This is a genomic window from Sphingopyxis sp. C-1 (assembly GCF_001047015.1).
In the GTDB taxonomy this organism is placed as follows: domain Bacteria; phylum Pseudomonadota; class Alphaproteobacteria; order Sphingomonadales; family Sphingomonadaceae; genus Sphingopyxis.
Genome location: NZ_BBRO01000001.1, coordinates 479082 through 593377, shown reverse-complemented (window position 1 = coordinate 593377; position 114296 = coordinate 479082). Strand labels below are relative to the sequence as shown.

Here is a 114296-nt window from a genome sequence, read left to right as displayed (position 1 = left end):
GAATGTCGGCTTTGTAATTATACCAATATTGGTTCACGACGCCCGCAATCGGGGTAGTGCGGATATGCGGCGCCTCAAAGCCCGGCGGCATCGAGCCATAGGGCACGGCAGCGACGGCGGCTGTGGCGGGGAGAGCCACGAGAATAGCGAGGGTGGTCCATTTTTTCATCGTCCATCTCCTGATTGCCGGCCCGCTAGCGAGCCGGTCAGGTGAGTCAACGAAGCAGACCGCCCTTTTATTCCCGGCTTAACGGAGATTCGGCACGTCTGACGGTGGAATCGTAGATTCTCGTCATTGCGAGCGAAGCGAAGCAATCCAGTGGCGGGCTTGCACGCTCTGGATTGCCGCGTCGCCTTCGGCTCCTCGCAATGACAGGGATAAGCTTAGCCGGGATGCGATTCGTCGCCGACGCTGGATTTCAGCAGGCCGCGAAACACGTCCTGCGCGCTGCGTTTTCCCTGCGTCACGTCATAGACGTCGCGCGCAATCGGCATGTCGAGGCCGTAACGTTCGGCAAGCGCAATCACGGTCGGCGCGCTCTTCACGCCCTCGGCGACCATGTTCATGCCCGCGATAATCTCGTCGATCGGCCGCCCCTTGCCGAGTTCGACGCCGACATGGCGGTTGCGCGACAAGGGGCTGGTGCATGTCGCGATCAGGTCGCCCATGCCGGTGAGCCCCGCAAAGGTTTCCGCCCGCCCGCCCATCGCGACGCCGAGCCGGGTGATTTCGGAGAGCCCGCGCGTCATCAGCGCCGAACGCGTATTGTCGCCCGCGCCGAGGCCGTCGCCCATGCCGACCGCGATCGCGATGATATTCTTGAGCACTCCGCCGAGTTCGCAGCCGAGAAGGTCGGTGTTGGTGTAGACGCGGAACAGCCCCGAGTGGAACACGGGCTGGAGCGCGCGCACGACGATCTCATCCTCCATCGAAAGCACGCTAGCCGCCGCCTGCCCCGTCATGATTTCGCGCGCGAGGTTCGGGCCGGTCAGAACGCCGACGGGGTGGCCCGGAAGGACCTCCTCGATCAGCTCGGTCATGCGCTTGCCCGAAGAAAGTTCGAGCCCTTTGGTCAGGCTGATTACCGGAACCCACGGGCGCAGGTGGTTGCGCGCTTCCTCTAGAACGCTGCGAAAGCTGTGCGAGGGGACCCCCATGACCAGCACATCGGCGCCCGCGACGACCTCCGCCATGTCCGCGGTCGCACGGAGCGCCGAGGGCAGCTTGATGCCGGGCAGATATCGGCGGTTCTCATTATCGCTGTTGATGCCATCGACCGTCTCGGCATCGCGCGCCCAAAGCGTGATCGGCGCGTTGCGCGACACCACCGACGCAACCGTCGTTCCCCAGCTACCCCCGCCGAGCAGCCCCACTTTCAACCGCATCCCGCCCTCCCTGTTTTCGAAGAGAGACTGACGGCAGTTTCAATGCTTGGCAAGAAACTCGCGCTGTACCTCTGCGGTCGCCTTGGGATCCTCGATCATCGGCACATGCGCGACATGTTCGAAGATATGCGACTTACTGCCCACGATACCAGCTTCGAGCACCGCGACGCAGCTCACATCGATCAGCTTGTCGTGGCGGCCCCAGATGATCAGCGTCGGCACCTTCACACCGCCAAGCTGGTCGTTGAGCGGCTTCTGCTCCATCTCGTCGGCGATGATCCAGAAAATCTGGTCGAGCAGGTCGCGGTGTTTCAGCGCATCGGCATAGATGACGGGCTTGAGCCGCGCCGGCACATGCGTCGGCTTGCGGACGACGAAGGCGATCAGGCGGTCGGCATCCTCCAGATTGGCGAGCACGAGCGGATTATAGTCGCGCCCCGCCGCCAGCTTCTGTAGCTCGCTTTCGTCGGCGCCGATAATCCCGGCATTGTTCATCAGCGTCAATGTGCGCAAGCTGCCCGGATAATCGATCGCAAAGCGCAGCGCGATCCAGCCGCCCATGCTGTTGCCGCCAAGATGCGGGCGCTCGATACCCAGTGCGTCCAGAAAATCCTTGAGCCGCCGCGCCTGGCTGGTCACGTCGAAGGGCAGTTCGCGGTCGCGGTCATTCTCGCCAAAACCCGGCAGGTCGGGCGCGATCAGATGATAGTCGCGCGTCATCCACGGCGCATAAAAGGTCCAGTGATCCTTGTCCGCACCGAAGCCATGGACCATCACAAGCGTCGGCTTCGACGGATCGCCGCCCTCTAGATAGGGCCAGTTACGACCGCCCACCGTCACCGTTTTGCGCACCAACCGTGCGCGTCTGCGCATCAGCCAGCGCATCAGTTGCACAAGCTGTTCGGGAAAGAGGAAATAGAGGAGCGCGAGCGTGATGAGCGGCGCGAAAATTAGGACCAGCAGGATTTTCATGCCGCAGCCGGTCCCTTCACATGCGCGTCGAACCATCCGATCAGATCATCGAGCACCGCGTCGCGTTCGGGCTCATTGTAGATTTCGTGGAACAAGCCGGGATAGATTTCGAGGCGCTTGTCCTTCGATGCCACATTATCGAACAGATAGCGCGACCCAGCAGGCGCGGTGAGGCGGTCGGCCTCGCCATGCTGGATCAGGATCGGCAGGCGTATCTTCGGCGCATCGGCCTGCGCGACCGCCATTGCATCCATGAATTCCTTGCCGAGCCGCGCGCCGATCTTGCCGGTGTAGACGAGCGGGTCGGCCTTATAGGCCTCAACGACCAGCGGATCGCGGCTGACGCCGTTTGCATCGAGCGACAGCACGCCGAGGCGCGGGAAGAAGCGCGCAAGGAAACGGCTGATCCAGACAGTGAAGCGCGACGGCGGTTCGGCGGGCAGAATTGCGGGTCCCGAAACGGCGGCGGCGAGAAACGCCTGCTGCCGTTCGACGAGGAACAAAGTCGCGATCAGTCCGCCCATGCTGTGGCCGAGCAACAGGCGCGGCGTATCGCCATGATTGATCTCGACGAGCGTCAGAAGTTCGGTCATGCCGTCGAGAAAGGCAGAAAAGCGCGGGACGAAACCGCCGTCGCCGTCCGAATTGCCGTGACCCCAATGGTCGACCGCATAGATTGCATAGCCCGCGTCGGTCAGGCGCTTTGCCACATATTCATAGCGCCCGGCATGCTCGGCATAACCGTGCGCAAGCAAGACCACCGCGCGCGGGCGCCCCTCGGGCAGCCAGTGGGTGACGTGAAGCTTTGCGCCCGCACCCGCGGATTCGGCCGGCAGGATCACCGCTCCGCTTGTCATATCAAATCCCAACCGTTCGCCCTGAGCTTGTCGAGGGGCCGTTCTTTCTTTCAGCGTCGCCAAAGGAAATACGGTGCTTCGACAAGCTCAGCACGAACGGGCAAAAGGGCAGTTCAAAGTCTCGACGCATCTAGCGAACCGCCTTTTGCAGCGCGGCGCTGCGGTGGCCGGGGCCGTCGTCACCCGCCTTGTCGATCTTCGCCAATATGGCTTCGAGCGCGCGGCTGATTGCGGTCTGGGTACGCACCATTTCGACCTTCGGCCAAGCGGTGCGCTCACCCGTATCGATCAGTTCGTCGATATCTTCCTGTCCCAGATCGCTCAAAATCTTGGTCGGCGACCAGAATTTGGGCGGGCGGATGATGTTGATGTCGCCGGTATATTCCTGATTGATCACCGAACGCGCCATGTTGGCGATGCTGTTGAGCGGCGGCACCCATTCGAGCGGCTTCTGGAAGATCACCATATTTGCGTTGAGCCACGCCCGGAAGGTCGTCATCGACGCGTGCTGAATCGCCTCGATCGGCGCCATCTGCTTACGCGTGTCGGTCGCGAACGGCAGCGCGATCGGGTTCGCCTGGCTGACGATATGGTGATTGACCCCATAGAGTCGTTCGAGCCGCTTGGTCGGAATGTCGTGCGTCACCGAACCATCGACCCAGCGCCGATCGGGCTGATAGGGTACGCGGTTGCCCGCATCGTCACGCGCCATCAGCATCACCGGCGGGAAGACTCCCGGCACCGCGCACGAAGCGAGCACCGCCTCGCGGATCAACACGTTCGGCGCGGTGATCGCATTCAGCAGCCGGCCGTTCTGATGCTTTTCGGCGGGCGCGACCGAAACGTTGAGGTGCCGCCCGCTGACCTCATAGGCCTCCTGAAAGGTGAGGTCGGGGATCAGGTCGGCGAGCCGCGCGCGGACCTCGTCGGGTGCAAGACGCCGCCCCTCCGGATCGCGGTCGGGATTGGCGAGGCGTTCGCTTTCCAGGAAAGCACCGATGTCGGCATTTTTGCGCGTGCAGACGACTGCGGCGACGATCGACCCGCCGCTCGCGCCCGACATGATCGCGGGCAACACACCCTCTTCCCACAAGGCCTTTACGACACCGATATGGAAGAAGAGGAAGCTGCCCGAGCCGGAGAGCAGCAGCGCCGAGCGGCCATAGCAATGTTGCGCACGGCGGAAGAAATCGCGCTTCTCGTCGCGGCCGATGCTGCGCGCGGCAGCAATCTTGTCGAGCGAGGCGACGACCTCCGCGACATAATCCTCGATCAGCTTTTTCGTGCCGAAACGCGCCTTCTGGTACAGCCGTTCGTGTCCCATGCCGTCGATATTGCCGTGAATGCCCTCGTTCAGGACAAAGAGCAGCCCCTTGACGTCACCCGCGGCGGATAGCTTGCGCAGCTTTTCCAGCCGCGCGCGGATCGCCTTATAATCGAAATGCTTGCTCTCATCGGCGGCGCGCCATGCCGACATCCCCGATTTGCGGTCATGTTCCTGCGCCGCTTTCGACCAGGCGGCATAATCGGTTGCGGTCACAAGATCGCGATCGGCGCTGAGCGTCGGGGTGAAAAGCATTCGGTAATCCTGCGAGAGCATGGTTTATTTTTTCCGAGTCTTGCCGGTTGCGTTCGCTTTAGCAACCGGTTTCACCCTGGCTTTTGTCGCAGTTTGGGCCGTCGCCTTTGGCTTTGCCCTGGATTTGGGGGCGGGTTTGGGCGCCGCTTTCGGCTTTGCCGTAGCGGCTTTCGGCTTTTCGGGTTTCGGCGTCGCGGCCATCAGGTCGGCGAAACTTTCGTCGATGCATTCGCGGAAAAAGGCGATGTCGGGCATGATCGAGCGTTCGCCGATGATCGAGAAGGCGATCCGGCCGTTATAGCTTGGGGTCGCAACGAACAGCCCCATATTGTTCGCGAGCGGTGCCATGCCATGCTGCTGCACCAACTGAGCACCGGCCAGATAGAGCGGCACCTGCGCGCCGGGGACATTCGAGATGAAGAGGTTGGTGCCGCGCACCGCGAAACGCTCGCTGGTCACGAGCCGGGCAACCGCCGCCATCGTGGCGCCCGGAATATGCTGCGACAGGTCGGTCATGATCCGCGCGCTGACCCCGGCCTTCGCCTCCTTCGCCTCGACCGTATAGTCGCGGATCGCCGCGAGCCGTTCGAGCGGTCCCGCGATGTCGGTGCGGATCGGGACGCTCATCGCCGACACCTGATTGCCCGGGGTCGATGCCTTTCCGCCCTTTCCGCGCAGATTGATCGGCGCGACCGCGACAAGGCTCTCGTTCGGCAGTTCCTTATGCTTCTGAAGATATTTGCGCAGCGCGCCGCCGACGGTGGTCAGCACCACGTCATTGACCGTCGCACCGAGCACTTTCTTGCGTATTTCCGCCACGTCGGTCAGCGCGACCGTCGTCGCGTCGAACATCTTGTGCGGGCCGACGGCCACGTTGAAGCGCGTTTCGGGGACTCCAGCGGTCATGCCGCCCTCGGAAATCGACTTCCGCGCCGAAGAGATGATCGCGGGCGACATCTTCATGAGCGCGTTCATGAACTTGACCGGCGACTGCATCGATGCCGACCAGGCGCGCGAGAGGGTTTCGGTGCTCGACGGTGCCTTGCCCAATTCCTCGACCGGCGGCGGTTCGGGTATCGCGGGCGTGCCCTTTGCATCGATGTCGCTCATCGCGATAAAGGCGTGCGCCCCCGACGCGCCGTCGACCGCTGCATGATGAACGCGGTGGAGCATCGCGAAGCTGCCCTTCGGGATGCCCGGAATGCGGTCGAGCCCCTCGATGATATAAATGTCCCAGAGCGGGCGATTCATATCCATCGGCTTTGAGAACCAGCGCGCGACCGCGATGCAGAATTGCCGCCAGTCGCCGGGTTCGGGCAGGCGCGCGTGGCTCATATGCGCCTCGATGTCGAAATGCTCGTCCTCGACCCAATAGGGATGGTCCATGTCGAACGGCAGGCGATGCAACCGCCGCTTGAACAGTGGCGAGGTGTCGACTCGGCTTTCGACGTGGCGGATGATGTCCTTGAAGCGCACGAAACCGCCCGGCGCGGTCGAGGGGTCATAGATATAGACCCCCATGATGTGCGTCAGATTGTTCGCGGTCTGCGTGTAGAGGAACTGGGCGTCCTGCGCGCTAAGCTGTTTGAGCATTTATCCTCCTGAACCCGGCAAGCGGTCGGCGAGCGCGACGGTCGAAAGCCGCATCGTCTCCATGACGTTGGCGAGGCCGCGCAGTTCCATCAGCAGCGCGCGGCGCGCCGCGAGATTCACCGGCGTCGCCTCTTCCGCGAGCCCCATGTGGCGCATCAGCGACAGGCCGTTGGCAAAGAGCAATTTTCCGATCGCCGCCTCGCTGCTGATACGGCGGAGCAGCCAGGCCTGCCGCCCCTCGACCAGCGCCGCGTCGAGCAGCGCCTTTTCGTCGACCGCATCGCCGGGATTCGCCCGCGCAAGCTGTTCGGCGACGACCGAATAGGCCTCGGCGAAGGGCAGCAGGATCGCGTGACCGACGACGGGCTGACAACGGCGTAGAAGCTGCGCGACACCGCGGTCGCCGCTCGCAAGCCGGCGGTCCCACACCGGGTCGATGCGGGCAAGTTCGGCCTCCAACGCGGCGCGATGTTCGTCGCGGGGCGGGTAGAAGAATTCGAATTTGAACAGATCGCGAAGGCGGTCGATCTTCGCCCAGAAGGCAGCCGTCGCATCGCCGCTGTCGCCATCGCGCAGTTCGAACAGGGCGAGTTCGATCATCGCACGGTCGAGGAAATGATGCGCGATGATGTTGCGGTAATAGCTTGCCATCGGATGTTTGGCGGGGTCGATCGAATAGACATTCTCGCTGCCCGCCTCGTAACGCGTCAGCAGGCCGCTCTCGACCAGCGTATCGACGGTTGCCGACAGCGCGCCGTCGTCGCCGCTCTCCAGTTCGCGGCTGAGACGGATATCGCGTGCACGCGCCCAGTCGGTCACCGCGCCGATCGCGCCGAGAAGTTCCGCGGCAGTTGCCCCCCGCGGCGCCATGCCGAGCAGGATCAGGCACATGACCGAGGTGACGGTGAGCGGGGTGACGCGGTTCGCCTCGACTGCGACCGCAAAGGCGATCTTCTCGAGCGCGCGCCTGTCGTCGGGGGCCGGCGCTTCGTCGATCACCACGGGATTGCCGATGTCCAGGCGGATGCGGCCCGATGGTTCCTTCAGGCTTTTCATATAGCCAATAAACCATGACAGGCTTTCGGGCTTCTTGTTCCGCCCCGTCTGTTCGGCCGCATATTCCTCGACATCGCGGATCAGGTCGAAGCTGGTGACGAAGGGAACGAAATGCACATCGCGCGTGCCCGTCGCATGTGCCGCGTCGAGGACATATTTCATCAGCCCATATTTGGGCGGCATCAGCTTGCCGAGCCGCGATCGCGTTCCCTCGAACGCCCAGCTCAGGGGGAAACGCTTGGCGAGCAGCCACGCGATATAATGACGCAGCACAAGCTTATAGACCGGCTGATCCTGAAAGCTGCGCCGGATGAAAATCATCCCCGATCGGCGGAAGAATTCGCCCATCACAGCGAAGTCGAGATTGGCGCCGCCGAAGCTGTGCAGCATCGGCATGTCGTTCTCATATGTCAGCCGGCTGGGCGTCGCGCCGTCGATATAGGTTTTGTGCGTGAAGAGAATCGCGGTGGGATGCTCGCGCAGGATGCCCCGCAGCTTCGCGAGCTCCGCCGCGTCGATTTCCATTTCAGGCGCATATCCGCCGAACATCATGCGATCGAGCCGCGCGCGAAGGTCGAGGAAGAGCGCCGACGGCCGCGCGATGACTTCCTTCATCAGCGGCCGTGCCTCGCGATAGAGATCGCCGACCGGGCGGCCCGTCTTCTCCGCCAGATCGGCGAGCGCGGCGCGGAATTTGGGACTGGTGCGCAGGCCATCGGCGACGAAGCGCGGCACCTTGTAACGCGTCCCCCGAATGCCGCGCTCCGCAACGTCGAGCGCAAGCGCCGCCTGCCGCGCGACGAAGCCCGCGAATTCCGGGCTGTCCGCGCCCTCGCCGTCGCCGCCGCCCGTTTGCGCGCAAAAGCGGTCGCGGAGCGTGTCGAGCGTCGCCGCCTCGCCGACCAATATCTGCGCCCGGCGGCGATCGCGGAGCAGAATCAGCCGGGACCGGAGCGGGCCCGGATGACGCGGATCGCCGAAGATCAGGTGGCGGAATTTGAGCGCGCGGTCCCTGTCGAACCCGGGGATGCGCCAAGCGACGCGCAGGGGCACCACCAGCCGCGACGGTGCACCGCCAAGCCGCGTCTGAAGCACGTCGACGGGCAGCGCATGGTCGCCATCCTCGATATCGAGACTTGCCCAGGCCGGTTCGTCATCGCCGCTCGTCGAATGGATCCAGTCGAGGAGCAGGCGCCGCTCGACCCCGTTGCGCGCGTCGATGATATAAAGCCGGTCGGCCGCCTGCTCCGCCACGATAGGGGTGCGGGGCGTTCCGTCCGCCACGGTTTAGACCGCCGTCATTGCGAGGAGCGAAGCGACGCGGCAATCCAGTGTCGCGTAAGCCGCCCTGGGTTGCTTCGCTTCGCTCGCAATGACGAGGTGAAACATGGCTAGGCCTTCTTTTCCTTTCGCGCGGCGGCTTTCTTGGCCGGAGCCTTTCTCTTCGCTGCGGGCTTCTTTTCAGCTGCCTTCTTCGTCTTGGCCTCAGGCGGAGCAGCCGCCGGCTCTTTCGCCACCGATTCCGCCACGCTCTCCTCAGGCTGCCCCAAGGTACGCAGGAACATGTTGCGGACGTCACGGACGTGATTGTTAATCGTCCGCGGGCTCCATTTCGACGTGTCGACGGGCGGCAGCACCGTGACGCGCACCGTTGCGGGACGCATCACGAACTCATTCTTCGGCGCCACGTCGGTCGCATTGTGAATGACGATCGGGACGATCGGAACGCCCGCCTGCATTGCAAGGTGGAACGCGCCCTTTTTGAAGGGTTCAAGCTTCGGCGTCAGGCTGCGCGTCCCTTCGGGCGCGATGCAGATCGACTTTCCTTCCTCGCGGATCGCGTCGACGAGGGGCTCCATCGCCTTGATCGCGCTCTTGCCGTCGGCACGGTCGACGAAGACGGTGCCGCCCCATTCCATCAGCTTGCCGAGGATGGGGATGTCCTTGATCTCCTTCTTCCCCACCCCGCCCATGTCGCGGCGGATGAGCTTGGCGAGGATCATCACGTCCGCCTTGCTCTGATGGTTGAAGATGAAGACGCATGGGCGCGATGACCAGAGATGGCGTTCGTCCTCGACCTCCAGCTCGACGCCGGTGATCGCGGTCGCGAAATCGCCGAACAGTCCCATCGAGAAATTGACCGCCTCACGCTGCGATCGGGTCAGCGCCCAGATCGGCAGGCCAGCAGCGAAGGCGCCGACGAGCGAGCCTGTTGCGTAAATGGTGCGCGTATAGTCGATCCACGACGGCGTGCCGCGGCTAGCAAAGCGCTGGACGGGCCAGTTGCGCTCATCGGCGATGCCCTTCAGCTTCATGTTCGGATTAAGCGGCCGCGGCTTGCCGACGCGTTCGAGCAGTTCGATATCGTCGTCGCTGTCCGAGTAGAAAAAGCTCTGATCGAGATCGAGGCCATATTCGGCGGCGAGTTCCTCGGCGGCAAGCACCTTCCCATCGCCAAAGCACAGCGGTCGGATGATCTCACCAGTGAAAACACCGTCCTCGATCTCATAGGCCGAGCATTTTATGTCGGTGATGCCAAGGTCGCGCGCGGTCGGTTCGATCTGGTAGATCGTCGCCGACGAGATGATTGCGACGCGATGCCCCTTTGCCTGATGCGCCTCGATAATCGCCCGCGTCTCGGGGTAAATTTTCCGCGCGATATGCTTTTTGTAGAGCTCTTCGCCAAACGCGACAAAGCTCTCCTCATCGACGCCCTTCATGAATTTGGCGGCGGCGGTCATCAGCCCCGAGAAACCGATCTGGCCGAGGCTGTGCTGCGCGACGACCTGTGCGGTCTCGGCAATCTCCTCGACCGACATTTCGCGGCGCTGAAATTTCTCGCGCAGCATCGCGGTCGCCGAATAGCCCGAGATGATCGTGCCGTCGAAATCGAACAGTGCGGCGATGTGCGGTCCGGGTTCGGAGCTGAGAACTTCTTCCAAATGTGGCTGCGGCCTTGGCACCCGTATCTCCCCACCAGCGGCTATGTTGCCGCTTATCCCTGCACGATGACAGGTAAAATGGGGTTAATCAATGGCCCGAAAGTGCCGACGCCTCGCGCGCGAGAGCTTCGACCCGCACCGGGTCGAGCGGCCCCGACGGGACGACCCAGCTGCCACCGACGCAAAGCACGGGCCCCAGCGCGAGCCATTCGGGTGCGGTCGCGGCGCTGATCCCGCCGGTCGGGCAGAAATTGATCCCGCCGAACGGCCCCGTGAGCGCCTTCAATGCCGGAATGCCGCCGCTTGTCGCGGCAGGGAAGAATTTGAAGCTGTCGAGTCCGAGGTCGAGCCCCGCCATGATATTCGATGCATTGGCGACGCCGGGCAGGAACGGGATGCCGCTTGCCACCGCCGCTTCGCCGAGGCTGTCGGTAAGGCCCGGGGAGACGATGAATTCGGAGCCCGCGTCAATGGCGTCCTTGAGCATCCGGGGGTTGAGCACCGTCCCCGCGCCGACCACCGCGCCGGGCACCGCCTTCATCGCCCGGATCGCATCGAGCGCCGCGGGGGTCCGCATCGTCACTTCGAGCACCCTGAGGCCGCCCGCGACGAGCGCCTCGGCCATCGGGACCGCATCCTCGACGCGGTCGATGACGATCACCGGGATGACCGGCGCGATGCGCATGATCTGCTCGATACCTGAATCCGACATTTCAATCTCCGTTCGCCCTGAGCTTGTCGAAGGGCTGTTCTTTTCTTGACCCGCTGGAAGGGAAATACGGTCCTTCGACAAGCTCAGGACAAACGGGTTTGAGGACTTAGGTCACCATTTCCATCGCCGCGAGCACCGCCGAACCGCCCTTCTCCGCCTCGTCGGCGTGATGGCGGAACAGCGCGAACAATTCGCGCCCGACGCCAAGCGCTGGCGGCGGCGCGGCGGCCGGTGTGCGCGATGCCCACTCGGCCTCGTCCACGAGCGCGACCGCTTCGCCGTTCACCGCGCACACGCGCACGATGTCCCCGTCCTGAAGATAGGCGAGCGGACCGCTCACCCCATCGGGGCCGGGCAAAGCTTCGGGTGAAAGGTGAATCACCGCAGGAACTTTGCCGCTGGCGCCCGACATGCGGCCGTCGGTGAGCAATGCGACGCGGTATCCCTTGTCCTGCAGCACACCGAGCGCGGGTGTGAGCTTGTGCAGTTCGGGCATGCCGTTGGCGCGCGGGCCCTGGAAGCGGACGACGACCACAACGTCGCGTTCCAGTTCACCCGCCTTGAATGCGGTGAGCACCTGATTCTGGTCGTCGAAGATCCGGCACGGCGCCTCGATCGTCCAACGATCCTGGGCCACGGCGCTGGTCTTGATGATCGCGCGGCCGAGATTGCCTGCGAGCAGGCGCATGCCCCCATCGGGCGAAAAGGGCGCCGCGACCGGACGCAGCATGGTGTCGTCGCGGCTGGTCTCCGGCGCGGCCTGCCAGCGGAGTTCGTCGTCCACGAGCACAGGCTCGGAGGCATAATCGGCCATCGTGCCGCCGACGGTCAGCACATCGCCGTGCAGCAAACCGGCGCCGAGCAGCTCGCGCACGATATAGCCGATGCCGCCGGCAGCGTGGAAATTATTCACATCGCCCGCGCCGTTCGGATAGACGCGCGCGAGCAAAGGCACGGCGTGGCTCAGCTCGTCGAAATCCTGCCAGTCGATGATAATCCCCGCCGCGCGCGCGATTGCGGGCAGGTGGATCGCATGGTTCGTCGAGCCGCCGGTGGCGAGAAGCCCGATCGCGGCGTTGACGATCGCCTTTTCGTCGATGCAGCGCGCAAGCGGGCGATAATCGTCGCCATCCCAGCCGATCTCGGCAATTCGGTGCGTCGCGGCGCGCGTCAGTTCCTGCCGCAGCTTGGTGCCGGGGTTGGTGAAGGCGCTGCCGGGAACGTGGAGCCCCATCAGTTCCATCATCATCTGGTTGCTGTTCGCCGTGCCATAGAAGGTGCAGGTGCCCGCGCCGTGATAGGACGCCGCTTCGGCCTCGAGCAACTCGTCACGCGTCGCCTTGCCTTCGGCATAAAGCTGGCGGACGCGCTGCTTTTCCTTGTTCGCAAGGCCAGAGGGCATCGGCCCCGCCGGCACGAGGATCTGCGGCAGGTGGCCGAAGCGCAGCGCACCAATCAGCAGGCCGGGAACGATCTTGTCGCAGATGCCGAGCAGCAGCGCGCTTTCGAACATCGCATGGCTGAGCGCGATCACCGTGCCCTGCGCGATATTGTCGCGGCTGAACAGCGACAGGTCCATGCCCGCCTGCCCCTGCGTCACGCCGTCGCACATCGCAGGGACGCCGCCCGCGACCTGTGCGGTCGCGCCCACTTCGCGCGCGAAGAGTTTGATCTGTTCGGGGTAGCGGCCATACGGCTGATGCGCCGAGAGCATGTCATTGTAGCTGGTGACGATGCCGATATTCATCGCGCCGCCGGTCCGGATCACCGCCTTGTCATCGCCCGACGCGGCAAAACCATGCGCGAGATTGCCGCACGACAGATTGCCGCGATTGGTCCCCGCCTCGCGCTGGCGTTCCATCAGGTCGAGATAGGCAGCGCGGCGCGGCGCGCTGCGCTGGATAATACGGTCGGTAACCTTGGCGATTACGGGGTTCAGATCAGTCATGCCAACTCGCTCCGTCGCGCTCGATCAGCGCGATTGCACTCGACGGCCCCCAGCTTCCCGCCGTGTAATTCTGCGGCGCCATGTCGACCGCGGCCCAGGCGTCGCGGATCGAATCGATCCACTGCCACTGCGCCTCGACCTCGTCGCGGCGCACGAACAGGGTCTGGTCGCCTTCGATGAAATCGAGCAGCAGACGCTCATATGCGATACGCCGACGTTCGCCCGCAAAGCTGTGCGAGAGCGAGACGTCCATCGTCACTTCTTTGAGCTTCACCCCGTCGCGATCGAGGCCAGGCTGTTTCGCCATCACCTTGACCCGGATATTTTCCTCGGGCTGCAAATTGATGATCATGCTGTTCGCATCGAGTTTGCCGGCGCCGACGCGCGCGAAAATATTGTGCGGCACGGGCTTGAACTGAATCAGCACCTCCGATTTGCGCTGCGGCATGCGCTTGCCGGTGCGCAGGTAAAAGGGCACGCCCTTCCAGCGCCAATTGTCGATATAGGCCTTTAACGCGACGAAGGTTTCGGTGTTCGACGGGTTGCCGAGTTCGTCGGCATAGCCCGCGACCGCGCCGCCGTTCACTGCGCCGCTGGTGTACTGGCCCTTGACGCTGTGCGACTTCACGTCCTCGGCCGTCATCTTGCGCAGCGAACGGAGCAGCTTGACCTTTTCGTCGCGTACCGCGGTCGACGAGACGCTCGCGGGCGGCTCCATCGCGATGATCGCGAGCAGTTGCAGCATGTGGTTCTGCACCATGTCCTTGAGCGCGCCGACGCCATCGTAATAGGATACGCGGCCTTCGAGCCCGACGGTTTCCGCAACCGTGATCTGGACATGGTCGATCGCCTGCGCATTCCACAGCGGCTCGAACAACATATTGGCAAAGCGCAGCGCGAGCAGGTTCTGGACCGTTTCCTTGCCCAGATAATGGTCGATGCGAAAGACGCGGTCCTCGGCGAAAGCGTCGCCGACCTGCGCATTCACGTCGCGCGAGGACACAAGGTCCTGCCCGATCGGCTTTTCCATCGCGATGCGGCATTCGGCGCAGGCGATGCCCGCGGCCTTCAGCCCCTGCGCAATCGGCCCGAACATCGAGGGCGGGGTCGAGAGATAGGCACCGATCGGGCGACCGAGCCGGTCGCCGAGCTGTGCCGCGAGTTCGTCATATCCCGTGCCCGCGCCTGCATCGACCGAACAATAATCGACGCGTTCGAGGAAGCCCGCGACCTGGCCGTCGTCGAGACGATCGGCGGAGAGATGATCGGTCAGCGCGTCGCGGACCATCTGGTGGCATGCTGCCCGATCCATCTTCGAGCGCCCCGAGGCGACAATCGTCAGCGCGTCTTCGAGCAGCCCGTCGACGTGGAGATTATAGAGCGATGGGAACAGCATGCGCTGCGCAAGGTCGCCCGTCGCGCCGAACAGGATCAGGGTTTCGACTTTCACGCTCACTACAGTCCCCTTGGATAGTATTTCAGAATTGGAGGATGCACCCCGCGAATGCAACGCGCATACGTAGGCCGCATACGATGTCGCCCCTTGGCAAATCGGACAACGCTGCCATAGGAATTCGCCATGTTCGACAGCCCTGCCCCTTATGATGTCATCGTCGTCGGCGGCGGTGTCAATGGCGCGGGCGTCGCGCGCGATGCCGCGGGACGCGGTGCGCGCGTGCTGTTGATCGAGGCAAATGACCTTGCCGAGGGCACCTCGTCGAAATCGACCAAGCTGATTCACGGCGGGCTGCGCTACCTCGAACATTATGAATTCGGCCTTGTGCGCGAGGCGCTGAAGGAACGCGAAATATTGTGGGGCATTGCGCCGCACATTATCCGTCCGCTGCGCTTCGTGCTGCCGCACCGGCCGGGGCTCCGCCCGCGCTGGCTGCTCCGCCTGGGCCTTTTCCTCTATGACCACATCGGCGGCCGCAAAAAGCTGCCGGCGACGCGTTCGATCGATTTGCGACGCCATGCCGCAGGTGGGCCGCTGCAGCCGCAATATGTCAAAGGCTTCGAATATTCGGACGGCTGGGTCGACGATGCGCGGCTTGTCGCGCTCAACGCGCGCGACGCGGCCGATCATGGCGCGCGGGTGCGCACGCGCACGCGGGCCGAAATGCTGCGCTGCGAGGACGGGTTGTGGATCGTCGATGCGCGCGACGATCAGGGGCACCAATATCGTTTCGCTGGCCGCAGCGTCGTCAATGCGGCGGGGCCTGCGGTGCTCGACCTGCTGAAGCGCGCCGACGCAGAACCCGATCACCAGATGCGGCTCGTACGCGGCTCGCACATCGTCGTGCGCAAGGTCTTCGAGCATGACTATGCCTATTTCTTCCAGCTTCCCGACGGGCGCATCTTCTTCGCGATTCCCTATGAACGCGACTTCACGCTGATCGGGACAACCGATCAGGATCATGAAGGACCGGCGAGCGAGGCGAAGGCAAGCGACGAGGAAATCGCCTATCTTTGCGAAGGCGCCAGCCTCTATTTTCGTGCGCCGATCACTCCCGCCGATGTCGTCTGGACCTATTCGGGCGTCCGGCCGCTGATCGAGGACGGATCGGGGCGTCCGGAGGCGGCGACGCGCGGATACCGCATAGACCTCGACATGGCGGAAGGCGCGCCGCTGCTCACCATCTATGGCGGCAAGATCACCAGCTATCGCCACGTCGCCGAAGACGCGGTCGACGAGCTTGCCGGGCACATCGACGCGCTGGCAGGCAGGCGCTGGACAGGAAAAGCGTCGCTGCCCGGCGGCGATTTCGTGACCGACGGTGCCGAGGCACTAAAGACTGAATATAGGCTCGCCTATCCCTTCCTGGCCGCCGCAACCGTCGACCGCATCGTCAAGGCCTATGGCACCGATGCGCGCCGCTGGCTGGGCGACGCGACCGACTGGGATGCGCTCGGCGGTGAAATCGCCCACGGACTCAGCGTTGCCGAAGTCCGCTGGATGGTGACGCGCGAATGGGCGCGCACGACCGACGACATTCTTTGGCGGCGGAGCAAGTTGGGGCTGCATTTCACGCCGGATGAAATAGCCGCGCTCGCCGAACAAAGCGCCCGCCTCGTCACCGAGGCGCGGCTCGCCGACGCGGAATATTATGACGGCCGCGTAGACGACTGATAGCTGGCCTGGCGCGCGCATCGCCCGCCGCGCGGGCAAGCTCGCCTAATCCGCGCCGAACTGTTCGGCGAGCTTGGCGCGCCGCACTTTCCAGGTTTCGGCGAGCGCGGGCACGTCGCGAAGCGCGCGAAGATCGGCGACGCGATCCTTCGCTTCGCCGCCGATCAGCAGCCCGAAGAGCGACGCGAGCGGCCATTCGGGCCAAGGCCGTTCGACCAGTTCAAGATCGTCGCCCGCGCGCACGGTGCCAGGTTCGAGCACGCGGTAATACCAGCCCGAGCGCCGCGTCTTCACGACGCCGGCCATCACGCCCTTGGCCCCGAAACGATGGTCGAGTTTCCAGCACGGCTGGCGCGCCTGCGTCACCTCGACAAGCGCGCTGCCGAGACGGAAGCGATCCCCCAGAAAAACGCTGTTTTCGTCGAGTCCGGCGGTCGAGATATTCTCCCCGAACGCGCCCGCCGTATCGAGCAGGGGCACATCGCCGAGCTGACCGCGCCACCAGTCATAATGATCGGCGGGATAATGATGGATCGCTTTGTCGATGCCGCCATGGACGCTGCGGTCGGCCTGTTCGTCGCCGACGAGCCCCATCGCGTCGACCGCGACGGCGTCGGCGACCGGCAGCTTGCCTATCGCGCTCGGCTCGTCGCCGCGAAAGGGGCGCGCCTTGCCCGTCAGGACAGCGAGAATCGGGGTCTTCATGCCCGCGATTGCATAGGCCAAGCGGCGCAAATGGCAATTGGCAGACTTTGGCAGGAGGCTTGGGACGCCAGACTTAGGCCTCGGCGAGCGCGGGCGTTTTTTGCGTCCGCGTCGCGAGTACGATCGCGAGCCCGGCGAGCGCCATCCCCGCCCCCGCGATCGACACCGCCGGAAAACCGAGGCCAAGGCCGATCACCCCGCCACCAACCGCGGCGCCGATCGCATTGCCGAGGTTGAAGGCGCCGATGTTGACCGCCGAGGCAAGGTTCGGCGCGTCGGACGCCGCCTCCATCACGCGCATCTGGAGCGGCGGGACGATGGCGAAGGTCGCGACGCCCCACAGGAAGATCGTGACCGCCGCGGCAATCGGCGAGTACATGGTCATCGCGAACAGCAGGAGCATCGCCGCAAGCCCGGTGAGCGAGACGATCAGCGTCCGATCGATCGAGCGGTCGGCGAAGACGCCGCCGAGCCAGTTGCCGGCGGTCAGGCCGAGCCCGTAAATCACCAGCATCGCGGTAACGAACAAGGTCCCTGCCCCCGTCGCTTCGGTCAGAATCGGGGCGATATAGGTGAAGACGGTGAACATCGCGGCCGAACCGATTGCGGTGAGGGCGAGCGCGACGAGCACCGCGCGGCGTTTCAGCACGCCAAGCTCGGCGAGCATATTGCCGTCCTCGGCACGCGGAATGTCGGGGAGCGCGAAGCGAAGCGCGACCATCGTGAACAGGCCCCAGATCGCGATGATGCCGAACGCGGTGCGCCAGCCGAAGGTTTCGCCGACCCAGGGCGCAAGCGGCACGCCGATGACGTTGGCGAGCGTCAGCCCCATGAACATGGCCGCGACCGCGCTCGCGCGTTTTTCGGGCGGGACGAGGCTCGCCGCGACGACCGAGCCGACGCCGAAAAACGCGCCGTGGTTCAGCGAGGTGATGACGCGTGCGACCATCAAGGTCGTGTAATCGCCCGCGACCGCGGACAGGAAATTGCCGAGCGTGAAGATGGCCATCAGGCCGATCAGCAAGGTCCGGCGGTTCATCCGCGCGGTGGTGAGCGTCATCAGCGGCGCGCCCAGCATGACGCCGAGCGCATAGGCCGAGACGAGCAGCCCGGCGGCGGGGATCGAGACGCCAAGCCCCTCGGCCATATCGGGGAGCAAGCCCATCGGGGCAAATTCGGTGATGCCGATACCGAAAGCGCCCGTCGCGAGCGCGAGCAGCGGGAAATTGATTTTCATGGGATGCTTCCTGTCAGACGAGCGGCGGGTTGAGGCGCGCGAAGCCCGCCTGTTGCCGGTAGGGCGTGTGCGGATAGGGCGGCAGCACGTCGCTCGCGGCGTCGAGCGCCGCCACCTGCTCCGCCGTCAGCGTCCAGCCGACCGCGCCCAGATTCTGCCGAAGCTGCTCCTCGTTACGCGCGCCAATGATCACCGACGAGACGGTCGGACGCTGGAGCAACCAGTTGATCGCGACCTGCGGCACCGTCTTGCCGGTTTCGGCGGCGACAAGCTCCAGCGCATCGATCACGCGGTAAAGCAGATCCTCGGCGACCGGCGGCGCAAACTGTTCGGTTTCGTGGAGGCGGCTGCCCGCGGGAACCGGCCGGTCGCGGCCGATCTTGCCGGTGAGGCGCCCCCAGCCGAGCGGACTCCAGACGAGCGCGCCAATACCCTGATCGGCGGCGAGCGGCATCAGATCGGCTTCATAGGCGCGGCCGATCAGCGAATAATAGACCTGATGCGCGACGAAGCGCGGCGCGGCCAGCCGGTCGGCGGCCGCCTGCGCCTTCATGAGCTGCCAGCCGGGATAGTTGGAGACGCCGGCATAGCGCAGCTTGCCCGCGGCGATGAGCGTGGCAAGCGTGTCCATCAGCTCGTCGACCGGGGTCGAGGCGTCGAACGCATGGAGCTGGAGCAGGTCGATATGGTCGGTGCCGAGGCGACGGAGCGAGGCGTCGACCGCGCCGATCAGCCGGCTGCGCGAGGCGCCCCAATCCTGCGGACCATCGCCCATCGGCAAGCCGGTCTTGGTCGAGATCAGCACCGCGTCGCGGCGGCCCTTGATCGCAGCACCCAAAATCTCTTCCGACGCGCCGTTCGAATAGACGTCGGCGGTGTCGAACAGCGTCACTCCCGCGTCGAGGCTGATGTCGATGAGGCGCCGCGCTTCGTCGGCATCGCTGCTGCCCCAGGCGCTGAACAGCGGTCCCTGTCCGCCGAAGGTGCCGGTTCCGAAGCTCAACGCCGGAACGCGCAGTCCCGATGATCCCAATTGGCGATAATCCATGATCCACCCTTTCGATTGCGTGTCGAACGCATAGATGGACGCGCGCATTGGGCCGTTGTAGCGTTGCATGAAGCGAAATATTTTTGAAATGAACGCAAAGATGGATGGAAGCGGCGACCGCGCACGATCGATGGAAGTCTTTGCCGCGACGATCGCCGAGGGCAGTTTTTCGGCCGCAGGGCGCTGCCTTGGGCTGACGCCGTCGGCGGTCAGCCGCACGATCGACCGGATCGAGGCGCGGCTGGGCGTGCGCCTGTTGCTGCGCTCGACGCGCGCGCTGACGCTGACCCCCGAGGGCGAAGCTTATCTGCGCGCCGCTCGGCGCATTCTCGCCGACCTTGGCGATGCCGAACAGGCGATCGCCGATCAGGGCGCCCCGCGCGGACGGCTGCGCGTGAGCGCGGCGCAGGCGCACGGGCGACAGACGATCGTGCCGCTGATCGGCGAGTTCGTGCGACTCTATCCGCACATCCTCGTCGACATCAGCCTTGCCGACCGGCTGGTCGATATCGCGGCGGGACAGGCCGACGTCGCGATCCGTTTCGGCCCGCTCGCCGACAGCCCGCTGACCGCGCGCAAGCTGGGCGAAAGCCGCCGCGTCATCGTTGCCTCCCCCACCTATCTGGCGGCGCACGGCACGCCGCGTAGCCCTGAAGATCTGCACGATCATAATTGCCTGAACTTCAACTTCCGCCGCGCCGAGCCCGTGTGGCCGTTCCGCGACGGGACGCGGGAGTACGCGCTGTCGGTGCGGGGCAATATCGAGGCGAACAATGGCGAGACGTTGGGGCAGCTCGCCGCCGCGGGGGTCGGCATCGCGCGCGTCGGCGCGTTCAGCATCGCCGACCAGATCGAAAGCGGCGCGCTGGTGCCGATACTGGAGGATTATAATCCGGGCGACATCGAGGCGATCCACGCGGTTTTCGCGGGCGGGGCGAACACGCCGGCGCGGGTGCGGGTGTTCGTGGACTTCCTTGTCGAACGGCTGGGGCGTGGAGGTTGAGATTGGTGGTCAGGGAACGACCGGAACCTGCCCTATCTTTCGTCGTCACCCCGGACTTGATCCGGGGTCCCGCTATTTCGTGAAGCGTGCCAGTGCCTTCAATAAGCGGGATCCCGGATCAAGTCCGGGATGACGGAAGTGTGTAACAGGATGTCCGCCCTCCACCCCGTTTCAGCCCTTCGGAGCCGATCCGGCTGAAATGACGGCAATCGACCGATTGCGGACAAGTTGCAGATGCTGCTGGGGTGCAGCCTGCTTGGCATAGTGAAATCGACGGTGAGCCGCTAACGTAGCAGTTCGTAAGGACAGTCTGTATATTCCCCGTCCAGCCTTCCGTCGGCAGGCATCGCCAAGTAACAAAAGCCTCCACTGGGCTTGGCCAGGCTTCCAAGACAGAAATAGGCACGCTCGTTCTTCGGAACAGAAATATTGTCCATCACCCGGGTGATCTCTTCTTCGCTTTCAAGGACATTGTAACCGACCTCCGACAGATATTGGCGGCAGCTAAGTTGGTCGGCCTCATCCCTCTCACCGGGATTAGAGCAACTTATGACTCCTAACCCGCACATAGAAACTAGGAAGCTGACGCAAATCTTGATCGAGATGTTCATATCGCCAGTTTTAATGCATTTCCGTCCGCTTCCCACTCCCTTTACGTCGCTGGCCGCTAATCTAGATACGATGGCAGCTCTCGACCAGAAGCGGACATTGCGTGCGCGCTGAGTCCTCCGTAATCTATGATTATGACTCAGAGCGCGTTTGAATGGGATCCTCGTCCACCCACCGCCCATGAGCGACTCATCTGTGGCGTATGGTTGACGGCATTTATGGTTGCCGTAGCAAATCGGTATTTTGCGTGGCGGTTGTTTCAAGGTTTTGACAATGGGGTTCTCTTTGTCCTGTTCGTTGTCGCTTTTTTCCTCATCGCTAGATTGCCTACAGTAAGGCGCAATGAGGACATTCGACGGCCTTTGGCATATTGGCTAACAATTGGCGCCGGTGTGGTTGGTGCGCTAGTTTTGACATTTACTGGCTCTCAGCACTGAAGTCAGCTTCCCCACCCCAAAACAGACATTACCTTCAAATAGGTCTTTCCTACATTATCCGGCCGTGCCAGCCTTCATCCGGCTCTTTCATTCGGTGAGAAAAAAGACGGTCGCTGCCTGGCTTTCCGGTGACCATGATCGGACGTGCCGCGCACATCCAGCACTCCGCGACCGGCAAACCGGCGCGCTCATAGGGCTGAACTTTCCTGAACTTTGAAATATTGCGCGGCCCTTGCACCGAAGCGAGCGCCTACTGACGAACTGACACGCCCCGCATCGCCGGGTTGAGACAAGCCCATATCGATGAGCTATCGTACGATCATGACCAGCGAAAAGATCGACCTGCCCGTCCGCCGTCTGGGCCTTGCCGAACCCGGCGACGAAACGCTGATGCGGAGCATTGCCGTCGAGGCGCCGGTGTCGGTCGAGGTCGGCGGCATCGCCTATGCGGTGATGATGGCGACCCCAGCCGACCTTGAAGATTATGCGATCGGCTTTGCGCTGGGCGAGGGTCTGATCGAGACGGCGACCCAGATCGGCCGCGTCGATGCGCACGCGATCGAGGGCGGCTGGGCGCTGCGCATCTGGTTGCCGCCCGAACGCAATGCGATCGCGCTCGAACGCGCGCGCAAACGGGTGAGCGAGAGTAGCTGCGGTCTCTGCGGGATCGAGAATATCGAGGAGGTGTTGCGCCCCCTGCCCACCGTCACCGCGCGGATCGCCACCGACCGGGGCGCCATCGCGGCGGCGCTGTCGGCGCTTGGCGATCACCAGCCGCTCGGGCGCGCGACGGGCGCGGTCCATGCCGCGGCTTTCTGTACGCCCGATGGCGCGATCCGGATCGTGCGCGAGGACGTCGGGCGGCACAATGCGCTCGACAAGCTGGTCGGGGCGATGGCGCGCGCGGGGATCGATCCGGGGACAGGCTTTATCCTGCTGTCGGCGCGTTGCAGTTACGAGCTGGTCGAAAAGACGGTGCGCGCGGGATGCCCGATGCTCGTCACCATCTCGGCGCCGACGAGCCTGGCGGCGGAGCGCGCGGCAGCGGCGGGATTGACGCTGGTCGCGCTGGCGCGGACGGACTCGGCGCTGGTGATCAGCGATCCGCGCGGGATGATCATATGAGGACGCTCGGCGCGGTGCTTGCGGGTGGCCGTTCGAGCCGCTTCGGGTCGGACAAGGCGCTCGCGATGCTGGATGGGCGCACGTTGCTCGATCATGCGACGGCGACGCTGCGCCCGCATTGCGACGCGGTGGTCGTCGTCGGTCGCGGCGACGTCGCCGACTGGCCGCGCCCCGACATGGGGCCGCTCGGCGGCATGGCAGGGGCGCTCATCCATGCGGCGGATCGGGGGTTCGATCAGTTGCTGACGGCGCCGGTCGATTGTGTGCGCCTGCCCGATGATTTGCGGGCGTTGCTGGAGCCCGCGCCGGCATTTCTGGGCACGCAGCCGGTAATCGGGCTTTGGCCGGTCGCGGCGCTGCGCGACCTTCGCGTCATGCTGGAGGATGGAAGCGATCTTGCGGTCAAGGCCTTTGCCCGGCGGATCGGCGCGCGCGCCGTGACGAGCGACTTCGTGCCGCCGAATATCAACCGCAGCGCCGACCTCGACCGCCTGACGGGATCATGATCCGCCGATGGCGTTCACGGTGAACGCCAATATGCCCATGTTGAAGATGAACGCCGCCATGCAGTGGCCGAGCACGACGCGGCGCATATGCGCGCCCGATATGGTGACGTCCGACGTCTGGAACGTCATGCCGAGCGTGAAGGCGAAATAGAGGAAGTCCCAATAGCCGGGCTCGTGCACCCCCGGCACCTCGATCCCGCGCTGGTCGCGGCCGTCCTTCTGCAGATAATAGAGATGCGCATAGTGGAGCGTGAACACCATATTCGCGAACAGCCACGCGAGCGCGAGCGTCGCGACGATGAGGACGACGTCGGTGCGGCCCAGATGGCCGGGGCTCGCGATCAGCGTGCCGACCGCGAACAGGATAACGAGCGAGAGGAGCACGGTGATCGCGAGGAGCCCGATGCGGTTCGCGTCATTATTCTCGGCGCGGCGGCGCATCTGATCGGCACTGGCACCGAACAGCGGCATCACCGTGCACAGGAAGATGAATGCGGCCGCGTCGAAGCCGATCAGAAAGGCCGCGCGCGGATCGATCCGCGCGGCGAGGGCGGCGGCCAGCGCGGCGACCAGCACGACGGGAAAGATCAGGAAACGGACGGGCGCGATATGCTTGCCGACAGCCATCGGCGGCGTCAGCCCGCGATCCCGACGACGCGCACCGGGATCGACTTCGCTGCCGGACAGCCGCTGGTCTTGTCATAGAAAGCAAGCGGCAGCAGCGGATTGAGTTCAGGATAATAGCCCGCGACCGAGCCGCGCGACATCGGATAGTCGATGATGGTGAGCCCGTCGACGCGGCGTGCGATGCCGTCGGCGCCGATCGTTTCGAGCGCGACCTTGGTGCCCGCCTCCAGCCCGCGCGCCGCAATATCGGCGGCATTCATGAACAGGATCATGCGGTCGTTATACACGCCGCGATAGCGGTCGTTGTAGCTATAGATGGTCGTGTTGAACTGATCGTGCGAGCGGACGGTCGCAAGGCGCAGCATATCAGGATCGTCGACCGGCGCGTTGACCGCGAGCCCTGGAAGCACAAGGAAATTGGCCTTGCCGTTCGGGGTCGCCCACGCACGGCGGCGCGGCGGAATGTCGAGGTGAAAGCCGAGCGGCGCCTTGATCCGCTCCGAAAAGCCAGCGTACAGCGCGGGATAGACTTCGGCGATCTTGTCACGGATCAGGCCGTAATCGTCGATATAGCTGGCCCAGTCGACCTTGCTGTCCGGCAATGTCGCCATCGCCATGCGGCAGACGATCTCGGTCTCGGTCAGCAGATCGGGGCTCGCCGGGTCGAGCACGCCGCGCGAGGCGGTGACGTTCGACATCGAATCCTCGATCGTCACGAACTGCTCGCCCTTCGCGGTCTCGATCCGTTCGGAGCGCGCGACGACGGGCAGGATCAGCGCGTCCTTGCCATGGACGAGGTGGCCGCGGTTGAGCTTGGTCGCGATGCCGACGGTCAGGTCGAGCTTTCGCATCGCGTCGTAGGAGCGGTCGGTATCGGGCACCGCGCGGACGAAATTGCCGCCGAGGCCAATGAAGACCTTGGCGCTACCCGCGAGCATTGCCTCGACCGACTCCACGGTGTGATGGCCGTGGTCGCGGGGCGGTTCGAAACCGAAGACGTCGCGCACCTTGTCGAGATAGGCCTGGCCCGGTTTCTCGTCGATGCCGACGGTGCGGTCGCCCTGCACGTTCGAATGGCCGCGGATCGGCGAGATGCCGGCGCCAGGCTTGCCATAATTGCCCTTCAGGAGGAGCAGGTTCGCGATCTGCTGGACAAGCTGCGATCCCTGCTGGTGCTGGGTGACGCCCATGCCATAGCAGATTATCGTGGCGTTCGAGCGGATGTAGATTTCGGCGCAGCGGCGGATCTGCGCCTCGTCGATCCCCGACGCTGCGACGAGGTCGGGCCAGTTCTGCGCCTCGACATCGGCCTTCAGCGCCTCGAAGCCCGACGTATGTTCGGCGATGAAGGCGTGGTCGAGCAGCGTCTCGCCCGCCGCCTCGCGCTCGAACAGAACCTTCATCATGCCCTTCAAGAGCGCGAGGTCGCCGCCGATCTTGATATGCACGAACTCGCTGGTGATGTCGCTGGAGCCGAAGGTCGCCATCTGAACGATGTCCTGCGGCTCGGTGAATTTGATCAGCGCGCGCTCGGGCATCGGGTTGACCGCGACGATCGGAATCCCGCGTTTTCGTGCCTCGACGAGCGGCGTCATCATCCGCGGCGCGTTGGTCCCCGCATTGTGGCCAATCAGGAAGATCGCCTCGGCATGGTCGAAATCCTCGAGGATCACCGTGCCCTTGCCGACGCCGATCGACTGCGGCAGGCCGCGGCTCGTCGGTTCGTGGCACATGTTCGAACAATCGGGGAAATTGTTGGTGCCATATTCGCGCACGAAGATCGAATAGAGGAAGGCCGTCTCGTTCGCGGTACGGCCCGACGTGTAGAATTCGGCCTGATCCGGGCTGGCGAGCGCACCGAGGTGTCGGCCGATCAACGCGAAAGCGTCGTCCCATCCGACAGGAACATAATGGTCGGTCGCCGCGTCGTACCGCATAGGCTCGGTCAGCCGCCCCTGCATTTCGAGCCAGTAATCCGACTGCCCCATCAATTCGGTGACGCTATGCTGCGCAAAAAACTCGCGCGTGACGCGGAACTTCGTCGCCTCATGCGCAAGCGCCTTCGCGCCGTTTTCGCAAAATTCGAGCTTCTTGGTGCAATGCGCGTCGGGAAAGGCGCAGCTCGGGCATTTGAACCCGCCCGGCTGGTTCATCGACAGCAGCGCGCGCGATCCCTTGGTAACGACGCTTTGTTCGAGCAGCACCTTGGCGGTCGCCGCTGCGGCGCCCCAGCCGCCGGCGGGGCTATTATAGGTCTTATACCGGGGGACATTGTCGGCCATGTCGCCGACTAAAGCATAGCGGCCCGGGCATATCCATCGGTCTTTGGTGTTAACCTGGCCGCCAACGATCAGGAAAGCGGCGGGGACGGTCGTTCCGTCCCCGCCGCACGGATCAGTCGAAAAGCTCTTCGAGGAAGGATTTTCGCCGTTTCGGATATCCTTTGTGATGTTTCCCATAGTGCGGGTCCCACCCGTGCGACGCCGCGGGATAGCCCTGCGGCGGCGGCGCGGATTGGGGTGCGGGCTGCGCTGCCGGTTGCGACAGCGCGCTACGTTCGATGATCTTGTCGAGTTCGCCGCGATCGAGCCACACACCTCGGCATTGCGGGCAATAGTCGATCTCGACTCCCTGACGATCGGACATGGCGAGCGGGGTTTTGCATGCCGGACAGGGCATGCCAACGGCGGCGCCGGTCATCGCGCACTGCCCCCATGTTCGCAGGGAAATTCAGAAAAATGATGCGTCATCGCATGGTCTCCAATCATGATCGGATCGGGGACATGATGCGGCTTGAAAAAGCATATTGGTCGAGCCGGCATCGGAAATCCCCGATGCGGTCCGACATCACGATCCCGAAGGATCGCCAGAGGGGCCCGGCCCGCATAGCTGACATAAGCGATGTCGGCGGGAATTCAACAATGGCGCGCGCCTGCTCCGTCGTTTCAGCCCGCGTCAGCCTCCGCCCATGGCGTGAACCGGGCCATGATGCGTTCGAACAGCTCCGACGACACAAGGCGCGCCAGCCACGCCCGGACCCGATGCGGCGCATGGGCCGCGAACCAGTCCGCATCGACCCCCGCAAACTGCCGCACGAACGGGAATAGCGCGATGTCGCTGAAGCCCCTGTTCGTCCCGTCCAGATGATCATGTCGCGCCAATCGTTCATCCAGCCTTGCCAGCATCGACAGGCCCGCAGCCCGATGCGCAAGCGGATCGGCGTCATATCGTCCGGAATATTTGTAACGATCGAGATGATGTTTGAAGACCTCGTCGAACTCGGCAACCAGGGCCGCGTCGGCGCGGGGGCTCCAGTCCTCGGGGTCATGCCGTGCCAATGCCCAGCGCATGATGTCGAGGCTTTCGTCGATCACCGTGCCGTCCGGCAGAACGAGCACCGGCACGGTGCCTTTGGGCGATGCCGCCAGCATCGCCGGCGGCTTGTCGCGCAGCACCACCTCGCGATGCGAATGAGGCGTCTCGCTGACCGCCAAAGCCATGCGCGCCCGCATCGCATAGGGACAGCGCCGAAAGCTGTAGAGGATCGGGATATCGGACATGGCCCGTCCCTTAAACGGCCCTCCCGCTATCGCCAAATACGGCCCGCGCCGAAGGCTTACCGATTTGGCGCAAGCCGTATCGCCGCGCCGCCGCCCGGCGCGAGCCAGAGCTTGTAGCTGTCGCCCTTCTTCACCTTGATCGTTTCATAGGCGATGCGGTGGCGCGCGTCGGTCAGATAGGTCGCGCCCTCGCCATCCTTCCAGACCGTCGCAGTATAGGTTTTGCCCGGCTCCAGGAAATCGAAGTCCAGCGTCAGCGTGCGTTCGGTCGCATCATTGACCCCGCCGACATACCAGTCGGCGCTGTTCCGGTCCTTGCGCGCGAAGATCGCATAATCGCCGACCTCGCCCGCGATCAGCTTGCTTTCGGCCCAGTCGGCGGGAACCTGTTTGATGAAAGCCAGTTCGCGCGGATGCGCCTCCAGGCTTTCGATGAAATCGGCCGCCATCTGGATCGGCGAATAGATGGCAAGATAAAGGCCGAGCTGCTTGGCGAGGGTCGATGCGAACGGCGCCTTGTTCGATCCCTCGAGGCTCAGCACACCCGGCGTATAGTCCATCGGTCCCGACAACATCCGCGTGTAGACGAGCGTCGGTTCATGGTCGGGACCGCTGCCGAAGTCACTCCAGGCATTATATTCCATGCCCCGCGCCCCCTCACGCGCGACCCAGTTGGGATAGGTGCGGCGAAGCCCGGTGTCCTTTACGGGCTCGTGCGGGTTGACCGCGACCTTGTACTTCGCGGCGGTCTGGACGACCTTCAAATGGTGCTGCACCTGCCGCTGGCCGTCGTGCCATTCCATGCGCGTCGTCCCGGGCGTGTCGCCGGGCGCGATGATCCCGCCGGCATCGGCGACATAGCCGGTCTTCACCGCCTTGACGCCAAGCTGTCCATAAAGCTTCATCGCATCGTCGAGCTGCGCCTCGTAAACCGCAATACTGCCGCCGGTTTCATGATGGCCGATCAGCGTCACGCCCTTCTTTCGCGCGTAATCCGTGACCGCCTTCAGGTCGAAATCGGGATAGGCTTCGGTGAAGCTGAACTCGTCGCCATGGCCGAACCAGTTGCCGTTCCAACCCTTGTTCCAACCCTCGACCAGCACGCCGCCGAAGCCGTGCTTCGCCGCGAAATCGATATATTGCTTCGTACGCTCCGTCGTCGCGCCGTGCTGCGGGCCCTCGGCCCAACTCCACGGACCGCGGATCATACCCCACCAGATGCCGATATATTTCATCGGCTTGACCCAGCTTACATCGCCAAGCTTGTTCGGTTCGTTGAGGTTGAGTTCAAGGTCGCTTTCGACGAGGCCCGCCGCATTGTCGGCGATGCGGATGGTGCGCCAGGGCGTGTTGAACGGCAGGTCGCGGATCACCCGCGGGCCCTGCGAAGAGGGCGACAGTGTCGCGCGGAACTTGCGCCCCTCGACACGTTTGAACCACATGCCAGCATAATCGACGAGCGCTGCCTCGTGGAACGCCAGATGGGTTCCGTCGTCGAGCTTCATCGTGATGGGGGTGTGTGCGGTCGCTACGCCCTCGATCGGCGTCTTTTGATAGATTTGTTCGTACCGGTTCCACTCGCCGCCGGTGATCCACCATGCGGTGCCGTGGGGCGCGATATCGAATTCGGTGAACTCGTCGCCGATCTTCGCGGTCTTCAGCCCCGCCTGTTCGGGCAGCTCGTAACGGAAACCGATGCCGTCGTCGAACAGGCGGAAACGGACATTCATCGCGTGCCCGCCCCAGCTCTCAGTCTGGCGAAAGCGCACGAGCAGTTCATTGTGCCGGTCGCGGACGAAGCGCCGTTCGCCCCAGGGCTGTTCCCAGCGTGTGTCGCCGTTCGCCCGCTCCGAACCCGCGATGGTAAAGCCGCGCTGCAGGCCGATCCCGTCGGTCAGGGTGAAACCGAGCTTCGACGGGGCAATGAGGAGCTTGCCCTTGCGCGACAGCGACCATGTCGGGCGCTGATCGCTGTCGGTCGAAACGGAGAGGACGATGCTGCCATCGGGCGAGGTCGCGGTCAGCGGCGCTTCCTGCGCGGCGGCGGGGGCCGCAATGGCGGCGGCGAGGAACAACAGGTTACGCATCAGTTCGTGTCTTTCATTTCGAGCCAGAGCGCGCCGGCGGCAGGCAATTGCCCGGCGTCGGCGCCGTTCACCGCCAGCAGCAATTTGCCGCCGGCGGTATGCGCGGCAACGTTCGCAGGCGCCGCGCCGAAATTGAAGAGGCAGCGGATATGCTGCCCGCCCGCGACCCGGTCGAAGCCGAGCAAATCGCCTTCGACCACCCAGCGGCCATTTGCGCCCTCGCGCAGCGCGGCGTTCGCGGCGCGCAGCGCAATCAGCCGCCGCGTATGCGCGAGCATCGAGTGCGGGTCGGCGTCCTGCCGGTCGACCGCTAGCGCAGCATGCGCAGTGCCGAGCGGCAGCCATGGTTCGGCGCTGGAGAAGCCGGCGTGGACCGCCTCCGCGACCCACGGCAGCGGCGTCCTCGCACCGTCGCGCGACAGCGTCAGCGGCCAGTTCTTCAGCGCTTCGGGATCCTTGACCAGCTCGAACGGAATCTCGACCTGATCGAGCCCCAATTCCTCGCCATTATAGAGGATGATATTGCCGCGAAGCGCACAGAGCAGCGCCATCTTCATCCGCGCAAAGGCTTGCGGGTCGACACCCGGGGGCGTCCAGCGCGATACCGCGCGCGGCGCGTCGTGATTCTCGAACGCCCAACTCGGCCAGCCCGTGCCAGGCGTGTCGGGCCAGGCGTCGGCCGCCTCGCGCACCAGCGTGGGCGTGAGCCGGTCGGCATAGAGAAAGTTGAAGCCGTATGCGCTGTTGAGCCGTCCCTCGCCCGCGGTGAAGCTCTTCATCTCGCGCAGCGCGTCGTCGCCGCCGACTTCGGCGACGGTGAAACGGCTGGGGTAGCGATCGGTCAGCGCGCGGATACGTTCGAGGAACAGCGGGATGTCGGGGTGCGACTGGTTGTAAATTTTTTGCTGAAAGTCGAACGGCCGGGTGCGCGGCTTGTTCGATGGCGGGGCGGGCGGATTGTCGCGCAATTCGGGATCGTGCATCGAAAAATTGATCGCATCGATGCGGAACCCGTCGACGCCGCGGTCGAGCCAGAAGCGCACGACATCGAGCAGCGCATCCTGAACCGCGCGGTTATGGACGTTGAGTTGCGGTTGGCTGGTAAGGAAATTGTGCAGATAATATTGGCCGCGCCGCGCGTCCCACGTCCATGCCGGGCCGCCGAACACCGACTGCCAGTTCGTCGGCGGCGAGCCGTCGGCTTTCGCGTCGGCCCAGACATACCAGTCGGCCTTGTCGCCATGCTTGCCCGCGCGGCTTTCGGCGAACCATTGGTGGTGGTCGGACGTGTGCGCAAAGACCAGGTCCGTCGTGACCTTCAGTCCAAGCGCATGCGCCTTTTCGACCAGCGCGTCGAAATCGGCGAGCGTCCCGAAAATCGGGTCGACGCCGCAATAATCTGCGATGTCATATCCGAAATCGTCCATCGGTGAGGGGTAGAAGGGCGAAAGCCAGATCGCATCGACGCCGAGCGAGGCGATATGGTCGAGCCGCGCGGTGATGCCCGCAAGGTCGCCGACGCCGTCGCCGTTCGAATCGGCGAAGCTGCGCGGATAGACCTGATAGATCACCGCGCCCTTCCACCAAGGGGCCTGGGTGGCGGCCGGGATCGGATCCTGAACGAGGGGCTGGTTCGTCGTCACACGCACTTTCGCTTATTCGCTGGCCTGGCAGATGATCGTGCCGAAGGCGGGGAGGGACAGATGGAGGCTGCCCGGCGCGGTGGGTGCCGCGGGGCAGTCGCCGTGGAGCGCGGTAAAGCCCGCGCTTTTCATATCGATGGCAATATTCGCCGACAACGGCGTCGCAGACGTATTGAAGGCGAGCAGCACCTCGCGGCCGGTATCGGGATCGAAGCGCGATACCGCGAGCACGCCGGGCTTTTCCGAAAAGGCGCGGACCTTTGTCGCACCGCGCGTGAGCGCGGGGGTCTTGCGCCGGATTTCGGACAGCGCCGCGATATGGCGATAGAGCGGATGCGCGGGATCGAAGTTTGCGATCGCGGTCGTCGCGTCACTGCCGATCAGGTCATTGTCGTTATAGGCCGCAACGTTTGAAGCGAACATATCCTCGCGCGCGAGTTGATCCTTGTCGTCCGAGACGAACCCCTGCTCATCCCCATAATAGATCGTCGGCACCCCGCGCAGCGTCAGCAGCATGGCGTGGCCCAGCATGACGCGCTGAAGCAGCTCGGCCTCGCTAGCCCCGGGGTTCGCCGCTTTCACGAACATTGAAAAGCGGCCCATGTCATGATTCCCAAGGAAGGTCGGCAGCCCGAGCGCCGCCTCTGCCCCGCCCTTGTAGAGCGCGTCGCCGTCGAAGAGACGCGCGAACTGGTCGGTGCCCTTCGTCCCGCTCACCGCGTCGATCGCGGCGCGCGCGAAACCAAAGTCGAGCACTGCGGGCAAGCCCGCCGCATGCGTGTACCAGGCGAGCGCGCCCGGATCGACGGCATCGACATAGACTTCGCCAAAGATGTGGAAATTGGGAATGCCTCGCGCCTTCGCCCGCGCCTGCATAGCGGGGACGAAGGCCTGCCAGAATTCGGGGTTCACATGCTTGGCGGTATCGATGCGAAAGCCGTCGATGCCGAATTCGTCGATCCAGCGGCCATAAATATCGATGAAGCCCTCGACGACGCGCGGATGTTCGGTCGCAAGGTCGTCGAGCCCGGCAAAATCGCCATAGAGTGCCGATTCCCCGACCCAGTCGCTGTTGCCGCGGTTGTGATAATAGATCGGGTCGTTGAGCCAGGCGGGGACCTTCACCCGCTCCTCGCCCTTCGGGACGAGGGGCGTGTAGGCGAACGCCGGGTCGGTCAGCTTTTTCCAGTTCTCGGCATCGGCGACATGATCGCCCGCGAAGCCCGGATTGATCGGCGCACCCTTCACGCCGCCGCGCCGCGAGTAGGGATAGTCGGCGAGGCTGCGGTAGCGGAAGCCTCCGGGGGCATTTTCTTTGTAGGTGATGACGTCGGCGGTGTGGTTGGCGATGATATCCATATAGACCTTCATCCCGCGCGCGTGCGCCGCGTCGACAAAGGCCTTGAACTCGGCGTTGGTGCCGAAATGCGGGTCGACCTGCGTGAAGTCGGTGACCCAATAGCCGTGATAGCCCGCGCTCTCGTCGCCCTTCGGCCCCTGTACGGGCTTGTTCTTGAAGATCGGCGCGAACCAGATCGCGGTCGTCCCCATGCCCTGGATATAATCGAGCCGCTTGGTCAGCCCCGCAAGGTCGCCGCCGTGGAAGAAACCCTTGGCGGTCGGGTCATAGCCGGTCCGGAGCCGGTCGCCCTTCAGTCCGCCGCGGTCATTCCGTGCGTCCCCATTCTCGAAGCGGTCGGGAAGGACGAAATAGATGATCTCGTCCTCGGGCGGGCGCTGGCGGTAATCCGCGGCGGGCGCAGCGCCCGACAGGCTCAGCGCGATGATCGATGCGAGCAAGCTCATGCGGGCACTCCTGCCGCGCAATGTTGCGCGATGAAATCGTCGTGGCGGGGTAGTTGCGACGCCGCGCGCGCGACGATCGTTTCGATGTCGGCGAAAAAGCCCGCCAGTTCGTCGCGGGTGAGTTGATCGGCCATCGGATGATAGCTCTCCGGCATGATATTCTGGCCGGTCAGCACCTGGAACCAGCCGATCTCGACGAACAGTTCGTCGCCTTCGCGAACGATCTGGCCCTGGCTCCGAAAAAGCTCGATCTTTCGCGCCAACGTCTCCGGAATCGCCATCTCGCGGCAGCGGATCCAGAAGGGCGAGTCGGTGCGCTGGTTGGCATGATAGTGGAGGATGACGAAGTCGCGGATGCGTTCGTAATCAAAGCGCACGCGCCGGTTATAGGCATCGATATTGGCGGCATCGAAATCGCGATCGGGGAAGTGCGCGAGCAATTTGGCGATGCCATTCTGGATCAAATGGATGCTCGTCGATTCGAGCGGTTCGAGGAAACCTGAGGCGAGGCCCAATGCGACGACATTTCTATTCCAGGCCTGCTTGCGCATCCCGGTGCGGAAGCGAAGCGTTCGCGGCTCGGCGAGAGGGCGGCCTTCGACATTGGCGAGCAGGATCGCCGTCGCTTCGTCCTCGCTGACGAAGTCGCTGCAAAAGACATGGCCGTTACCCGTCCGGTGCTGGAGCGGGATGCGCCACTGCCAGCCGGACTTGTGCGCGATCGCCTGCGTATAAGGCCGCGCCGGGCCCGGATTTTCACTCGGCACCGCGATCGCACGGTCGCAGGGAAGCCAGTGTGTCCAGTCCTCGAAGCCGGTTTCGAGCGCCCCCTCGATCAGCAGCGCGCGAAAGCCCGAACAGTCGATGAAAAGCTCGCCTTCGATCGCGGTGCCGTCTTCCAGCACGACGGCTTGGACATGGCCGCTATCACCGTCCTTGCGGACACGGGCGATCTTGCCTTCGGTGCGTCGAACCCCGGCGGCTTCGGCGAGCTTGCGCAGATAGGCGGCATAAAGCGCAGCATCGAAATGAAAGGCATAAGCGATGCCGTCGAGGCTCGTATTCGGGATCTGCGGCAGCCGGGCAAAGCGGCTCTGGCGCCCCGCGGTTTCGTTAAGCGAATAATCGCCGAGGCGGCCCGCGACACCTTCGTTCCGGCCGCGGAGCCAATATTGCTGGAACGGCAGCATTCCCAGGCTGCGCCCAATCTGCCCGAAGGCGTGCATATAGACATCGCCGAGCCGGCCCCAGTCGTGGAACTGGATCCCGAGTTTGAACGTCCCGCCCGTTTCGCGGATGAATTCATTCTCGTCGATGCCGACCAGCGCGTTGAACAGACGGATTGCGGGAATCGTCGCCTCGCCAACCCCGACGGTGCCGATTTCGTCGCTTTCGACCAGCCGGATCGACAGATTGTCGATCGTCCGCGACAGCGCCGCGGCGGCCATCCAGCCTGCGGTGCCGCCGCCGACGATGACGACCTTCGTGATGCGACTGTCGCCCACCCTGTTCCTTCCTCTCGTCCGGAAGCGGGCCGGACGTGTCCGCCGGCCCGCTCATCCCGTCAGAACTTGTAAGTGATACCGGCCATCAAGTTGCGACCATAATTCTGATAATCGCGGATCTGGCGCGGGTCATTGTTGTAATAGGTCACGAAGGGCTCGTTGGTGAGGTTCGATGCCTGCAACAGGATGCCCAGCCCTTCGAGCGCGCCGCTCTGGAAGGTGTAACCAACCTGTGCGTCGACGACGAACTCGCTCTTGGCCATGAACATGTCGCGGGCGAGGCTGATCGTCGAGACTTCCGCGAGGAATTTCGAACGGTAGCGACCTGATGCACGCACCTGGAAGCCCGCTTTCTCGAAATAGGCGGTCCCGTTCAGGACCCATTTCGACAGGCCGGGCATCGAGATCGGGTCCTCCCCGCCCTCGCGCACGCGGCTCTTGGTATAAGAGGCGCTGCCGAGCACCCCGAAGCCGTCGAGCGATTGGGTGAAGTTGGCGAAGGGCAGCGAGAAGGACGCTTCGGCACCATAAACGCGCCCGGCATTACCGTTCAGCCACTGCTTGCTGAGACCCGCCCGCGTGCCCACCGTTCCGCCGTCGGGAACCTCGAAGTCGGTGAAGTCGAACGGATTGACCTGACGATAGATGTAATTTTCGAGATATTTGTAGAAGCCGCCGATCGAGACATAGCCGCCCTGGCCGAAATATTTCTCAAGCCCGATATCGACCGTGTCGGCCATCAGCGGACGCAGCTTTGCGTTGCCGAGGTCGAGTGACCAGGGCGAGGCGTTGACGTCGGTGTTGTTGCGCTTCGACGTGTCGAAATTGACGCCGCCGCCGGGCTTCAACTGGTCCATGCGCGCCCGCGCCAGAACGCGCGCGGCACCGAAACGCAGGAAGGTATTGTCGGCGAACTCGACCGACAGGTTCAGGCTGGGCAGGATGTCGGTATATTTGGTGCCGTCGGTGACCGGCGTCGACTGGGTCACGCCGCCGACGACCTGCGCATAGAAGCTGGAGCCCGTCTGATCCGAGTGGACGATCTGAACGCCGACATTGCCGCGGATCGGGGTGCTGCCCGCATCGGCGTCGAAATTCGCCTGGACGAAGCCGGTCAGCACCTTTTCGCGGATCGTATAGTCGTTGAATACGCGCGCCGGATCGAAGCCTGCACCGTCGGTCAGATTATAGTTATCGTCATTGTAAAAGCGCCAGCTATCGAATGCGACCATGCCGGGGATCCCGATGAAATCGAGCGACACCGGGTCGTAGAGATAATCGGCGGGCACGGGCGTGTTCGCCGGATAATTCTTGCTGGTCAGCACGAAGCCGCGGTCGTCGAGGCTCTTCTTGCGGTCCGAATAATTAGCGCCGACGCGGATGCTGCTGAGTACACCGTCAAGTTCCTGCGTCGCCTGCAGGCGCAGCGATTTTAGCTGATCCTTGACGCGCGGCGTGTTGACGAAGCCGTCCTGGCAGTTGGGAACCGCGCCGCCGCAGCTGTTCCAGCCCTGCGGATCGGTGATCACGAACAGGTTGGGATCGGAATAGTCGAGCGACGGATCGAACATGATCCCGCCGTTCGGGCGCATTTCGAAGCCCAGCGCCGTTTCGCGCGCACCGACGCCCTGTCCGCGGCCGGTGCCGAGATAGATTTCGAGATTTTCCTCGGTCTTCTTGATCCGCGAATAGCCAAGGTCGAGTTCGAGCGTCAGTTTCTCATTCGGCTTGAACTGCGCGTTCCAGCCGCCGGCGATGATCGTCGAGTCGCGATGGACGACGTCGTTGCGCATCACCGCCTCGGTCCCCGTCCAGACGCCCTTCGTCACCAGCCCGTCCTCAATGGTGAAGCCGGGCTGCAGCGTCGAATTGCCCCAGAAGAGCGGGAATTCGATGCCGCGCAGGCGCTGTTCATCCTTGAACTTCGACCAATAGCCGTCGATCGTCGTGTGGAACTTGTCGCTCGGTTCCCATTCGACGACCGCCATCACGCCGTCGCGCTTCAACTCGTTCGATTTCACATAGGGCTTGGCACCGCCAATGATGAAGGCGGTGTTCGTGCCGTCGGTCGCCTCGGGATAGCCCCACGCGTTGAAGCGTTCCTCGGCGGTCGGCGACTGCATGCGCGCGTAACCGATCGCCCAGCCGAGCGTGCCGTCGGCATTCTGGTCGATGTAGGAGATATTGGCGCGATAACCCTTGTTCGAGATGTCGGGATTGAGTTTGCCGAGATCGTTGATCTCGAAACGCGCGCCCGCGGCGATCGCGCGCTTGCCATAGGCGAGCGGCCGCACCGTCCGCATGTCGATCGTGCCGCCGATCGCCTGCCCGATCAGCGACGCGTCGGGGGTCTTGTAGACGATGGCTCCGTTCAGCAATTCGGACGGATATTGGTCCAGCTCGACGCCGCGGTTGTTGCTCGCCGAAACCTGTTCGCGGCCGTTGAGCAAGGTTGTGGTGAAATCAGGGGCGAGGCCCCGGATCGACACGACATTGGCACGGCCGTCGAGGCGCTGGGTCGCGAGACCCGGCAGGCGCGACAGCGATTCCGCGATCGACAGGTCGGGCAGCTTGCCGATGTCTTCGGCCGAGACGACCTCGACGATCGAGGTGTTCGCCTTCTTTGCCTGGACCGAATTGTTGATCGCCCCGCGGATACCGCTGACGACGATCTCGCCTTCGGCGGGCGCTTCGTCGACGGGCGCCGTACCGGCATCCTGCGCCATCGCGGCGGCAGGCAGCAATGCGGTCAAGGCGAAGCCGAGCGCGATGGCGCTGGCACCTCGGCGAAGATTTGTCGACATGGTCATATCTGGCTCCCCTGGCACGGACGGGTGGTCTTAACTCATGCACCGGGAGGGGGACGCGATGCGTCCGTCAGGCTCCTCTCCGACACGTGGGCTTTCCCATCTTGAGCCTCGCAATTGAAACCAATCACGACGCGCCGCCATAGGGTATACGTATACGCATAATATGCAGCGCTGCGCCCTGTCGCAGAAATACAACGCTTTCCGGACCGAAAACCGCGGAAATCGAGCGGTGCAATTTCTTGGCATCCACCAGACCAATCGCTAGTCTCCAGCGTCAGCGGCGACCACCGACAAGGCCGCCGCGTCAGGGAGAGAGACATGGGGCGTCAGCCCTCGGCCAAGCCGACGAGTTTCGACATCGCCTATCTGGCGGGCGTCTCGCAACCCACGGTATCGCGCGCGCTGCGCGGCAGCAAATCGGTGAGCGCGGCCACCCGCGCGAACATCGAACGCATAGCGCGCGAACTCAACTACACGGTCGACAAAAACGCATCGAGCCTGCGCTCGCAACGCACCCACACGCTCGCGCTGCTCTTCTTCGAGGATCCGAATCCCGACGAATCGATGATCAACCCCTTTTTCCTGTCGATGCTGGGGTCGATCACGCGCGAATGCGCACGCCGCGGCTATGACCTGCTCATCAGTTTCCAGCAGATGCACAACGACTGGCACGTCACCTATCAGGACAGCCACCGGTCGGACGGGATCATCCTGCTCGGTTATGGCGATTATCAGCTTTACCTGACCAAGCTCGAGCATCTGGTCGAGATGGGGACCAAGTTCGTGCGTTGGGGATCGGTATCCGAAGACGGTATCGGCCTCACCGTCGGTTCGGACAATGTCGGCGCGGGCGAACAGGTGGGTGCGCATCTGGTCGAGATCGGGCGGCGGAAGATCGCCTTCCTCGGCGACGCATCGGACCATGCGCCGGAGTTTCAGGATCGCTACGACGGGCTTTGCCGCGCGATGCGCGACGCCGGGCTCGAACCCGACCCGGCGCTGCAGCGCGATGCGGTGTCATCGGAGGATTCGGGCCATGCGGCCGCCACGTCGCTGATCCAAAGCGGCGAACCCTTCGACGCGATTTTCGCCGCGAGCGACCTGATCGCCATCGGCGCGATGCGCGCCCTCGCCGAAGCCGGTCTCGGCATGCCGCACGATGTTGCGATCATCGGCTTCGACGACATCCCGGCCGCCAGCCTGACGTCGCCGACACTGACCACGGTGATGCAGGATATGAAGGGTGCGGGCACCTTGCTCGTCGACGCGTTGCTCGCGCGGATCGAGGATCGGCCGGTCGAACAGCGCATTTTGCCGGCGCGGCTTATCCGGCGACAGAGCACGGCGGTTTGACGAAGCATCGTCTGTGCATTGGGATGGAAAGCGGGCGTTCAGTCACCCACTTCCGTCATCCCGGGCTTGACCCGGGATCCCGCTTTTTTTGACGCACTCACTGCCTTCGGTATCAAGCGAGACCCCGGATCAAGTCCGGGGTAACGAAGAAAGGAGGACTGCTCCCGGCCGTTGGCGCCCCCACGTATTCGTATACGTAACCCCGCCACGCTTGCTCTCTTCCGCGCGCGCTGCAACACCCCGGCGCAACGGACGCCGCGACCGACGGCGCCCAGGGGAGACGCATGATGGAAAAGCCGCGCCAGGGCTTCGCCGGCCTTTGGAATATCAGTTTCGGCTTTTTCGGCATCCAGATCGGCTTCGCGCTGCAGAATGCGAATATGAGCCGCATCTTCCAATCGCTTGGCGAGGATATCGAAAAGCTCCCCGGCCTGTGGGTGGCGGCGCCGCTGACCGGCCTGCTCGTCCAACCGATCATCGGCCATATGAGCGACCGAACCTGGTTCGGCCGTCTCGGCCGCCGCCGCCCCTATTTTCTTGCCGGCGCGATCCTCGCCGCGATCGCGCTGTTCGTGATGCCCGAAAGCCCGGCGATCTGGTTCGCGGCGATGACATTGTGGATCCTCGACGCCTCGCTCAATATTTCGATGGAGCCCTTCCGCGCCTTCGTCGGCGACATGCTGCGCAAGGATCAGCACAGCGTCGGCTATGCTGTGCAGACAGCGTTTATCGGTGCAGGTGCCGTTGTCGGATCGCTGTTTCCCACGCTGATGGAGGCGATGGGCGTCGCAAATGTGGCGCCGCCGGGGCAGATTCCCGATACGGTCCGCTATGCCTTCTGGTTCGGCGGGATAGCGCTGTTCCTCGCGGTTCTGTGGACCGTCGTCACGACCGACGAGTACAGCCCGGAGCAGATGGCGGCCTTCGATCCGCCGACCGTGGAGGACGCCCCGGCCATCCGTGCGCTTGCATCGCACAGCTATGCAAGCAGCCTCGGATGGATCGCGGCGGGTATCCTTGTGGTTCTGGCACAGGTCGAGCTTTCGCTTTTGCGCGAGGTGCTGCTGCTGGGCGCCTTGCTGGTCGGCTATGGCCTCGCGAGCATCGCCGCGATCGCGCTGGCGCGGCAGGGCAATGACACGAATATGCTGTCCAGCATCGTGGGCGATTTCTCCGGCATGCCGCCGCTGATGAAGCGCCTCGCACTCGTACAATTCTTCAGCTGGTCGGCGCTGTTCATCATGTGGATCAACACCACGCCGATCGTCGCCCAATATCATTTCGGGACCACCGATGCCGCCAGCGCGGCCTATCAGGACGCAGGCAACTGGGTCGGCGAATTGTTCGCAATCTATAACGGCGTCGCGGCGGTCGCGGCGCTGACCTTGCTCCCGTGGCTCGCTCGCCGCCTGGGACAAGCACGGACCCACATGATCGGCCTCGCCTGCGGCGCCGTCGGCTACGCCAGCTTCTTTGTGCTGCGCGATCCGTCGCAACTGATCGTGAGCGAGATTTTCATCGGCATTTTCTGGGCATCGGTCCTCGCGATGCCTTACGCGATCCTCGCCTCCAGCCTGCCCCAGGCAAAGCTTGGCATCTATATGGGGTTGTTCAACGTCTTCGTTGTCGTCCCGCAATTGCTCGTCGCAACCGTGATGGGCTCGATCATGAAATCGCTGTTCCCGGGCGAGCCCATCTATACGATGGCGTTCGCCGCCTTTACCCTGTTGCTGGCGCTGATTGCGATGGCGCGTGTCGGCCGGATCGTTCCCGCATCCGCAACGGAGGGACGAAGCTGACCGCTCGGCTCGATCCGGAAATCAGAACTGGTCCCTCAGCATCTCGCCGATCGAATTGTTGAAATGGCTTTCCATCGCGGCGCGGGCGCGCGCCGGGTCGCGATCCGAAATCGCTTCGGCGACTTCGCGGTGCAACGCGAGCGTTTCGTCGCGTTCCTCGCGTGTCGTCCGCCCCGCCCAGGCGCGCGGGATTGCAAGCGCCATCAATTGCTCGAACGAGCGGACGATCTGGTGGAAAAGCTGATTGCCGCTCGCCTCCGCGATCGTCTGGTGAAAGACGGTATCGGCGGCAGTACGCGCGGCCTCGTCATGTTCGACCGACAGGCCGTGCGCCGCGGTCAGGATCGCACGCGCCTGTTCGTCGCTGCGGTTGATCGCGGCGAGTTCGGCGGTGCGCAGTTCGAGCGTGCGTCGCACCTCCCAGACATCGGCGAGCGAGACTTGCGAAGTGTTCACCGCATGCCCCATCGAAGCGGCCATGACCGACCCGTCAATCGCACCGACGCGCGGTTTGCGGCCATTACCGACGTCGACGAGGCGGAGGGCAGCGAGCGCCCCGAACGCCTCGCGCATGACGGGGCGGCTCACCCCGAGCTGTTGCGCAAAGCTCCCCTCGCCCGGCAACGTGTCGCCGACCTTCAGGTCGTTGGTGCGGATGAAGTCGCGCACCGATTCGACCGCACGCTCGACGAGCGAGCCGCGCGCGCCGGGGTCGACCATCCCGCTCATGCTGCAACTCCGACGCGGCGCATCGCGGTGGGCGCCATGCCAAAGCGACGCGAGAAGGCCCGCGTAAAGCTGGCGTTGTTGAGATAGCCGCAACGATAGCCGATGCTGGCCACCGGCAGATCGCTCGCCGCGAGCATCTGCCGCGCCTGACGCAGGCGGCGCTCGCTGAGCGCCTCGGCGATGCTGCATTGATAAAGCTCGCGAAAGCCGCGCGTCAGCTTGTCGCGGTTGATACCGCAGCTTTTGGCGATGTCGTCGATCGTCAGCTTCTCCTGCCAGCGGGTATCTACGATCCGGCGCGCGGCGGCGATGCGGGCGATATCGCTTTCGGTCAGGCTCGGCTGCCCTTCGACAGCGACAAGATTGCCGGCACGCAGCGCGGCGAAGAATTGGCAGAGAAGTTCGATACTGCGCGCGAGGCGGAGCGTGTCGGCCGCCGCCTCGTCGCTTTCGGGCGCAACGATCGACTGGCCGAGCGCGCGCAGGTCCGACGGCAGATACCAACGCGCGTCGGGATCGGGCATCTCGCCGAACAGGCGGCGGCATGCCGCGCGTGAGACGGCGATGACGAGCAGATGCTCTTCATTTTCGAGTTCGCGAAACGCCAGCGTGCGGACGACAGGCTCGCCGATATCGCCGAAGCCGAGCAACAGCGCATCGGGCGGCAGCAACAGCCGGTCGCAAGGACCGCGGCCGACATAGGTCGTCATTTCGGGCGACACGATCACTGGATGCTTTGACGGCATGGCACGATTCTCCCTGACGCCTTCTCTAGACCTATCTTATAGCTCTGACAATACCTATCTGATAGGTTCCGGCGCGCGGCGCATCGCAAGCAGAAAGGCGAAGAATGACAGCGCGCTGACGATGACGCCGACGAGCGCGAGCGCCTCTGCAAGCATGGTCTCTCCGCCCATCAACGCGCTGACACGCGTCACCACCCACGGCGCGAGGCCGAAGCCGATCAGCCCCGCTATCGCGATGAAGGCACCGATGCACAGGCCGCGAAGCTCGTTGGGAAGCAGCACGGTGAGCGCCACCGACACGACGAGCCCCGTCACTGCGCCGCACAGCGACATCACGCCGAGCGCGACCGCCAGGCCCGTCACGCTTGGCATTAGCGGGAACATCGCGGCGGGAACACCGATCCCCGCCGCGATGACCGCGCCCAGAAGAATGCCGCCGCGGCGGCGGCTTCTCCGTCCGATATCGGCCGAGAGCCCGCCCAGCACCGCGCCCGCAACGCCGGTGCCGAACATCAGCGCGCCGACCCAGCTCGCGAACTGCTGCGGTTGCAGCCCAAAGTCGCGCGACAATACGGGCGCGACCCAGACGGTCGCCGCGACATCGGCCATCACGACCGCGACCTGCCCGGCAAAAAGCGGCCCGAGAAATGCGCGGCGCGCCCAAAGTTCGGCGGCGACGACGCGGAACGGCGCATCGGGGCTGGCCTCGACCTCGCGCCGCGCCGGTTCGCGCAGGAACAGCAAGGGCAACAGGCACAGCGCGCTGATCGCAGCGAGCAGCACATGCGCTCCGCGCCATGGCGCGAGCCCGGCAAGCCAGCCCGGCGCAGAAAAATCGGCGAGTAGCCCGAACAGCCAGCCGGTGAGCGCAAAACCGAGCGCGACGCCCAGCGCCTTGCCCAGATTGACGATCAACATCGCGCGGCCGCGCTGTTCTGGCGCGCAAAAATCGGCGCAGAGCGAGAGTGCCGCGGTCAGCGATCCGGTCGACCCGATGCCGACGAGCATCCGCGCGGCAGTGAGCAACCCAGCGCTCGGCGCAAAGGCCGTGAGCAAGGTTCCCAGTGTCCAGAGCAGCGCGAGTCCGATCGTAAGCCGCACGCGGTTGCGCCGGTCGACGAGGATGCCGATCGGGATCGAGAAGAGCACCATAGGCACCGCAGCGCCGAGCCCCTGGATCAGCGCCAGCGCATCGTCGCTCAATGCGAGTTCGGCCTTGGCGCTTTCCTGGATCGTCCCGAAGCTGCCGAGCGCGGTGAAGCCCATCGTCGTTACCAGCGCGAGCAACAGCAGCGGGACGAGCGTCGCGGGCGCGGTCAAACGCGGGGCGGGCGCGCCGAGCGGTTCAGCGTGCGTCGCCATCACAGCGAAAAAATCTTGCCGGGGTTGAGCAGGTTCTGCGGATCGAGCGCGCGCTTGATCATCCGCATCTGTTCGACCGCATCGCCGAGTTCGGCGACGAGCCACTCCTGCTTGCCGATCCCGATGCCATGTTCGCCCGTGCACGTCCCGTCCATTGCGAGCGCGCGTTCGACGATGCGGGCGTTGATCGCCTCGACCTCCGCCATTTCGTCGGGCGCGTCGGGATCGATCGAAAAGATGACGTGAAAATTGCCGTCGCCGACATGGCCGAGGATCGTCGCGGGCACGCTCGACTGGTCGAGGTCGATGTGCGTTTGCGCGATACATTCGGCAAGGCGGCTGATCGGCACGCACACGTCGGTCGCCCATCCGATCGCGCCCGCGCGCATGTTGACCGCGGCATAATAGGCCTCGTGCCGCGCGCGCCACAGCTTGGTGCGTTCTTCGGGCAGGTTCGACCAGCTGAACGCGCTGCCGCCATTGGCTTCGGCGAGCGCCTTCACCGTTTCGACCTGTTCGGCGACGTTCGCGGCGCTGCCGTGAAACTCGAAAAAGAGCGTCGGGGCTTCAGGATAGTCGAGTTTCGACCAGCGGTTGACCGCGACCATCTGCTTTTTGTCGAGGATCTCGACGCGCGCGAGAGGAACCGCGCACTGGATCGACTGGACGACGGTATCGACCGCGCCGCCCAATGTATCGAAGCTGCACACCGCCGCCGAAATCGTATCGGGAACCGGATGCAGCCGCAGCGTCACTTCGGTGATGATCCCAAGCGTGCCTTCCGAACCGACATAAAGCCGCGTCAGATCATATCCCGCCGCCGACTTGCGCGCGCGGCGCGCGGTGCGGATCACCTTGCCCTGCGGCGTCACGATTTCGAGGCTGAGCACCGCATCCTTCATCGTGCCATAGCGCACCGCATTGGTGCCCGACGCGCGGGTCGACGCCATGCCGCCGATCGTCGCATTGGCGCCGGGGTCGATCGGAAAGAACAGCCCCTGATCACGCAGGTGGACGTTCAGTTCCTCGCGCCGCACCCCCGGCTGGACCACACAGTCGAAATCCTCGGCGTTCACCGCGATCACTCTGTCCATCTGACTCATGTCGAGCGAGATGCCGCCGTTGACCGCCAGCGCATTGCCCTCGATCGACGTCCCCGCACCGAAAGGCACGATCGGAATGTCGGCGGCCGAGCAGAGATTCACCAGCGCGACGACATCTTCGGTCGAATGCGCAAAGACGACGGCGTCGGGCAGCACGGGAGCGAAATGAGACTCGCTCGATCCATGCTGCCCGAGCACCGCCTGGCCGCGCTGGAAACGGTCCCCAAACCGTTGCTCCAACGCCGCCACCAGACCGGCGGGGAGCGGCTTGCGTTCCCCCGAATGCGCCGTCCCCGCCACGGTCAGAACTTCAGGCTCGCGCGCACGCCATAACGGCGGCGGTCGCCCGTGATGCCAAGGTCCGAGGCCGGCAGGCCCGCGAGCGCCAGCGTCGTCTGTTCGATATAGGATTCGAAATATTTGGTGTTGAAGATGTTGTTCGCGAACAACGCCACCTCGACCGGGCCGGTGCGATACGCGATCGACGCGTTGGTCAGCCAATAGCTGTCCAGGAAGGTCGGTGTCGTCTGGTTGAGCGTCGCGGCAAGGCGCTTGCCCTTGCCGACCAGTCCCGCGCTCAGCGTCAGGTCGCTGTCACCCCCGGTCTCGATCCGATAGTCGCTCGAAAAGCTGGCGGTCCAGTCGGGCTGGAAGGTCAGCCGTTCGGACGACAGCACGCGGCCCGTGGTCGCAGTATAGGCCGATGCGTCGGTGATGCGCGCATGCATCCAGGTGAAGGCGCCGTGCAGCGTCCACGCCTTTACCGGGCGGACCATCGCTTCGAGTTCGACACCATAGCTTTCGACATCCCCGGTGTTGAGATCGACGGTGACAAGCCCGCCGCCGATCGCCGGGGCGATCGAGTTGAGGCCGATATAATCCTTATAATCGCTATAAAAGACGGTGCCCGACAGGCTCATTCCCGGCGCAGCATATTTGGCGCCGGCTTCATAAGTCCATGCCGAGTCGCCCTTATACGTTCGCGTCGGCGCGGTCGGGGCGTTGAAGCCGCCGCCGCGATAGCCGCGCGCGACCGAGACATAGGTCATCAGGTCGGGGGTCCATTTGCGGGTGATCGACAGCTTCGGCTGCCATTCGTCCGACTTGATCTTGGCGGTTGGGACGATGCCGCCCGCCGTCGCGGTGCCGAGTATGGTCGTCGTGGCGGAGACGACCGAGCCGTTCGCGGTCCGATCTTCGTGGTCGAAGCGCAGGCCCGCCGCAATTTCCCAGTCGATGTTCGGCTTAAAGAAAAGCGTGCCAAAGGCTGCATAAGTATCGCCGACATTCTTCACGGCCGTGGTGCGCAGGATCGAAACCGGCCCCAGCACAGGATGCGTCAGGCGGATCGTGTCCTGCCCGCGCGCGCGCACCATCTCGTTCGAATAAAAGACGCCGAACAAAGTCGAGAATTGGTCCGACCATTCGCTGTCGAGCCGCGATTCGAGCGTCATCGTGCGCAGGCTGTCGCGCGCGATCGTCCGCACCGTGTCGGTCGGCCCGAAATCCCCCTCTCCATCGGGGGTAAAGCCGTTGCGCATATCATATGCGCCGATGACGCTGAGTTTCGAACCGCCGCCAAGATCGGCCTCGGCGCGCGCGTTGATGCCGCGATATTTGTACGAAACGCGGTTGATCGTGTTGAACTGGACGTCGCGGCGATAGTCGGTCGGCCCGCTGACGCGCGAATAGGGCGTGTTCACCCCGTCGACCCAATCATAATAGCCTTTGACGGTCAGCGCGAAGCCGTCCGACGGGGTAATCCGCAGCGTCGCGTTGACCGAGTCGGTGTTGAACGGGTTGGCGTTGCCGCCGATCACGCTATTCCGAAGGAAGCCGTCCTGCTGGCGGTGCGCGGCGGCGACGCGCAGCGCGACCTTGTCGGTAACGATGGGGCCAGAGACCGATCCCGACACCATCCAGCTATCGTCGGGACCGGCATAGCTGCCGTTCGCCCGGACCTCGAAATCATTGCCCGGCTGGCGCGTGATCACATTGATCGCGCCCCCCATCGTATTCTTGCCGTACAATGTGCCCTGCGGCCCGCGCAGCACTTCGATGCGGTCGACGTCGAGCAGCGGGTTGTTCAAATAAGCGGTGTTCGGCTGATAGATGCCGTCGATGAACAGGCCGACGCCCGGCTGCACCGACTGGACGAGCGTCACCCCGACGCCGCGGATCGACACGAAGGCGCGGCCGGTGCCGTCGCTGTTGATATTGAGACCCGGCGAGAGAACCGCAGCTTCGCGTACCGAGTTGAACCCGCGCGCGGTCAGCGTGTCGCCGGTGATCGCGGTGACGGCGATCGGCACGTCGGCCAGCGTTTCGTCGCGCTTGCGTGCGGTGACGACGATGATGCCGTCATCTTCGGTTTCGGCGGCAGCGGGCGTGGCAGCGCTATCCTGCGCAAAAGCGGGCGCGGCGCCTAAGGTAGCGGCCAAAACAAGCGTCGAAACAGCGGCAAATCGGAACTTGGTCATCAGGCATCCCCAAAAACGGCGGTCTTGGCCGCCCGTGTAAACCTATATGACAGCTTTTAGACCTATATGAAAGGTCTGCTCATTGTGCTGATCCGCAGACTGGGTTTGCAGGAGCGCTGCGCGCGCTCATCGTCACCCCGGGCTTGACCCGGGGTCCCGCTGTTCGTCGTCGCCAAGCGGGACCGCGGGTCAAGCCCGGGGTGACGAGAATGGGCTAAGCTGAAAGCCGGCCGTTACCAGCAACTATATCCGCCGTCGGCCAGCACGATGCTGCCCGTCATCAAACTCGCCATGTCGGAGGCGAGGAAGAGGATCACCGACGCCACCTCCTCCGGCTCGCCGAGGCGACTTTGCGGGGTGCCATCGATCCAGCGGCGATACATCTCGCTCGTCTTGTCGGCAAAAGCGTTGAGCGGCGTAGCGATATAGGTCGGCGCAACCGCATTCACCCGCACGCCGCGGCCTGCCCATTCGGCGGCAAGGCTCTTGGTAAGCTGATGTACCGCGGCCTTGGACGCGTTGTAATAGCTTTGCGGCTGCGGCCGATTGACGATGAAGCCCGACATCGACCCCACATTGACGATGCTCCCCTGCCCCGCCGCGAGCATGTGGCGACCAAAGGCGCGCGCGCACCAGAAGCTGCCGTTGAGATTGACGTCGAGCACATTCAGCCAATGCTCGTCGGCAACCTCCTCGGCCGCCGTCTCGCTGCGCGCGATCCCGGCATTGTTGACGAGGATGTCGACCCGGCCGTCGCGCGCCAGCATCGCGGCGGCGGCGGCATCGACGGCCGTGCTGTCGGTGACGTCGAGCGCCTCTGCGAAGACGGCATAGCCCTTGGCAGCAAGATCGGCGACGGCGCGATCGAGCGCGGCGGTGTCCCTGTCGGCGATCGTCACCTTCGCCCCCGCTTCGGCCAGCGCCTCGGCGGTCGCGAGGCCGATGCCCTGCGCACCGCCCGTAACGAAGGCGGTGCGCCCATCGAGGCGCAGCTTGTCGAGATACATAGAGTCTACTCCGGAACGAAGGCGGCGGCGGGCATCACGGGTTCGTGCAGCGCCTCGCCGCGCGTCACCTGATACACCATGCGGTACCCGCCGAACTCGGGCCACGGCATCGCGCCCGTTCGGGCGAAACCGGCCCATAAGTCATGCACCCGGTCGGCGAGCGCCTGTGGCGGGTCCATTCCCGCCAGGCCTTGCGGGCCCGTGACGCTCGGCAGCGTCTTGAACACGAACGGCATCTCGATCCCATGGCATGCGCCGAGTTCGCCGTCGCACGCGGGCGAGCGCCAGTCGAACTCGTACATCCACGTCTGGCCCTGATGCGCCGCGGCATATTGTCGTGCCGGCCAGCGGAAGACGAGGTCGTTCATCGCGTCGGTCAGCGCCTCGCCCGGCCGCACGCCCGGTTGCTTGTAGCCATAGGCCTTCAGCACCGCTTTCGCCTCCGGATGCGACCGCCCGAGCAGCCAGCGTGCGAACAGCCCGCCGATCTTTTTCCGGACTCCCGTGGGCACGAAATAGAGGTTCATCTCATCGGCATTGGAGCCGATGACAATTTCCACATCGCTACCGGCACCTTTGCGCAGCGCGTCGATCGGCTTTTCGGGAAGCACATCGTCGCCATAGACCGGGATGAAGCGGCTGATCCCATAGACCGGCTCGCGCCCGTCTCCGTCGCGGAGGTCGACCGCCCACGGCTTGGCAACCTTGTCGATCGCGTCCATCGCGTCCTTGTCGGACACCGGTAGAAATCCGCTCGCGTCGGGCACGATACGCAGCACTTTCGCCAACTTCCGCACCAACCGCTGCGCCACCCCGATCTCGCGCACCATCGCCCCATGCCCGCTCTGAATGATCGCGCGCTGGAACAGCCCCTTCGCGAGCGGCGAAGTCACAAGATCGGCAATCGCCATCGCCCCCGCACTCTCGCCGAACACGGTGACCTTGGCGGGATCGCCGCCGAAAGCCGCGATATTGCGCTGAACCCATGCAAGCGCGAACAGCATGTCACGCAGGCCAAGGTTCGTTGGGACGCCGGGTACGGGCAGGAAGCCGTCGATCCCCATGCGATAATTGATCGCGACACATACGGCGCCCGATTCCGCAAACGCGGTGCCGTCATGCACAGGGGCATCCTTGCAGCCCCCGACGAAGCCGCCACCATGGATGAAGACCATGACCGGCGCGGTTTTGGCATCGGTCGGCGCCCAGACGTTGAGGCGAAGATAATCGCCGTCGCTGCCGTCGCTGCCATGACCGACGAGCGGCGTCGGGTCGACCATGGGAAAAGGCCTGATCCGGTGCGGCGCTGCGGGACCCGGATCGTTCATGTCGCGCACGCCGTCCCACGCCTGCGGCGGTTGCGGCAGCTCGAAACGTTTCGGCGGTGCCGCATAGGGAACGCCAAGAAAAATTGCTATCGAGCCGCGAATTCGACCGCGGATCGAGCCGCCATCGACCTGGATTGAAGCGCTATTTCGTTCGTCGGTCATGGCGGGGGGATATCATCTCGCGCGCCATCGCACCTAGACCGGCGGATGTGCCCGGCGAAATAGGAAATATGCCCGGCGCCCTGAAGGGGTCGCGCGCGGACCGGCGCTCGTGCCCGAATGATCGCGACAGCGGACGCCCCGCGTCGCGATCACCGCCTCGGCAAGTCGATCCGATCAGCCCTTTTTGGGAGCGTCCCCGGCCCCGTCGGCATATTTGATCGAGCAGCCATAGGGCTGCGCAAATGCCGTCGCGACAGGCCGCCCTGCCGCGTGGTCGTCGAGCGCCGCGCGGACAAAATTCTTCGCACCCTGCAGATCCTCGACCTTGTTGGTCGGCTTGTCATCGATGCCGCCGGCATAAATGATCCGCCCCTCGCCATCGATCACGCGCATGTCGGGCGTCGTCTTTGCGCCATAGGCCTTACCCGTCGCGCCGGTCGGATCGAGGAGGAGATGGGTGAAGCTCGCGTTGAAACGCTGCCCCCAGTTCTTCGCACGCTCGCCCTCGACAAAGCCCTGTTCGCCGGGCGCCGACGAAATGATCGTCAGCCAGACGACGCCGTCCGCAACCGCTTGCTTCTGCAACGCCTGCATCGCGCCGCTATAATGTTTCTTCACATAGGGGCAGTCCTCGTTCGTCCATTCGAGTACCACGGTCTTGCCGCGAAAGTCGGCCAGCGAGACTTGCTTGCCATTGGCGTCGGCGAGTTGAAAGGCGGGCGCGATCTGACCGCCGGCGGCCTCCACCTTTTCCTTCCCTGCGGGCGCTTCGGCTGTTTTTTCCGCGGGCTGTCCGCAACCGGCGAGCATCAGCGCCGACGCAGCGGCGATCGAAAGCAATGCATGTTTCACGGCTATTCTCCTCTCGGTCATCATCAAGTTCAACCTTTCGCCCCAGCCCGCTTCACCGCATCGGCGACGATGCCCGGCGTCAAGAGCTGCGGCAATATTTCGGGCTCCGCCTTGCCCGGCGAATAGACGAGATAAAGCGGGACGCCGGAACGGCCGAAGCGTTCGAGTTCGCGCGCGATCAGGTCGTCGCGCCGCGTCCAGTCAGCAACCATGTAAACCGCCTCGTTGCCGGCAAACAATGCCCGCGTTCCCTCATTCGCGAGCGCGGCACGCTCGTTGACCTTGCAGGTGACGCACCAGTCGGCGGTGAAGTTCACGAAAACGACCTTGCCCTCCGTCCGCGCGGCAGCGACGGCGTCCTGCGACCAGGCCGTCTGCGACGCGGTTTGCGAACTCGCGGCCTCATTGTCTGGCGTTAGCGACGCGGCCGACACCGTGAGGGTCGCCGCCACCAACAACGCCAATGTCGACGCAGCAGTCGTAGCAATCGCGCGTCGTCCCGACATTCGCGCGACCTGCCGCCAACCCCACAGGGTCAGCGCGAATGCCAAAAGGAGACCAGCGGCAAGGATCAATGCCAGCGCTTCGCCGCTCGTCTGGCGCGCGAACACCCAGACCAGCCACAGGGCGGCGCCGTACATCGGAAAGGCGAGGATCGATTTGAGGCGGTCCATCCACGGGCCGGGTTTTGGAAAGCGTCCGAGCAGGCCGGGCGACAGGCTGATGATCAGATAGGGAAGCGCCAGGCCCAGCCCGAGCATCGCGAAAACGGCCAGCGCCATCGGTGCCGGCATGACGAGCGCCGCGCCGAGCGCAAATGCCATAAAGGGCGCGGTACAGGGGGCCGCCACGACCACCGCGAGAACGCCGGTGAAAAACGCGCCGGACCCGCCGGGTAGCCGCGTCAGTCCACCACCCGTTCCACTTCCCGAAAGGGCAATCTCGAACACCCCCGAAAGGTTGAGGCCGACTGCCAGCATCAGCAGCGCAAGCGCCGCGGTGACCGCCGGGTTCTGGAGCTGGAAGCCCCAACCCGCTGCCTCGCCCGCCGCGCGGAGCGCGAGCAGAACGCCGGCAAGCAGAATGAATGTCGTCAACACGCCGAGGAGGAAAGCGATACCGTCGCGCCGGGCCTCGCGCGGCGCATGTGCGGTGGCCGACAGCGATGCGGCCTTCATCGCCAGGATCGGGAATACGCAGGGCATGAGATTGAGGATGAGGCCGCCGATTAGCGCAAACAGCGCGGCTTGGCCAAAGAAGAGGAGGCTGGTTTCTGTGCTTACTGCGGGAGGCGCCCGCGCATCTGCGACGATTTCCCACGCTCCGCCCGATGTCGCAATCACCCCTCGCACTGGCTTCGCAAGGCCGCTCGCGAGTATGGCGCCCCCGGCCTTCATCCGGAGGATAAGGTCATCGCCTTTCCCTTCGGCGCGCTGATCGGCGGGATGTTCGACGATGCCGCCCTCGAAGGGAAAGAAATAGGCATCCCCGCCGCCCGCACCACGCAAAGTCGGACCGCGCAAGGTGAGGACAAGATCGGCACCATCGCGCGAAATATGCGCATCGATGTCAGCGGCGCGCGGAGCAGCATTGACGACGCGTTCGAGAGCGGCCCCATCGGCGCCGGCCAGCGGAGACGTCCCGTCGCGGATCGCAAGGTCGAGGCTCACCGTCCGCTCGTCGGGAACGCACATGTCCTCGCTGCAGACCATCGATAGGACCTTGACGCTGAGCGGCACGATCGACCCGGCTTTTGCCGTGCGCGGTACCTCGATCGGGACGGGCAGATAGACCTGCCGCGAATAGCCGTAGTTCATCAGCCCCTTGACCGGCTGGCGTTCGGGGAGCGGCCACAGGATCGGCCCGGCGGAGACGCCGGCCGGAAGCGTCCAGGTCAATTCGGTCGCACCGCCCGAATCCCCCGGATTGCGCCAATATGTATGCCAGCCGGGCGCGATGTCCTGTCGGACGGCGACGATCGCCGTCGACCCGGGGGCCGCCCATTGGTGCATCGGGGCGAGCGAGACTTCGACATTCGGCGAAAACATCGTCTGCGCCGAGCTTGTCGCCGCGCCGGTTACCGCGATGAGCAATGCAAACAGGATAAGGCGGAACGAAGCGATCATGGACAGACCCGTCGAAAAATTTCGGACGCGACACGCCGGTCTGCCGCGCGGGGGAAAGGAGCATCACGATTTTGTCGCAACATTATGGCAGAGGCAAATCTATCCGCGCTGCCGCCACCAAAGCCGTCGCCAGGCCAGCCCGAACCAGCTTGATCAGCAATTGTCCGGTTGCACTAACGATGACCCGCTCCCTTGGATATCTCCAAGTTTGCATCGAACGAAAGTTGCATACCGTGGACTTAACGTGCCACCGTTTGATCAAACCGTGGACCTACCCTCCTCGGACAACTGTTGCGCATTCACGCGCCTAACCACGATCGACGACAGTATGCCTCGCGTCAGCGGGTCAGAGCTTGCGGCAGGAATCTTGCTTCGGTTGCTGATCGGCAAAAGCCGGCTTCGCATAGCCAGGGCATGTCAGCGCGCACTGCATCCCAATACGCTGTCCGGGCGGGCACTCCTCGACGCGCCGCAAGTTCGGCCACCGAAATGCAGCGCGCGGCGAGATCCAACGTCCACTGAATATCGACTGTTTTCGCGCGGCAACCCTTTTCAGTTTCCACTGGCGCGAACAATTTAGTGCCCTGCCTAGGACCTATGTTGAGGGCCTCCATCGCATCTTTCTTCGACATCATTTTAGCGAAGGCAAATCGCCTGACCGCACTGGCGTTGAAGGTGAGTTCGGAGACGCTCGCTACATCCGTAACTCGAATGCAAATGCGCCTAACCAACGAATCCGGCCCTGTTTTAATCTGATATGGTATGCGTTTCTCGAGCAGTTCGGCTATCACTGGTCCCCACGGTTTGAGCCGTCCACCCACAGATTTCATTGCCTGAGCAAGCGTTATGCTGGAAGCGCGAGAAAGGTCAGTCTGTCGATCCCTTAGTGTTCTCTCTAGCTCCATGAACGATGCTGCCGTGCTCTGATGCATCTTGTAGCGCTCCAAGAAAAACGGATGCTCGTGAAGTTCGATCAGTTTCATGTCGGCAAGCTGTTCAACCCCGTGATGGGAGATTCCGAGGTGAGAGGCGATGGAGGCGAACCCCTGCCGGCCAGCGATGCCAACAGCAAGCTGATCGAGTTCAGCACGATCGAAGACAGGTTGGAGACGATAGCCGTTAAGAACGAGCCGTGATCGAAGAGCCTGTTGGCGCCTTAGCGTTGCCACTTCTTGGGTCCCGAGTCCTAACATGGACGCAGCACGCTTGATCGAACAGGTTGAGGAGGAGATCGCTTGGGCATTAGGTCCGAGCAAGTCGATCGCGTCGCGCACCCCAGTGGCAAGACCCACCAACGCGGCAGACCGGGTCGTCTGGGATTTCATTTTGAGGAACCGCACAGTTCTCCCTCGATTTCCATCACCGCGTCCGGGCCCGCGCGACAGCACTTGGGTCAACGCAAAGTCTTGGAAGCGGCCCGGCCATCCCTTCATCAAATCCCATGCTTGAACCAGAGCTTCGCACGCTTGCACGGGATCAGACCGATGTAATCCGCTGCGGATGTCGGTCAGCGTGGGATTAACAACCGGAACAAGTTGGATCAGAAGGTCAACGGCAAGCTGTCCGCCATCGGATGCAATTGCGGGGGGCAGCAACGCGAGGGAAGCGCTTCGCATTTTAGGTTGAAATAACCCAGCGACAGGCCTGAGTGCGTTCAGCAGAGTTGGTGAGATCGCGTCCACTTGAGCATTAGACAGGTCGGCCATGCAATGTTCGCAGGTCGCTATTCCAAGTGGGCGCTGCCATCCGACACGACGATTACTGCAGTTCGCATCATGACATCGAGTTTGTAACGGCTGGCCCGTCTCTAAGCAGACGGGAAAGAGGCGAAGGTCCCAAAGCGCGCGGTGATATTCTCCGTTTGGCAAGCAGAATGCTGCAGGAGCGTAGCGGCGTGCGAGCCCTTCGATCATGGTGGCTGGCACGAGCAATCCATAAAAGGCTCGTTGCCCATTGGTGACGTTGTCACCATTAACCTGCGGCGTGGCCCGCCAGTCCAATTCCTGAGGATCAACCTCCATTTCTTTTGCCAGCCAACGGATATTCGCTGCGGATGCGCCAGCTGCCGTGTGCCTGAGGTAACTTCTGACTCCCGCGGCGCGAGTAAGGTCGAGCATACGATCCACCCAAGCCGTGGCCGCCCAGCGAGCTACCGCACCATTGAAGGATTCACCTTCAATGAATGCGAACCCTTGTTCTGGCTGTGCTTGCGAACTCACAGCTCGCCCTCACCGTGATTGGAACCGTTCGCGGCTCGCCTGCGCGGGCCAGAACTAAATTTGGCCTTTCCGAATTCCTCAAAACTCGATCCTGTCGGACTGGTATTTTCGGTGGCATCCATGTCCGATAATGACGTAACGAATGGATTATAACTGATGCGCTGGTTGCCAATTGACCATTCCTGAACCGCGTCGCGCAGATCATCCTGAGTGATAGCGTCGTTACCATCGCGCGTAATCATTATGACAGCGGTCTCGACTATTCGGCTAAACTGACCGATAAGACCGTTTGACGCTTCGAGTAGCCTTTGCGCGGTGGCCCACTCCCCCAGTCCTGACTTGAACTTGGTGATATTAGCGTCAACCAGTGCCTGATCGAATGCGTCAGCAAACGCCACGAATTCTTCTCGGTCTGTTGCCCAACGAAGCGGTGGAATTTGGACTGGTGCATCCAAGCGGTTCATCAAATCGGGGCAGGACTTAAACACATTAATGGCGTCCCTTTTGCCAAGGAATGCCACGCCACAATCTCCGCTATCCATTATGTCCAGGATTTTGCCAGCGATTGAGGGGCTAATTGTGGGGCGACGACCCGCGCGCTGGAACTCATCGAAGATTAGGAGAGAAACGCCGTGGGAACGGATCGCGTGGCGGGCCCTGTCCCAACGTTTATCGGGCGCCAAGGCGTCTGGCCGCTTTTCCCCAAGTGCCTTCAGTATATCCGCCGCAACGGAACCGATTGTGCCGTCAGTGTCGATCCGGCAATAGGCGACGGGCGTAATGCCATCATGTTCACTGCCACATTTGGCGCGCTTCTGCACGTAACTGATAGCGCCTACGCTCTTTCCCGAGAAGCTTTCGGCAAGCAGGTGAACCGCTGGCTGCGGAAGCTTAGCTTTGCGCAGCAGACGCGCGCCGTCGAGTATTTCGTCGAATGCGTCCTCCAACTCCACTTGCGGGCCATATTCCACACGGATGGAGCGAACTGCCAAGCGGCGTTCCGCGATAAGCTGACGAACGGTTTTCCTACGGTTTCGATTATTGGGTAAGCTGGTTGCATTCAGGTTTCCGGCGACCGCAAGGTCTCGAATCTGCTGCTCGTCGTGATCGGGATCGTCGCGAAAATCTTCAATCTGATAGGTCATGAACATGCCCTTTTTTGGTGCCCCCGCCCGCAACCGGTGCGGGCGGGTGCGTGAATTATCCGCGAGCGTTGCGGCGGCGGCTTCGGGTCGCGGTTGCCGACGTATTCTGGTCAAACGGAACTTCGGACTTGCGCGGTGCGCCGAGCGCGCGCCGGTCCCCCTTCCCTGTGCGAGGCCGCGCGGCAGAAACACCGGGGCGTGGCGCCAAGATTTCTTGATCAAGCATCGTTAGTGCTGAGACATCATGGGCTATAAAGTCGTCGGTAGTGGCCGATCGCGCAAAATCGGTGTCGAGATGGACAATATTGCCGGTAATCGCGCGAACCCGCGGAATATCGTAGAGTCGAGCCAGCGTTAATCGTTCGCGATGCTTGGCACCCGGTTTGATCGCTCGAATGGCCGCAATCCGACGTGCGCGAGATTCTAGCCGCTCTGCCTCGGTATTAAAGCCCTTGGGGGTGATTTCGTCGTCCTCGGTCTCGGCGATGCGTTTGAGTTCGGCATCTGCCTTTTGAGGCGTGGATTTGCGGCGAGAAACTGCGGATGATTTGGGGGCGCCAGTGGCATCCGCTTTGGCCAGTTCCACCAGTTCTTTGTGAAACCAGAGAGGCATGCCATCGGCATAGGTCTCGTCAGCGCATTTGAGGTCTACGTAGGTTTTTGTCGTCTTGTCCCACACGTGGATGACGGCAATGTTATCTGGATCGAACTTAATCTTGGTATGGATCGTTGCATCGACGCGTTTTTGGCGTCGAGGTTCAAAGCGCAGACAGTTGTTGATCAGGCGCGGCACGCCAATGGCGCAGTGATACCGAAGGCCATTAAATACGCGCACCCCGCTTTTCGTGACCTTTACGTTCGACTTGGTCTCGAAGGTTTCAAGGCGGAATCGGCGAAGATCAGCCATCACGTCGATGCCGTGGCGGTTTGCTGACCGCTGCCATAAAAGAGCAGGCTGCAGATTGTTGATGCCCTCGTGCGGGTCAACGTGAAATTCCGCCGCCGTCTTGTTTGCGAGCGCTTCCAACTCATTCATGGTGGCCACCGCCTTGTCTGCGGCATCGTGACCAGAGCGGTCTGTCTCAGCGATAGGTCGGGTCGCGCCCGGCAGGTGCTCGAGCATGCGACGCTGGAAAGTGCCGATCGCCCGCTCGCCGATTGCGCGGTAGCGAGGCTTCTTTATCGGACAGAAACGCACGGAGAATGATCCGCACTTCGCTGCGTCCTCGAGGCCATGACCGGTGAACTCTCTTGCGTTATCAAGGATCAGCTCTGTCGGTTTCCCACAAATACGTTTGAGAATGGGATATCTAGCGGCATCCGCAGCTGGAGGCCGTTTCGGAAGGTTCATGCGGCGAAGGCACTCACATACCGTCCAGTAGCTGGGTGGGCGAAAGGTTATGACCCAAGCAACGATAGCTCGGCTATAAACATCGATTGCCAATGTCAGCCAAGGACGGCCGGCGACAACATCGCGCTCTAGGTCAACGACGACGAACGCGTCCAAAGGAGTGTGATCGATGATCACTTTTTCAAGAATTCGGCTCGCCCTGAGCGGCTTCCCGCCCCCGCGCATCGCGCTTTCCACCATCTGCTTGCCATCGCGCTCTGCAACGAATTCTGACCCATCGATTGCAATGCAGTCGCGACGAAAAGTAGCATAGCTGAAAAGCGGGTATGGAGTTTCGGGCTTCCCATACAGCGCGCTGCGCCCCTCATTCACCTCTATCAACTCTGCTTGGGCGAGCGAAAATGCCGCTTTCATGTTGATTCTGTCGTTGGCTGCCATCGCAACCATTGCGTGTTTGTTGCGGATCTCTTTTGGTATCTCGGCGTCGTGGGGCCTGCGCGCAACGTTACCACTGAGGCGGACAAGCAAGCGCAAATCGCGGGCACCTGGTTTGCCGCTCTTCATCCGCCAGCGCTTTATGTTCTCGGGACGATCGGGGTCGCCAAACTGCTCCTGCAGTTCCTCCCTCCAGTGTTCAGCCAGACCTTTCGCAATGGCGAGCACACCGTTTTTTACGCCTTTAGAGTCGAGCAATTCGACCTGTGCAATAACCTTGCGAATGCCCGGATCGAACACTTCTAGATCCGACAGGTCCCATTCGGCTCTCGTGGCGAGCGCCCTCGACGCGAGGACATTCTGCGCGAACTTGACCTCGATACGATCGTCGATGAGAAGGCGATCGAAATCGTCATGAGTGGGCATCATAGTGCCGCCGTTGCCATCTGGCACAAGGAACGGCTGGCCGGTGTGACAATCGATGATTGTAAGTCGGCCAGGTATATGCTGGACGGGCGGTCGATGTGGGCGGCCGTCAATCTCAATGATTGTGCCGACGGGATAATTATACTCGGGCAAAGGCAGATCGTTCACGCTATTTCTCCTCGTGAGGAGAGCGTGCGTCAGCATGTCGCCGACCGCAGGCACGATCTCGAATGAACCGAGCCTGCAAACCCGGAACGGGACGCCAAATGACGCCACGATTTCTGAGGGTCGCCACCCACGGGTGGCATCGGGATCAAGTCACACAGTGAATCCGATCAATGGATGCAGAGCGGTGTTCGGTTTGTGAGTAATGGGCGCAGGTCTATTTCGACCCGGCGCAGGACCGTGAGTCCCTGGATTATGGCGGCGCCCCGGGTGGGACATTGCGGATCGATGACCCGGGCAAGCTCGCCATATGTTGTGCTTGGGCCATTCTGAATGCCAAATGCCTCGAAGCGGCGCATGTGCTCTGGCCGAATGTTCACGAACCGGCGTGCTGCGAAGAGTTCGAGGTTATCCCGGTGAAAGCGATCGGCAACGATCTCGTGCGCCATGACAAGGCGAAAGCGGATCCCTACGCGGCGGCAAATCTCATCAGCCCCTGCAAGCTTGAGTCGGTAGCGTTCGTCTTCAAGCTGGCGTTCGTCACGCTTAATTTCCCACAATTCATCAGGAGCGTTGAACCGCCGAACAAGCAAATCCGGATACCACTCAAACCACTCATTGCCGATTGGAAACCGAAGAAGGCAAGGCTCGGACTGAGCCCACTCCACCGTAAAATCACATTCCATTGCGAGGAGAGCGAAGCGCTGGGCAGTCCCCTCCCAGTGTTGCAATCGACCCCGCTTACGAGACGGCCACCAGCCATTCTCGTGCGCCCGATCGCCGGAGCGGGTGCGGATCGAGCCCCCATTGGCCTCCATGATTATCTCGCCCATGCTCGTCAGACGTTCATCTGCGACGGGCAAGTCAACTCGCGGGACCAACCGGGTGCGATCGGGCACGAACGATACATCTCGCAGCCGACGATGGATTTCAACTCCGCGCACGACCTTCTGCGAGAGCGGTATTTTAATCCGCTCACCGGCTTCCCCACCAACAGGATGGAATGCGAACGGTCCGTCAACGCTGCCAACAATTGCGCTCATGAGCGGGGCCCTCCGGCTTTGTAAACAATCCGAAACCACGAGGTTCGGCATCTGGGACGACGTCGCGTCCATGAACGGCGACGCCGCTCATCCAAATTCTGATTGTCACATTGAGCCGCATCGTGATCGAAACCTTCCACGGCAAAATTTCCCGCTTCGTGCGTTTCGACTGGGTCGGCGCTTCTGCTTGCTTCATCGCGGTCAGGTTGAAGGGATGAGATTTCGCAAATTTGACGGGACATGATTGAACCTCCGAGCTGAGTTCATTCTTATATGTAAATCCCGTTCTTATCTGTCAATCAAAATCCCATTCTCATCTGTAAATTGGTTTGCAGCGCCGAAATTTCAATGTATCACCCGTAGGGTGTTTCGCAGTGAGCCCGATGGCAGCAAAATCTTGGATTTGAATTTGAGCGGTCAGAATCAGGAAACCTCAGAAGGCGCTTTCCCCGAATCACTCTCCGATTCGGATCTCGCGGTCTGGACCGCGATGACGCCAGCGCAGCGCACGAGAGCGCGCCGACGGTTGGAAGCCATTCTTGCTTGGCAGGCTGGCGACATAACTTTGGGATCGGCGCTCGAAGCGTCCGGCCTTAGCCGCACCCGCTTCTATACGATATCGGCGGAATTCCGCGAATCGAGAACTCTGGCGTCACTGGGCGCGTTCGCCGGGTCCCCGGCATCGCGCCAGCGCTTGGACCCAGAGGCAATAAATGCACTACAGGCTGTGGTCGCTGACGTGGTTGCGATGAATGACGGCGCGAGCGTCAGTGAACTCGTCCGCTTACTGGTCGACGCCGCCGATATCGATGAGCAAAAGCTCCCTGGGTCGACCCGCTTGCGCAGCATCGTGGAGACAGAATTGCGCCGCAAGCAGGCGACCGGACAGGCCGGACATGCAGTTAAGCTGGGACTATCTGCAATCAATCTCCCGCGGGCGGACGGACGACCTCACATTCTTTTCACGTTGATCGACGAGGGCACCCAACTGATCCTCGGCGCATGGACAGGCGGCACAACCAACGAAATTGAAGGCTATCGGCAAGCTGCTCGGAACGCGATCGAGCGGATTGAAGGCATGTTGTCCGAGTTAAAATGGGCCGACCGGCTGACTAGGATCGACATTGAGGTGGGGGACGACCGCGAGCGGTCTGCTGCGTTTCGGTCGCGGCTAATAGAGGCTGATCTCGGTGCAGGAATTAACATCGCGCCCACCCGCTACGGACGCTACTTCCGGAAGCTCGTCGGACCCCGCATTGGTCGCATCGAGATTACTCCTGGACGAACTGAAAAGGGTCAGGCTTCTCCTGACAATGGCGACATGACCCCTTGGACCGATGATGCCGCGCGCACGGCGCTAACCATTGCGGTCGAGCAACACAACACCGACATTTTGGGAAGATTGGGTCAATATTCCGGGCGTTCGGTGATGCCGGACGGCTTGGCAAAGGCGCTCCGCGTTCTCGCTACATGATAACGTCGAACTCCGATTGGCCTCGAAGACAAGTATATCTGACGTTAATGCGCAGGCACGCCGACGAGCGGTTGCTCCTATCTGTCAATATGGTGCCAACGAAAACCTGACTGGGGCCATGCAGATGGATGCATTATGGGAAAGCACTGCATTTTCTATGATTTCCATTGCATTCTCAACAGGCAGCGGCTCGTCATGACGGGTAATTACCCGCTTGGTCGCAGGGCGCGCCATTCCGCGTTGATGGATGACAGCAAGTGGGCCAAGTGAGCCCCCGAACGCCTTCGACAATTCTCGTTGGACTGAGCGATTGTAGGATCTTGTGCTGCCGAGGCCCGCGCGCGCGAGAGCCTCACTGCCGACGCGGCGATCATCGGGATCAAGTAGAAGCTCCCGTGCCTCGCTATCGGACGAACTGACACCGGCCAGCCTGTCGATCAGGTCATTTACCGACGGCGGCGACAATGGATCTGCTGAGATTCCGTGCGCTACCACGATACGCTCTGGGAGTAGAACCGCGGTGAGAAGGGTGGGCATATCATCGGAGCCGGCTGCGGTAATTGGAATATGAAACCACATACGACCAACCACGATGCGAGGAGGCCCCGCCGCTGGCGCCGCTGTTCCAGCTCGAGCGGCCTTTATGTAGTTATTGATTGTCGATCGAGCTGGCGGTGAGATACCTGCTTCAGCGCATCGCTTTTCGATTTGGGGAGCAATCAGCGCAAGACTTGCAGTCGGACCAGCCTCGGCCAGCAGTTCTTGGGCAATCGAGACGGCGCGCTGATCGACATTATACTTTCGGTTAGCCGGACCGCGCTTCCCTACGACCAGCAGGCTGGCGTCCTGATGGTCCCGCCATACTCGCGCTAAGCGACAAAACTGGCTTCGACTGAGACCGATCGAGGCCGCGATACGCAAGGTATCATTTGACGACGGGTTGGGAAGGCTCAGGTATTCGTTCAGAGCAGCAACACGGCGGCGAGCTTCAGGAACGCGCAGCGGGTCGATCCCCGAGAAGTCGGGTGTATTCATTTTTTCATGTCCTTTTTTGGATTTATTCGAATTTTGCGAAACGTCTTCGCGGTCAATGCACTGACGCCGACGATCGCCGTCCAGATTGCGCCGATGCGGCAAGTGCAGTTGGCACCTGTGGGTGTTTGACCATGCGCCAGCTGCATGGCGGACGGAGGCAGAGCACTAGATCGGGCCACCAAATCTCCATGTAGTGACCCAACCGGCACGGAATGCTGTCAGATATTGGGGCGATCCCGCATGGTGTTCGTTGCAAGCCGATTCCTACTGTGGCATCGTTCTTCATGTGTTCTGAGGGAGTGCTATGGCGGACGGCAGCGCCATTGAATGGACAGATGCGACGTGGAACCCCGTGACAGGTTGCACGCAAATTTCTGCTGGGTGCGACAATTGTTATGCCAAACGCTTCTCGGAGAGGTTCCGAGGAGTGCCCAACCATCCGTTCGAAGCAGGTTTTGACCTTACCCTAAGGCCAGAACGAATTGCTCAGCCGTTGGCGTGGCGTCGGCCGCGTATGATCTTTGTGAATTCGATGAGCGACCTGTTTCATAAGCAGGTGCCCCGTGGCTTTATCGACAAGGTCTTCGCCACGATGGAAAGGGCCGATTGGCATACGTTCCAGGTCCTGACGAAACGTAGTTCGTTGATGCGGGACTATCTGAAGTCTCGTTACGGGGAACGGTCGGCGCCCGAGCACATTTGGCTCGGCACGTCCGTCGAGGATGCGAAGGCTAAGTCGCGAATCCAGCATATACGCCAAGCACCGGCATCCGTTCGCTTTCTATCGATAGAGCCGCTGATCGCCCCCGTCGGCAGAATGGACCTTTCGGGCATTCACTGGGTAATCGTCGGCGGCGAGAGCGGGCCTGGCGCACGGCCGATGAATCCTGAATGGGTTCGGGAAATTCAGCGACAGTGCGAAGAGCAGCATGTCGCCTTCTTCTTTAAGCAATGGGGCGGCATCAGACCAAAGACCGGTGGGCGCGAGCTCGATGGCCGGGAATGGAACGAGATGCCGATCTTGGCGGCGGCATGATCGATATCGAAGTCCCGCCGCACTATGCCGGTCGCGAGCAGGCCTTCGTCAAACACCATTTCCTGCGTAACTACCTCGAGCGCCTGATTCATAAGATTGCCAGCGCTTACGACGAAGTCGTCTATGTCGATGGCTATTCGGGACCGTGGAAGAGCGGAGGCGAGGCTTACGCAGATACTTCGTTCGGCATCGCACTGCAGAGCATGACCGATGCTCGTCAATCTTGGCTGGATATGCCCCAGCATTGGCGCAACGTCAGGATGACGGCTCATTTGGTCGAGAAGCAGACACAGCCATTTGCTGAACTCGAAACGATTGGAACGCTTTTTCCTCACGCCACCGTCCACCCCTATCGCGGCGATTTCCTCAATGTTGCCCCACAGATCGCGGCGCGGATTCCCAGCCGGGCGTTCACCTTTTCACTCATCGATCCCAAGGGCTTCAAGCTCGATCTCGAAGCGCTTCGCCCGTTGCTGGCCCGTCCCCAGAGCGAGGTCGTGTTCAATTTCATGTTTGACTTCGCCAACAGGTTCACGACGCTTGCAAGCCTGGGCGACGTCTACGACCGCCTTCTCCCGGGTATCGATTGGAGGCCACGCATAGCATCTGCTGACGCCGCGGGGCCGACCGAGCGTAAGGCTGCCTTCCTTGCATGCTTCAAAGAGGCGGTGAAATTGGTAGGCGGCTATAAATATGTCGCTGATGTCGACATCCGCTACCCTGGCACCAACCGCACTTTCTACTTCCTAGTTTATGGCACGCGTGAACCGCCGGGCATCGCCGTCTTTCGGGACTGTCAGATCAAGGCGCTGGAAGCGCAGTCGATGATTTCGGGACAGCGATCGCTTCAAAGGCGGGAAACGGCCGGACAAGGCTCGCTATTCGACAGCAGCTGGGAAACTGCGCCCGTGACCCATCGCCAGTTCCTCGACGACCAGCGTCAGGCTGCTAAGCAATCGTTGCTTCATATCGCAGAAACGGAGCCCGGAAGCCGGTGGGGTAAGGTCTGGCCCCGACTGCTAGCGGACCACGCTATCCGCAAGACCGATGCAGGCGCAATCGCCGCCGCGTTGAAAAAGTCAGGCGAAATTGGGTTCACCGGATGGGCGGCAAATAAACGCGTCCCGTCAGACGACTATCAGCTATTGGCCACCTAGGCGTGTGGTGTGCGGACGATCCAGTTATTTTTCCAGTCCACTGAAACACTCAGGGCAGAGTATCTTCAGATGGCAACGTCCTGGACCAAGACATTACATTCAGATCAACTCGTCAGCCGAAATTACTGTGTCGTAGAGGCCTATATCGGCGCCCAAATGGCGATTTATCCCCGTGTATGACAGACTAGCGTCCTCGTAGCGTTTGAACTTGTAAACTGCGTCATTCATCAGCCCGCTGTTGAATACGCCGAGGCTGACCAGCAGCTCAAAATCTTTGATCGTCAAGCCAGTCACTTTCTTAAAAAGGCCAGGCTCTAGCTGGGTAATGATATCTTTCAGGCTACGCTCACGGTGGTCCGTAAGATACATGAAGATCGGGATACGCGTTGCAAATTTGATCAGCTTTTCCTGAATCTGTTTGCGAACGCTCTTGTATTCCTTTTCTTCCTCACTGAGCTGCTTTTTCTCCCTCGCTGAAAGATCGCGATCGCTGGCTGCGGCTTTGGTATTCTTGACCGATTCCGACTTGTTGATGATCGTCTCGATTTCCTGATTGAGGTTACGAAAACCCTCGATCTTCATCAGCGCCTGCATGGCCGCATCGTTGTTCATCAGGCGCTGCAGGGTATTGTTGTCCACATTGACCAGCAGGGCGCTCTCCCAGCGCCGCGCCAGCAGGGTCGCTGTCGTTCCACTCATCGCCATATCGAGAACACCGGCCGCGTCGATCTGGCGCATCGAGCTCCCGTCATACGCAAGCACGGGCAGGAAATGGATGAATTCCTCGACCTTCCGCTCGGGATTCGATTCGTCAACATTCAGCCGGCAACTGTAGTCGGCCACCTGCTTGAGCGCCCGGTTGGGTGCGAAGTCAAAAACATAGCATTCCTGCTTCACGATTTCCCGCTTAGTCGGAGAGACAGAATCAGGGTTTTGGACCACCCACGGCGTCTGCACGCGGAATGCAGCTTGGAAGTAGCTCTCCGGGCTGGAGATGTTGCGAAGCATCAGGATGCCGGTCCATGGCTTCACCGAAACGCCAGTGGTCAGCTTGCCGCAGGAGAGCGTTATCGACTTCGACTTGAGCGGGTCCTCCATGCCGTCCAGCACCGGCTGAAGCGCGGCGACACCGATACCAGCCCGGCTGCCGGCGCAGACCATGACATTGTAGTCGTGGTAGAAGCGGTTCTGGCGCTCGGACATCAGGTTCTTCATGGCGTGGCATGCCGCGACCGATGGGAGATACCAAAAGGTGTGCGACAGGAGACTGAGAAGACGGGCGTCCGAGAATGGCATTGGTGGCCGTTCCCTGCCCAACCGGAGATCGTCGACTGCCGTGTCCTCGTATGATCCACGGATCAGGTCGAGCCAGCTCTGAACCTCGTTCTTATATTTAAAATGGGCCTCATCTCCTTCGCCTTCGGCGGAAAAGAATGCATTGAGGTCAAATTCGTCGAATTCGCCCTGCATTGCAATCTCGCGGATCGCTTCGGGCAATTGATAGGTCAGCATAACCATGCGCGGCAGCGAAGCATAGGGATTGTCATCGCCTTCCCACTGCTCCTTGGCTCGTTGCTCGTCGGAATAGGTCCAGTTGTAGATCTGCTCCTCGATGAACTCCCCGGACGCGATCGCACGGAATGGGGTTCCGGACAGGTAGAGGTAGGCGCCGGTAGTTATCGGCATGTTTTCCTCGGAGAAATAGTCCAGACCTTCGCCCTCAGCGAACTCCATCTCCTTGCGTCCCTCCGCCTCGAACAGCTCCTTCGCGTTCTCACGCCAAGCACCGTAGTGGTATTCGTCGAAGATCACGCAGTCCCAGTTGGTCGCGTGCACCCATTCGTTCTTGGCCTTGATTCCTCCTGCCGAGTTTTTGCCAAGGAAGTCCTGGAAGGAGCCGAAACACACAATGGGACGAGTCATATCAACATCGTCCTCGGACAGCCCGCCGCGAGACACGAACTGCCACCCTTCGAAGTCGATGTGGCTCTTAAGGTCCTCCTCCCAAGCGTTCTGCACAGCTGGCTTAAAGGTCATGACGAGCACCTTTTTCCATCCCATGCGCTTGGCGAGCTGATAGGAGGCGAAGGTCTTCCCGAAGCGCATCTTGGCGTTCCAAAGGAAATGCGGCGTCTCGCTCGTTCCCTCATCCCGGAAGCTGGAGAAATATCTGGCCGTCTTCTCGACCGCGGCGGCCTGCTCCGGCCGCATTTTGAAATTTTGCGTGCGGCTGTCGTCATTGTCGATGCCTTCGCGCACCGCCAGGATGGCAGCGAGAACATCATCAACTTCGCATTCGAACCATTCGCCGGCCGGGTTGCGGAAGCCCTTCTTCCGCAGGTAGCGATGGATGTCGCGGTCGGTGAAAGAGCCACCGTCGCTCCACACAGCGCTTTCCTCGAGCAGGATCTCGTAAGGCAAATCGCCAGGCCGCTTCGTCGGATATTGCTGCGCGACGCGTCCTTCCACATCGCGTGCTGAGAATCCGATTTTGAGCATACCGTCATATGCAGGGCTCTTGTCTCGATACGCGTAGATTTTGGGTTCGATATCGGGCTTCGGAGGGAAGAAGGTGTCAGGCATCGATTAGGTCCACCTCCAACGGCCGGACCATTGAGTCGATGAAAGCAATCTCTTCGTCGTTAAGGCCATATTTTTCGTAGAGCTCATCATCGGTCCAAACCTTGTCCCAATTCTGCGTTGGAACAAAGGCATAGACTTTTCGCGTTGTGTCCTGGGACGGCTTGTGGAGGAGGATCAAGAGACGGGTCAGCTTACAGGAAAGGTAAGACAGGGCACTATTCGCCTCTTCCTTCGTGTCAAAGGGTCCGATGGCGAGATACGTCTCTGATGAGATCGAGGCAGGTTCACCAAGAAATGGTGTGCTTATGATCCGGTGGGGATATGTATCCTTGTTGCCCGTTCCAGGTGCCGCCCGGCCCGTATAGATTTTCCATTTATCGATGTATTGGCTTCCCGAATTCACGTCGCTTCTTTTTACGAAGCCCGATCCGCCATTCTGGTAAATCTTCAGATCGTCCTCTTGGGACTTTCTGACCCGGCCCTTGAATGTAGTGGGCAGGCCAAAAGGCTTTCGTGAGCTGACTAGGCCATCGAAACGCCTTTCCTGAGGAAGAGAGAGGCGGCTATCCTGTCCAGTTTCCACTTGAACCACCTTTTTGAGGATCGAAAGACCATCATTGAAGCGGATGAACACGTCAGCCCCATCCTCAAGCAATTTCCTTCGCACAGGTTCTGCTGATACCCCGTTGAGATGGGTCGTTACTTCGCAGTCACCCGGATTATCGCGATCCCACAGGAAGATGCAGATGCCTCCTTTCAGACCGACGCCCGGAAAAACATCGGACGCGCTCAGGTAATCATCGATCTTGCGAATCCTGTTGTCGGACAGCATCGTTTCGCGGAAATCGTCCAGCCCCTTTCCTCCCGCAAACCAACGCGCAGGAATAATCATGGACAGATACCGCGGATTAAGCTTCTTCGCCTGCTCCACGAACTTCTGGTAGATAGGCGCGGCACTCGTTCCGAACCCAGAGTCGGCGAGCTGGTAAGGGGGATTGCCGACGATGACATCGAACTTCATGTTGAAAATCTCTTCCGGATGATCGGTGTGTATTAACTGGTAGGCGTGAGTTTCGAATTCAGTTCCGCGATCGAACGCCTCTTTGCTCGCGCCGCAGAACTTGCAGCGTCCATCTTCCCAGGAATGATCGACTTTCTCGAATTTTATGTTCCCGTCCGGGACATCGAATTCGGAGCAGACTGAGTAAGGACCGTCCGCGTTCTTCGAGCAATAGACGGAGCGGCGCGCCAGCAGCGAGGTCAGTTCCGTGATCGCGATGCCGAATAACTGGTGCTTGAAGATGTGGTTGATGCGCTCCTGCTCATCCGGAAATTCGTCCCTCAAGCCCTCGATCAGCCTCTTGGCTATCTCGCGCAGGAATACGCCCGACTTGCTGACGGGATCGAGGAACGTGGCGCTGCTGTCTGACCAGAGGCTTACCGGCAGCTGGTCGAGGATCTGGTTTGCCAGTTCCGGAGGCGTGAACACCTCGTCGTTGCTCAGGTTCGCCAGGCAACTGAGGACGTCGGGATTGTAATTGATCTCAAGCATGCTCAGCCTCGGCCAGCTTCAGATAGTGCGTGAGCGGAAAGTCGCGGACGGGTTTCGGGATGAACGCCTCTTCCCCGAGATCCGAGAACAGGCTCGGTCCATCCATTGGCTGATAGACGAGGAGGTGCGCCAGCGAATAATCGCGTCGTTTCACGAGGCTGCCGTTAACGGGCGACCATTCGGAGAAGACGATCGGTTCGGGATTCCTTCCCACGGTCTTCATGGTCAGGGCGTCGCCACAAATGATATTGCGAGCCAGGACATATGCCGCTGCCGCCCTGCATTCCTCGCGGCATGCATCACCGAAGAGCCTCCGGTAAACTTCGTCGAAGTAGCCGAAAAGCCTGTCTCTGCATTCAGCGACATTGTCTTTCAGCAAGTCCACTCCGTAGACGGAGCCGAGAGCAACGATCGCATACCGTTCGAATTCCAGCTGCCCTTTGCCGTAGCGCTCCTCGACAATTGACAATTTCCGTCGAAGAACTTCGATGAGAAAATTCCCCGATCCGCAAGCTGGCTCTAGGAACCTGCTGTCGATCCGATGAGTCTCTGACTTGACGAGATCGAGCATGGCATTGACCTCCCGCTCGGCCGTGAAAACTTCGCCATGATCTGCGACCCGTTGACGGCTCTTAATGAGGGCACTCATTCGTTCGCGTCCTGTCCAAGGTGATTGCGATTAGATTTAGCGAGCGGCTGGGCGGCATATGGCCGTGTGCCGCCGATATTGGTAAGAAAGCTCGCCAGTTCATTGGCAACCGTAGGCATCGCACGATAAATCACACTACGACCAATCTTTTTTGATTTCACCAGGCCAGCCTGAGACAGTATGGCAAGATGGGCGCTCATTGCCGTGGGAGATGTCTTCGTCGTTTCCGAGATTGCGCCTGCCGCCAAACCCGCATCGCCTGCGTCAATCAGCAGTGTGAACACTGCGAGCCGCGTCTCCTGGCTCAGAGCGCTCATCGCCATCCGGGCCCTCTTCTTTTCCATTCCGCCTCCTGAAACGAAAGCGCAGATCCCGCAAGCGGCAGGAGTCCGCATTCCGTAGTTAAGAGACGTTAATCTACAACATTTCGCGAAGTATTGGAACATTAAAATGATCGTCAGGTTGGCAGATGTCGTCATGATCCGTCCGCACGGTGGCGCCGCTCTCCGCTTTCAGGCGATGTAGAACAGAGTTTGAAACTCCTAGGAATCTCGATCGATCAACCTTTGAAAAATGGGATCCGGCCATGGATAGTCGCCGTCGCCGCCAGGAAAATAAACAATGGAACGAGAGAGGTGGTTGTGGCGATGATCGCTTTTTTGACGCCTTCGTATTTTGAGCACAGGATATCGGCGTTGCGCCAAGTCTGACCGATCAGATCATTGCGGTATTTTTCATCGCTGCACGCGATGACTTCGTCGCGATATCCAACTTCCGTTCGCTTTCGAATCTCGCCAAAGTAGATGAGACTACCTTCGCCTCCTCGGACGTCGGGAAAGTTGGCTTTGAACAGATAGATGTAGGAGGCGCCGAGTAAGGCAACGAAGGCCGCCCCCGGCACGCTTACATACCAAAGCTTCAGATCTTCTGCCGAAACATTTAGAGCACAGATCGCCAGGATCAGCGTGTTCACGCCAAACAATCCGGTTATGCGCGCTTCGACGCGCGGGAAGAAACCAAGCACCCGATCGAGTTGCCGCTGTATCGTCTCAATGTCCTTCATTTCATTTTCCCCCCAGTGCCAATGAATTATCCTCGAAATCCCCTAGCGGGCACGATCGCATCGTTCGGCAGCAGCGGGTCCCCTCACTAAAAACCAGCTTCCAATAATCGTCCAATGCCACGCGGCGCTTTTGCTCCGTGAAGGCGAGATCGACCAGGATCTTGCGCTTCGGACAGTCAGTCCTGAGAGTCTTCACCATACGCCCGCGGGAGCGACGCTGGCAGCCGCGCGGACAGACTGCCCGGCCGTTTATCGGGTGCCCCTTTTTGTCGAACAAGCGCAGTTTGGGATTTGTCAGCCAACTGGGCTCATTAAGTCGCGCGGCGGCATATTCCTCCTCCACCTCAGCTTCAGCAGCCAGATTCAACGCGCGTTCGTGATGCTTGCCTGCATCGCCATGATCGAGCGCATGACCAGGTGGCCAGATGCGGGTTAGAGCCGCGACACCTTGGCAAGCCAAATATTGCCGCAATTGCTCCCACCATTGGGCGGCATCTTCGGCGCTGCGCACGTCGATATATCGCAGGCCCAGACAGAATGTCTTATCTCCCTGGATATGTCGCTCGGGACATCGGATCGGCAGATCGGTGCCAGGAACCTCTTCGCGTGCTTTCGGCTTTGGATTGCCAAAGATATGCAGGCGAAGTCCATTCTTCTCCCAAGGGGTCTTACGAACGCGGGCGGAGCCAAGCAGCGTATCGCTGCTAAGCTTATCAACGGAAAACCAAACTGGGGCGGCGTCAGCCAGATAGCGAAGAGCGGATTTCACCTGTAATCATGCGCTCGCATCGGGGGCGCCGCATCGGGTTCGTGAGCCCGCATGGGATCTGGCTCCGCTCCGGTATTGATATACGGCGAAGGCATCGTTCCCAGCAAAATTTCCGCAGTGTTCGCGTCCAAATTCTGGACTTTGCGCTGGACAGAAAAAGCCTCACGGATGTTCGCGGGTGAAGCCTGATATGCACTCTCGCCCAGCGCAGTTTCGATGCCGCTGCAATCCCGTTGCTCTGCCTCGGAAACACAAGTGGCCCGGCTTGCAGCGACACGGACGCTTGCCTCACCGCGCATTCCGAGCCGGCAGATGGGCGTGGTGCCATAATCGATCCCAATCGCGAGACCGAGGTTATCGATGCCCGGCAGCATGTCGCGGCAGAGTTCGAAAGACGACCGCAAACCGGCAGCCGCTGCGACTGCTGTTTTCATGGTTGCCATCTGGTCAGTCTCGATCCTGTTGCCTTCGGCGACCAGACCATGGATGCAGTCACCAATGTAGCGAACCTTTCGCCCCCCGAAGTCGTCGCGGAGCACTGCTCCCAATTCTGCACGGATAACATGAAGGTTGGCAACGGCCTGCGCGATCTGACCCGTCGCGATCGCATTATCGATGTAGGCGGTGAAGTTATCGACATCGGCAAAAATCGAAGCCAGATCTATCCGTATCGCATTGCTTGGCGGATGGTCGGCGTAGATCACGTCTTTCAATGGCGGTTCTTTGTGGTGGAAGCGGAATACCGCCTCACCGCCGTCATCGTTCTTTCGAGCGTCGAGACTTTCCAAAACCGCAGTATAGGCTTTCTCAAGCCGCTCGTTTCCGCTCCGTTCGACATTCGCGGTCGTGACATTGTCACGCAGATAACCGTATCCGGCATCCTCTGTGATCATCACACTCTTGGCAAGCGGGCTCGGATTTTGGCCCATAGCAGCCGCTGCCCGTGGACTGAGATTTAGACCCTCTTGATCACCATCCGCAAGTTTTGCCGCGTGATTGGCCGGACTGCCTACAAAGAGCGGCTCGCGTTCGTCGCTTCGACCGGAATCGATTGCAACGGCGGGGCCACTGTCGATGCCGATACATACACGGGTTTGGAAGTTGGGATGATCTTCGCCAAGGCGCTCCACCATCTCGCGAAATGCCGCCGCGAAGGTCACCGCAACCCTTACACGCTCGCCCTCGTTTTCAACCCCATCTGGAGCGAGGACCACGGCATGGAGCCGGGATCCGTGAAAATCGACCCGCTGCATTTCAAACTCGTCGATGAGTTCATCGCAGCCACGGTAATGGGCGTGGAGAAATTCTAGGGCGCGGCGGTGACTTGCCTCAGTTTCCCGGCCCGCATCGACCAGCACATCATTGAAGTCGATAAGGTTGGCGTAAACATGAACAGCATTGGTGGTGATCGCCCGGTTTTGAGGGATGTCGATCAATGCAGCTCTTGCGGACGCGTCCAGAGCGGCTCCCTTTTGCACTCGAGCCTCGGTCAGAAAAGACCTGAAGTCCTCGACCTTAATGTCGCCCTCTGGAACGCTCGCCTTAAAATCGGAAATCCTTTTCCGGGCGCGGTCTTCACTCCATGCCATCGCTTGCAGCTCCCTGTTGACCGCGAATCGTAACTCGACAGCGGCCGGATTATAATTAGAACATTACCAGAACGGGTGCCGCATGACTAGATCGCTCCACGAAAGATCATGCCGAAATGGATGTTTCGGCCGATACAGTTCTAGCCGTTGAACGGGCCCCACTCGTTGATATGGTCGCGCAAGATGTTGCATGCAGGAGCCATAAGGGCGGCAGCGTCTTTGCCCGGCTCATAGGTGTAAGGAATCGTGGTGATCCCGCTTAAATCGCTCGGCAATTTAATCTTACCTTCGCGAGGCTCCATGAGAATTGCTCGCTTGCGTCCAAGCCTCCCCATGAAGAGACCGAGCTCGAAAACGACGTTGTCCCGCGGGGTGGGCCAGTCTTGGTTGCGGAAAAGCGTCATATCGTCACTGTGTGCAACGGCGATGGCGAAGTCGGACTCATCTACCGCGCTCTCAAGCGATTCCAGCGGGTAGCTTGCGACCTTGAACACGCCATCGGTCCAGAGTGTCACCAGGAAGCCATCATGTGCCATTGCATTCTGAATGATCCGCGCGACTTCCAGCGCTTCGGCGGAGGAAATGACGAAGACCCTGATTTTCTCGCGATGGTTTCCGACCAGTTTGTTTCGTTCGAGTAAGCGTCGGGCGAGCGATCTGGCGATCACACGATAGATGTCAGAATATCGCGAGGCGAGTTCGGTCGTGTCGGCATGGCTTAGTCTGGCTACTAAGGAGGCCTCCGCAGCGACAACGTCTGCAGATCGAAGCTGAGTTGGTTCGACCACGACCATTTCACCGACGTTGTCTCCTCGGCCCCTAATCGCGACTTCACGGCCGTTGACGATAATTTTGAATGACCCCGCAATGATCAGGAACAGATCGTTATCATCAGCTCCTTGGGTGATGATCGCAGCGCCTTCAGGGACATCTACAAGCTCGGCCTTCGCAGCGATCTCAGCGGCCAGTTCGCGATTGCCGCAAACGATCGCCTGCTGCATCATTGCGTCAAATAGGTTTTCTCGTCCGGCGTCTCCGCGGAAACGGTCGATGAGTGTCGTCACGAGATTTCCTTCCAGTAGGTCGATGAATAGATCGGCTGGCCATCATGCTCGGTCCAGCTCCACTGTCGCCAGATGCCTTCTCCCTCCGGGCCGAGCTTCTGATTGTCGTGTAAAGGATCAAATACCCTCTTTGTTATCCAGGTCGGGCGCCCCTCATCGAGGGCTGTAAGCTTGGCGGCCAAATTTGCTGCGTTCCCGATCCAGACCAAATCATTGTCGCCGCGGACACCGGTTCTTGCAGCGCGGATTTCAGATGTGTCGATTCCTACGATATGACCAAGTTCATAATCGGTTTTCCAATTTGTTTTTAGCTGAGGCTGAATGATGTTTTTCACCGCATAGTTGATCTCGAGAGCACAGTTGACTGCACTGTCGCGCTGCGCTTCGCCTATGAAGACACCCATAACGCGGTCTCCGTCATACGACACGATCGACCCACCACGGTTTCGGATGAGGCGCGACGCCGCGTAGAGGAAAGTCTTGTAAACCTCGCCTGCGAAATCCCACCGATGGCCCTCTACCAAGGCCGTTGACTTATCGAGATCGGCATACAGCACCGTAGCAGTTTCGAAGCGGACGGCATCATTCGTCAGTTTTAGGTCTGCAGCGCTCGGGACAACAGTGCCGTTCCGCACAGTCCAAGTCGAGCCGAACGTATCCTTGGCATTCTTTTTGATATCGTCGGCAACGCTCATACAGCATGTTTTCCTTCGTTAGCGAATTATGTCTCATGACCACGGAAGTCACGCCACTAGGTCCGCTTCCGACCGCACTCACAGTCTTATTATTATCCAAAGCAAGGCGATAATGCTTCTTTCATTTATCATTATACCGATTAAGATGGTCGATACTTTGTTCGTCATGCAAAATAGCTCAAGTCGAGCTACGCGTCTAAACCTAAAGTTTAGCGAAATCGCATCCATATTTTGGATCGGCAAAAATCGCCTTGAAGCCTTTGGCCTTGAGGCGCTCTTCGGCAAGGAGCGTCAAATGCCCGATGTCAGTTGCAACGATGATCTCGCCAATACCGATCCCATTTCGCCGCTAAGCCGTCTCGCACCATCGCGCAGGAAATATCTCCCGATCGGGGCGAAGTGCAAAATGCGGCCGTGCGATTGCCGCCGGCCGAACCAGCTGACCTGCATCGCATAACCGGTCCGACCACGATGACGTGACCTGTGGGTCGCACACCGCTAGCCTTGCCGAGCAATCCGACAAGATGATCGCGTGCCGTGATGGGGTCGGCGGCAGGGCAAGGATGTCCTGGACGACAAGTTCCATCCATCTCGCGAGTGGCGATACCGGAGAGGCGTATATGCGGACCTTCCGCGCACCATATTGGTCCATCGCCGTCCCACACCGCGGTTGGGGTGCAATCGAAGGTCTGCCCCGCGGGGACAATGGCAGCGGCAAGCAGGAGTGTGAACATCATCGCGGTTTGATACCATCGGGCCACGGCTCGTCGATCCCGAATTTCCTGGTTGAGTAGGATGGGACGAATGCGATGTCAGTGGGGTCGGGTCCGGCGCGGCAAACGAACGTGCTGTCGTTGTCCACCTGGTTCAGCACGGCGCTGACGAGCTTTTGCACATTCCAGTCGTCCCGCAATTCGGGGACTGGATGTTTTCCTTTTCCATTCTTCCCGGCACGCATCGTTTTGATGGCTACATAGATACAGGTGCTGAGATAATCGCGATCAACACGGTGCATGTCAGTCGTCAAACAGTCGCGCGCGAATATCCGACGCAGCGGCGTTCAGGGTCGAGGCGCGAGTGCGTAAATCAACGTCGCCCGTTCGCCCTGCGCGATCCTTGAACCGCTCTGCCTTGCCTTCCAGATAATCGGCGATGCGGTCCGCCTCTGGCTTACCGTTGTGACCCGGTGTCATAACTTGGTCGGATCCGTATCGTGGGTCTGCCATTCGCTTAGCGCCCATTCCGCGACGCCGAGCATAAGATAGGGTTCGGCGCGGTTGGGCGCGAGCCGTTCAATCACTCGGCGGGCAGCGCCTTCAGCTTCTCGGCAAGCATTTAGGTGCGCCATATTGAGGCCGAAGTCTGACGGATCAGCGCGATCGAGGACGCCTTTGTCATCCATCGCTTCTAGCGTGAACTGCGCAACGCGAGCTTGCAGGGGCGACACCCCTTGTAGATCGAGCACCGCCAACGCGGCAGCGGTCGCTTCGTCTCTGATCTCGGGTGCAACGTCATCGACGTCCCAAATCTCCAGCCCGCGATATTTGCGGTCGATCGTATCCATTTTTCCACACTCCGACTCGAATCTCTCTTGCCCATTGTTCCTTTTTTGTTCTCTTTTGTCGAGTCATGAGTCGGCAGCTAGTTAACCCCATCAGCGACCTATTCGATGTCGCCTGCAGACACCACACGGTCCAGGTTTCCTGTCAGTGTGGGAATGTCGGCATCTTCGATCCGCACGCGCTGTGGTATCTGTTCGAGCGCAAAGGCTGGAACGATCGGCTACCCGAGGTGCGTAAGCGTATGCGGTGCCTGCAGTGCTATTTTGCGAAACGAAAGCGGACGCTCGCAACGCTCGAATTGGTGAACATTGACCATACGCGGCAGTTGCCGATGCCTGACATCATCGAATGGAAGCGCCAACTACGGCGCCGCCGATAGGAACAGAGCGGCCGAGAGGTAAAGTTGCGCCTTCCCCAGATTACCAATCATTAGGGCGTGGATAGTATGGCGATCCGACGATGGCGAAAGCAGAGGTCGCACTACGTTGGAAGTGAACTATGACAGGATCAGCGCTTCATTGGGATCGCTGCTGTTGGTATGGTCAAGACTGGAAAAGTCTTTGCGCGACGAAGTCATTCGCTTTCATGGCTCCCTGCCGCCACGGGCTCACGGCATTGCAGCCGTCGTGCGAACTTGGGAAAGCGCAGTGATCGCGGCGCATCCAGCCACCTCACTGTGCCCTTCGTTGGCCAAGGTCATGCGATGCCAGCTGCAAGGCCCCCTCGATACGCGAAATGGCTTATGCCACGGCCTGATCGGAATTTCGGCGGCAAATGAGCAAGTGCCGGCCCAATTGCGCTGGGAACTCAACGGCGAAAAGCATTCCATCTCCTGGGAGGATCTGCAGAAGTGTTTTGGGTGGTTATCGCGGCTGCCCCGGGCAATCAGCATAATATCCGACCCATCTTTGGAACGCCCCGGAAGCCGCGCAACAGACACGGCCGAGAACCGGCAATGGTGGCGGTCAGAGTTTGACCTCAAACTGCCAGAAGCATGAAGGCGACACGCTGTAACTCGGAAGTTTGGAAACTTCCGTCGTCTTCCCTCATCGAAACAGTTGACAGACCTCGACCCGGCGCCAGTCTATTCGCATGTGCAATCTCTACACCAACAAATCGACGGTGCAGGAAATGGCTTCGCTTTTCGCGACACCTGCGACCTACGGTTTCAACGCGCCCGCCGACGTCTATCCCCAGTATCCCGGCATTGTCGTTCGCGAAGATCAAGGGAAGCGGGTGCTCGAGCAGATGACCTGGGGCTTTCCGCGGCACTCGATCAACAAGCGGACCGGAAAACCCAACAAGCCGACAGCGACGAATAACGCTCGGGACGACAAATTATGGACCATCTGGCGCCAGTGGTTCACCAATCCTGCTCACCGGTGCCTGATCCCATTCACGGCATTCGCTGAGGCCGAGGGCGAGCCTGGTAAAATGACCCGAACCTGGATCAACGTCGCAGACCAGCCGGTTGCTGCTTGGGCTGGCCTTTGGCGACCCACTGATGAATGGGGTAATGCCTATACCGGCGTAATGGTCGATGCGACCAAAGAACTTTGGGACATTCACGATCGAATGCCGGTGATCTTGCACCCTGACGCACACGAGACATGGCTGCGTGCTGACGCCGAGGAAGCAATGGCCGTCGTGACGCAATATTCGGCGACGAAGCTGACGGTGGAGCGCACCGATGACCCATGGTTCGCCCGCAAAGCACAAGCGACGGAACGTCAGACGTTGATATGAAGCTCCGCATGTGGGCCGAATGATCCGGAAAATTCACTTAAGCCTCGGGGCGATATTTGGAGTGTTCGCTAGATTCTAAGTGCCCAGGCTATTCAGGGAACACCTCGTGCTTGCGGTCAAGCCAAACCAGATAGAACACCGAATCCTCAATGACACCATGCATTCGTGCGGCGTTGCTTCGATCGACCCGAATTTCATGCATCCGATAATCCTTGCCGATCGTGTCGGGCCTTGAGAAACGCTCGGCCAGTGGCGACCCTTTTCGATGTGGAGAGCAAATGCTAGAATTTCGTAACGTCGCGATATTCATAGCCCGCATTTTCTCTAAAACGCCGACGAAACTCTTGAGGTCTGCTTTACCCCACGTCGAAAGACATTCGGTTTCTGCCCTGTAGTGGGCGAAGCTGACCGTTACTCCGGCGTCATCATCCAACGATCTTAAGGATGGAGAAGGATCTTGCTGATCGGTTCGCATGCCGCGCTTGTGAGATTTACGCGGCATTCTTGATCTTCTCCCGGTAAAAGCTCTTCATGGCGGTCTTGGAGATCACTTTGGCGCTGGGCGCGAGAGGAGCAAGACCTTTGCGCGCTGAATGCCAAGGCCCACCCGCCTCTTTCGCAAGTTCGTCGAGCTTGAAGGGCAGGTAGCAACCATAGTCCCTCTGGATACATTCGAGCATTTCCAGCTTGCTGCCCTTGATAGTGCGGCTCTTCTCGATATCCGGGAGGCTTGCGCCATCCAATCGCTCGAAGCGTTCATAGACGGATGGAATTACCGGACCCGTGCCCCAAGCTTCAAATTCCTCCTCAAACATCTCGTGGCCGGTATTCGCCAGATACCAAGCCTGAGCAAAATAGAGCAGACGGTTAACAACGTCAGAGGTGATGACCTCGCCCATTCCGCGATCAATGCGATTGATAAACCAATCTGCGACATCGTGAGCATCGATTTTGCGCGCCATATCTTCCATCTCTTTGTTTTCCTTCCCAAGATGAAACTCAAAACCGAATTTTCGGTAAAATGCTGCTTTATATTTTTGGGCGTGTTCTGATGTCGGCACCGATCGTCATAAATTGAGAAGCCTGACACGCTCGCGGGCATGCCTCTTCAAAAACAGACCTGAAAACGCGTATCGCCTCTACAGTCAGCCAGTTTAAATCGGTTATTCCTCGGAACCTCCACCACGAGCGTGCGTGACAGCCGTCACCGCGAATCAAAGGGTCCCGCCTCCAAAGAAACAGGACTTGCCCATTTCATAGTTAATAGAAATTTACATTCAATACTTCACGAACTATTGAAATATAAACTGAAGTTTCCATATGGTCATTCGTCGGCGGTGTCGCCCCGCTTTTGCATAAGAGGAATTGCCACTTCGGCGACCAGGAGACTTCCAATGGACCTCATGACCATTGCCCCGCAAACCATCCCCGGCAACGCTGCCTCAATCGAAGTAAAGCCGATCGTTCTCGATCCACTTGCGGAAGACTGTCCCTACGGTGACACCGCCATCATTACCACGCGGCGCGCAATTACTCGCGTTGCTCTGGTTGCGGTAGAAACGGGAGGTCGGTTTCAGCGCGAGGGGATCGAGCATGACCCAATGTCATGGATGCTCGCACCGCGGCGGCTGTTTGATGGTAGGGCGGCTATCGACGCGTGCCTCGAGCGCGAGCATTGTCTGCGCAGCATTCTCGTCCATGGGCTGTCACTTGGGCTCGACCTCGCTCCCACGGCTGTTGATACTCTTCTTTCAGACGATGAAGAGGACAAGCGCCGACGATCACGGCAATACATGTCGTCCAAACGAAAGGCGGGGAAAAAGCGTAACCGCTCTGGCCATCGGCCTTTGGCAGCGCCCCGCTTGTTCACGGCGACCATAATCTATTCTGACCGAAATCTGATGCTGCAGGCGTTCCATGCCTCCATCGCCCATGAGCCGTCCGAGATCTCGGCCCGATTGTGTGAACGCTTTGGACATTCGGCGGCAAATGTTGCCGACATTCGCGAAGGTTTTCACCAATCGACACCGGTGGCGATGGCATTGGTGCAGGAGCCCGTCGCGGAACTTATCCGCCGTGTGGCGCCCGAAGCAGATCATCCATTACACAATGATTTCGCAGTGACCATCGAGCAGCGCATCGACGTCTGATCCGAAATCAGGATGGTCGACGCCGCGCCTATGGCGGCACGCGTCGTTTAACCATTAGCCTCAGGCAGCGCTTCGCGGCCTGACAATATTCCCGACCACGTCCGCCGTCCATCACGAGGGCGTTCGGCTCAGGCAAAGTTCCTTCAACGATCGGAGACAACCATGCAGGAGGAGGTTCCTGATCCGGCCGCGCTGTGCGTGCCGAACGGCGATGACGATGTGCGCCTGCTGCGCCGGCTCGATGTCCGCGAGGGCGAGACCGGCGTCGGCGGCCGTGTCGATACCTTTATCGGCGTTGCCGTCGACTGCGAGACAACCGGCATCGGTGATGAGGACGCAATCATCGAACTCGCATTGCGGCGCTTCCGCGTCGACCCCGCTGGCGTGATCGTCAAGATCGACCGGCCATACTCGTGGTTAGAGGATCCGGGATGCGAACTGCCCGAGGACATTGTGCGCCTAACTGGCATTACCAACGCCGACCTGGCCGGCAAATCCATCGACGACGGGGTGGCCCTGCGACTTCTCAAATCCGCTACATTTGTCTGCGCGCACAATGCCTCCTTCGATCGTCGTCATGTCGAACGCCGAATACCAGAAGCTGCGGGGCTCGCGTGGTGCTGCAGCTGCAATGATATCGACTGGCGCGCCAATGGGTTCGACGGCCGGTCGCTGGGGTGGCTTCTTGCGCAGAGCGGATACTTCCACGGTGCACACCGCGCCGTGGACGATGTCGACGCGGTGATCCAAATTCTACGACAGAATATGCCTGATGGCACGACTGCGCTCGCGCAGATGCTCACCACCGCCCGCGCGCCCAGTTGGCGATTCCGCGCGGTCGGCGCCTCCTTTGAGGTGAAGGACTTGCTTCGAATGCGGGGCTACCGATGGGACGCTGCGAGCAATCCGAAATGCTGGTGGCGAGAAGTGCCCGACGCCCGTCGCGCCGAGGAGGAATGGTGGCTCGCCAGTCATGTCTACTCGATGGAGGCCAATCCCCGAGCTCTTGGACCGATCATCGAGCGGCTGACGTGGCGGGAACGCTACGCACCAACAGTGCCATCGAACCGACCGGCATGAACGCTCAGCCCGAAACTATGCGCATCGACACCCCTAAATAGACTGGAGAAAAGGCATGACCAAAAGGTCCACCAAGTCCAACGCGCTCGTCCCGACCGGCAGGCATAAGGCGCCCGTCAAACGAAAGGCTGCCACGCTTGCGGTTACGCCCGCGACGGACGACACGCTGCTGTCGATCGTCGACTCCGAACTCGCTCTGGCAAAACTAATCGGCGTTGGAGGCGAAGTCGCGCGAGAGGGCGGCGTCGGTCTCGTCACCGGCCGCGCCTATGCAACTCGCGAATGCGTCGTTCCCGCAGAAGAAATTTTCTACGATCAGGCTGCTCGGCCCGGTGGTAAGGGGGTGTGGCTCGGAGAAGCGGACAAGGTCAGCTGGCGCGATACGGCGAGTGGATACGACTGCATCATGTTGCGTAACACGGACAATGGCTTTCTCTGCGGATATGTCGGCATTCCGAAGGATCACCCTCTCTGGGGCTGGGATGCAAACGCAGTTCCGCCGGACATAGGGATCGATGTGCATGGCGGTTTGACTTATTCAAGACTGTGCGAAGAAGGTCCGAGTCCGACGCGTCGGTTAGCCGTCGAGGCGCGACGCATCTGCCACGTGACACTAAGACCGGCGGTTTACCATCCGGTCGAACATGCAACCGACCACCGCGTCGAAGATTCGCATGCGTGGTGGTTCGGCTTCAGTTGCGATCATGCCTACGATCTTATTCCGAGCGATGGGCCGAATTCCTCCGGATCGAAATCTTCGGAGCTTGCACGGATCTATCGGGACGATGCCTATGTTGCCAGGGAAACGATCGCCCTCGCGGCTCAGCTGCGAGCGATCGCCGAAGGCGGCGCGGCGCCCCCGCGCGATGGCGGGCCACCGCCGCTCGGCCTCGATCCCCGTCGGGGAGGTGGCCGTGGGCGACTTTGATCGCCACGTCGGCGAACTCCCGTGGGGCTGGTGGCTTCGAGCCAATCCGCGCGGCTTCGAGGATGAGGCTGGGCGAAATTGGGCAAGCGTCAGGGACGCCTTCTGGGAAGGTGAACTTGGCTTCCCGCCGGTCCACTTCGTGCCCGAGCAGCATGAACTGATGCTGAGGGTGATGACCGCGATCGATGCGAGCTGGTTTGGCACGGAGAGCAAACACGATGTTTTCGGCGGGGACATGATGTTCTGGCGTTTCTATCAGTGCTGGCTCGCCAGCATCGGAATGGTCGGGAATTCGAACGGGAGGGATTTTCTCGGCGGGGGACTGACCTCGTTGGGCAAGTCGGTCCTCATGATGCTGCAGGCCACGCGCGAGCCGGAATTCGAGCGCTTGCCAATGTCGGCGGTGGTCGCCGCGGTAAGTGCGAGCAAAGGGCTCGACGCCGAGGCACGCGAGCGGGCGCTGATCACCTTTGAGCAGGAGGTTGGGTTTCGTCGCCATCTGTTCGAGCGCGAAGATTTGGGACGTCGTTACCTGGTGACGTTGACCGGACTTAAGGTTGGCGCGCGGATGCCGACCCGCAATATCGCGTGGTCGCAGTCCTTCGCCGATGCAAAATCGCGTGATGACCTATTCGCCTGGCTCGCCGAGCGGGTGCACCGTTGGGATGATTGGGGTGAAATCGCCTACCGAAAGGGCGCGTCTGCGCTGACAAGCCATTTGTTGTCGGTCATCATCGGAGCGGGCGGTCTGCCTCGATGACCGATCAACTCTCGGAGAGTGCAATTTAGGAATCCTCAATTCGCCGAAGCTCGGCGCTGAGCTCTGAGGCGGCCGCCGTCGAAGCATCGCAACAGGTAACCTCTAGTCGCCTTCTTCAAGTGCACAAATCAAGGAAATTTCGCGTAATCGGTGGACCTTCGCATTGTTGCGCCGGACACGATCGCCCCTCCGGAAATTTCGCATTGCCTCAATGCTTGTCGTTCAATCGAACAAGCCGGTCCATTCTTGTGCACCGTAGGTGCATCTCAAATGAAACCGGACAGCAATATGGCGCGCCCGGCAGGATTCGAACCTGCGACCACCCGCTTAGAAGGCGGGTGCTCTATCCAGCTGAGCTACGGGCGCGTGCACGAGGCTGTGGGCAGCGCGAATAGCGCGGTTTGCGTATGCTGCAAAGCACGTTAAGCAGCGGCTGCATGTCTGACTCTCCTTCCCTGACGAACAAGCCGGTCGCGGTCAGCGCCGCCAGCGTGCGTCACTTCCGCTATTACGACCTTTTGATGGCGGCGTTCGTCGCAATACTGTTGTTGTCGAACATCATCGGAGCGTCAAAACCCAGCTACGTTACGCTGCCGGACGGCACGCAATGGGCGTTCGGTGCCGGGGTCCTGTTCTTTCCGATCAGCTATATCATCGGCGACGTGCTGACCGAGGTCTATGGCTATGCCCGCGCCCGGCGTGTCATCTGGACGGGGTTCGCCGCGCTCGCCTTCATGGCGTTCATGGCATGGATCGTCGTAGCATTGCCGCCCGCCGACGGCTGGCCCGGACAGGCGAGCTACGAGTTCGTCTTCGGCAATAGCTGGCGCATCGTCATCGCGTCGATGACGGCCTTTTGCGTGGGCGAATTTGCAAACTCCTATGTGCTGGCACGAATGAAACTATGGACCGGCGGCAAGCAATTATGGGCGCGGACGATCGGGTCTACAATTGTCGGTCAGGGTCTCGACAGCCTGATTTTCTATCCGCTCGCCTTTTACGGCCTGGCCGGCTGGCCGCCCGAGCAGCTTTACGAAGTCGTCCTGTCGCAATGGCTGATCAAGACCGCGTGGGAAGCCGCACTGACGCCCGCAACCTATGTGGTCGTGGGCGCGTTGAAGCGGCGCGAAGGTGTCGATGTGTTCGACGAAGGCACCGATTTCAACCCGTTCGGCGCCAAGGTTTGATCCCATGACTCTCATCGAAATCGCCTCGCTGTTCGAGGCGCGAAAAGGCTCGGTCATCGACGCTACCGGGCTCGATAAGGACGCGCTGCATATCTATTTCGGGTTGGCGTTGTTCCTCACCATCCGGCTCGTGTGGCGCTGGCGTGGCGGCTGGATCGTTGCCTGGCTCGCGGTAATTGCGATGGCCTGCGGCGGCGAATGGCTGGACATGACGGCCGAAGTCGGACGATCGGCAATCCAGCCCGACCCCGCGCATTGGCACGACATCTGGAACACGGCCTTCTGGCCTACTGTCCTGCTAATCGTCGGTCGCTGGCTTCAACCTAAAGCAAAAGTCCCGGCCGCCGCGCCGGAACCCACCTCAGGCGAGGACGCCGAGCGCCGCTTCGAACATGCGTAGTCCGTCGGTGCCGCCATGCGCGCGATCGATCGCGCGCTCGGGGTGCGGCATCATACCGAGCACATTGCCGGCGTCATTGAGCACGCCCGCGATATCGCGCGCCGATCCATTGACACTGTCGGCGTAGCGGAAGGCGACGCGCCCCTCACCCTCGATCCGGTCGAGCGTGCCTGCGTCCGCGAAATAATTGCCGTCATGATGTGCGACGGGAATGTTGATTTCTTCGCCCGCGTTATAGCTCGCGGTGAACAGCGACTGGCTGTTCTCGACCTTCAACGGTACGGTACGGCACACGAAGTTGAGGCCGGCATTGCGCATCAATGCGCCGGGCAGCAACTGCGCTTCGGTCAACACCTGAAAGCCGTTGCACACGCCGAGCACGGGAACGCCGCGGCCCGCGGTGTCCGAGACCGCGCGCAGGATCGGCGACCGCGCGGCCATCGCGCCCGAACGGAGATAATCGCCATAGGAAAAGCCGCCCGGCAGCGCGATGAAGTCGATGCCATCCGGCAGTTCGGTCTCGCGATGCCACACCATCGCGGGGGCGCGGCCGGTCACCTGCTCCAGCGCAACGGCCATGTCGCGATCGCAGTTGGAACCCGGAAAGACAATAACGGCGGTCTTCATGGCTTGGGCTCCTGTTACGGGCGTTCGATACGGTAGTTTTCGATCACCGTGTTGGCGAGCAGCTTGGCGCACATCGCGTCAAGGTCGGCATCGCTCGTGCCGTCGGCGACGTCGAGTTCGATGAAGCGGCCCGCACGGACATCGGCAACGCCGCCGAAACCAAGCCCCTCAAGCGCATGATGGATCGCCTTGCCCTGCGGGTCGAGCACCCCTGGCTTGAGCGTCACATAGACATTCACTTTCATGGGGGCGGACCTTTGCTTTGACGGGCGGAGAATATGCGCGCGCCTATGCCCGCGAATCACTTCGGGGGCAAGGGCCGGAGGACCGGCCGATCGCTGAAAAATGCCGTTGTTCGGATTGCGAACCAGTCGCATCTTTCCTGTTGCGAATCCCTCGCACTATCCCTAAATCAGCATTGTTGAGAAGGATTCGCACATGGTCGTCTGTGTCTGCAACGCAATAAGGGAAAGCCAGCTGCGTGATGTCGCGCGCGATGGCCAATTGCGGTGCGCCAAGGCCGCCTATGCGCAATTGGGTCGCAAACCCAAGTGCGGCCAGTGCCTGCCTTTCGCTCGCAATATCATCAGCGACGTCGCCGCGACCGCCTGATTTTTCTTGGTTTTCCGCCATTTTTGACCTTGGCCTGAAGGGGCTGGGGCGCGTATAATGCGCCCACTCCATTCCAAGACAAAAATGACAGGACAGACACCATGAAGGGCGACGAAAAGGTCATCGATTTTCTGAACGAGGCGCTCAAGAACGAGCTGACCGCGATCAACCAATATTGGCTGCATTATCGAATGCTCGACAATTGGGGCGTGGCGAAGCTCGCAGCGTTCGAACGCGAAGAATCGATCGACGAGATGAAGCACGCCGACAAGCTGGCCGACCGCATCCTCTTCCTCGGCGGCCTTCCCAATTTCCAGATGCTCGGGCGCCTCCGCGTCGGCGAGACGGTCGAAGAGATTTTGAAGGCCGACCTCGCGCTCGAAGAAGAAGCGCTCCCGCTGCTTAAGGATGCAATCGCGCATTCGGAAAGCGTACGCGACTATGTCAGCCGCGACCTGTTCGCCGACATTCTCGAAAGCGAAGAGCATCATGTCGACGAACTGGAAAAGCAGTTCGAGATGATCGAACGCATGGGTATCGCAAATTATATCCAGCTCCAGTCGAAGCCGGTGAGCGACGACTGAGTGATTCGGCGACGGAAAGGGCATGTCCACACCCTAAGTCGTTGAGAAGAGAGGCGCTTTCGGGCGCCTCTTTTTTCGCTTGTATTTGCGAATAATTCTCAATAGCAAGGTGGGGCAGTCCCCTCCTGCCGGCCGCTGCAACTTAAAGCTGCGCTTTAAAGCGGCCGGCATCTTTTTAAAAACGGGACGGACGGACTGCATGGGCCGGGAGAAACGAACCTCATGCAAAGCAGCGAGCTGATCCGCCAATTGTCCGAACAGCCGCTGGTGCGCGATTTGACCGTCGAAGCAGCGCAGGCTGTGCTCGCCCTCAGATACTGCATTCTATGCCGCCGCAGCGAACGCGACCCGATGCCCGAACTCGAACGGCGATGGGGCAATATCCTCGCCGCGCGCCGCTATCGCCTTGTGGTCGAAGCGATCGGCCATGTCTGGCCCGAACCCTTTGCGGTCGCCCCGCCCTGCTGCCCGCGCGTCAGTTTCGACGAAGCGCTGCTCGCCGCAATCGTCGGCGCTGCCTCGCGCAGCGACCGCGTTCAATTCGACTGGCTGACCGCCGAGATGCTCGGCAGCGACGCGCGGGAGATGCTGTTCGTCGCACTCGAGAATTTCATCCGCGCCCGCGCCCCGGGGCGAGTGTAGCGTCCGTTGTGGGGTGGTGAGCTGACATCCCATTTTCGTCACCCCGGACTTGATCCGGGGTCCCGCTTGAGGTCCAAGCCGGTCGATGCGCAAGAAAAGCGGGATCCCGGGTCAAGCCCGGGATGACGATAGGGAGAGGGCCGCAATCGGCCGAAAACTGCCCCTTCGCTGCCTAATCGCTCGCGACCGGCTCTACGTCCAGGAAACCCTGCTCGCACACCGGGCTGTCATCTCCGGCGAGGCAGTCCGACCAGCGATATAATTTCTCGATGCGAATGGTTGGACCGTCGGACCCGCCGCCGCCCATGCCGATAAATTGCTTGCCTATGACCTCCCCGATGATCGTGACATTGCTGTGCGCATGTATCAGGTCGGCATCATAGACGCCCGGTCCACAGGCGACGAAGGTCTGGTAGGTCGGTTCGGGTGTCCAGCGCGGCTCACCATAATCGCCGCTCCGCGCGAAGAGGATCGTCAGGCAAGGTCCGTCGATGGCATAGACGCCGCCCGCCCAGCGCACGCGCTTGCCGATATGCTGTTCGCCCAGCGCGTCGTCGGGCGTCAGCGGGGCAACCTCGGCCGTCCGCAAGGCTTCGATCTGCCGCAGGAGTTCGGCTTGTCCATCCACTTCCTTGGGTTCGGACGGCCGGGTCCAGGCGGCGGTGGCGCCCAGCGCAAGCAACGCGAAAAGCGCAGCCGCCCCGATGGCGCGGGAACCGACAGGATTTCTCTTCGACCACAACACGGCTCGCAGCCTGTTATTTGCCCGCCTTGTCGCTAACCGCCTTGATCACCAGCGCCTTGTCATCGACCAGATAGCGCTTCGCGAGAGCCTGCAACTCAGCCGGCGTCGCCGCCTCGACCTCGCCGATCCCCTTACGGCTGCGGTCGAGGCGATCGGCGTGGCTTGCCGCTTCCGAAACATAGTTCAGCCAATAGCTGTTCTCACGCCGCGATTTGACCATCGCTTCGAGCAACGGCTTACGCGCACGATCGAGCAGGTCGGCGTCGACGGGTTTGTCGCGCAATTCCTTGGCGATGGCGAAGATCGCGGCGCGCGTTGTCGCGAGATCCTTGTAGTCGACGTTGCTCGCAGCGAAAAGATGGCCATAGCCCGGAAACTCGTCCGACAAGCTTGCCGCCGCTCCGGGGCTGTAGCTTTCACCTAGCTTTTCGCGCAATTCTTCGGTCAGCATTAGCTGCATCACGCGCGACAACAGGGTGAGCTGCATCGCTTCGGCCAGGTCGCTGTCGTCGCGCGCCGGCCAATATACGCGCAGTTCCGCTTGTTCGGCGGGCCCCTTGTGGATCAACGTGCGTTCGCTGCGGTCGGTCGCATATTGGCGAATACGGGCATCGGCGCGCGGATCGAAGGCCGCACGCCGCTCAGGCAGCGCACCGAAGGTCGCGGCGATGGCGTCGATCGCCGACTGTTCGCCGATATCCCCGACGACGCCGATCTCGATCGCGCCATGCGCGAAGCTGTCGGCGACGACGGGCTTGAGCTGCGCCCAGTCGAGCGCCATCACCTTTTCGAGCGGCGGGGTCTGCGAGCGTGGGTCGTCATTGGCAAGAATGCCGCCGACATCGCGCCCTAGCACTGCCGCCGGCGTCGCGTCGTTCGCCGCATATTGCTGAGGCAGCACGCGGCGGATCAACGCGAGCCCGTCGGCGCGGTATCCGGGGTGCGTAAGATAGGCCGCCATCAGCTTGGCCTGCAGCGCGAAATCCTCGGGCGAGGTCAGCGCGCTACCGCCAAAGGCATCGGTGGAGTTGCCGAAGACCGGGCTGATCGTCTTGCCTGCAAGGATCGAGCGCAGATCGTCGAGGCTGTGCGCCTCGAGCCCGCCGAGCATCAGCGACCCCGCAAGCGACACCTTCGTCGGATCGTCTCGCGTCGCGAGCAGGTTACCGCCGTCGACGCGCAGCGACAGCATGACCTTGTCCTTCTGGAAATCGGTCGTCTTGATGTTGAGCATCACATTATTGGCAAAGCGGATGCGGCGGATACCAAGATCCTCGACGCGTTCGTCGCTGACGATTTTGCCCGGGGTACCGAAACTATCGTAGGCAAAGGCAGCATTCGCCGCCTCGGTCGGTGCAGCGACGGCAACCTTGGTCGATGCCCGCAAATCGGCGAGGATCGCGGCCGTGCCGCCCTCGATCGGCTTTTTCGCCGAGACGCGCGCGAGCGGCGCACTCAGACCTTCCATTCGCTTGCGAAAAGCCGCGGTGACCGCTGCGGCGTTCAGCGAAGGCGCCGCCGCTTCGAACAATGCCTGCGACGTTTCCGGACGCACGAAGACGAAATCGCCCTCGGCCGCCGCGATCAGCGTATCGGCCAGGCCGTCGCTGCGCCGCGTCGTGACGCCCGCAACGGCATTTTTGAACGCGGTGCGGCGGTTCGCGATCTGCTCGTCGACCTCGGCCTGTGTAAAGCCATGCTCGACCGCGCGACGCTGTTCCTGCTCGACGAGCGCGAGCGCCTCTTTCCACGCGCCTTCCTTGGCGACCGCGCCGATGGTGACTTGATCGAATTTCTTCCACCCTTCGGCGTCGCTGAAATAGCCGGTCAGGATCGGCGAATCCTCATTCAGCGCGATCTTTGCGAGCCGGCGGCTGATGATCGCCTCACCGACGTCCTCGGCAAGCTTGCGCGCACGCTTCGCTTTGGTGTCGGGCTCGTCCACCCAAGGCTTGAAGCTTGCGATCGTCACAGAATCCTGGATCGCGGGATCGACGAAATCGTCCGCCGCGGATGCCCGCTTATAGTCGACATTGCCGATATCCGGGTCGGCACCGGCGGGGCCGCGCCCTTTCCAATCGGCAAAGCGCGCCTTGATCTTCGCCTCCACCGCCGCAGGATCGAAATCGCCGACCATCACCAACGTCGCGCGTTCGGGGCGGTAATAGCGCTCGTAAAGGTCACGGATACGCGATGCGGGCGCGGTCTTGATCACCTCCTCGGTCCCGACGGGGATGCGGTTCGCAACCGTCATTCCCTTCATCTGGAAATCGAGCTGGTCGATCAGATTGCGCAGTTGATAGGTATCGCGCGCGCGCCGCTCGGACAGGATGATCCCGCGCTCGCGGTCGACCGCGGCGGGATCGATCGTCAGATTACCGCCCGTCTCGCGCATCAGCATCAGGCCCGTGTCGATCAGATCGTCCGATGCGTTGGGCAGGTCGAGCTTGTAGATCGTCTCATCGAAGCCGGTCGACGCATTGGTATCGGCGCCGAACGCCAGCCCTTTGCGTTCGAGCAGCTTGATCATCTCGCCCTCGGGCACGTTGGTCGATCCGTTGAACGCCATATGTTCGAGGAAGTGCGCGAGGCCGCGCTGGTCTTCGGCCTCTGCGAAGCTGCCGACCGCGAAGCGCATGCGCAGCACGACGCTGTCCTTGGGCGTGCTGTTCTTCAGCAGCGCATATTTCATCCCGTTGGGCAGCACGCCGAAGATGATGTTCGGGTCGACCGGCACGTCGCTCGCCGCGAAGTTCCACGCCTTGGCCGCCTCGCTCTGCGGATTGACCGCCGCCGATGCGGCAACCTTTACGGCCGCTTCTCTGGCCCAGGCCGGGGCGGTGCTGGCGATGAGGAAAACGAGGGGCGACAGCGCGGTCGAAGCACGCCGGACAAAGGACTTGGTCATTCGCCAGATGTGGCCACCGCCCTGCGGGCGGTCAAGCCAGTGTTACGCGACCCGGCCGATGCTTTCGACAGACGACGTCTTCTCGCGATCGGCGGCTTTCGCAGCATAGAGTGCGCGGTCGGCAACCTCGAGCAATTTGCGCGCGCTGTCGCCATGTTCGGGCCAGCTCGCGGTGCCGATTCCCGCGCCGACGCCGATCGACCGGCCGCCGATGCGGTAGGGCGCGGCGAGCGCGGAAAGAACATGGTCGGCGAGCGATGTTTTGAGCAGGATCGACCCGGCGGGGACGAGGATCGCAAATTCATCGCCGCCTTGGCGCGCGACCACCGCATGATCGCCGCATGCGCGCCGCAGACGCTCGGCGAGTTCGCACAAGACGCCGTCGCCGATAGCGTGGCCGTGCTGGTCGTTGATCGGCTTGAAGCCGTTGAGATCGAGCAGCGCGATCGCAAACGGGCTCGACGCGTCGCCTTTCGCAATTTCCTCGTCGAGCCGCATGTCGAACTCGCGGCGATTGGCGAGGCCGGTCAGCGGATCGGTGTGCGCAAGGTCGCGCATCTGATGCTGAAGCTGGAGCAGGTCGATGAGTTGGTCATGCTGCTGAAGAATCATGCGGAGCAGGAAGATCGTGGCGACGACCAGGCTGGTGCCCGCAGCGATTTCGGGCGGGTTACCCGACGTCAGCATCAGGAACGAAATCGGCACAAGCCCGATCAGCAGGTTGATGAAGGTCGCCAGGCGGATCGACGACAGGCAATAAGCGGTCGCGAGCGAGCCCATCGCCATGATCATCGCATAATAGCTGTGCGTCGAGGGCGGAGCGGCCATCCAGTTGATCACCGTCCAGCTACTGCACATCGCGCCCGTCGTTCCCGACAGCCACATCGATTCCTTGATCATCCTCCGCGCGCGGCGCAGGCTCATTCGCCGGCCGCGATTGTGCATCAGAAAAATGAAGCCGAGCAAACCGATGATCGCGAGCGTAACCGGAAAGCCGATGCGGACGATCGGGTGAACCGTGTCGACGCCCGCATAGATGGCGGTCGGCGTCGTCGCCGCCAGCATCAGGAACAGCATCGGGGTCAGCGTTTCGACGCGATTGGCGCGCAGCAAGGCGACGTCGTCCCGAATCGCATCCGGAATCGGCGGAAAAAAGCGCGTCCGCAGCCAGTGATAGACCCCCGTCATAGGGGCTGGATAGCAAGCGCAAGTAAAGCAGGGGTTAAGGAATGAAAACCTGTCTTATCACTTACCTAACGGCTCCGCACGGGCACATGGCTTGCGAAATATTAACCATGTTTAGCGATAGCGACCGCCGAATTTATCGCGCCCGACAGGAGCAACGCCATGTCTTATCCGATGACGCCTTTGACTTCACCCGCCGCCGCGCCGACCGTGCCGATGCCGGCAAGCGATCCCACGCTGCCGCAGAATGACACGCCTGCCGAGCAGGCCGCGCGCGCCGCGCAGCTCACCGCGACGCAGGCGGTCTACACATGGACGACCGAAATCCCGACCCTGCCCGGCGTTCCACTCGCGACCGATGTGCCGAAGAGTGACGAGCCGACGATCGCCTGGTTCGTGATCCTGATCGGCGTCGGGCTCGGCATCGTGCGCAACGCGCTGACGGTAAAGCTGGGCGCCGTCGACAAGGGCGAACTTAACAGTCCGCGTGCCGAGTATGAGGCGGCATTGGTCGAGTGCGACGCGATCGAAACCTCGGCGGCGAAGATCGCGGCCGAACATGGCGTCCACACCGGTGGCAATATTTTCGAGCGCATGATCGGCGATGTCGAAAATGCGGTCGCCGCCGCGGAGCGTGATGCGCATGTCGCTTTGCTCAAGGGTTATAAGGACCGCCTCGAAGAACTGATGAAGGTCGAAGACGCCGACGGCCTCGGCAGCAAGACCCCGCGCAGCATTGAGGCGTATCGCGCACTGTTCGCGACGCTGCCGGTTCCGGGCATCAGCTATATGTTTCAGGACGATAACGAGTTCGCGCGCCTCCGCGTTCAAGGCCCGAACTGCATGTTGATCGCCGCGGTCGGCGATGCGTTGCCCGCCAATTTTCCGCTCAGCGCCGCGAAATATGCCGCCGTCGTCAATGGCGATACGCTGGCCGCCGCGCTGGCTGACGGACGCCTGTTCATGCTCGACTATGCCGCGCTCGCGGTGATCGACCCCGGCACTTATGGAACCGAGGCAAAATATATCTGGCAGCCGATGGCGCTGTTCGCGGTACCCCCGGGCGGATCGTCGCTGATTCCCGTCGCGATCCAGTGCGGACAGGATCCGGTCGACTATCCGATCTTCAGCCCCTCACCCGTTGCCGAGAAAATCTGGGGATGGGAAATGGCGAAGTTCGTCGTCCAGGTCGCCGACGGCAATTATCACGAGCTGTTCGCGCACCTTGCGCGCACGCATCTGGTGATCGAAGCCTTTGCGGTCGCGACGCACCGCCACCTCGCCGAAGTGCACCCGGTTTGGGCCCTGCTCGTCCCGCATTTCGAGGGCACCTTGTTCATCAACGAACAGGCGGCGACCTCGCTGATCGCGGCAGGCGGCCCGATCGACCATATTTTCGCGGGCACTATCGCATCGAGCCAGCTCGCCGCGGTCGATGCGCGCCTCGCTTTCGACTTTTATGGCAAGATGCTTCGCACCGACCTGTCTGCGCGCGGGGTCGGCGTCGATACTGCGCTTACCGACTATCCGTACCGCGACGACGCGCTGCTCGTGTGGGACGCGATCCACGAATGGGCGCGGCAATATGTCGACCTCTATTACGCCCATGACGCCGACGTCGTCGCCGACACCGAGCTGACGGCATGGGCGACGTGCCTCGCCGGCGAAGCCAAGATCAAAGGCTTCGGCCCCGTCACGACGCGCGCGCAGCTCGCCGAAATCTGTACGATGGTGATGTTCACCGCGAGCGCGCAGCATGCCGCGGTCAATTTCCCGCAAAAGAACATCATGGCCTTTGCGCCCGCCGTCACCGGCGCGGGCTGGCAGGCGGCACCGAACGGCCAGCGCGGGCACGACAAGCCGGGTTGGCTCGCGATGATGCCGCCGATGGCCCTCGCGCTCGAACAGCTCAATGTGCTCGAACTATTGGGGTCGGTGCATTATCGGCCGCTCGGCGATTATCGCAGCAACGCCTTTCCCTATCCGCTCTGGTTTCAGGATCCGCGCGTGACGGGGGCCGAGGGGCCGCTGGCATGGTTCCAGGCGGTGCTGCAGGGCGTCGAGGCGGAGATCGCCACGCGCAATGCCGAGCGGATGCAGCCTTATCCCTATCTGCAGCCGAGCCTGATCCCGACAAGCATCAATATCTAGTCAGACCAACCCCATCCGTTCGTGTCGAGCGAAGTCGAGACACCCCTAGGGGCAGCGCCAGGCCGAGAGGCATCTCGACTTCGCTCGATGCGAACGGGGATTAGAGAGCGAGTTGAAGCTCAGCTACCCTTTTTCTTCCGATGGCTCTCAAGGTCGAGCACCGCATTCTCGCTGCCCTCGGGCATCAGACCCAGCCGGCGCGCGACTTCCTGATAGGCCTCGACTTCGCCGCCAAGGTCGCGGCGGAAGCGGTCCTTGTCGAGCTTTTCATTCGTCGTCATGTCCCACAGACGGCAGCCGTCAGGGCTGATCTCGTCGGCGAGGATGATGCGGCTGAAGTCGCCTTCATAAAGGCGGCCGAATTCGAGCTTGAAGTCGACGAGGCGGATGCCGACCGCGGCGAACATGCCCGACATGAAGTCGTTGATGCGGATCGCCATGTCCTGAATGTCGTGAAGCTCGTCCTGGCTGCACCAGTTGAAGCAGGCGATATGCTCTTCGGCGACGAGCGGATCGCCCAGCGCGTCATCCTTGTAGCAATATTCGATCAGGGTGCGGGGAAGCTGCGTCCCTTCCTCGATGCCGAGGCGCTTCGACAGCGTTCCCGCGGCGACATTGCGCACGATCACTTCGATCGGCACGATCTCTACCTGGCGGATCAGCTGCTCGCGCATGTTGAGGCGGCGGATGAAGTGGGTCGGCACGCCGATATTGCCGAGCAGCGTGAACACATGCTCAGAAATTCGGTTGTTGAGCACGCCCTTGCCGTTGATCGTGCCGCGCTTCTGCGCGTTGAACGCAGTCGCGTCATCCTTGAAATACTGAATCAAAGTGCCCGGTTCGGGGCCTTCGTAAAGGATCTTGGCTTTGCCTTCGTAGATCTGGCGGCGACGGGCCATGGGCACAAACTTTCTGTCGGAACCAAATGAATGACCCCGGCAAAGCGACTCAGGCAGAGGCGCGGCGCCGGGGCGGTTGGGCGCCCTATAGCGGCAAAGGTCGGGCGCGTCATCCCCGGCATGACACCCTCTCCCCTTACGTTTACGTAAAGTGCTTGCGCTCGGGGCGCTCGCTTGCAAGGCTGTGCCAAACCAAGGAGAGAGATGGATGAGCTTCGACCAGATTCGCCTCGACAAGCATGAGGGTATCGCGCTGCTGACGCTGCACCGGCCCGACCGGATGAACGCCTTCACCACCGAAATGATGCTCGAAATCGTGGCGGCGCTCGACGAATGTGACGCCGACGATGGCGTGCGCGCGGTGATCTTCACCGGATCGGGCGACCGCGCCTATTGCGCCGGCGCCGACCTGGGCCAAGGTGCCGCGACCTTCGATTATGACAAGCGCACCGACAAGCAGGCAATCTTGCCCGACGGCATGTCGGCCAGTCCCGTTGCCGAAGACGGCACGATCGACTGGTCGCACCCGCTGATCCGCGATTCGGGCGGCCGCGTGTCGATGCGCATCTTTGACTGCAAAAAACCCGTGCTCGGTGCGATCAATGGCGCCGCGGTGGGTATCGGCGCGACGATGACGCTGTCGATGGACGCGCGCCTCGCCAGCGAAACCGCCCGCTATGGCTTCGTTTTCGCCCGCCGCGGGATTGTGCCCGAAGCGGCGTCGAGCTGGTTCCTGCCGCGCCTCGTTGGCATCCAAAACGCGGTCGACTGGTGCTATTCGGGGCGGCTGATCGACGCCGCCGAGGCGCATGACAAGGGCCTCGTCCAGTCGGTGCACGCCCCCGGCGAACTCATCGACGCCGCGATCGCCAAGGCGCGCGAACTCACCGAGCACAGCGCGCCGGTATCGGTCGCCCTCACCCGCCACATGCTGTGGCGGATGCTTGGCGCGCCGCACCCGATGAGCGCGCATCGCTGGGACAGCCGCGCGATCTTCGCGCGCGGGCGCAGCGCCGATGCCGCCGAGGGCGTGTCGAGCTTCCTTGAGAAGCGCCCCGCGAACTTCACCGTCAGCGTCGCGAACGATTATCCGTGGTTCGCCGAGTTCGAGGACACGCCGCCCTATAGCTGAGAGTTCAGCCCGCTGCGCTGCCGCGCTTCCTGAAATAGGGCCGGAAGAACATGTAGAGCCCGGAGAATATCAGCAGGAACAGCGGCGGCAGCGGCAAATAATAGACCCATTGGGCGGGCTCTTGCCCCGCCCCCAGCATGACGAAAATCGCTAGCACGATCGCCGAAAAGATAATCGATACCCAGCGGTGAAACTGCCGGATCCACAGACTCCAGTTCATAACTATCTCCCTGTTTCGATTATGCGCCGAGGCCCGCGACCACCTTCTCGAGATTTTCGAGGTGAATCTTCCAGCCACCCTTGGCACCGCCGAACGCCTGCTTCTGATCGGGGCGGAAACCGACCTGTTCCATGCGGAGCAAGGTGCCAGCGGCCGTCGGTTCGAGCGTGAATGTCACGGTGCTATCAAGCCGGTAGGCCGGGTCGTCGTGCGCGTAGTTCCATGTGTAGGAGAGGCTGCGGCCGGGCTCGACGTCGAGTATCTCACAATCGACATTGCCCCAGTCGCCGCGCAACTGAAAACGATGGCCGAGATCGAGGCCGAAGTCGTTTTTCATCAGCCATTCCTCGATCAGATGCTGCGTCGTCAGCGCGCGCCAGATCTTTTCGGGCGGATGCGGGATTTCACGCTCCACGGTCACGCTACGCACGTCGGTATCGGTCATTGATCCATCCTTTTGAGCAAATCTTCGAGATCGTCGAACCGCGCTTCCCAGAAGCGGTTCATGCGCCCGGTCCAGTCGACGAGCGGCGCGAGCGCGCGTTGCTGGGCGCTGTAATGCGTTTGGCGCCCCTCCTCCCGGCCCTCCACCAGCCCCGCCTGTTTGAGAATGCCGAGATGCTTCGAAACCGCGGGCTGCGATATGCCCGCGCCGGCGGTAAGTGCGCCGACCGTCTGTTCGCCGCCCAGGCAAAGCCGCTCGAACAGCGCACGCCGGCTGGGATCGGCGAGTGCCTTGAAAAGAAGGTCGGGCGATGTGTCGGTCATAATTCATAACTCTCTGGCTATGCGTTTCCAATAACCATATGGTTATGAGTGTCAAGCGCCGTCGTTATGCCGGGCGGGCCGCCGATCGGACGCTGGAGCGTACCATCGCCTTCACGTTAGATGCGGTGGTGAACATATCGGACGCCCCTCTCCGTCACTCCTCGCGTCGCTCGGTCTGTGCCGGGGTGCTGGCGGGGATAGTCGTCCCGTCCATCCGAATGACGAGGTCCCCCATGCCCAATCGCGCGATCAATCCCACCGGCGTCTCCTACGCGCAGGCGCATCTTGTCGAAAACCCGACGCGATGGCTGTTCGTCAGCGGCCAAATTCCCGTCGATGCGAAGGAGGAGGTGCCGGCGGCGTTCGAGGATCAGTGCCGGCTGGTCTGGCGCAACGTCGAAAAACAGCTCCTCGCTGCGGGGATGAATTTGCAGGACCTCGTCAAGGTCACCGTATTCCTGTCGGACCGCCGCTATCGCGAAGCGAACTACAAGGTGCGGCACGACGTGCTGGGCGGTCATTCGCCCGCGCTGACGATCATCATCGCCGACATCTACGATGCGGCGTGGTTGCTTGAGATCGAAGCGATCGCGGCCGTTTAGCCGAGCCCGTCAGCGATCCTTGTCGCGTTTCAGAATCAGCGCGGTCGTCGTATCCTCCACCCCTGCGATCAGCGCAATCCGGTCGCGCGCGGCGTTGAGCTGCGCCGAGTCCGCCGCCGCGATTTCAACGAGCAGATCGATCTCGCCGCTCAGCGAATAGCAGCGCGCAACCTCCGCCATCCCTGTCACCGCCGCAACGATCTCCGGCGAGGGCGTGCGCGCGAGCCGCAGTTGCAGGATCGCCGCGATCCCGCCTTCATCGACGATGCGCGCGTGATATCCGCCGATCGTTCCCGCGGCCTCCAGCTTCGACAATCGCTCGCGAACCGAACTGCGCGCCAGCCCGACGGTCGCCGCGATCGTCTTCAGCGGCAGGCGGGCATTGTCGCGCAGCATCGCCACAATTTGTCGGTCGATCGCGTCCATATCCTCTCCCCGCCGCCCTTTCGGCGCCGCCGCCGCCGATCGGACGATGGCCAAGCACCTGCACTCGGGCAAAGATCCTCAATGCTTCTGCTAGCGTCTTGCCGGAGAGAAAGTCCATGCCGTTTGCCAACCGCGCGCCGCCCCTCCTCTGCCTTACGGTGCTTGCCGGGTGCACCGCCGCCGCGGATACGCCCGGACCGGCTAGCGCGACGCTGTGGACTCCCGCTGCCATCTCGGGGCCCGGCTATGAATCCTCGCCAACCTTCACGCCGGACGGCCGGACGATGCTGTACCTTGCGGCGGACAAGGATTTCCGAAACTACCGGCTGATGCAGTCGCGCTGTGAAAACGGCGCTTGGGGAAAACCTGCGCCGCCGACCTTCGCCATGCCGTCGCCGGTGATCGAGGCCGATCCGTTCGTCACCCCCGACGGAAAGCGGCTCTATTATATCTCGTCGCGCCATGCGCCCGCGAAGGAGGACTTCGACATATGGTATGTCGAGCATACCACCGAGGGCGGCTGGGGCGAACCGCAGCGCCTGCCCGAACCCGTCAACTCGCCCGAGGCAGAGCTCCTCCCGCGCGCCGACGCCGCCGGCCGCCTCTATTTCGGATCGAGCCGCGCGGGCAGCGCGGGCGGCGGTGACATCTATGTCGCAACCGAAGTCCGGCCCGGCGAATGGAAGGTCGAAAATCTCGGCCCGCCGGTCAGCGCGGGCGGTTATGAATATGAGGCGGAGATTTCGCGCGACGGGCGGACGATGATCGCCGTGTCCGACCGCGGCGACCGGTCGCATCTCTATCGCTTCCGCCGCGAAGGCGATCGCTGGGTCGAAGTCGGTCGCATTCCGGCCGATCTTGACCAGTTTCAGGTCGGTCCATTGCTGTCGCCGACAGGCGATCGGCTACTCTTTGCGCAGCGATACGGCGACCGTTCGGGCGAGATGTTCGTCATCGATCTGGTGCCTGAACCAGACCGGTCGTGGCCATCCGACTGCCGCGATCAGGCGGCGTTATAGACGCGCCGCCCGCGATCTGCCGTCATGCTGTGCGTGCCCTTCAGCGCGAGCGAACGCGCCCGGATCGTTTCGACGCTGTGCCAGTTTGCCGTCACTCGCTCGGGTGCGAATTGGACAGTCACATAGCCCCGATCTGCAGTATTCGCCCATTTGAGTTGCGGCGACGCCCGGCGCAGCGCCGCGACGCGCGTTTCGTCGGAAACGCCGCGGATATAGCTTTCATAGCCCGGCGACGTGACGCTCTGTCCCGCGATCTCGATCCCCGCCGGCCGGCCATCCTCGGCGAGGTCGAAGGCCCAGGCGTTGTGCGTGTCGCCCGTCAGCGTGACGAGGTCGGCGTCGGCACGCTGCGCGGCGGCGAGCAAGCGGCTGCGCGCGGCGGGATAACCATCCCATGCGTCGAGGTTGAGCGGCAAGCCCGCCTTCGCCGCCAGCTGACCGGTTTCCACCCGCCGGCGGACATAGTCAGGCTGTTCACCCGCGAACCAGTCGCGTGTCTCGGGCGGAGTGAACAGCGTGCCCATCACGACCTGTTGAGCGCAGACCTGCCAGCGCGTACCCGCCTTGGTCGAAACCGCGAGCCCGTCGAACAGCCATTTCTCCTGTTCGGCGCCGAGCATCTGGCGCGCGGGGTCGCGATAGCCGGTTTCGGCAAACTGCTTAAGCTTCGCCGCGGCATCGCCGCCCCCTGTGACGATCTCGTCAATTTCGAATTGCCGGTCGCGCGCCGTCACGCGCGTTTCGGGAAGGAAGATCGTCGCGAGGTCGCCGACCTGATATTGGCGCCAGCGCTTGTCGGCGACGGGCATCCATTCGCGATAGGCGCGCTCGGCGGCGGCCATGCGCGCGGGCCATTCGCCCTCACCCTCATTGTGATTTTCGGCGCCGCCCTTCCAGACGTCGTTCGCGAATTCATGATCGTCCCATTGCGCGATCATCGGAAACATCTGGTGCAACTTCTGGAGGTCGGGGTCGGCACGATAGGCGGCATAGCGCAGCCGATAATCGGCAAGCGCGACGATCTCGTGCGCGGGCTGGATCTCGCGCCCCGGAAGCGCCTCTTTTGCTGACGGATAGTCGCCCGCCTTATACTCGTAGAGATAATCGCCGACATGCGCGACAAGGTCGATGTCGCCGCGCGCCGCGGCATGGCCATAGGCGGTGAACCAGCCGAACGGCATGTTCGAACAGGAAAAGAGCGCAAGGTTGAACGCCTTGGTCGATCCCTGCGGCAGGGTGCGCGTGCGGCCGGTCACCGACTTGGTGCCATCGGGGGCGACGAAGCGATAATGATACCAGCGGCCGGGCTTGAGCCCCTCGACGACCAGCTTTGCGGTATGATCGCGTTCGCCCGCCGCCACGACGCTGCCGCCCGCGACGACCCTTGAAAAATCCTCACTTTCCGACAGTTCGACGGTCAGCCTTGTGTCATTCGCCGCCGCATAGCGCGTCCACAACAGCACCGAATGCGCGCCCGGCTCTCCGCTTGCGACGCCGTGGGTAAAGCCCTGCGCCATCGCCGCCTGTGCCGCGCCGGGCAGCGACAGCGCGGCAAGCCCCGCCGTGCCAAGCTTGATGAGCAAACGGCGATCGATTTCGTTCCACAGCTGATGCATCGCATATCCTCCCGCGTCGCCGGGTCTGTGGCGCGTCTTTGTTACAGATTCGCGCCTATCCGCTGATCCCGAGCGCGAGCAGCAGAAGCATGAACCAGATTACCGAAAACAGGCTGAAAAAGAGCAGCAGCGCTGCGCGCACAAGCGATCCGAAGCGCGACGAGCGATAGGCGCCGCGAAGCTGGCGATACATATGGAAGGGCACATAGAGCATCGCAAAGAAAGTCGCGACATCGCCAATGATCGTTAGGTTCAGCAGGCGCACGACGACGAAGAGGAGCAGCATGAAGCTGATCGAGTAGGTGACGAAAACGAAATGGTCATAGGTGTGAAAGCGCCGGCTGAAAGGAAAGAGCAACCACATGAACGGCAGCGACAGCGGGATCAGCGCCCAGGCGAATTTATAGGCGTTCGCCTGCAATTTATAGAGGACGAGCGCGGGGTTCGCGAACGCCTTCTTCAGCCCGTGATCGATGAACGGCACCCCGGTATCGATCTTGTTCTGCGAAATGAAATCGGCGCTCGTCTTCACCTGCGTGACGGGGTTTTCGAGGACGGGCGGCCCCGCGGCGCGATCGGCAGCGCGTTCGGTCTTGCTGCGGCTGCGCGCAACGCCAAGATAGTCGGCGCTTTTTTGCAGCACATCGCGTTCGGTCTCCAACTCCCGGCGCTTGTCGGCGGACAGGTCCTTCCGGACCAGCTCGGCGTCGACCCGGTCGACCTCGGCCTGCATACTGTCCTTGATCGCGGTCGTGCGCGTCTGTTCGGCCGCCGCCTTGCTCAACCCCTCGCCGACCCCGCCGCCGCTGCCGACCATCGCGAGCACCGCATAGGTCAGAAAGACGGCGAACAGGAACAGCGCGAGCGGCGAGATGAAGCGCGCGCGTTCACCGTGGATATAGCGACGCGTCAGGTCGCCGGGCCGCCAACTGAGGAGTGGCAGCGTATTCCAGATCTTGCCTTCGAAATGAAAGATCGCGTGGACGAGGTCGTGTCCGATCGCGCTGAAACTGCGATGCACGTCCGCGCGCTGTCCGCAATGATGGCAATGCGAGCCCGCTAGGCTGGTGCCGCAATTCAGACAGCGCAGCGGCGCTTGGCCGTGCGCGGCACCACCGTGCCCTGGCTCGACCGTATGCCCCGCCAAACCGGCGGTCACCGCCGCCCCGATGCCTTCAATATCCCCGCTCATGACGCCCTGCCTAAAGGCGCGCGCGGCGGCACGCAACGGGACTTTCGCGGCCCGTGCAAAGCGTGATAGTGGCAGCGCCATGAACGCCGAAGCCCTCACCGCCCCGCCGATGCCCGGCGATGCCGTCGCCCTGATCGCCGACATGGGCGCGCGTGCGCGCGCCGCGTCGAAAGCGCTCGCGCTCGCGCCGACGGCGAACAAGGCCGCGGGACTGGTTGCTGCGGCATCGCAAATTCGTGCGCGGGCGGCCGACATTCTGGCCGCCAATGCCGAAGACATGGCCGCTGGACAAAAGAACGGCCTGTCCGGCGCGATGCTCGACCGGCTGCGGCTCGACGATGGACGGCTGGGCTCTATTGCAGATGCGATCGACGATGTTGCGGCGCTGCCCGACCCCTCGGGCGCCGAGATCGACCGCGTGACGCGGCCTAACGGTCTGGTGCTGAGTCGCGTGCGCGTGCCGCTCGGCGTTGTCGGCATCATCTATGAAAGCCGCCCCAATGTGACCGCCGATGCGGCGGCGCTCGGGCTGATGTCCGGCAACGCCGTGATCCTGCGCGGCGGCAGCGAGGCAGCGCATTCGAACCGCGCGATCCACGCGGCGTTCGCGGCGGGGCTGGTCGAGGTTGGGCTGCCCGCCGATGCGGTGCAGCTCGTCCCGACGCAGGACCGCGCTGCGGTTGGCGCGATGCTTCGCGCGCAGGGACTGATCGACATCATCATCCCGCGCGGCGGCAAGGGCCTCGTCGCGCGCGTGCAGGACGAGGCGCGCGTGCCCGTGCTCGCGCATCTCGACGGGATCAACCACCTGTATATCGACGGCGCCGCCGATCCCGCAAAAGCGGTCGAGCTTGCGGTCAACGCCAAGATGCGCCGCACCGGCGTCTGCGGCGCGACCGAGACGATCCTGATCGACCGCGCCTATCCCGCACCGCTCGCCATCATCGAGGCATTGGTGCAGGCGGGTTGCGAAGTGCGCGGCGACAAGGCCGTCGAGGCGCTGAGCCCGCATGTCGACGCCGCATCGGCCGGCGACTGGGACACCGAATATCTCGACGCGATCGTATCGATCGCCATGGTCGACGGACTTTCCGGCGCACTAGCACATATCGACGCGCATTCGAGCAAGCACACCGACGCGATCGTCACCGAGGATGCCGCGACCGCCGAGCGTTTCCTCACCGGCGTCGACAGCGCGATCGTGATGCACAATGCCTCGACGCAATTCGCCGACGGCGGTGAATTCGGCCTCGGCGCCGAAATCGGCATCGCCACCGGCCGCCTCCACGCCCGCGGGCCCGTCGCGCTCGAAGGGCTGACGACCTATAAATGGTTGGTACGTGGGACGGGGCAGGTCCGGCGTTGACGGCGACCAAACGCCTGTGGCGTCCCGTCGGCCCCAAGGAACTCGCGCTGATCGCCGCCAGCGGCATGCGCGAGTTCCCGCCAAGGCTTCCCGAACAACCGATTTTCTATCCGGTCACCACATTCGACTATGCGGTGAAAATCGCTCGTGACTGGAACGTCCCCGCGTCGGGATCCGGTTTTGTCACCGAGTTCGACGTCGCGACCGACTATCTCGCCGGCTACAAGATCGAGCAAGCGGGCGGGCACGCACATGAAGAATACTGGATTCCGGCGGAAAAATTGCCTGCGTTCAATGAAGCGATCGTCGGCCATATCCGAGTGGTGAAATCATTCCCCGAATGATCCCCACCGGCCTCCTCGGCGGCAGCTTCAATCCGGCGCATGGCGGCCATCGCGCGATCAGTTTGAATGCGATCGATGCGCTGGGGCTCGACGAGCTCTGGTGGCTGGTCTCTCCCGGCAATCCGCTGAAGCCCAAGGTGGGAATGGCGTCACTCCCTGCGCGCCTCGGTTCGGCGCAGCACATGGCGCAGCGGTCGCCGATTCGGGCGACGGCAATCGAGGCCGAACTCGGCACGCGCTACACGATCGATACGCTCAAAAAGCTCGTCCGGCGTTACCCGAACCGGCAGTTCATCTGGATCATGGGGGCCGACAATCTGGTCCAACTGCCCCAATGGCGCGACTGGCGGGGGATCGCCCGACTCATGCCGATTGCGGTTATCGCGCGTCCGGGCTATAATGACCGCGCCCATGCAAGACGTGCGATGGGTTGGCTTCGGCGCTTCGTCCGGCCCGTGGACCAGAAATTGCATTGGACGGACTGGAGACCGCCCGCCCTCGTGTTCCTGCGATTTTCGCCCGATGTGCGATCCGCAACTGCGATACGGCAGGCCAACCCCCGCTGGTTCGAACGCTATGAAGGCCGCGCAATGCGCGACCCGCTAACGCGTTCGCGGCTTGTGGACACGAACAGGAAAGGACGCATTTGATCTCCGCAACCCAGGATGCCGCCAATGGCGCCGCATCCGCCCAAAAGTCTTCGGACGCCAGCGTGGATACGCTCCACGCGCTGATCCTCCACCAACTGGATGAGGACCAGGCCCAGGAAACCATCTCCATCCCGCTTGCCGGTAAAAGCAGCATCGCCGATCATATGGTGATCGCGAGCGGCCGGTCGACGCGCCATGTCTCGGCCATCGCCGAGAAACTTGCGCAGCGTATCAAGCAGGAAGCGGGCCGCCAGGTTCGCGTCGAGGGACTGCCCAATGCCGATTGGGTGCTGCTCGATGCGGGCGACGTCATCGTCCACCTGTTCCGCCCCGAGGTCCGTAGCTTCTACAACCTCGAACGCATGTGGTCGTTCGGCGACGCGCCGCCGGTTGCCGCCGCAAATTGACGTCCGCCCCGCCTACCGGCTAGGCGGACGCTCATGTTGCTGCACATCATCGCGCGCGGGCGCATCGGGCGCGGGCCCGAGGCCGAGCTGGTCGAGCGCTATATGAAGCGCGTGACCTGGGCGCAGAAAATTTCGGAGCTTCCCGATACGGGCGGCCGCATGCCAGCTGCCGCCGACAACAGCCGCACTGTCCTGCTCGACGAGGGGGGCGACCAGATGTCGTCGCTCGAATTCGCGAGACTGCTCGAAAAATGGCGCGATGGTGGCGTCCGCGAGGCACGCTTTTGCCTCGGCGCTGCCGACGGTTTCACACCCGAGGAGCGCGAGGGCGCCGACAAGGTCATTGCCTTTGGCCGCGCGACCTGGCCGCATCTGATGGCGCGCGCGATGCTCGCCGAACAATTGTGGCGCGCGACGAGCATCGTCGCCGGCCACCCCTATCACCGCGAGGGTCGCCAATGAGGCGCGCCCTTTCAGCCATCGCGATGGCGGGCGTGTTCGCGGGCGGGGCGCTCGCGCTGGCGCAGAGCGACATTTTCGATCCGCAAGCGATCGCCGCGCGCGAGCGTACGCAGTTGATCGATGCCAAGCAGCAATCGGCGGCCGCTATGGCGCGCAGCGCGCTGCTCGAACGACAGGCCGTGGCGGCGAACAGTGAAGCCGACCGGCTGAAAAAGCGTAGCGCCGCGCTCGCCGCGCGCATCCAGTCTGCCGAGGCTGATATCAGCGCGGGCGAAGCGCGCGTCGCGCTCGTCACCCGCCGCCTGTCGGCACAGCGCGCCCGGCTTGCTCAGCAACAACAGCCCCTGCTCGAACTCGCCGCCTCGCTCCAGCAACTCAGCCGCCAGCCGCCGGTGAGCGTGCTCGCGCAGCCCGGCTCGCTTACCGACATGGTGCACGCACGCGCCGTGATCGACGCCGCGATGCCGGTGATCGAGCGCCGGACCGCCGGCGCGCGGCACGAACTCGCGATGCTGCAGACGGTGCGACGGCAACAGGCCGTAGCGCTGAAGTCGCTCTCGGCCAGCAAGGCGCAACTCGCACAGCGCCGCGATGCGCTGACGCGGCTCGAAAATGAAGGCCGGCTGCGCTCGCGCGAGCTGATGAGCAGCGCGCAGCTAGAGGCCGACCGCGCATTGGGGCTTGGTGAGAAGGCGCGCGATATTGTCGACCTGATGGACTCTCTCGAAGCCGACAGTGCGGTTCGCGCCGAGCTTGCGCAGCTCGCGGGCCCGCTGCCGCGTCCACGCAATCCGGAAGGCAGCATCGTGAATGCAGCGCCCCCGGCGGAGGCAGAGGCCGACCTTGCCCAGGGCGCCTATCGCTTGCCCGTCGTCGGACGCATCGTCGCGGGACTGGGGGAAGTCAATGAAAGCGGCGTGCGATCGCGCGGTGTCACCATCGCCGCGCGTCCGGGTGGGCAGGTCGTCGCCCCAGCGCCCGGCCGCGTCAGCTTTGCAGGCGACTATCGCGGCTATGGCAAGATCGTGATCATCGACCATGGCGGCGGCTGGGTGTCGTTGCTGACCGGCATGATCGCGCTGTCGGTCGGGGTTGGCGACACGCTCGATGCCGGCGCGCCGGTCGGCCGCGCGGGATCCGACGACAGCCGCATCACCGTCGAGCTGCGTCGCGCCGGGCGTCCGGTCGATATCGTCGCGATGATCGGCTGACCCGCGGCGTTAATCGCCCATTATGCTGCATTTCGGTAGAGCGATGCCGTGCTTGACGCCCGCAGATTTGCGTAGGAGGATGGCGCGCTGGGGATTATAAGGCGGGATTGCTCTCGCGTGACTGAAAGACGCCCATGACCGAATCGACCAAGACCACCTCGTCTCCCCGGCGCCGTTTCGCCCTGTGGCAGGGCGCTGCCGCGCTCTCGACGCTGGCGCTCGTCCCGCTGGCGACCGGCGCGATGGCAACCGTCGATTCGAAGACGCAGGAAGAAATTTCGCGCTTCATGGACGTCTATCTCGAGGTCAAATCCAACTATGTCGAACAGGTCGACGATTCGAAGCTGATCGAGGGCGCAATCAACGGCATGCTCGCCAGCCTCGATCCGCATTCGGGTTATCTCGACGCGCGCGGCTTTTCGAACCTGCGCACCCAGACAGACGGCGAATATGGCGGGCTCGGCCTGTCGGTGACGATGGAAGACGGCGTGGTCAAGGTCATCGCGCCGACCGCCGACACCCCGGCCGCCAGGGCGGGAATCAAGGCGGGCGACTATATCACGCATATCAACAAGGAACTGATCTTCGGCCTGACTTTGGACGAGGCGGTCGAACAGATGCGCGGCAAGCCCGGAACCAAGATCGACGTCACCGTCGTTCGCGAAGGTCAGGACAAGCCGATCGAGATGTCGCTGACGCGCGAAATCATCGACCTGAAGCCCGTGAAATGGGAAGTCAGCGGCGATGTCGGCGTGCTCACCGTCTCCAGCTTCTCGGCTGACGCGACGACCGACCTCAAGGCCGCGATGATGGCGGTCGAAAAATCGCTCGGCAAGAAACCGCGCGGCTGGATCCTCGACCTCCGCTCGAACCCGGGCGGGTTGCTGGACGAAGCCGTCGGTATCAGCGACCTGTTCCTCGAACGCGGCGAGATCGTTTCGCAGCGCGGCCGCAAAAAGGGCGATATCGAACGCTATTTCGCCGAACCCGGCGATCTGGCCGGCGGTGCGCCGGTCGTCGTGCTGATCGACTCGGGCTCGGCCTCGGCGTCCGAAATCGTCGCGGGCGCGCTGCAGGACCAGCATCGTGCGGTCGTGATGGGCGAACGCAGCTTCGGCAAGGGATCGGTGCAGACCGTCTTGCCGCTGACCGACACCACCGCGCTCCGCCTGACCACCGCGCGCTACTACACGCCGTCGGGTCGCAGCGTACAGGAAGGCGGTATCGAGCCTGATATCCGCGTGCCGCAGATTTCGGACCCCGACTATGCCTCGCGTCCGAAGTTCCGCGAAAGCGACCTGCGCCGTCACCTGATCAACGAGAAAAAGGTCGACAACGGCCTGCTCGAAAAGGACGAAAAGGCCGACCCGCGCTTCACCGCGACCGCCGCCGAGCTTAAGGAAAAGGGCATCGAGGACTTCCAGCTTCACTATGCGCTGCAGACGATCGGACGGATCAACGCGGCCACGCCGCGCATGGCGCAAAGCGGAAAGGCCCCGGTGAAGCCCGCCGCCAAGCCCACCGCGCGCAACTAAGGGACGTGCGGACATGCTGAAATCGCGCCTCGCCGCGCCCTTCGTCGCGTTCCTCGCGCCGCTGCTGCTCTATGGCGGCGCGCTCGTATCGCAATATGGCTTTGGCCTGCACCCTTGCGAGATGTGCTACTGGCAGCGTTGGCCGCATCAGGCGGCGATCGTGCTGGCGCTGCTCGCGCTGTTGCTCCGCAGCAATGACAAGGCGATGCGCGCGCTCACCCTGCTGGCGGCCGTCGCAATTGCCGTCAGCGGCGCGATCGGCATTTTCCATGCCGGGGTCGAATATGGCTTCTGGGAAGGCATCACGACCTGCGCGACCGGCGCCAGCGGCCCCGTGTCGCTCGATTCGATCATGAACGCCCCGCTGATCCGCTGCGACACCGCGCAATGGACGCTGCTGGGCATCTCGCTCGCGGGTTTCAACGCGATCTTCTCGGCTTGCGCGGCGGCACTCGTCTTGACCTTGCTGCGCCGGAAGACCACATCGGCGGCATGAGCCCAAAAAACTCCAGCGCCGGAAAAAACGCATCGATGATCCGCGTCGACCAGGCGGGCGAATATGGCGCGACGCGCATCTACGCCGGCCAGCTCGCGGTGATGGGCGACCGCCATCCGATGGCCCGCGAAATCGCACATATGGCCGAGCAGGAAGAACGACACCGTAAATTCTTCGATGCCATGATCGCCGAGCGGGGGGTTCGCCCCACCGCGCTCCAGCCCTTCTGGAATGTCGCGGGCTTTGCGCTCGGCGCGGTAACCGCCGCGATGGGCCCCCGCGCCGCAATGGCTTGCACAGCAGCGGTCGAGACCGAAATCGACCGCCATTATCAGCATCAGCTCGACGAGCTTGGCGACAGCGACCCCGAACTCAGTGCAGCGGTCGAGGATTTCCGCGCCGAAGAGCTCGAGCATAAGGAAGCCGCCCTCGCTGCGGGCGCCGAGAGCGCCCCGGGTTACCCCGTTCTCAGCCTCGCGATCCGCGCCGGTTGCCGTGCAGCCATCGCGCTGTCGAAACGTATCTGATACATAAGGGCCCGCACCGTTCATGACGGATGCAGGGTCGCGGTGCCAAGCCGCACCAAATTGACAAAGGAAGATCGAGATGACCCGCCTCCCCCTGTTCGCGCTGATCCTCGCCGGCAGTGCTGCCGCCATGCCCGCCGCGGCGCAGCAGCAGACGGTCGATGCCGAAAAGATCAACCAGGTCATCGTTTACGGCAACGACAAGTGCGAACAGTCGAGCCCCGACGAAATCGTCGTCTGTAACCGCCTGCCCGAGACCGAACGCTATCGCGTTCCCGAAATGCTCCGCGGCAATCCGCTCGACGTGCGTAACGAGGCCTGGGCGAACAAGGTCGTCGCACTCGAACGCGTCGGCCGTTTCGGCACCGATAGCTGCTCGCCGACCGGACTGGGCGGCTTTACCGGCTGTACGCAGGCGCTGGTCGCGGGTGCGAAGGCCGAACGTCAGGCGGCGAACAAGACCGACTGGCAGGCAATGATCGCCGACGAACGCGCCAAGCGCATCGCGGGCATCGACGCCGCGGCGGACGAAGTCGAAGCCGCCGTCGTCGCCGAAGAGCGCGCGCTCGCCGAACGGCAGAAGGCGGCCGAAGAACTCGAACGGCAGGCCAGCGGCCAGGCCCCCGCGCCGACCGCCCCCGACGAAGCCGACGCGCAGCCGCTGCCGACCCCGCCGAAACGCTGATCTTCCCCCCTTAGCAATAAACCCCGCTCCACCGCCCCAAAAGGGGCGGCCATCCTGCCAGAAATGTAGCATTTTTGCGGCTTAGCGCGATTCAGTTGCGAATCCGCGCCGAACTGAGTGCAAAAATTAACGAATCGCTGGCAGAGTGTCTTGACTTGGGAATTTTTGAGGCAAAACGTGCGGTTCTGGGAATCGCCAGCCTAAGGGGGCTGTAACATGGCATCAACTTTTGGACCGCGCCTGTGGAGGCGCACGACCGTCAGCGTGCCGCCGGCACGGAGTCTCGGTCGCCGAATGACCTGGCATGCCGCTGCTGCCCTCCTCGCCTTTGCCGCTCTTCAGATCTGGCTCGTGATGAGCGCCGTCGCTGCCGGAGCGTCGTCGGCCTTCATCGTCGTCGCGCTGATCATGCTGGTCGCGCTCGCGCTTCCCGTGGCGCGGTCCACCGAACGGCACTGGTATCGGCTGAGCCGGCAGGCACTCGCAAGCTGGGGCCTTCATGCGCGCTTCCGCCGCGACGTCCGCCGCCTTTGGATCGCCGCGCTGACGCTGCCCTTCCTGTGGACCAGCGGCGCAATCGCCGCAACCGACGCGCTCGCTGCGATCATCAAATAAGCTTTTCCTTGTCACCGTCACCCCGGACTTGATCCGGGGGCCAAGACTTTGCCGCCGAAATGGATTTCGGCTCGAGCCTGCACTGAGCCTGTCGAAGGGTTCAGGCTGACGGGTTTGGTGACTTTATTTTGACCCTTGCCCGCGTGCCGTATAGGGCGCGGGGATGCTGACCGTTTCCGAAGCCCTCGACCGCGCAAAGATGCTGTGCGACGCCGCGACCAAGGCCGGCGCCGATGCCGCCGACGCGCTCTATTATTGCAACGCCGCGACGTCGGTCTCGATGCGGCTCGGCGCGCTTGAGGATGTCGAGCGGTCCGAAGGGCAGGATATTTCGCTGCGCGTCTTCGTTGGCCAGCGCAGCGCGAGCGTGTCGACCGCCGACATGGACGCGGGCGAACTTGCCAAGCTGGTCGAACGCTGCGTCGCGATGGCACGCGAAGCCCCCGAGGACCCCTATTCCGGTCTCGCGCCCGAAGAATTGCTGTTCAAGGGTGCCACCCCCGATTTCGACCTCGATGACGGCAGCGAAGCCGACCCGGCCGCGCTGCGCGAAGCCGCCCTGGCGGTCGAGGAAGCCGCGCGCGCTGTCGCCGGCGTCACCAACAGCGAAGGCGGCAGCGCCAGCCACAGCCGCACGCGCTTCGCTCTCGCCACCAGCCACGGCTTTGCCGGCGGCTATGGATCGAGCGGCCACAGCCTGTCGGCAAGCGTCATCGCGGGCGAAGGCGCAGGCATGCAGCGCGACTATGGCTGGCACAGCGCGCACTACCTCACCGACCTCGAAAGCGCCGCAGAGATCGGCGCGCGCGCTGGCACGCGTGCCGTCGCGCGGCTTAATCCCGGCAAGGCCCCGAACGGCAAGCTTCCGGTCCTGCTCGACCCGCGCATCAGCGGCGGCATCGTCGGACACCTGCTCGGCGCGATCGCCGGACCCGCAATCGCACGCGGGACGAGCTTCCTGCTGGGCAAGGAAGATCAGAAGCTGTTCGACAGCAGCATCGTCATCCGCGACGAACCCCATCGTCCGCGCGGCCTGCGCAGCCGGGCCTTCGACGGCGAGGGCCTGCCGACCGCGGCACGCGATCTCGTCGCCGATGGCAGGATCACCGGCTGGCTGCTCGACACCGCATCGGCCAAGCAGCTTGGCTTGGCCCCGACCGGCCACGCGAGCCGTGGCGGCGGCGCGTCGGGGGTCGGCGCAAGCAACCTGCATCTCGCGGCGGGCAGCGCGACCCCCGCGGCACTGATGGAAGGCATCGCCGAGGGCGTCTATATCACCGAGTTGATCGGTCAGGGCGTCAACCCGGTCACCGGCGACTACAGCCGCGGCGCATCGGGCTTCCTGATCAGGGACGGCGCGCTCGCCGGGCCGATCGCCGAGTTCACCATCGCGAGCAATCTTATCGATATGTTCGCCGCACTTATCCCGGCGAACGACCTTGAATTCCGGCACGGCACCAACGCGCCGACGTTGCGCATCGACGGCATGACCGTCGCGTCGAGCTAGGACCGGCGCCGATGCCCGGCCGCAACCTCGAAGCCGCGATCGCCGCGACCCGCGAAGTCGGCGACATGGCGATGGCGCGCTGGCGCGGCGAGGGGCAAGCCGTCAACGTCTGGAACAAATCGCACGACAATCCGGTCAGCGACGTCGATCTGGCGGTCGACGCACGGCTGAAAGCGGTGCTGGGCGCGATGGTGCCCGAGGCGGGATGGCTCTCGGAAGAGACCGCCGACAACGAAGCCCGCCTGTCGTGCCGTGCGATGTGGTGCGTCGACCCGATCGACGGCACGCGCGATTTCATCCGCGGCCGCCCCGGCTGGTGCGTGTCGGTCGCGCTCGTGATCGACGGCACGCCCGAATTCGGCATTCTCTATGCCCCTGCCCTCGACGAATTATGGGTAGCGCAAAAGGGTCAGGGAGCTTTGCTGAACGGCGAGACCCTGCACGCCAGCCAACGCACGCGGTTTCCGGGATCGCGTGTTCCCGCCGACGCGCTGCCCAAGGTCGACAGCGATCTGGTCATCGTGACCAAACCGAACAGCATCGCGCTGCGCATGGCACTCGTCGCCGACGATCGCGCCGATCTGGTCGCGACGCTGCGCTGGGGGTTCGAGTGGGACGTCGCGGCCGCCGCGCTGATCGCCAGCGAGGCGGGCGCGACCGTCACCGACGCGTTCGGCGAGCCCCTGAAGTTCAATACGCCCCGCGCGCAAGCCTTTGGTGTCATCGCCTGCGCGCCCGGGATTCATGCGGCGGTCGTCGACCGCTTGCGCGATCGGGCGGTCGCCCTTACATCGCATTCGTGAGCACCCGTTCCGACACGCAATCCACCGCAGTTCACTTGACTTTCGGGGCGACTCACCCTAACTGCGCGATCATTCCGACAGCCTGACCGGACGGCGAAGCGCCCTCATGCGCATCGTGGTCCGTTTTTTGCGTTGGAAATTCAGACGCTTTGAGATGGGGTCGTTTGCCTGCGACCCTGTGGAGCAGGAGAAAGTTACCAATGGCACGTATCGCGGGCGTCAACTTGCCCACCAACAAGCGCGTGATCATCGCGCTCACCTATATCCACGGCATCGGCCGCAAGAGCGCGATCGACATCGCCGACAAGCTGGGCATCGACCATACGCGCCGCGTACAGGACCTGTCCGACGCCGAAGTGCTGCAGATCCGTGAAACGATCGACGCCGACCACACGGTCGAGGGTGACCTTCGCCGCAACACGGCGATGAACATCAAGCGCCTGATGGACCTCGCCTGCTATCGCGGCCTGCGTCATCGCAAGGGCCTTCCGGTCCGTGGCCAGCGCACGCACACCAATGCGCGCACCCGCAAGGGCAAGGCCAAGGCGATCGCCGGTAAGAAGAAATAAGGTTTGAGCGCGTCCATCTGGGCGCGCTTCCTTGTTTCCCCCTGCCGGGGCAGCGGCGCATCGCCCGCCACCGGCCGTTCAGGATTTAGGTTAGGAATATATCATGGCTCGTGAACCGCAGCGCCTTCGTCGGCGCGAACGCAAAAACATCTCGTCGGGCGTCGCCCACGTCAACGCGACCTTCAACAACACGATGATCACCATCACCGACGCACAGGGCAACGCGATTGCCTGGTCGAGCGCCGGCATGATGGGCTTCAAGGGCAGCCGCAAGTCGACCCCGTATGCGGCGCAGGTTTGCGCCGAAGACGCCGGCAAGAAGGCCGCCGAACATGGCGTCCGTACGCTGGAAGTCGAAGTGAAGGGCCCGGGCGCCGGTCGTGAATCAGCTCTCCGCGCGCTGCAGGCTGTCGGGTTCCACATCACGTCGATCCGCGACGTGACGCCGATCCCGCACAATGGCGTCCGCCCGGCCAAGCGCCGCCGCGTCTGACGTCTTTTTTCGGGCGCGCCTCACCGCCGGGGCGCCGCCCGCATAAAAATCCTCGCTGGACAGGCAGCCGACCCCCGCCCGTCCCGCCCAAAGCAAAGGGAAATCCATGACTGTCAATATCCGGAACTGGCAGGAATTGAAGAAGCCCAGCAACCTGGAAATCAAGGCTGGCAGCGACGGCAAGCGCAAGGCGACCTTCGTCGCCGAACCGCTCGAGCGCGGCTTTGGCCTGACGCTTGGCAACGCGCTGCGCCGCGTGCTGCTTTCGTCGCTCCAGGGTGCGGCTATCACGTCGATCAAGATCGAGAACGTCCTGCACGAATTCTCGAGCCTGGCCGGCGTGCGTGAAGATGTCACCGACATCGTCCTCAACGTGAAGCAGATCGCGCTCAAGATGGAAGGCGAAGGCCCGAAGCGTCTTCAGCTTTCGGCGACCGGTCCCGCGACCGTCAAGGCCGGCGACATCATGGTTTCGGGCGACATCAAGGTGATGAACCCCAACCACATCATCTGCCACCTCGACGATGGTGCGACGCTGAACATGGAACTCGTTGCCGACACCGGCAAGGGTTACGTCCCCGCGACCGCAAACCGTCCGATCGACGCGCCGATCGGCCTGATCCCGGTCGACTCGCTCTACTCGCCGGTGCGCCAGGTCGCCTACAAGGTCGACAATGCCCGCATCGGTCAGGAACTGGACTATGACAAGCTGAACCTGACCGTCGAAACCGACGGCACGATCACCCCGGAAGACGCCGTCGCTTATGCCGCGCGCATCCTCCAGGACCAGCTCCAGGTCTTCGTCCACTTCGAAGAAGCGATGAACGACAGCGGTCTCATCGGCATGGCGGCTCCGTCGGCCACTGCCGACGAATCGGACGTCAACCAGCTCAACCGCTTCCTTCTCAAGAAGGTCGACGAGCTCGAACTGTCGGTCCGTTCGGCCAACTGCCTCAAGAACGACAACATCATCTACATCGGTGATCTCGTTCAGAAGACCGAAGCCGAAATGCTTCGCACCCCGAACTTTGGCCGCAAGTCCTTGAATGAAATCAAGGAAGTGCTGTCGTCGATGGGTCTTCGCCTCGGCATGGACATCCCCGGCTGGCCGCCGGAGAACATCGAAGAAATGGCCAAGAAGCTCGAACAAGAGCTGCTGGGCTAATCGAGATAGCGCCCCGGTTCGCCGGGGCGCCGTCACAACGGGAATGGGTCGGCCCGCAAATCGACCTGGCTTGGGGTACCTTGAACGGCCCCTCTGACAAACGAAGGACAAAGATATGCGTCATAAATCAGGTGGCCGGAAGCTTCAGCGCACGAGCGCGCATCGCACCGCCCTTTTCCGCAACATGTCGGCATCGCTCATCAAGCATGAGCAGATCACGACGACCGTCGCCAAGGCGAAGGAACTGCGTCCCTACGTCGAAAAGCTGGTGACGCTCGCCAAGCGCGGTGGCCTTGCCAACCGTCGCCTCGCGAACAGCCGCCTTCTCGACGACACGCAGCTCAAGAAGCTGTTCGACGTCCTCGCCGAGCGCTACAAGGACCGCAACGGCGGTTACACCCGCATCATCAAGGCCGGCATCCGCGCCTCGGACGCGGCACCGATGGCGGTCATCGAATTCGTCGACCGCGACGTCGACGCCAAGGGCCAGGATTCGGGCCCCGTCGAGCAGTATGACGACGAGGTGGAAGCCGCGTAAAACGCGCTTTCAGCGAAACGAGATCAAGGGCGGCATCCGAAAGGATGGCCGCCCTTTTTCATGGCCGCGGTGTCGGCTTTGGGTTGGAAAGCGGGCATCCCGTCCCCCGCTTCCGTCATCCCGGGCTTGACCCGGGATCCCGCTTTTTGACGCACTCACTGGCTTCGATTTCAAGCGGGACCCCGGATCCAGTCCGGGGTGACGAAAAAGGATTGGTCGGCAACCGGTCGTTTCCCATTTGCGCACCCCGGCGAAGGCCGGGGCCCAGGGCTTCAGAGAGCCGACCTCTGCTCGTTGCGCTCTGGACCCCGGCCTTCGCCGGGGCACACACCTGCAACGGCAGCAATCGGTCATTACCCGAACCTCGTCATCCCGGGCTTGACCCGGGATCCCGCTTCTTGA

The 114296-nt window shown here is 62.3% G+C and carries 107 protein-coding genes and 1 tRNA gene (1 of these 108 only partly in view); 41 read left to right on the top strand and 67 right to left on the bottom strand.

Annotated elements, in window-relative coordinates:
• From SC1_RS02655 to zwf, 11 genes are all read right to left on the bottom strand, one after another.
• A protein-coding gene (locus SC1_RS02655) for a hypothetical protein (RefSeq protein WP_062177213.1) crosses the window boundary here: on the bottom strand, positions 1 to 169 show its 5' end (the start). Its footprint begins 170 nt before the window's first position; the window shows 169 of its 339 coding nt (coding positions 1-169); its start codon is at positions 167 to 169; its stop codon lies beyond the left edge, outside the window.
• A gap of 215 nt (positions 170 to 384) precedes the next feature.
• Positions 385 to 1386 (bottom strand): NAD(P)H-dependent glycerol-3-phosphate dehydrogenase, encoded by a 1002-nt coding sequence (locus tag SC1_RS02650; RefSeq protein ID WP_062177212.1) that lies wholly within the window; start codon positions 1384 to 1386, stop codon positions 385 to 387.
• 39 nt (positions 1387 to 1425) lie between these two features.
• The gene (locus SC1_RS02645) at positions 1426 to 2358 is read right to left on the bottom strand and encodes an alpha/beta fold hydrolase (protein ID WP_062177209.1); all 933 of its coding nucleotides are present in this window, start codon (positions 2356 to 2358) and stop codon (positions 1426 to 1428) included.
• The gene (locus tag SC1_RS02640; protein WP_062177207.1) at positions 2355 to 3215 is read right to left on the bottom strand and encodes an alpha/beta hydrolase; all 861 of its coding nucleotides are present in this window, start codon (positions 3213 to 3215) and stop codon (positions 2355 to 2357) included. The genes SC1_RS02645 and SC1_RS02640 overlap by 4 nt, the downstream gene beginning before the upstream one ends.
• 130 nt (positions 3216 to 3345) lie before the next feature.
• Positions 3346 to 4794, bottom strand: a complete 1449-nt coding sequence (locus SC1_RS02635; protein ID WP_062177205.1) for a DUF3336 domain-containing protein — start codon at positions 4792 to 4794, stop codon at positions 3346 to 3348.
• A 24-nt stretch (positions 4795 to 4818) separates the two neighbouring features.
• A complete protein-coding gene (locus SC1_RS02630) occupies positions 4819 to 6387 on the bottom strand; it encodes a wax ester/triacylglycerol synthase family O-acyltransferase (RefSeq protein ID WP_062177204.1) in 1569 nt (522 codons plus the stop codon).
• Positions 6388 to 8697: a glycerol-3-phosphate 1-O-acyltransferase gene (locus SC1_RS02625; protein ID WP_238586541.1), complete on the bottom strand. Its 2310-nt coding sequence runs from the start codon at positions 8695 to 8697 to the stop codon at positions 6388 to 6390.
• 137 nt (positions 8698 to 8834) lie between these two features.
• A complete protein-coding gene (locus tag SC1_RS02620; protein ID WP_238586540.1) occupies positions 8835 to 10385 on the bottom strand; it encodes an HAD-IB family hydrolase in 1551 nt (516 codons plus the stop codon).
• Between the two features lie 88 nt (positions 10386 to 10473).
• On the bottom strand, positions 10474 to 11097 hold the full coding sequence (gene eda / locus SC1_RS02615) for a bifunctional 4-hydroxy-2-oxoglutarate aldolase/2-dehydro-3-deoxy-phosphogluconate aldolase (protein WP_062177196.1): 624 nt from the start codon (positions 11095 to 11097) through the stop codon (positions 10474 to 10476).
• Between the two features lie 106 nt (positions 11098 to 11203).
• Positions 11204 to 13045, bottom strand: a complete 1842-nt coding sequence (edd, locus tag SC1_RS02610; protein ID WP_062177193.1) for a phosphogluconate dehydratase — start codon at positions 13043 to 13045, stop codon at positions 11204 to 11206.
• Positions 13038 to 14441, bottom strand: coding sequence for a glucose-6-phosphate dehydrogenase (gene zwf / locus SC1_RS02605; protein WP_062183432.1), 1404 nt, complete (start codon positions 14439 to 14441; stop codon positions 13038 to 13040). The genes edd and zwf overlap by 8 nt, the downstream gene beginning before the upstream one ends.
• 183 nt (positions 14442 to 14624) lie before the next feature.
• Here zwf and glpD point away from each other — a divergent pair, with 183 nt between their 5' ends.
• Complete coding sequence (gene glpD, locus SC1_RS02600) at positions 14625 to 16175, top strand: glycerol-3-phosphate dehydrogenase (protein ID WP_062177190.1); 1551 nt, start codon at positions 14625 to 14627, stop codon at positions 16173 to 16175.
• Between the two features lie 45 nt (positions 16176 to 16220).
• Here the strand turns inward: glpD and SC1_RS02595 are convergent, their stop codons facing one another.
• The 3 genes from SC1_RS02595 to SC1_RS02585 all read right to left on the bottom strand — a co-directional run bounded on the left by SC1_RS02595 (position 16221) and on the right by SC1_RS02585 (position 19165).
• A complete protein-coding gene (locus tag SC1_RS02595; RefSeq protein ID WP_062183429.1) occupies positions 16221 to 16880 on the bottom strand; it encodes an MOSC domain-containing protein in 660 nt (219 codons plus the stop codon).
• A gap of 73 nt (positions 16881 to 16953) precedes the next feature.
• Positions 16954 to 18117: an MFS transporter gene (locus SC1_RS02590; RefSeq protein WP_062177186.1), complete on the bottom strand. Its 1164-nt coding sequence runs from the start codon at positions 18115 to 18117 to the stop codon at positions 16954 to 16956.
• A gap of 13 nt (positions 18118 to 18130) precedes the next feature.
• Positions 18131 to 19165, bottom strand: coding sequence for an aldo/keto reductase (locus SC1_RS02585; RefSeq protein ID WP_062183426.1), 1035 nt, complete (start codon positions 19163 to 19165; stop codon positions 18131 to 18133).
• A gap of 88 nt (positions 19166 to 19253) precedes the next feature.
• On the opposite strand from SC1_RS02585, the gene SC1_RS02580 reads away from it, so the two are divergent.
• A complete protein-coding gene (locus SC1_RS02580; RefSeq protein ID WP_062183422.1) occupies positions 19254 to 20168 on the top strand; it encodes a LysR family transcriptional regulator in 915 nt (304 codons plus the stop codon).
• A gap of 284 nt (positions 20169 to 20452) precedes the next feature.
• Here SC1_RS02580 and SC1_RS22045 read toward each other — a convergent pair whose 3' ends face one another.
• A complete protein-coding gene (locus SC1_RS22045) occupies positions 20453 to 20779 on the bottom strand; it encodes a hypothetical protein (RefSeq protein WP_062177183.1) in 327 nt (108 codons plus the stop codon).
• A gap of 738 nt (positions 20780 to 21517) precedes the next feature.
• Between SC1_RS22045 and fdhD the strand changes: the two genes are divergently transcribed.
• Both fdhD and SC1_RS02565 read left to right on the top strand, forming a co-directional pair.
• Positions 21518 to 22339, top strand: coding sequence for a formate dehydrogenase accessory sulfurtransferase FdhD (gene fdhD, locus SC1_RS02570; protein ID WP_238586539.1), 822 nt, complete (start codon positions 21518 to 21520; stop codon positions 22337 to 22339).
• A complete protein-coding gene (locus SC1_RS02565; RefSeq protein ID WP_062177179.1) occupies positions 22336 to 22845 on the top strand; it encodes a molybdenum cofactor guanylyltransferase in 510 nt (169 codons plus the stop codon). The genes fdhD and SC1_RS02565 overlap by 4 nt, the downstream gene beginning before the upstream one ends.
• On the opposite strand, the gene SC1_RS02560 is transcribed toward SC1_RS02565, so the two are convergent.
• The 9 genes from SC1_RS02560 to SC1_RS02520 form a co-directional block, all read right to left on the bottom strand.
• On the bottom strand, positions 22840 to 23472 hold the full coding sequence (locus SC1_RS02560) for a DUF1345 domain-containing protein (RefSeq protein ID WP_062177176.1): 633 nt from the start codon (positions 23470 to 23472) through the stop codon (positions 22840 to 22842). The two genes, SC1_RS02565 and SC1_RS02560, sit on opposite strands and share 6 nt — an antisense overlap.
• An 8-nt stretch (positions 23473 to 23480) precedes the next feature.
• Complete coding sequence (locus SC1_RS02555; RefSeq protein WP_062177173.1) at positions 23481 to 25754, bottom strand: FdhF/YdeP family oxidoreductase; 2274 nt, start codon at positions 25752 to 25754, stop codon at positions 23481 to 23483.
• A gap of 112 nt (positions 25755 to 25866) precedes the next feature.
• Entirely contained in the window at positions 25867 to 26172 is a 306-nt protein-coding gene (locus tag SC1_RS02550; protein WP_062177171.1) for a zf-TFIIB domain-containing protein, read from the bottom strand.
• A 245-nt stretch (positions 26173 to 26417) separates the two neighbouring features.
• Complete coding sequence (locus SC1_RS02545) at positions 26418 to 27032, bottom strand: glutathione S-transferase (RefSeq protein WP_062177168.1); 615 nt, start codon at positions 27030 to 27032, stop codon at positions 26418 to 26420.
• 56 nt (positions 27033 to 27088) lie between these two features.
• Positions 27089 to 29119 (bottom strand): glycoside hydrolase family 97 protein, encoded by a 2031-nt coding sequence (locus SC1_RS02540; protein ID WP_062177165.1) that lies wholly within the window; start codon positions 29117 to 29119, stop codon positions 27089 to 27091.
• Positions 29119 to 30762, bottom strand: coding sequence for an alpha-glucosidase (locus SC1_RS02535; RefSeq protein ID WP_083435637.1), 1644 nt, complete (start codon positions 30760 to 30762; stop codon positions 29119 to 29121). The genes SC1_RS02540 and SC1_RS02535 overlap by 1 nt, the downstream gene beginning before the upstream one ends.
• Positions 30763 to 30774: 12 nt before the next feature.
• Positions 30775 to 32568 carry an alpha-amylase family glycosyl hydrolase gene (locus SC1_RS02530; RefSeq protein WP_083435636.1) on the bottom strand — a complete coding sequence of 598 codons (1794 nt, stop codon included), beginning with the start codon at positions 32566 to 32568 and terminating at the stop codon, positions 30775 to 30777.
• Complete coding sequence (locus SC1_RS02525) at positions 32565 to 34073, bottom strand: tryptophan halogenase family protein (RefSeq protein WP_083435635.1); 1509 nt, start codon at positions 34071 to 34073, stop codon at positions 32565 to 32567. The genes SC1_RS02530 and SC1_RS02525 overlap by 4 nt, the downstream gene beginning before the upstream one ends.
• A 59-nt stretch (positions 34074 to 34132) precedes the next feature.
• Positions 34133 to 36883 carry a TonB-dependent receptor gene (locus tag SC1_RS02520; RefSeq protein ID WP_202966775.1) on the bottom strand — a complete coding sequence of 917 codons (2751 nt, stop codon included), beginning with the start codon at positions 36881 to 36883 and terminating at the stop codon, positions 34133 to 34135.
• 318 nt (positions 36884 to 37201) lie between these two features.
• Here SC1_RS02520 and SC1_RS02515 point away from each other — a divergent pair, with 318 nt between their 5' ends.
• Together SC1_RS02515 and SC1_RS02510 are read left to right on the top strand one after the other, a co-directional pair.
• Positions 37202 to 38236 (top strand): LacI family DNA-binding transcriptional regulator, encoded by a 1035-nt coding sequence (locus tag SC1_RS02515; RefSeq protein WP_062177156.1) that lies wholly within the window; start codon positions 37202 to 37204, stop codon positions 38234 to 38236.
• Positions 38237 to 38523: 287 nt separating this feature from the next.
• Positions 38524 to 40035, top strand: a complete 1512-nt coding sequence (locus SC1_RS02510; RefSeq protein ID WP_062183410.1) for an MFS transporter — start codon at positions 38524 to 38526, stop codon at positions 40033 to 40035.
• Positions 40036 to 40056: 21 nt separating this feature from the next.
• Here SC1_RS02510 and SC1_RS02505 read toward each other — a convergent pair whose 3' ends face one another.
• The 13 genes from SC1_RS02505 to SC1_RS02440 all read right to left on the bottom strand — a co-directional run bounded on the left by SC1_RS02505 (position 40057) and on the right by SC1_RS02440 (position 58714).
• Entirely contained in the window at positions 40057 to 40764 is a 708-nt protein-coding gene (locus tag SC1_RS02505) for a FadR/GntR family transcriptional regulator (RefSeq protein ID WP_062177153.1), read from the bottom strand.
• Complete coding sequence (locus SC1_RS02500; RefSeq protein WP_062177150.1) at positions 40761 to 41510, bottom strand: AraC family transcriptional regulator; 750 nt, start codon at positions 41508 to 41510, stop codon at positions 40761 to 40763. The genes SC1_RS02505 and SC1_RS02500 overlap by 4 nt, the downstream gene beginning before the upstream one ends.
• Positions 41511 to 41564: 54 nt before the next feature.
• Positions 41565 to 42872, bottom strand: coding sequence for an MFS transporter (locus tag SC1_RS02495; RefSeq protein ID WP_062177145.1), 1308 nt, complete (start codon positions 42870 to 42872; stop codon positions 41565 to 41567).
• Positions 42872 to 44281 carry an FAD-binding oxidoreductase gene (locus SC1_RS02490; protein ID WP_062183407.1) on the bottom strand — a complete coding sequence of 470 codons (1410 nt, stop codon included), beginning with the start codon at positions 44279 to 44281 and terminating at the stop codon, positions 42872 to 42874. Before SC1_RS02490 ends, SC1_RS02495 begins: the two co-directional genes overlap by 1 nt.
• A complete protein-coding gene (locus SC1_RS02485) occupies positions 44278 to 46455 on the bottom strand; it encodes a TonB-dependent receptor (protein ID WP_062177142.1) in 2178 nt (725 codons plus the stop codon). Before SC1_RS02485 ends, SC1_RS02490 begins: the two co-directional genes overlap by 4 nt.
• Positions 46456 to 46688: 233 nt before the next feature.
• Positions 46689 to 47462 carry an SDR family NAD(P)-dependent oxidoreductase gene (locus SC1_RS02480; RefSeq protein ID WP_062177139.1) on the bottom strand — a complete coding sequence of 258 codons (774 nt, stop codon included), beginning with the start codon at positions 47460 to 47462 and terminating at the stop codon, positions 46689 to 46691.
• A 5-nt stretch (positions 47463 to 47467) separates the two neighbouring features.
• Positions 47468 to 48952 (bottom strand): carboxylesterase/lipase family protein, encoded by a 1485-nt coding sequence (locus SC1_RS02475; protein WP_062177136.1) that lies wholly within the window; start codon positions 48950 to 48952, stop codon positions 47468 to 47470.
• 174 nt (positions 48953 to 49126) lie between these two features.
• The gene (locus tag SC1_RS02470) at positions 49127 to 49804 is read right to left on the bottom strand and encodes a thioredoxin family protein (RefSeq protein WP_202966774.1); all 678 of its coding nucleotides are present in this window, start codon (positions 49802 to 49804) and stop codon (positions 49127 to 49129) included.
• 29 nt (positions 49805 to 49833) lie between these two features.
• Entirely contained in the window at positions 49834 to 51930 is a 2097-nt protein-coding gene (locus SC1_RS02465) for a protein-disulfide reductase DsbD (RefSeq protein WP_062177133.1), read from the bottom strand.
• 338 nt (positions 51931 to 52268) lie between these two features.
• Positions 52269 to 54149 (bottom strand): hypothetical protein, encoded by a 1881-nt coding sequence (locus SC1_RS21765; RefSeq protein WP_152682271.1) that lies wholly within the window; start codon positions 54147 to 54149, stop codon positions 52269 to 52271.
• Positions 54146 to 55294 carry a TniB family NTP-binding protein gene (locus SC1_RS02455; RefSeq protein ID WP_169799615.1) on the bottom strand — a complete coding sequence of 383 codons (1149 nt, stop codon included), beginning with the start codon at positions 55292 to 55294 and terminating at the stop codon, positions 54146 to 54148. The genes SC1_RS21765 and SC1_RS02455 overlap by 4 nt, the downstream gene beginning before the upstream one ends.
• 55 nt (positions 55295 to 55349) lie before the next feature.
• Entirely contained in the window at positions 55350 to 57674 is a 2325-nt protein-coding gene (locus SC1_RS02450) for a DDE-type integrase/transposase/recombinase (RefSeq protein ID WP_193749085.1), read from the bottom strand.
• 167 nt (positions 57675 to 57841) lie between these two features.
• Entirely contained in the window at positions 57842 to 58714 is an 873-nt protein-coding gene (locus tag SC1_RS02440; RefSeq protein ID WP_152682270.1) for a hypothetical protein, read from the bottom strand.
• 364 nt (positions 58715 to 59078) lie between these two features.
• On the opposite strand from SC1_RS02440, the gene SC1_RS02435 reads away from it, so the two are divergent.
• Positions 59079 to 60188 (top strand): hypothetical protein, encoded by a 1110-nt coding sequence (locus tag SC1_RS02435; RefSeq protein WP_062177117.1) that lies wholly within the window; start codon positions 59079 to 59081, stop codon positions 60186 to 60188.
• Between the two features lie 84 nt (positions 60189 to 60272).
• Here SC1_RS02435 and SC1_RS21760 read toward each other — a convergent pair whose 3' ends face one another.
• Both SC1_RS21760 and SC1_RS22360 read right to left on the bottom strand, forming a co-directional pair.
• On the bottom strand, positions 60273 to 61223 hold the full coding sequence (locus SC1_RS21760) for a hypothetical protein (protein WP_152682268.1): 951 nt from the start codon (positions 61221 to 61223) through the stop codon (positions 60273 to 60275).
• On the bottom strand, positions 61220 to 61369 hold the full coding sequence (locus SC1_RS22360; protein WP_156001357.1) for a hypothetical protein: 150 nt from the start codon (positions 61367 to 61369) through the stop codon (positions 61220 to 61222). The genes SC1_RS21760 and SC1_RS22360 overlap by 4 nt, the downstream gene beginning before the upstream one ends.
• A 158-nt stretch (positions 61370 to 61527) precedes the next feature.
• Here SC1_RS22360 and SC1_RS02430 point away from each other — a divergent pair, with 158 nt between their 5' ends.
• Positions 61528 to 62259 (top strand): DUF5131 family protein, encoded by a 732-nt coding sequence (locus SC1_RS02430; protein ID WP_062177114.1) that lies wholly within the window; start codon positions 61528 to 61530, stop codon positions 62257 to 62259.
• Positions 62256 to 63416 carry a three-Cys-motif partner protein TcmP gene (gene tcmP, locus SC1_RS02425; protein WP_193749084.1) on the top strand — a complete coding sequence of 387 codons (1161 nt, stop codon included), beginning with the start codon at positions 62256 to 62258 and terminating at the stop codon, positions 63414 to 63416. The genes SC1_RS02430 and tcmP overlap by 4 nt, the downstream gene beginning before the upstream one ends.
• A gap of 99 nt (positions 63417 to 63515) precedes the next feature.
• Here tcmP and SC1_RS02420 read toward each other — a convergent pair whose 3' ends face one another.
• From SC1_RS02420 to SC1_RS02355, 13 genes are all read right to left on the bottom strand, one after another.
• Positions 63516 to 65999 (bottom strand): GIY-YIG nuclease family protein, encoded by a 2484-nt coding sequence (locus SC1_RS02420; RefSeq protein ID WP_062177108.1) that lies wholly within the window; start codon positions 65997 to 65999, stop codon positions 63516 to 63518.
• Positions 65992 to 67551, bottom strand: a complete 1560-nt coding sequence (locus SC1_RS02415; protein ID WP_062177105.1) for an Eco57I restriction-modification methylase domain-containing protein — start codon at positions 67549 to 67551, stop codon at positions 65992 to 65994. The genes SC1_RS02420 and SC1_RS02415 overlap by 8 nt, the downstream gene beginning before the upstream one ends.
• The gene (locus SC1_RS02410; protein WP_062177102.1) at positions 67544 to 68200 is read right to left on the bottom strand and encodes a hypothetical protein; all 657 of its coding nucleotides are present in this window, start codon (positions 68198 to 68200) and stop codon (positions 67544 to 67546) included. The genes SC1_RS02415 and SC1_RS02410 overlap by 8 nt, the downstream gene beginning before the upstream one ends.
• On the bottom strand, positions 68197 to 68544 hold the full coding sequence (locus SC1_RS02405) for a helix-turn-helix transcriptional regulator (RefSeq protein WP_193749083.1): 348 nt from the start codon (positions 68542 to 68544) through the stop codon (positions 68197 to 68199). The genes SC1_RS02410 and SC1_RS02405 overlap by 4 nt, the downstream gene beginning before the upstream one ends.
• Before the next feature lie 215 nt (positions 68545 to 68759).
• Positions 68760 to 69263, bottom strand: a complete 504-nt coding sequence (locus SC1_RS02400) for a Pycsar system effector family protein (protein WP_062177096.1) — start codon at positions 69261 to 69263, stop codon at positions 68760 to 68762.
• Between the two features lies 1 nt (position 69264).
• Positions 69265 to 70032 (bottom strand): E2 domain-containing protein, encoded by a 768-nt coding sequence (locus SC1_RS21755; RefSeq protein ID WP_152682267.1) that lies wholly within the window; start codon positions 70030 to 70032, stop codon positions 69265 to 69267.
• A complete protein-coding gene (locus tag SC1_RS21750) occupies positions 70029 to 71621 on the bottom strand; it encodes an adenylate/guanylate cyclase domain-containing protein (protein ID WP_152682266.1) in 1593 nt (530 codons plus the stop codon). Before SC1_RS21750 ends, SC1_RS21755 begins: the two co-directional genes overlap by 4 nt.
• 140 nt (positions 71622 to 71761) lie before the next feature.
• A complete protein-coding gene (locus SC1_RS02375; protein ID WP_152682265.1) occupies positions 71762 to 72685 on the bottom strand; it encodes a TIR domain-containing protein in 924 nt (307 codons plus the stop codon).
• On the bottom strand, positions 72682 to 73380 hold the full coding sequence (locus tag SC1_RS02370) for an adenylate/guanylate cyclase domain-containing protein (RefSeq protein ID WP_062177081.1): 699 nt from the start codon (positions 73378 to 73380) through the stop codon (positions 72682 to 72684). Before SC1_RS02370 ends, SC1_RS02375 begins: the two co-directional genes overlap by 4 nt.
• A 305-nt stretch (positions 73381 to 73685) precedes the next feature.
• Complete coding sequence (locus SC1_RS22355; protein WP_083435878.1) at positions 73686 to 74117, bottom strand: hypothetical protein; 432 nt, start codon at positions 74115 to 74117, stop codon at positions 73686 to 73688.
• Positions 74114 to 74395 carry a hypothetical protein gene (locus SC1_RS02360; protein ID WP_062177075.1) on the bottom strand — a complete coding sequence of 94 codons (282 nt, stop codon included), beginning with the start codon at positions 74393 to 74395 and terminating at the stop codon, positions 74114 to 74116. The genes SC1_RS22355 and SC1_RS02360 overlap by 4 nt, the downstream gene beginning before the upstream one ends.
• A gap of 1 nt (position 74396) precedes the next feature.
• Positions 74397 to 74573, bottom strand: coding sequence for a hypothetical protein (locus SC1_RS22040; RefSeq protein WP_156001342.1), 177 nt, complete (start codon positions 74571 to 74573; stop codon positions 74397 to 74399).
• Complete coding sequence (locus tag SC1_RS02355) at positions 74570 to 74944, bottom strand: hypothetical protein (RefSeq protein ID WP_062177072.1); 375 nt, start codon at positions 74942 to 74944, stop codon at positions 74570 to 74572. Before SC1_RS02355 ends, SC1_RS22040 begins: the two co-directional genes overlap by 4 nt.
• Before the next feature lie 483 nt (positions 74945 to 75427).
• Between SC1_RS02355 and SC1_RS21745 the strand changes: the two genes are divergently transcribed.
• On the top strand, positions 75428 to 75940 hold the full coding sequence (locus SC1_RS21745) for a hypothetical protein (protein WP_152682264.1): 513 nt from the start codon (positions 75428 to 75430) through the stop codon (positions 75938 to 75940).
• Between the two features lie 94 nt (positions 75941 to 76034).
• Positions 76035 to 76688 (top strand): SOS response-associated peptidase, encoded by a 654-nt coding sequence (locus SC1_RS02345; protein ID WP_062177067.1) that lies wholly within the window; start codon positions 76035 to 76037, stop codon positions 76686 to 76688.
• 88 nt (positions 76689 to 76776) lie between these two features.
• On the opposite strand, the gene SC1_RS21740 is transcribed toward SC1_RS02345, so the two are convergent.
• Complete coding sequence (locus tag SC1_RS21740; protein ID WP_152682263.1) at positions 76777 to 77190, bottom strand: hypothetical protein; 414 nt, start codon at positions 77188 to 77190, stop codon at positions 76777 to 76779.
• Positions 77180 to 77749, bottom strand: coding sequence for a Panacea domain-containing protein (locus SC1_RS02340; protein WP_152682262.1), 570 nt, complete (start codon positions 77747 to 77749; stop codon positions 77180 to 77182). Before SC1_RS02340 ends, SC1_RS21740 begins: the two co-directional genes overlap by 11 nt.
• 333 nt (positions 77750 to 78082) lie before the next feature.
• Here SC1_RS02340 and SC1_RS22035 point away from each other — a divergent pair, with 333 nt between their 5' ends.
• The 4 genes from SC1_RS22035 to SC1_RS02320 all read left to right on the top strand — a co-directional run bounded on the left by SC1_RS22035 (position 78083) and on the right by SC1_RS02320 (position 81606).
• Complete coding sequence (locus tag SC1_RS22035) at positions 78083 to 78838, top strand: hypothetical protein (RefSeq protein WP_062177061.1); 756 nt, start codon at positions 78083 to 78085, stop codon at positions 78836 to 78838.
• A 162-nt stretch (positions 78839 to 79000) separates the two neighbouring features.
• Entirely contained in the window at positions 79001 to 79918 is a 918-nt protein-coding gene (locus SC1_RS02330) for a 3'-5' exonuclease (protein WP_062177057.1), read from the top strand.
• A 55-nt stretch (positions 79919 to 79973) separates the two neighbouring features.
• Positions 79974 to 80846: a hypothetical protein gene (locus SC1_RS02325; RefSeq protein WP_062177055.1), complete on the top strand. Its 873-nt coding sequence runs from the start codon at positions 79974 to 79976 to the stop codon at positions 80844 to 80846.
• A complete protein-coding gene (locus SC1_RS02320) occupies positions 80833 to 81606 on the top strand; it encodes a hypothetical protein (RefSeq protein WP_238586538.1) in 774 nt (257 codons plus the stop codon). The genes SC1_RS02325 and SC1_RS02320 overlap by 14 nt, the downstream gene beginning before the upstream one ends.
• A 289-nt stretch (positions 81607 to 81895) precedes the next feature.
• Here the strand turns inward: SC1_RS02320 and SC1_RS02315 are convergent.
• Positions 81896 to 81972: transfer RNA gene (locus SC1_RS02315), tRNA-Arg, on the bottom strand.
• A 71-nt stretch (positions 81973 to 82043) separates the two neighbouring features.
• Here SC1_RS02315 and SC1_RS02310 point away from each other — a divergent pair.
• On the top strand, positions 82044 to 82793 hold the full coding sequence (locus SC1_RS02310; protein ID WP_062177050.1) for a queuosine precursor transporter: 750 nt from the start codon (positions 82044 to 82046) through the stop codon (positions 82791 to 82793).
• A gap of 4 nt (positions 82794 to 82797) precedes the next feature.
• Positions 82798 to 83193 (top strand): hypothetical protein, encoded by a 396-nt coding sequence (locus tag SC1_RS02305; RefSeq protein ID WP_062177048.1) that lies wholly within the window; start codon positions 82798 to 82800, stop codon positions 83191 to 83193.
• Here SC1_RS02305 and purQ read toward each other — a convergent pair.
• Both purQ and purS read right to left on the bottom strand, forming a co-directional pair.
• A complete protein-coding gene (purQ, locus tag SC1_RS02300) occupies positions 83155 to 83820 on the bottom strand; it encodes a phosphoribosylformylglycinamidine synthase subunit PurQ (RefSeq protein WP_062177045.1) in 666 nt (221 codons plus the stop codon). The two genes, SC1_RS02305 and purQ, sit on opposite strands and share 39 nt — an antisense overlap.
• Positions 83821 to 83834: 14 nt before the next feature.
• Positions 83835 to 84065 carry a phosphoribosylformylglycinamidine synthase subunit PurS gene (purS, locus tag SC1_RS02295; protein WP_037513977.1) on the bottom strand — a complete coding sequence of 77 codons (231 nt, stop codon included), beginning with the start codon at positions 84063 to 84065 and terminating at the stop codon, positions 83835 to 83837.
• A 193-nt stretch (positions 84066 to 84258) separates the two neighbouring features.
• On the opposite strand from purS, the gene SC1_RS02290 reads away from it, so the two are divergent.
• The 3 genes from SC1_RS02290 to SC1_RS02280 all read left to right on the top strand — a co-directional run bounded on the left by SC1_RS02290 (position 84259) and on the right by SC1_RS02280 (position 85658).
• Positions 84259 to 84432, top strand: a complete 174-nt coding sequence (locus SC1_RS02290) for a bacterioferritin-associated ferredoxin (RefSeq protein WP_037513974.1) — start codon at positions 84259 to 84261, stop codon at positions 84430 to 84432.
• A gap of 101 nt (positions 84433 to 84533) precedes the next feature.
• On the top strand, positions 84534 to 85016 hold the full coding sequence (bfr, locus tag SC1_RS02285) for a bacterioferritin (RefSeq protein ID WP_062177042.1): 483 nt from the start codon (positions 84534 to 84536) through the stop codon (positions 85014 to 85016).
• Positions 85017 to 85238: 222 nt separating this feature from the next.
• Positions 85239 to 85658: a hypothetical protein gene (locus SC1_RS02280; RefSeq protein ID WP_062177039.1), complete on the top strand. Its 420-nt coding sequence runs from the start codon at positions 85239 to 85241 to the stop codon at positions 85656 to 85658.
• A gap of 172 nt (positions 85659 to 85830) precedes the next feature.
• On the opposite strand, the gene SC1_RS02275 is transcribed toward SC1_RS02280, so the two are convergent.
• From SC1_RS02275 to SC1_RS02265, 3 genes are read right to left on the bottom strand one after another with little or no spacing between them, the layout of a single operon-like run.
• Positions 85831 to 86403: a Slp family lipoprotein gene (locus SC1_RS02275; RefSeq protein WP_193749082.1), complete on the bottom strand. Its 573-nt coding sequence runs from the start codon at positions 86401 to 86403 to the stop codon at positions 85831 to 85833.
• A 13-nt stretch (positions 86404 to 86416) separates the two neighbouring features.
• Positions 86417 to 89311: a pitrilysin family protein gene (locus SC1_RS02270; RefSeq protein ID WP_062177033.1), complete on the bottom strand. Its 2895-nt coding sequence runs from the start codon at positions 89309 to 89311 to the stop codon at positions 86417 to 86419.
• A 42-nt stretch (positions 89312 to 89353) separates the two neighbouring features.
• The gene (locus SC1_RS02265; RefSeq protein ID WP_238586537.1) at positions 89354 to 90499 is read right to left on the bottom strand and encodes a diguanylate cyclase; all 1146 of its coding nucleotides are present in this window, start codon (positions 90497 to 90499) and stop codon (positions 89354 to 89356) included.
• 159 nt (positions 90500 to 90658) lie between these two features.
• Here SC1_RS02265 and SC1_RS02260 point away from each other — a divergent pair, with 159 nt between their 5' ends.
• Positions 90659 to 92647, top strand: a complete 1989-nt coding sequence (locus tag SC1_RS02260; RefSeq protein WP_062177027.1) for a lipoxygenase family protein — start codon at positions 90659 to 90661, stop codon at positions 92645 to 92647.
• Positions 92648 to 92766: 119 nt separating this feature from the next.
• On the opposite strand, the gene purC is transcribed toward SC1_RS02260, so the two are convergent.
• A complete protein-coding gene (gene purC / locus SC1_RS02255) occupies positions 92767 to 93546 on the bottom strand; it encodes a phosphoribosylaminoimidazolesuccinocarboxamide synthase (RefSeq protein ID WP_062177026.1) in 780 nt (259 codons plus the stop codon).
• A 208-nt stretch (positions 93547 to 93754) separates the two neighbouring features.
• Here purC and SC1_RS02250 point away from each other — a divergent pair, with 208 nt between their 5' ends.
• Complete coding sequence (locus SC1_RS02250) at positions 93755 to 94678, top strand: crotonase/enoyl-CoA hydratase family protein (RefSeq protein ID WP_062177022.1); 924 nt, start codon at positions 93755 to 93757, stop codon at positions 94676 to 94678.
• 4 nt (positions 94679 to 94682) lie between these two features.
• Here SC1_RS02250 and SC1_RS02245 read toward each other — a convergent pair whose 3' ends face one another.
• From SC1_RS02245 to SC1_RS02235, 3 genes are read right to left on the bottom strand one after another with little or no spacing between them, the layout of a single operon-like run.
• Positions 94683 to 94898 (bottom strand): hypothetical protein, encoded by a 216-nt coding sequence (locus tag SC1_RS02245; RefSeq protein ID WP_062177019.1) that lies wholly within the window; start codon positions 94896 to 94898, stop codon positions 94683 to 94685.
• A gap of 19 nt (positions 94899 to 94917) precedes the next feature.
• Complete coding sequence (locus SC1_RS02240) at positions 94918 to 95343, bottom strand: SRPBCC domain-containing protein (protein ID WP_062177016.1); 426 nt, start codon at positions 95341 to 95343, stop codon at positions 94918 to 94920.
• Positions 95340 to 95666: a helix-turn-helix transcriptional regulator gene (locus SC1_RS02235; protein WP_062177012.1), complete on the bottom strand. Its 327-nt coding sequence runs from the start codon at positions 95664 to 95666 to the stop codon at positions 95340 to 95342. The genes SC1_RS02240 and SC1_RS02235 overlap by 4 nt, the downstream gene beginning before the upstream one ends.
• 233 nt (positions 95667 to 95899) lie before the next feature.
• Between SC1_RS02235 and SC1_RS02230 the strand changes: the two genes are divergently transcribed.
• Positions 95900 to 96268 (top strand): RidA family protein, encoded by a 369-nt coding sequence (locus tag SC1_RS02230; protein WP_062177009.1) that lies wholly within the window; start codon positions 95900 to 95902, stop codon positions 96266 to 96268.
• A gap of 9 nt (positions 96269 to 96277) precedes the next feature.
• Here SC1_RS02230 and SC1_RS02225 read toward each other — a convergent pair whose 3' ends face one another.
• Positions 96278 to 96748, bottom strand: coding sequence for an Lrp/AsnC family transcriptional regulator (locus tag SC1_RS02225; RefSeq protein ID WP_238586536.1), 471 nt, complete (start codon positions 96746 to 96748; stop codon positions 96278 to 96280).
• Positions 96749 to 96810: 62 nt separating this feature from the next.
• On the opposite strand from SC1_RS02225, the gene SC1_RS02220 reads away from it, so the two are divergent.
• Positions 96811 to 97713: a TolB family protein gene (locus tag SC1_RS02220; protein ID WP_062177003.1), complete on the top strand. Its 903-nt coding sequence runs from the start codon at positions 96811 to 96813 to the stop codon at positions 97711 to 97713.
• Here the strand turns inward: SC1_RS02220 and SC1_RS02215 are convergent.
• Both SC1_RS02215 and SC1_RS02210 read right to left on the bottom strand, forming a co-directional pair.
• The gene (locus tag SC1_RS02215) at positions 97698 to 99329 is read right to left on the bottom strand and encodes an alkaline phosphatase (protein ID WP_062177000.1); all 1632 of its coding nucleotides are present in this window, start codon (positions 99327 to 99329) and stop codon (positions 97698 to 97700) included. The genes SC1_RS02220 and SC1_RS02215 overlap by 16 nt on opposite strands.
• Before the next feature lie 55 nt (positions 99330 to 99384).
• Positions 99385 to 100521, bottom strand: coding sequence for a DUF3667 domain-containing protein (locus tag SC1_RS02210; protein WP_062183395.1), 1137 nt, complete (start codon positions 100519 to 100521; stop codon positions 99385 to 99387).
• A 79-nt stretch (positions 100522 to 100600) separates the two neighbouring features.
• Between SC1_RS02210 and SC1_RS02205 the strand changes: the two genes are divergently transcribed.
• From SC1_RS02205 to rplQ, 17 genes are all read left to right on the top strand, one after another.
• Positions 100601 to 101887, top strand: a complete 1287-nt coding sequence (locus SC1_RS02205) for a glutamate-5-semialdehyde dehydrogenase (protein WP_083435628.1) — start codon at positions 100601 to 100603, stop codon at positions 101885 to 101887.
• 65 nt (positions 101888 to 101952) lie between these two features.
• On the top strand, positions 101953 to 102231 hold the full coding sequence (locus SC1_RS02200) for a hypothetical protein (protein ID WP_202966773.1): 279 nt from the start codon (positions 101953 to 101955) through the stop codon (positions 102229 to 102231).
• A complete protein-coding gene (locus SC1_RS02195) occupies positions 102228 to 102881 on the top strand; it encodes a nicotinate-nucleotide adenylyltransferase (RefSeq protein ID WP_062176994.1) in 654 nt (217 codons plus the stop codon). The genes SC1_RS02200 and SC1_RS02195 overlap by 4 nt, the downstream gene beginning before the upstream one ends.
• Positions 102878 to 103288 (top strand): ribosome silencing factor, encoded by a 411-nt coding sequence (gene rsfS, locus SC1_RS02190; protein WP_083435627.1) that lies wholly within the window; start codon positions 102878 to 102880, stop codon positions 103286 to 103288. Before SC1_RS02195 ends, rsfS begins: the two co-directional genes overlap by 4 nt.
• Before the next feature lie 33 nt (positions 103289 to 103321).
• Complete coding sequence (locus SC1_RS02185; protein ID WP_062176991.1) at positions 103322 to 103750, top strand: 23S rRNA (pseudouridine(1915)-N(3))-methyltransferase RlmH; 429 nt, start codon at positions 103322 to 103324, stop codon at positions 103748 to 103750.
• Positions 103747 to 104961, top strand: coding sequence for a murein hydrolase activator EnvC (locus SC1_RS02180; protein WP_062176988.1), 1215 nt, complete (start codon positions 103747 to 103749; stop codon positions 104959 to 104961). Before SC1_RS02185 ends, SC1_RS02180 begins: the two co-directional genes overlap by 4 nt.
• A gap of 134 nt (positions 104962 to 105095) precedes the next feature.
• On the top strand, positions 105096 to 106496 hold the full coding sequence (locus tag SC1_RS02175) for a S41 family peptidase (protein ID WP_062176986.1): 1401 nt from the start codon (positions 105096 to 105098) through the stop codon (positions 106494 to 106496).
• 13 nt (positions 106497 to 106509) lie between these two features.
• Positions 106510 to 106992, top strand: a complete 483-nt coding sequence (locus SC1_RS02170; RefSeq protein ID WP_062176984.1) for a disulfide bond formation protein B — start codon at positions 106510 to 106512, stop codon at positions 106990 to 106992.
• The gene (locus tag SC1_RS02165; RefSeq protein ID WP_062176980.1) at positions 106989 to 107519 is read left to right on the top strand and encodes a demethoxyubiquinone hydroxylase family protein; all 531 of its coding nucleotides are present in this window, start codon (positions 106989 to 106991) and stop codon (positions 107517 to 107519) included. The genes SC1_RS02170 and SC1_RS02165 overlap by 4 nt, the downstream gene beginning before the upstream one ends.
• Before the next feature lie 79 nt (positions 107520 to 107598).
• Complete coding sequence (locus SC1_RS02160; protein ID WP_062176977.1) at positions 107599 to 108204, top strand: hypothetical protein; 606 nt, start codon at positions 107599 to 107601, stop codon at positions 108202 to 108204.
• 216 nt (positions 108205 to 108420) lie between these two features.
• Positions 108421 to 108819, top strand: coding sequence for a hypothetical protein (locus tag SC1_RS02155; RefSeq protein WP_062176974.1), 399 nt, complete (start codon positions 108421 to 108423; stop codon positions 108817 to 108819).
• A 163-nt stretch (positions 108820 to 108982) separates the two neighbouring features.
• Positions 108983 to 110326, top strand: coding sequence for a TldD/PmbA family protein (locus SC1_RS02150; protein ID WP_062176971.1), 1344 nt, complete (start codon positions 108983 to 108985; stop codon positions 110324 to 110326).
• 11 nt (positions 110327 to 110337) lie between these two features.
• On the top strand, positions 110338 to 111129 hold the full coding sequence (locus SC1_RS02145) for a 3'(2'),5'-bisphosphate nucleotidase CysQ (protein ID WP_062176968.1): 792 nt from the start codon (positions 110338 to 110340) through the stop codon (positions 111127 to 111129).
• 200 nt (positions 111130 to 111329) lie between these two features.
• Entirely contained in the window at positions 111330 to 111698 is a 369-nt protein-coding gene (gene rpsM / locus SC1_RS02140) for a 30S ribosomal protein S13 (RefSeq protein WP_062176965.1), read from the top strand.
• Positions 111699 to 111801: 103 nt separating this feature from the next.
• Complete coding sequence (rpsK, locus tag SC1_RS02135; protein WP_003040416.1) at positions 111802 to 112191, top strand: 30S ribosomal protein S11; 390 nt, start codon at positions 111802 to 111804, stop codon at positions 112189 to 112191.
• Positions 112192 to 112297: 106 nt separating this feature from the next.
• Entirely contained in the window at positions 112298 to 113356 is a 1059-nt protein-coding gene (locus SC1_RS02130) for a DNA-directed RNA polymerase subunit alpha (protein ID WP_062176963.1), read from the top strand.
• Positions 113357 to 113471: 115 nt separating this feature from the next.
• Entirely contained in the window at positions 113472 to 113894 is a 423-nt protein-coding gene (gene rplQ / locus SC1_RS02125; protein WP_062176961.1) for a 50S ribosomal protein L17, read from the top strand.
• Positions 113895 to 114296 lie beyond the last annotated feature (402 nt).

What these genes read in the sequence shown, in the direction of transcription:
- SC1_RS02650 (WP_062177212.1), bottom strand. Translation starts at nt 1,386, where the DNA reads ATGCGGTTGAAAGTGGGGCTGCTCGGCGGGGGTAGCTGGGGAACGACG.
- SC1_RS02645 (WP_062177209.1), bottom strand. Translation starts at nt 2,358, where the DNA reads ATGAAAATCCTGCTGGTCCTAATTTTCGCGCCGCTCATCACGCTCGCG.
- SC1_RS02640 (WP_062177207.1), bottom strand. Translation starts at nt 3,215, where the DNA reads ATGACAAGCGGAGCGGTGATCCTGCCGGCCGAATCCGCGGGTGCGGGC.
- SC1_RS02635 (WP_062177205.1), bottom strand. Translation starts at nt 4,794, where the DNA reads ATGCTTTTCACCCCGACGCTCAGCGCCGATCGCGATCTTGTGACCGCA.
- SC1_RS02630 (WP_062177204.1), bottom strand. Translation starts at nt 6,387, where the DNA reads ATGCTCAAACAGCTTAGCGCGCAGGACGCCCAGTTCCTCTACACGCAG.
- eda (WP_062177196.1), bottom strand. Translation starts at nt 11,097, where the DNA reads ATGTCGGATTCAGGTATCGAGCAGATCATGCGCATCGCGCCGGTCATC.
- edd (WP_062177193.1), bottom strand. Translation starts at nt 13,045, where the DNA reads ATGACTGATCTGAACCCCGTAATCGCCAAGGTTACCGACCGTATTATC.
- zwf (WP_062183432.1), bottom strand. Translation starts at nt 14,441, where the DNA reads ATGCTGTTCCCATCGCTCTATAATCTCCACGTCGACGGGCTGCTCGAA.
- glpD (WP_062177190.1), top strand. Translation starts at nt 14,625, where the DNA reads ATGTTCGACAGCCCTGCCCCTTATGATGTCATCGTCGTCGGCGGCGGT.
- SC1_RS02595 (WP_062183429.1), bottom strand. Translation starts at nt 16,880, where the DNA reads ATGAAGACCCCGATTCTCGCTGTCCTGACGGGCAAGGCGCGCCCCTTT.
- SC1_RS02590 (WP_062177186.1), bottom strand. Translation starts at nt 18,117, where the DNA reads ATGAAAATCAATTTCCCGCTGCTCGCGCTCGCGACGGGCGCTTTCGGT.
- SC1_RS02585 (WP_062183426.1), bottom strand. Translation starts at nt 19,165, where the DNA reads ATGGATTATCGCCAATTGGGATCATCGGGACTGCGCGTTCCGGCGTTG.
- SC1_RS02580 (WP_062183422.1), top strand. Translation starts at nt 19,254, where the DNA reads ATGAACGCAAAGATGGATGGAAGCGGCGACCGCGCACGATCGATGGAA.
- SC1_RS22045 (WP_062177183.1), bottom strand. Translation starts at nt 20,779, where the DNA reads ATGAACATCTCGATCAAGATTTGCGTCAGCTTCCTAGTTTCTATGTGC.
- fdhD (WP_238586539.1), top strand. Translation starts at nt 21,518, where the DNA reads ATGAGCTATCGTACGATCATGACCAGCGAAAAGATCGACCTGCCCGTC.
- SC1_RS02565 (WP_062177179.1), top strand. Translation starts at nt 22,336, where the DNA reads ATGAGGACGCTCGGCGCGGTGCTTGCGGGTGGCCGTTCGAGCCGCTTC.
- SC1_RS02560 (WP_062177176.1), bottom strand. Translation starts at nt 23,472, where the DNA reads ATGGCTGTCGGCAAGCATATCGCGCCCGTCCGTTTCCTGATCTTTCCC.
- SC1_RS02555 (WP_062177173.1), bottom strand. Translation starts at nt 25,754, where the DNA reads ATGGCCGACAATGTCCCCCGGTATAAGACCTATAATAGCCCCGCCGGC.
- SC1_RS02550 (WP_062177171.1), bottom strand. Translation starts at nt 26,172, where the DNA reads ATGACCGGCGCCGCCGTTGGCATGCCCTGTCCGGCATGCAAAACCCCG.
- SC1_RS02545 (WP_062177168.1), bottom strand. Translation starts at nt 27,032, where the DNA reads ATGTCCGATATCCCGATCCTCTACAGCTTTCGGCGCTGTCCCTATGCG.
- SC1_RS02540 (WP_062177165.1), bottom strand. Translation starts at nt 29,119, where the DNA reads ATGCGTAACCTGTTGTTCCTCGCCGCCGCCATTGCGGCCCCCGCCGCC.
- SC1_RS02530 (WP_083435636.1), bottom strand. Translation starts at nt 32,568, where the DNA reads ATGAGCTTGCTCGCATCGATCATCGCGCTGAGCCTGTCGGGCGCTGCG.
- SC1_RS02520 (WP_202966775.1), bottom strand. Translation starts at nt 36,883, where the DNA reads ATGACCATGTCGACAAATCTTCGCCGAGGTGCCAGCGCCATCGCGCTC.
- SC1_RS02515 (WP_062177156.1), top strand. Translation starts at nt 37,202, where the DNA reads ATGGGGCGTCAGCCCTCGGCCAAGCCGACGAGTTTCGACATCGCCTAT.
- SC1_RS02510 (WP_062183410.1), top strand. Translation starts at nt 38,524, where the DNA reads ATGGAAAAGCCGCGCCAGGGCTTCGCCGGCCTTTGGAATATCAGTTTC.
- SC1_RS02505 (WP_062177153.1), bottom strand. Translation starts at nt 40,764, where the DNA reads ATGAGCGGGATGGTCGACCCCGGCGCGCGCGGCTCGCTCGTCGAGCGT.
- SC1_RS02500 (WP_062177150.1), bottom strand. Translation starts at nt 41,510, where the DNA reads ATGCCGTCAAAGCATCCAGTGATCGTGTCGCCCGAAATGACGACCTAT.
- SC1_RS02495 (WP_062177145.1), bottom strand. Translation starts at nt 42,872, where the DNA reads ATGGCGACGCACGCTGAACCGCTCGGCGCGCCCGCCCCGCGTTTGACC.
- SC1_RS02485 (WP_062177142.1), bottom strand. Translation starts at nt 46,455, where the DNA reads ATGACCAAGTTCCGATTTGCCGCTGTTTCGACGCTTGTTTTGGCCGCT.
- SC1_RS02480 (WP_062177139.1), bottom strand. Translation starts at nt 47,462, where the DNA reads ATGTATCTCGACAAGCTGCGCCTCGATGGGCGCACCGCCTTCGTTACG.
- SC1_RS02475 (WP_062177136.1), bottom strand. Translation starts at nt 48,952, where the DNA reads ATGACCGACGAACGAAATAGCGCTTCAATCCAGGTCGATGGCGGCTCG.
- SC1_RS02465 (WP_062177133.1), bottom strand. Translation starts at nt 51,930, where the DNA reads ATGATCGCTTCGTTCCGCCTTATCCTGTTTGCATTGCTCATCGCGGTA.
- SC1_RS02455 (WP_169799615.1), bottom strand. Translation starts at nt 55,294, where the DNA reads ATGACCTATCAGATTGAAGATTTTCGCGACGATCCCGATCACGACGAG.
- SC1_RS02440 (WP_152682270.1), bottom strand. Translation starts at nt 58,714, where the DNA reads ATGAGCGCAATTGTTGGCAGCGTTGACGGACCGTTCGCATTCCATCCT.
- SC1_RS21760 (WP_152682268.1), bottom strand. Translation starts at nt 61,223, where the DNA reads ATGAATACACCCGACTTCTCGGGGATCGACCCGCTGCGCGTTCCTGAA.
- SC1_RS22360 (WP_156001357.1), bottom strand. Translation starts at nt 61,369, where the DNA reads ATGCAGCTGGCGCATGGTCAAACACCCACAGGTGCCAACTGCACTTGC.
- SC1_RS02430 (WP_062177114.1), top strand. Translation starts at nt 61,528, where the DNA reads ATGGCGGACGGCAGCGCCATTGAATGGACAGATGCGACGTGGAACCCC.
- tcmP (WP_193749084.1), top strand. Translation starts at nt 62,256, where the DNA reads ATGATCGATATCGAAGTCCCGCCGCACTATGCCGGTCGCGAGCAGGCC.
- SC1_RS02420 (WP_062177108.1), bottom strand. Translation starts at nt 65,999, where the DNA reads ATGCCTGACACCTTCTTCCCTCCGAAGCCCGATATCGAACCCAAAATC.
- SC1_RS02415 (WP_062177105.1), bottom strand. Translation starts at nt 67,551, where the DNA reads ATGCTTGAGATCAATTACAATCCCGACGTCCTCAGTTGCCTGGCGAAC.
- SC1_RS02410 (WP_062177102.1), bottom strand. Translation starts at nt 68,200, where the DNA reads ATGAGTGCCCTCATTAAGAGCCGTCAACGGGTCGCAGATCATGGCGAA.
- SC1_RS02405 (WP_193749083.1), bottom strand. Translation starts at nt 68,544, where the DNA reads ATGGAAAAGAAGAGGGCCCGGATGGCGATGAGCGCTCTGAGCCAGGAG.
- SC1_RS02400 (WP_062177096.1), bottom strand. Translation starts at nt 69,263, where the DNA reads ATGAAGGACATTGAGACGATACAGCGGCAACTCGATCGGGTGCTTGGT.
- SC1_RS21750 (WP_152682266.1), bottom strand. Translation starts at nt 71,621, where the DNA reads ATGGCATGGAGTGAAGACCGCGCCCGGAAAAGGATTTCCGATTTTAAG.
- SC1_RS02370 (WP_062177081.1), bottom strand. Translation starts at nt 73,380, where the DNA reads ATGAGCGTTGCCGACGATATCAAAAAGAATGCCAAGGATACGTTCGGC.
- SC1_RS22355 (WP_083435878.1), bottom strand. Translation starts at nt 74,117, where the DNA reads ATGATGTTCACACTCCTGCTTGCCGCTGCCATTGTCCCCGCGGGGCAG.
- SC1_RS02360 (WP_062177075.1), bottom strand. Translation starts at nt 74,395, where the DNA reads ATGCACCGTGTTGATCGCGATTATCTCAGCACCTGTATCTATGTAGCC.
- SC1_RS22040 (WP_156001342.1), bottom strand. Translation starts at nt 74,573, where the DNA reads ATGACACCGGGTCACAACGGTAAGCCAGAGGCGGACCGCATCGCCGAT.
- SC1_RS02355 (WP_062177072.1), bottom strand. Translation starts at nt 74,944, where the DNA reads ATGGATACGATCGACCGCAAATATCGCGGGCTGGAGATTTGGGACGTC.
- SC1_RS02345 (WP_062177067.1), top strand. Translation starts at nt 76,035, where the DNA reads ATGTGCAATCTCTACACCAACAAATCGACGGTGCAGGAAATGGCTTCG.
- SC1_RS21740 (WP_152682263.1), bottom strand. Translation starts at nt 77,190, where the DNA reads ATGCCGCGTAAATCTCACAAGCGCGGCATGCGAACCGATCAGCAAGAT.
- SC1_RS22035 (WP_062177061.1), top strand. Translation starts at nt 78,083, where the DNA reads ATGGACCTCATGACCATTGCCCCGCAAACCATCCCCGGCAACGCTGCC.
- SC1_RS02330 (WP_062177057.1), top strand. Translation starts at nt 79,001, where the DNA reads ATGCAGGAGGAGGTTCCTGATCCGGCCGCGCTGTGCGTGCCGAACGGC.
- SC1_RS02325 (WP_062177055.1), top strand. Translation starts at nt 79,974, where the DNA reads ATGACCAAAAGGTCCACCAAGTCCAACGCGCTCGTCCCGACCGGCAGG.
- SC1_RS02310 (WP_062177050.1), top strand. Translation starts at nt 82,044, where the DNA reads ATGTCTGACTCTCCTTCCCTGACGAACAAGCCGGTCGCGGTCAGCGCC.
- SC1_RS02305 (WP_062177048.1), top strand. Translation starts at nt 82,798, where the DNA reads ATGACTCTCATCGAAATCGCCTCGCTGTTCGAGGCGCGAAAAGGCTCG.
- purQ (WP_062177045.1), bottom strand. Translation starts at nt 83,820, where the DNA reads ATGAAGACCGCCGTTATTGTCTTTCCGGGTTCCAACTGCGATCGCGAC.
- purS (WP_037513977.1), bottom strand. Translation starts at nt 84,065, where the DNA reads ATGAAAGTGAATGTCTATGTGACGCTCAAGCCAGGGGTGCTCGACCCG.
- SC1_RS02290 (WP_037513974.1), top strand. Translation starts at nt 84,259, where the DNA reads ATGGTCGTCTGTGTCTGCAACGCAATAAGGGAAAGCCAGCTGCGTGAT.
- bfr (WP_062177042.1), top strand. Translation starts at nt 84,534, where the DNA reads ATGAAGGGCGACGAAAAGGTCATCGATTTTCTGAACGAGGCGCTCAAG.
- SC1_RS02280 (WP_062177039.1), top strand. Translation starts at nt 85,239, where the DNA reads ATGCAAAGCAGCGAGCTGATCCGCCAATTGTCCGAACAGCCGCTGGTG.
- SC1_RS02270 (WP_062177033.1), bottom strand. Translation starts at nt 89,311, where the DNA reads ATGACCAAGTCCTTTGTCCGGCGTGCTTCGACCGCGCTGTCGCCCCTC.
- SC1_RS02265 (WP_238586537.1), bottom strand. Translation starts at nt 90,499, where the DNA reads ATGACGGGGGTCTATCACTGGCTGCGGACGCGCTTTTTTCCGCCGATT.
- SC1_RS02260 (WP_062177027.1), top strand. Translation starts at nt 90,659, where the DNA reads ATGTCTTATCCGATGACGCCTTTGACTTCACCCGCCGCCGCGCCGACC.
- purC (WP_062177026.1), bottom strand. Translation starts at nt 93,546, where the DNA reads ATGGCCCGTCGCCGCCAGATCTACGAAGGCAAAGCCAAGATCCTTTAC.
- SC1_RS02250 (WP_062177022.1), top strand. Translation starts at nt 93,755, where the DNA reads ATGAGCTTCGACCAGATTCGCCTCGACAAGCATGAGGGTATCGCGCTG.
- SC1_RS02245 (WP_062177019.1), bottom strand. Translation starts at nt 94,898, where the DNA reads ATGAACTGGAGTCTGTGGATCCGGCAGTTTCACCGCTGGGTATCGATT.
- SC1_RS02240 (WP_062177016.1), bottom strand. Translation starts at nt 95,343, where the DNA reads ATGACCGATACCGACGTGCGTAGCGTGACCGTGGAGCGTGAAATCCCG.
- SC1_RS02235 (WP_062177012.1), bottom strand. Translation starts at nt 95,666, where the DNA reads ATGACCGACACATCGCCCGACCTTCTTTTCAAGGCACTCGCCGATCCC.
- SC1_RS02230 (WP_062177009.1), top strand. Translation starts at nt 95,900, where the DNA reads ATGCCCAATCGCGCGATCAATCCCACCGGCGTCTCCTACGCGCAGGCG.
- SC1_RS02220 (WP_062177003.1), top strand. Translation starts at nt 96,811, where the DNA reads ATGCCGTTTGCCAACCGCGCGCCGCCCCTCCTCTGCCTTACGGTGCTT.
- SC1_RS02215 (WP_062177000.1), bottom strand. Translation starts at nt 99,329, where the DNA reads ATGCATCAGCTGTGGAACGAAATCGATCGCCGTTTGCTCATCAAGCTT.
- SC1_RS02210 (WP_062183395.1), bottom strand. Translation starts at nt 100,521, where the DNA reads ATGAGCGGGGATATTGAAGGCATCGGGGCGGCGGTGACCGCCGGTTTG.
- SC1_RS02205 (WP_083435628.1), top strand. Translation starts at nt 100,601, where the DNA reads ATGAACGCCGAAGCCCTCACCGCCCCGCCGATGCCCGGCGATGCCGTC.
- SC1_RS02200 (WP_202966773.1), top strand. Translation starts at nt 101,953, where the DNA reads ATGCGCGAGTTCCCGCCAAGGCTTCCCGAACAACCGATTTTCTATCCG.
- SC1_RS02195 (WP_062176994.1), top strand. Translation starts at nt 102,228, where the DNA reads ATGATCCCCACCGGCCTCCTCGGCGGCAGCTTCAATCCGGCGCATGGC.
- SC1_RS02185 (WP_062176991.1), top strand. Translation starts at nt 103,322, where the DNA reads ATGTTGCTGCACATCATCGCGCGCGGGCGCATCGGGCGCGGGCCCGAG.
- SC1_RS02180 (WP_062176988.1), top strand. Translation starts at nt 103,747, where the DNA reads ATGAGGCGCGCCCTTTCAGCCATCGCGATGGCGGGCGTGTTCGCGGGC.
- SC1_RS02175 (WP_062176986.1), top strand. Translation starts at nt 105,096, where the DNA reads ATGACCGAATCGACCAAGACCACCTCGTCTCCCCGGCGCCGTTTCGCC.
- SC1_RS02170 (WP_062176984.1), top strand. Translation starts at nt 106,510, where the DNA reads ATGCTGAAATCGCGCCTCGCCGCGCCCTTCGTCGCGTTCCTCGCGCCG.
- SC1_RS02165 (WP_062176980.1), top strand. Translation starts at nt 106,989, where the DNA reads ATGAGCCCAAAAAACTCCAGCGCCGGAAAAAACGCATCGATGATCCGC.
- SC1_RS02160 (WP_062176977.1), top strand. Translation starts at nt 107,599, where the DNA reads ATGACCCGCCTCCCCCTGTTCGCGCTGATCCTCGCCGGCAGTGCTGCC.
- SC1_RS02155 (WP_062176974.1), top strand. Translation starts at nt 108,421, where the DNA reads ATGGCATCAACTTTTGGACCGCGCCTGTGGAGGCGCACGACCGTCAGC.
- SC1_RS02150 (WP_062176971.1), top strand. Translation starts at nt 108,983, where the DNA reads ATGCTGACCGTTTCCGAAGCCCTCGACCGCGCAAAGATGCTGTGCGAC.
- SC1_RS02145 (WP_062176968.1), top strand. Translation starts at nt 110,338, where the DNA reads ATGCCCGGCCGCAACCTCGAAGCCGCGATCGCCGCGACCCGCGAAGTC.
- rpsM (WP_062176965.1), top strand. Translation starts at nt 111,330, where the DNA reads ATGGCACGTATCGCGGGCGTCAACTTGCCCACCAACAAGCGCGTGATC.
- rpsK (WP_003040416.1), top strand. Translation starts at nt 111,802, where the DNA reads ATGGCTCGTGAACCGCAGCGCCTTCGTCGGCGCGAACGCAAAAACATC.
- SC1_RS02130 (WP_062176963.1), top strand. Translation starts at nt 112,298, where the DNA reads ATGACTGTCAATATCCGGAACTGGCAGGAATTGAAGAAGCCCAGCAAC.
- rplQ (WP_062176961.1), top strand. Translation starts at nt 113,472, where the DNA reads ATGCGTCATAAATCAGGTGGCCGGAAGCTTCAGCGCACGAGCGCGCAT.